The 113,191-nt window shown below is 65.2% G+C and carries 102 protein-coding genes, 2 tRNA genes and 6 pseudogenes (2 of these 110 cut by a window edge); 62 read left to right on the top strand and 48 right to left on the bottom strand.

The genetic code is table 11. From position 1 onward, the window contains the following. Positions 1–158 carry the 3' portion of a phage holin family protein gene (locus F462_RS03670; protein ID WP_038051681.1) on the top strand. 268 nt of this gene lie to the left of the window's left edge, so the window shows 158 of its 426 coding nt (coding positions 269–426); its start codon lies off the left edge, out of view; the stop codon is at positions 156–158. Positions 159–161: 3 nt separating this feature from the next. After that, on the top strand, positions 162–440 hold the full coding sequence (locus tag F462_RS03665; RefSeq protein WP_038051679.1) for a hypothetical protein: 279 nt from the start codon (positions 162–164) through the stop codon (positions 438–440). A gap of 87 nt (positions 441–527) precedes the next feature. Here F462_RS03665 and smpB read toward each other — a convergent pair whose 3' ends face one another. Further along, on the bottom strand, positions 528–1,007 hold the full coding sequence (gene smpB / locus F462_RS03660) for an SsrA-binding protein SmpB (protein ID WP_018141981.1): 480 nt from the start codon (positions 1,005–1,007) through the stop codon (positions 528–530). A gap of 238 nt (positions 1,008–1,245) precedes the next feature. On the opposite strand from smpB, the gene F462_RS03655 reads away from it, so the two are divergent. The 3 genes from F462_RS03655 to F462_RS03645 are packed head-to-tail and all read left to right on the top strand — an operon-like array spanning position 1,246 to position 3,429. Beyond that, complete coding sequence (locus F462_RS03655; protein WP_018874354.1) at positions 1,246–2,604, top strand: sodium-dependent transporter; 1,359 nt, start codon at positions 1,246–1,248, stop codon at positions 2,602–2,604. After that, the gene (locus tag F462_RS03650; RefSeq protein ID WP_018874353.1) at positions 2,604–3,044 is read left to right on the top strand and encodes a type II toxin-antitoxin system RatA family toxin; all 441 of its coding nucleotides are present in this window, start codon (positions 2,604–2,606) and stop codon (positions 3,042–3,044) included. Before F462_RS03655 ends, F462_RS03650 begins: the two co-directional genes overlap by 1 nt. After that, positions 3,031–3,429, top strand: a complete 399-nt coding sequence (locus tag F462_RS03645; RefSeq protein ID WP_038051676.1) for an RnfH family protein — start codon at positions 3,031–3,033, stop codon at positions 3,427–3,429. Before F462_RS03650 ends, F462_RS03645 begins: the two co-directional genes overlap by 14 nt. A 24-nt stretch (positions 3,430–3,453) precedes the next feature. Here F462_RS03645 and F462_RS03640 read toward each other — a convergent pair whose 3' ends face one another. Then, a complete protein-coding gene (locus tag F462_RS03640; protein WP_018874351.1) occupies positions 3,454–3,813 on the bottom strand; it encodes an outer membrane protein assembly factor BamE in 360 nt (119 codons plus the stop codon). A 98-nt stretch (positions 3,814–3,911) separates the two neighbouring features. On the opposite strand from F462_RS03640, the gene fur reads away from it, so the two are divergent. Together fur and F462_RS13945 are read left to right on the top strand one after the other, a co-directional pair. Then, positions 3,912–4,337: a ferric iron uptake transcriptional regulator gene (gene fur, locus F462_RS03635; RefSeq protein ID WP_018141976.1), complete on the top strand. Its 426-nt coding sequence runs from the start codon at positions 3,912–3,914 to the stop codon at positions 4,335–4,337. A gap of 425 nt (positions 4,338–4,762) precedes the next feature. Next, positions 4,763–4,981 (top strand): hypothetical protein, encoded by a 219-nt coding sequence (locus tag F462_RS13945; protein WP_156100412.1) that lies wholly within the window; start codon positions 4,763–4,765, stop codon positions 4,979–4,981. A 292-nt stretch (positions 4,982–5,273) separates the two neighbouring features. Here F462_RS13945 and F462_RS03630 read toward each other — a convergent pair whose 3' ends face one another. Continuing rightward, positions 5,274–5,963, bottom strand: coding sequence for a glutathione S-transferase family protein (locus tag F462_RS03630; protein WP_038051673.1), 690 nt, complete (start codon positions 5,961–5,963; stop codon positions 5,274–5,276). A gap of 133 nt (positions 5,964–6,096) precedes the next feature. Between F462_RS03630 and F462_RS03625 the strand changes: the two genes are divergently transcribed. The 12 genes from F462_RS03625 (at position 6,097) to F462_RS03570 (ending at position 16,649) form a co-directional block, all read left to right on the top strand. Continuing rightward, on the top strand, positions 6,097–6,537 hold the full coding sequence (locus F462_RS03625; RefSeq protein WP_018141974.1) for an RNA-binding S4 domain-containing protein: 441 nt from the start codon (positions 6,097–6,099) through the stop codon (positions 6,535–6,537). Continuing rightward, positions 6,534–7,004, top strand: a complete 471-nt coding sequence (locus F462_RS03620; protein WP_038051670.1) for an NUDIX domain-containing protein — start codon at positions 6,534–6,536, stop codon at positions 7,002–7,004. Before F462_RS03625 ends, F462_RS03620 begins: the two co-directional genes overlap by 4 nt. Positions 7,005–7,056: 52 nt before the next feature. Next, positions 7,057–8,478, top strand: a complete 1,422-nt coding sequence (gene pcnB / locus F462_RS03615) for a polynucleotide adenylyltransferase PcnB (protein ID WP_038051667.1) — start codon at positions 7,057–7,059, stop codon at positions 8,476–8,478. Next, complete coding sequence (folK, locus tag F462_RS03610; protein ID WP_038051664.1) at positions 8,475–9,014, top strand: 2-amino-4-hydroxy-6-hydroxymethyldihydropteridine diphosphokinase; 540 nt, start codon at positions 8,475–8,477, stop codon at positions 9,012–9,014. Before pcnB ends, folK begins: the two co-directional genes overlap by 4 nt. Further along, the gene (locus F462_RS03605) at positions 9,011–9,661 is read left to right on the top strand and encodes a deoxynucleoside kinase (protein WP_038051661.1); all 651 of its coding nucleotides are present in this window, start codon (positions 9,011–9,013) and stop codon (positions 9,659–9,661) included. The genes folK and F462_RS03605 overlap by 4 nt, the downstream gene beginning before the upstream one ends. A gap of 34 nt (positions 9,662–9,695) precedes the next feature. Beyond that, positions 9,696–10,490, top strand: a complete 795-nt coding sequence (gene panB / locus F462_RS03600) for a 3-methyl-2-oxobutanoate hydroxymethyltransferase (RefSeq protein ID WP_038051657.1) — start codon at positions 9,696–9,698, stop codon at positions 10,488–10,490. A gap of 31 nt (positions 10,491–10,521) precedes the next feature. Then, on the top strand, positions 10,522–11,400 hold the full coding sequence (panC, locus tag F462_RS03595) for a pantoate--beta-alanine ligase (protein ID WP_038051651.1): 879 nt from the start codon (positions 10,522–10,524) through the stop codon (positions 11,398–11,400). A gap of 304 nt (positions 11,401–11,704) precedes the next feature. Next, on the top strand, positions 11,705–12,085 hold the full coding sequence (gene panD, locus F462_RS03590; protein WP_038051648.1) for an aspartate 1-decarboxylase: 381 nt from the start codon (positions 11,705–11,707) through the stop codon (positions 12,083–12,085). Positions 12,086–12,233: 148 nt separating this feature from the next. Then, complete coding sequence (gene sucC, locus F462_RS03585; protein ID WP_038051646.1) at positions 12,234–13,394, top strand: ADP-forming succinate--CoA ligase subunit beta; 1,161 nt, start codon at positions 12,234–12,236, stop codon at positions 13,392–13,394. Beyond that, positions 13,391–14,266, top strand: a complete 876-nt coding sequence (gene sucD, locus F462_RS03580) for a succinate--CoA ligase subunit alpha (protein WP_038051643.1) — start codon at positions 13,391–13,393, stop codon at positions 14,264–14,266. Before sucC ends, sucD begins: the two co-directional genes overlap by 4 nt. Positions 14,267–14,273: 7 nt before the next feature. Next, positions 14,274–15,968 (top strand): NAD+ synthase, encoded by a 1,695-nt coding sequence (locus tag F462_RS03575; protein ID WP_038051640.1) that lies wholly within the window; start codon positions 14,274–14,276, stop codon positions 15,966–15,968. A gap of 342 nt (positions 15,969–16,310) precedes the next feature. Continuing rightward, positions 16,311–16,649, top strand: coding sequence for a P-II family nitrogen regulator (locus tag F462_RS03570; protein WP_018141962.1), 339 nt, complete (start codon positions 16,311–16,313; stop codon positions 16,647–16,649). Positions 16,650–16,945: 296 nt separating this feature from the next. Here F462_RS03570 and F462_RS03565 read toward each other — a convergent pair whose 3' ends face one another. Then, positions 16,946–17,788, bottom strand: coding sequence for an outer membrane protein assembly factor BamD (locus F462_RS03565; protein ID WP_038051638.1), 843 nt, complete (start codon positions 17,786–17,788; stop codon positions 16,946–16,948). A 79-nt stretch (positions 17,789–17,867) separates the two neighbouring features. On the opposite strand from F462_RS03565, the gene rluD reads away from it, so the two are divergent. From rluD to clpB, 3 genes are all read left to right on the top strand, one after another. Beyond that, on the top strand, positions 17,868–18,827 hold the full coding sequence (gene rluD / locus F462_RS03560; RefSeq protein WP_038051637.1) for a 23S rRNA pseudouridine(1911/1915/1917) synthase RluD: 960 nt from the start codon (positions 17,868–17,870) through the stop codon (positions 18,825–18,827). After that, the gene (pgeF, locus tag F462_RS03555; RefSeq protein ID WP_038051633.1) at positions 18,817–19,602 is read left to right on the top strand and encodes a peptidoglycan editing factor PgeF; all 786 of its coding nucleotides are present in this window, start codon (positions 18,817–18,819) and stop codon (positions 19,600–19,602) included. Before rluD ends, pgeF begins: the two co-directional genes overlap by 11 nt. 490 nt (positions 19,603–20,092) lie before the next feature. Next, on the top strand, positions 20,093–22,675 hold the full coding sequence (gene clpB, locus F462_RS03550) for an ATP-dependent chaperone ClpB (protein ID WP_038054794.1): 2,583 nt from the start codon (positions 20,093–20,095) through the stop codon (positions 22,673–22,675). Between the two features lie 65 nt (positions 22,676–22,740). Here clpB and gdhA read toward each other — a convergent pair whose 3' ends face one another. Continuing rightward, a complete protein-coding gene (gene gdhA / locus F462_RS03545; RefSeq protein WP_038051631.1) occupies positions 22,741–24,090 on the bottom strand; it encodes an NADP-specific glutamate dehydrogenase in 1,350 nt (449 codons plus the stop codon). 250 nt (positions 24,091–24,340) lie between these two features. Between gdhA and F462_RS03540 the strand changes: the two genes are divergently transcribed. From F462_RS03540 to F462_RS03515, 7 genes are all read left to right on the top strand, one after another. Next, on the top strand, positions 24,341–25,105 hold the full coding sequence (locus tag F462_RS03540; RefSeq protein WP_038051630.1) for an SDR family NAD(P)-dependent oxidoreductase: 765 nt from the start codon (positions 24,341–24,343) through the stop codon (positions 25,103–25,105). 60 nt (positions 25,106–25,165) lie between these two features. Further along, positions 25,166–25,801, top strand: a complete 636-nt coding sequence (locus tag F462_RS03535; RefSeq protein ID WP_038051626.1) for a class I SAM-dependent methyltransferase — start codon at positions 25,166–25,168, stop codon at positions 25,799–25,801. Next, positions 25,782–26,027, top strand: a complete 246-nt coding sequence (locus F462_RS13190) for a 5-carboxymethyl-2-hydroxymuconate Delta-isomerase (protein ID WP_081911354.1) — start codon at positions 25,782–25,784, stop codon at positions 26,025–26,027. Before F462_RS03535 ends, F462_RS13190 begins: the two co-directional genes overlap by 20 nt. 56 nt (positions 26,028–26,083) lie before the next feature. Beyond that, entirely contained in the window at positions 26,084–27,391 is a 1,308-nt protein-coding gene (locus tag F462_RS03530) for an esterase/lipase family protein (protein ID WP_038051623.1), read from the top strand. Positions 27,392–27,486: 95 nt separating this feature from the next. Continuing rightward, on the top strand, positions 27,487–28,653 hold the full coding sequence (locus tag F462_RS03525; protein ID WP_038051621.1) for a zinc-binding metallopeptidase family protein: 1,167 nt from the start codon (positions 27,487–27,489) through the stop codon (positions 28,651–28,653). Between the two features lie 75 nt (positions 28,654–28,728). Then, on the top strand, positions 28,729–30,387 hold the full coding sequence (locus F462_RS03520; RefSeq protein ID WP_038051618.1) for a BCCT family transporter: 1,659 nt from the start codon (positions 28,729–28,731) through the stop codon (positions 30,385–30,387). A 261-nt stretch (positions 30,388–30,648) separates the two neighbouring features. After that, entirely contained in the window at positions 30,649–30,933 is a 285-nt protein-coding gene (locus F462_RS03515; protein ID WP_038051611.1) for a hypothetical protein, read from the top strand. A 38-nt stretch (positions 30,934–30,971) separates the two neighbouring features. Here the strand turns inward: F462_RS03515 and F462_RS03510 are convergent, their stop codons facing one another. From F462_RS03510 to F462_RS03485, 6 genes are all read right to left on the bottom strand, one after another. Then, the gene (locus F462_RS03510) at positions 30,972–31,550 is read right to left on the bottom strand and encodes a hypothetical protein (protein ID WP_038051609.1); all 579 of its coding nucleotides are present in this window, start codon (positions 31,548–31,550) and stop codon (positions 30,972–30,974) included. A 150-nt stretch (positions 31,551–31,700) separates the two neighbouring features. Next, positions 31,701–32,693 carry an NAD(P)H-dependent glycerol-3-phosphate dehydrogenase gene (locus F462_RS03505; protein WP_038051607.1) on the bottom strand — a complete coding sequence of 331 codons (993 nt, stop codon included), beginning with the start codon at positions 32,691–32,693 and terminating at the stop codon, positions 31,701–31,703. Between the two features lie 15 nt (positions 32,694–32,708). After that, positions 32,709–33,236, bottom strand: a complete 528-nt coding sequence (secB, locus tag F462_RS03500; RefSeq protein ID WP_018141947.1) for a protein-export chaperone SecB — start codon at positions 33,234–33,236, stop codon at positions 32,709–32,711. Positions 33,237–33,360: 124 nt separating this feature from the next. Continuing rightward, positions 33,361–33,651, bottom strand: coding sequence for a glutaredoxin 3 (gene grxC / locus F462_RS03495; RefSeq protein ID WP_038051604.1), 291 nt, complete (start codon positions 33,649–33,651; stop codon positions 33,361–33,363). Continuing rightward, positions 33,651–34,079 (bottom strand): rhodanese-like domain-containing protein, encoded by a 429-nt coding sequence (locus F462_RS03490; RefSeq protein ID WP_038051597.1) that lies wholly within the window; start codon positions 34,077–34,079, stop codon positions 33,651–33,653. Before F462_RS03490 ends, grxC begins: the two co-directional genes overlap by 1 nt. 28 nt (positions 34,080–34,107) lie before the next feature. After that, positions 34,108–34,443, bottom strand: coding sequence for an ArsR/SmtB family transcription factor (locus F462_RS03485; protein ID WP_038051594.1), 336 nt, complete (start codon positions 34,441–34,443; stop codon positions 34,108–34,110). A gap of 75 nt (positions 34,444–34,518) precedes the next feature. Between F462_RS03485 and F462_RS03480 the strand changes: the two genes are divergently transcribed. From F462_RS03480 to F462_RS03470, 3 genes are all read left to right on the top strand, one after another. Then, entirely contained in the window at positions 34,519–35,703 is a 1,185-nt protein-coding gene (locus tag F462_RS03480; RefSeq protein ID WP_038051593.1) for a murein hydrolase activator EnvC family protein, read from the top strand. Between the two features lie 119 nt (positions 35,704–35,822). Beyond that, complete coding sequence (locus tag F462_RS03475) at positions 35,823–37,097, top strand: S41 family peptidase (protein ID WP_038051588.1); 1,275 nt, start codon at positions 35,823–35,825, stop codon at positions 37,095–37,097. 24 nt (positions 37,098–37,121) lie between these two features. Further along, entirely contained in the window at positions 37,122–37,664 is a 543-nt protein-coding gene (locus F462_RS03470) for a DJ-1 family glyoxalase III (RefSeq protein WP_038051587.1), read from the top strand. A gap of 188 nt (positions 37,665–37,852) precedes the next feature. On the opposite strand, the gene recG is transcribed toward F462_RS03470, so the two are convergent. Together recG and F462_RS03460 are read right to left on the bottom strand one after the other, a co-directional pair. Further along, positions 37,853–39,916: an ATP-dependent DNA helicase RecG gene (gene recG, locus F462_RS03465; RefSeq protein ID WP_038051586.1), complete on the bottom strand. Its 2,064-nt coding sequence runs from the start codon at positions 39,914–39,916 to the stop codon at positions 37,853–37,855. Between the two features lie 22 nt (positions 39,917–39,938). Continuing rightward, a complete protein-coding gene (locus F462_RS03460; RefSeq protein ID WP_018874331.1) occupies positions 39,939–40,328 on the bottom strand; it encodes a RidA family protein in 390 nt (129 codons plus the stop codon). A gap of 173 nt (positions 40,329–40,501) precedes the next feature. Between F462_RS03460 and F462_RS03455 the strand changes: the two genes are divergently transcribed. Next, positions 40,502–40,969 carry a CopD family protein gene (locus F462_RS03455; RefSeq protein WP_038051584.1) on the top strand — a complete coding sequence of 156 codons (468 nt, stop codon included), beginning with the start codon at positions 40,502–40,504 and terminating at the stop codon, positions 40,967–40,969. Here the strand turns inward: F462_RS03455 and F462_RS03450 are convergent. Next, positions 40,966–41,454, bottom strand: coding sequence for a DUF3293 domain-containing protein (locus F462_RS03450; protein WP_038051582.1), 489 nt, complete (start codon positions 41,452–41,454; stop codon positions 40,966–40,968). The genes F462_RS03455 and F462_RS03450 overlap by 4 nt on opposite strands. 161 nt (positions 41,455–41,615) lie before the next feature. Here F462_RS03450 and F462_RS03445 point away from each other — a divergent pair, with 161 nt between their 5' ends. Continuing rightward, a complete protein-coding gene (locus F462_RS03445; protein WP_038051579.1) occupies positions 41,616–43,337 on the top strand; it encodes a diguanylate cyclase domain-containing protein in 1,722 nt (573 codons plus the stop codon). Positions 43,338–43,355: 18 nt separating this feature from the next. Here F462_RS03445 and F462_RS03440 read toward each other — a convergent pair whose 3' ends face one another. Both F462_RS03440 and F462_RS03435 read right to left on the bottom strand, forming a co-directional pair. After that, positions 43,356–46,250 (bottom strand): EAL domain-containing protein, encoded by a 2,895-nt coding sequence (locus tag F462_RS03440; RefSeq protein ID WP_038051578.1) that lies wholly within the window; start codon positions 46,248–46,250, stop codon positions 43,356–43,358. Positions 46,251–46,444: 194 nt separating this feature from the next. Further along, positions 46,445–47,866, bottom strand: coding sequence for a phospholipase D-like domain-containing protein (locus tag F462_RS03435; RefSeq protein ID WP_038051576.1), 1,422 nt, complete (start codon positions 47,864–47,866; stop codon positions 46,445–46,447). A 122-nt stretch (positions 47,867–47,988) separates the two neighbouring features. Here F462_RS03435 and parC point away from each other — a divergent pair, with 122 nt between their 5' ends. Further along, positions 47,989–50,250 carry a DNA topoisomerase IV subunit A gene (gene parC, locus F462_RS03430; RefSeq protein ID WP_038051572.1) on the top strand — a complete coding sequence of 754 codons (2,262 nt, stop codon included), beginning with the start codon at positions 47,989–47,991 and terminating at the stop codon, positions 50,248–50,250. Positions 50,251–50,376: 126 nt separating this feature from the next. Then, complete coding sequence (gene htpX, locus F462_RS03425) at positions 50,377–51,264, top strand: protease HtpX (protein ID WP_018141932.1); 888 nt, start codon at positions 50,377–50,379, stop codon at positions 51,262–51,264. A gap of 227 nt (positions 51,265–51,491) precedes the next feature. Here htpX and F462_RS03420 read toward each other — a convergent pair whose 3' ends face one another. After that, the gene (locus tag F462_RS03420) at positions 51,492–52,175 is read right to left on the bottom strand and encodes an MBL fold metallo-hydrolase (RefSeq protein ID WP_038051570.1); all 684 of its coding nucleotides are present in this window, start codon (positions 52,173–52,175) and stop codon (positions 51,492–51,494) included. 371 nt (positions 52,176–52,546) lie between these two features. On the opposite strand from F462_RS03420, the gene F462_RS03415 reads away from it, so the two are divergent. The 10 genes from F462_RS03415 (at position 52,547) to F462_RS03375 (ending at position 64,326) form a co-directional block, all read left to right on the top strand. Further along, positions 52,547–54,034 carry an ATP-binding protein gene (locus tag F462_RS03415; protein WP_038051568.1) on the top strand — a complete coding sequence of 496 codons (1,488 nt, stop codon included), beginning with the start codon at positions 52,547–52,549 and terminating at the stop codon, positions 54,032–54,034. Beyond that, positions 54,031–55,464, top strand: a complete 1,434-nt coding sequence (locus F462_RS03410; protein WP_038051566.1) for a sigma-54-dependent transcriptional regulator — start codon at positions 54,031–54,033, stop codon at positions 55,462–55,464. Before F462_RS03415 ends, F462_RS03410 begins: the two co-directional genes overlap by 4 nt. Before the next feature lie 292 nt (positions 55,465–55,756). After that, positions 55,757–56,257 (top strand): DUF4168 domain-containing protein, encoded by a 501-nt coding sequence (locus F462_RS03405; protein ID WP_018141928.1) that lies wholly within the window; start codon positions 55,757–55,759, stop codon positions 56,255–56,257. Positions 56,258–56,622: 365 nt separating this feature from the next. Further along, entirely contained in the window at positions 56,623–57,051 is a 429-nt protein-coding gene (gene rplM / locus F462_RS03400; RefSeq protein ID WP_018141927.1) for a 50S ribosomal protein L13, read from the top strand. Positions 57,052–57,082: 31 nt separating this feature from the next. Beyond that, the gene (rpsI, locus tag F462_RS03395) at positions 57,083–57,475 is read left to right on the top strand and encodes a 30S ribosomal protein S9 (protein WP_018141926.1); all 393 of its coding nucleotides are present in this window, start codon (positions 57,083–57,085) and stop codon (positions 57,473–57,475) included. 43 nt (positions 57,476–57,518) lie between these two features. Further along, a tRNA-Gln gene (locus tag F462_RS03390) sits at positions 57,519–57,592 on the top strand. 506 nt (positions 57,593–58,098) lie between these two features. Further along, a complete protein-coding gene (locus F462_RS03385; protein ID WP_018141925.1) occupies positions 58,099–59,016 on the top strand; it encodes an MBL fold metallo-hydrolase in 918 nt (305 codons plus the stop codon). A 90-nt stretch (positions 59,017–59,106) separates the two neighbouring features. Then, positions 59,107–59,256, top strand: a complete 150-nt coding sequence (locus F462_RS13185) for a DUF3096 domain-containing protein (RefSeq protein WP_081911353.1) — start codon at positions 59,107–59,109, stop codon at positions 59,254–59,256. 206 nt (positions 59,257–59,462) lie between these two features. Continuing rightward, positions 59,463–63,305 (top strand): DUF3683 domain-containing protein, encoded by a 3,843-nt coding sequence (locus F462_RS03380; protein ID WP_038051564.1) that lies wholly within the window; start codon positions 59,463–59,465, stop codon positions 63,303–63,305. A gap of 187 nt (positions 63,306–63,492) precedes the next feature. Beyond that, positions 63,493–64,326, top strand: a complete 834-nt coding sequence (locus F462_RS03375; protein WP_038051563.1) for a rhodanese-like domain-containing protein — start codon at positions 63,493–63,495, stop codon at positions 64,324–64,326. 83 nt (positions 64,327–64,409) lie between these two features. Here F462_RS03375 and F462_RS03370 read toward each other — a convergent pair whose 3' ends face one another. Both F462_RS03370 and rpiA read right to left on the bottom strand, forming a co-directional pair. Then, positions 64,410–64,619, bottom strand: coding sequence for a DUF2905 domain-containing protein (locus F462_RS03370; RefSeq protein WP_038051561.1), 210 nt, complete (start codon positions 64,617–64,619; stop codon positions 64,410–64,412). Between the two features lie 18 nt (positions 64,620–64,637). Beyond that, positions 64,638–65,300, bottom strand: coding sequence for a ribose-5-phosphate isomerase RpiA (gene rpiA / locus F462_RS03365; RefSeq protein ID WP_026280065.1), 663 nt, complete (start codon positions 65,298–65,300; stop codon positions 64,638–64,640). A gap of 248 nt (positions 65,301–65,548) precedes the next feature. Between rpiA and ilvA the strand changes: the two genes are divergently transcribed. The 4 genes from ilvA to F462_RS03345 all read left to right on the top strand — a co-directional run bounded on the left by ilvA (position 65,549) and on the right by F462_RS03345 (position 71,338). Then, positions 65,549–67,063 carry a threonine ammonia-lyase, biosynthetic gene (gene ilvA / locus F462_RS03360; RefSeq protein ID WP_038051558.1) on the top strand — a complete coding sequence of 505 codons (1,515 nt, stop codon included), beginning with the start codon at positions 65,549–65,551 and terminating at the stop codon, positions 67,061–67,063. Positions 67,064–67,266: 203 nt separating this feature from the next. After that, positions 67,267–68,460 (top strand): efflux RND transporter periplasmic adaptor subunit, encoded by a 1,194-nt coding sequence (locus F462_RS03355; protein ID WP_038054792.1) that lies wholly within the window; start codon positions 67,267–67,269, stop codon positions 68,458–68,460. Between the two features lie 6 nt (positions 68,461–68,466). Continuing rightward, positions 68,467–70,980: an ATP-dependent helicase HrpB gene (gene hrpB / locus F462_RS03350; RefSeq protein WP_038051555.1), complete on the top strand. Its 2,514-nt coding sequence runs from the start codon at positions 68,467–68,469 to the stop codon at positions 70,978–70,980. Positions 70,981–71,116: 136 nt separating this feature from the next. Continuing rightward, positions 71,117–71,338, top strand: a complete 222-nt coding sequence (locus F462_RS03345) for a hypothetical protein (RefSeq protein ID WP_018141916.1) — start codon at positions 71,117–71,119, stop codon at positions 71,336–71,338. A gap of 22 nt (positions 71,339–71,360) precedes the next feature. Here F462_RS03345 and F462_RS14065 read toward each other — a convergent pair. From F462_RS14065 to glgA, 6 genes and pseudogenes are all read right to left on the bottom strand, one after another. After that, a pseudogene (locus tag F462_RS14065) lies at positions 71,361–71,516 on the bottom strand (helix-turn-helix domain-containing protein); the annotation flags it as partial. Between the two features lie 74 nt (positions 71,517–71,590). Continuing rightward, positions 71,591–72,767 (bottom strand): annotated as a pseudogene (locus tag F462_RS03340) (sigma-54-dependent transcriptional regulator); the annotation flags it as partial. Next, positions 72,764–74,410: a sensor histidine kinase gene (locus tag F462_RS03335; protein WP_018141914.1), complete on the bottom strand. Its 1,647-nt coding sequence runs from the start codon at positions 74,408–74,410 to the stop codon at positions 72,764–72,766. The pseudogene F462_RS03340 and the gene F462_RS03335, both read right to left, overlap by 4 nt. 9 nt (positions 74,411–74,419) lie before the next feature. Continuing rightward, positions 74,420–74,692, bottom strand: a complete 273-nt coding sequence (locus F462_RS03330; RefSeq protein ID WP_018141913.1) for a PP0621 family protein — start codon at positions 74,690–74,692, stop codon at positions 74,420–74,422. 114 nt (positions 74,693–74,806) lie between these two features. After that, positions 74,807–77,647 (bottom strand): phosphoenolpyruvate carboxylase, encoded by a 2,841-nt coding sequence (gene ppc, locus F462_RS03325; RefSeq protein WP_038051552.1) that lies wholly within the window; start codon positions 77,645–77,647, stop codon positions 74,807–74,809. A gap of 93 nt (positions 77,648–77,740) precedes the next feature. Beyond that, positions 77,741–79,228, bottom strand: coding sequence for a glycogen synthase GlgA (gene glgA, locus F462_RS03320; RefSeq protein ID WP_038051550.1), 1,488 nt, complete (start codon positions 79,226–79,228; stop codon positions 77,741–77,743). Between the two features lie 126 nt (positions 79,229–79,354). Here glgA and pgi point away from each other — a divergent pair, with 126 nt between their 5' ends. Then, positions 79,355–80,998: a glucose-6-phosphate isomerase gene (gene pgi, locus F462_RS03315; protein WP_038051548.1), complete on the top strand. Its 1,644-nt coding sequence runs from the start codon at positions 79,355–79,357 to the stop codon at positions 80,996–80,998. 34 nt (positions 80,999–81,032) lie between these two features. On the opposite strand, the gene F462_RS03310 is transcribed toward pgi, so the two are convergent. Next, positions 81,033–81,881, bottom strand: coding sequence for a bifunctional nuclease domain-containing protein (locus F462_RS03310; RefSeq protein ID WP_018141909.1), 849 nt, complete (start codon positions 81,879–81,881; stop codon positions 81,033–81,035). A gap of 94 nt (positions 81,882–81,975) precedes the next feature. Between F462_RS03310 and F462_RS03305 the strand changes: the two genes are divergently transcribed. Further along, positions 81,976–82,575: a DUF938 domain-containing protein gene (locus F462_RS03305; protein WP_038051546.1), complete on the top strand. Its 600-nt coding sequence runs from the start codon at positions 81,976–81,978 to the stop codon at positions 82,573–82,575. Between the two features lie 192 nt (positions 82,576–82,767). On the opposite strand, the gene F462_RS03300 is transcribed toward F462_RS03305, so the two are convergent. Then, positions 82,768–83,193 carry a DUF3617 domain-containing protein gene (locus F462_RS03300; RefSeq protein WP_038051543.1) on the bottom strand — a complete coding sequence of 142 codons (426 nt, stop codon included), beginning with the start codon at positions 83,191–83,193 and terminating at the stop codon, positions 82,768–82,770. Between the two features lie 126 nt (positions 83,194–83,319). On the opposite strand from F462_RS03300, the gene F462_RS03295 reads away from it, so the two are divergent. Beyond that, the gene (locus tag F462_RS03295) at positions 83,320–84,273 is read left to right on the top strand and encodes a matrixin family metalloprotease (protein ID WP_038051540.1); all 954 of its coding nucleotides are present in this window, start codon (positions 83,320–83,322) and stop codon (positions 84,271–84,273) included. Between the two features lie 32 nt (positions 84,274–84,305). On the opposite strand, the gene F462_RS03290 is transcribed toward F462_RS03295, so the two are convergent. From F462_RS03290 to F462_RS03280, 3 genes are all read right to left on the bottom strand, one after another. Then, positions 84,306–85,586 (bottom strand): OmpP1/FadL family transporter, encoded by a 1,281-nt coding sequence (locus tag F462_RS03290; RefSeq protein ID WP_038051537.1) that lies wholly within the window; start codon positions 85,584–85,586, stop codon positions 84,306–84,308. 118 nt (positions 85,587–85,704) lie between these two features. Next, entirely contained in the window at positions 85,705–85,893 is a 189-nt protein-coding gene (locus F462_RS03285) for a DUF3185 family protein (protein ID WP_038051535.1), read from the bottom strand. Positions 85,894–85,919: 26 nt separating this feature from the next. Then, the gene (locus tag F462_RS03280; RefSeq protein WP_026181664.1) at positions 85,920–86,171 is read right to left on the bottom strand and encodes a GlsB/YeaQ/YmgE family stress response membrane protein; all 252 of its coding nucleotides are present in this window, start codon (positions 86,169–86,171) and stop codon (positions 85,920–85,922) included. A gap of 270 nt (positions 86,172–86,441) precedes the next feature. Between F462_RS03280 and mltF the strand changes: the two genes are divergently transcribed. Continuing rightward, positions 86,442–87,908, top strand: coding sequence for a membrane-bound lytic murein transglycosylase MltF (gene mltF, locus F462_RS03275; RefSeq protein ID WP_038051532.1), 1,467 nt, complete (start codon positions 86,442–86,444; stop codon positions 87,906–87,908). On the opposite strand, the gene F462_RS03270 is transcribed toward mltF, so the two are convergent. The 4 genes and pseudogenes from F462_RS03270 to F462_RS03255 all read right to left on the bottom strand — a co-directional run bounded on the left by F462_RS03270 (position 87,895) and on the right by F462_RS03255 (position 90,577). Next, positions 87,895–88,986 (bottom strand): tRNA-queuosine alpha-mannosyltransferase domain-containing protein, encoded by a 1,092-nt coding sequence (locus tag F462_RS03270; RefSeq protein WP_038051529.1) that lies wholly within the window; start codon positions 88,984–88,986, stop codon positions 87,895–87,897. The two genes, mltF and F462_RS03270, sit on opposite strands and share 14 nt — an antisense overlap. Before the next feature lie 88 nt (positions 88,987–89,074). Further along, a pseudogene (locus F462_RS03265) lies at positions 89,075–89,323 on the bottom strand (carboxymuconolactone decarboxylase family protein); the annotation flags it as partial. Positions 89,324–89,625: 302 nt separating this feature from the next. Beyond that, positions 89,626–89,934 (bottom strand): annotated as a pseudogene (locus F462_RS13600) (carboxymuconolactone decarboxylase family protein); the annotation flags it as partial. Further along, positions 89,924–90,577: a TetR/AcrR family transcriptional regulator gene (locus F462_RS03255; protein WP_038051527.1), complete on the bottom strand. Its 654-nt coding sequence runs from the start codon at positions 90,575–90,577 to the stop codon at positions 89,924–89,926. The gene F462_RS03255 and the pseudogene F462_RS13600, both read right to left, overlap by 11 nt. 84 nt (positions 90,578–90,661) lie before the next feature. Here F462_RS03255 and F462_RS03250 point away from each other — a divergent pair. Beyond that, a pseudogene (locus F462_RS03250) lies at positions 90,662–91,202 on the top strand (hypothetical protein). A 64-nt stretch (positions 91,203–91,266) separates the two neighbouring features. Here F462_RS03250 and F462_RS03245 read toward each other — a convergent pair. After that, a complete protein-coding gene (locus F462_RS03245; RefSeq protein WP_038051524.1) occupies positions 91,267–94,491 on the bottom strand; it encodes an EAL domain-containing protein in 3,225 nt (1,074 codons plus the stop codon). Between the two features lie 226 nt (positions 94,492–94,717). Beyond that, positions 94,718–95,032 carry a high-potential iron-sulfur protein gene (locus F462_RS03240; protein WP_038051522.1) on the bottom strand — a complete coding sequence of 105 codons (315 nt, stop codon included), beginning with the start codon at positions 95,030–95,032 and terminating at the stop codon, positions 94,718–94,720. Between the two features lie 290 nt (positions 95,033–95,322). Between F462_RS03240 and F462_RS03235 the strand changes: the two genes are divergently transcribed. After that, on the top strand, positions 95,323–95,865 hold the full coding sequence (locus F462_RS03235) for an outer membrane beta-barrel protein (RefSeq protein ID WP_038051519.1): 543 nt from the start codon (positions 95,323–95,325) through the stop codon (positions 95,863–95,865). Between the two features lie 90 nt (positions 95,866–95,955). Next, positions 95,956–98,715: a cation-transporting P-type ATPase gene (locus F462_RS03230; RefSeq protein WP_038051517.1), complete on the top strand. Its 2,760-nt coding sequence runs from the start codon at positions 95,956–95,958 to the stop codon at positions 98,713–98,715. A gap of 13 nt (positions 98,716–98,728) precedes the next feature. Here F462_RS03230 and F462_RS03225 read toward each other — a convergent pair. The 3 genes and pseudogenes from F462_RS03225 to F462_RS03215 form a co-directional block, all read right to left on the bottom strand. Then, a pseudogene (locus F462_RS03225) lies at positions 98,729–99,688 on the bottom strand (diguanylate cyclase domain-containing protein); the annotation flags it as partial. Positions 99,689–99,851: 163 nt separating this feature from the next. After that, positions 99,852–100,376 carry a c-type cytochrome gene (locus F462_RS03220; protein ID WP_038051515.1) on the bottom strand — a complete coding sequence of 175 codons (525 nt, stop codon included), beginning with the start codon at positions 100,374–100,376 and terminating at the stop codon, positions 99,852–99,854. Then, positions 100,376–100,957 (bottom strand): hypothetical protein, encoded by a 582-nt coding sequence (locus F462_RS03215; protein WP_038051512.1) that lies wholly within the window; start codon positions 100,955–100,957, stop codon positions 100,376–100,378. Before F462_RS03215 ends, F462_RS03220 begins: the two co-directional genes overlap by 1 nt. Before the next feature lie 148 nt (positions 100,958–101,105). On the opposite strand from F462_RS03215, the gene F462_RS14060 reads away from it, so the two are divergent. Then, on the top strand, positions 101,106–101,510 hold the full coding sequence (locus F462_RS14060) for a hypothetical protein (protein ID WP_371180511.1): 405 nt from the start codon (positions 101,106–101,108) through the stop codon (positions 101,508–101,510). Positions 101,511–101,742: 232 nt separating this feature from the next. Here the strand turns inward: F462_RS14060 and F462_RS03205 are convergent, their stop codons facing one another. The 7 genes from F462_RS03205 to ispB all read right to left on the bottom strand — a co-directional run bounded on the left by F462_RS03205 (position 101,743) and on the right by ispB (position 108,003). After that, positions 101,743–102,405: an O-methyltransferase gene (locus F462_RS03205; RefSeq protein ID WP_038051510.1), complete on the bottom strand. Its 663-nt coding sequence runs from the start codon at positions 102,403–102,405 to the stop codon at positions 101,743–101,745. Next, positions 102,406–103,482 (bottom strand): SO_0444 family Cu/Zn efflux transporter, encoded by a 1,077-nt coding sequence (locus F462_RS03200; RefSeq protein WP_038051507.1) that lies wholly within the window; start codon positions 103,480–103,482, stop codon positions 102,406–102,408. A gap of 78 nt (positions 103,483–103,560) precedes the next feature. Continuing rightward, positions 103,561–105,735, bottom strand: a complete 2,175-nt coding sequence (spoT, locus tag F462_RS03195) for a bifunctional GTP diphosphokinase/guanosine-3',5'-bis pyrophosphate 3'-pyrophosphohydrolase (protein WP_038051505.1) — start codon at positions 105,733–105,735, stop codon at positions 103,561–103,563. Between the two features lie 12 nt (positions 105,736–105,747). Then, complete coding sequence (gene rpoZ / locus F462_RS03190; RefSeq protein ID WP_017941888.1) at positions 105,748–106,023, bottom strand: DNA-directed RNA polymerase subunit omega; 276 nt, start codon at positions 106,021–106,023, stop codon at positions 105,748–105,750. Between the two features lie 61 nt (positions 106,024–106,084). Further along, positions 106,085–106,735, bottom strand: coding sequence for a guanylate kinase (gmk, locus tag F462_RS03185; protein WP_018141887.1), 651 nt, complete (start codon positions 106,733–106,735; stop codon positions 106,085–106,087). Between the two features lie 102 nt (positions 106,736–106,837). Further along, positions 106,838–106,914, bottom strand: a tRNA-Pro gene (locus tag F462_RS03180). Positions 106,915–107,034: 120 nt separating this feature from the next. After that, entirely contained in the window at positions 107,035–108,003 is a 969-nt protein-coding gene (gene ispB, locus F462_RS03175) for an octaprenyl diphosphate synthase (protein WP_038051503.1), read from the bottom strand. Between the two features lie 292 nt (positions 108,004–108,295). On the opposite strand from ispB, the gene rplU reads away from it, so the two are divergent. The 4 genes from rplU to proB all read left to right on the top strand — a co-directional run bounded on the left by rplU (position 108,296) and on the right by proB (position 111,183). Further along, on the top strand, positions 108,296–108,607 hold the full coding sequence (rplU, locus tag F462_RS03170) for a 50S ribosomal protein L21 (RefSeq protein ID WP_018141885.1): 312 nt from the start codon (positions 108,296–108,298) through the stop codon (positions 108,605–108,607). A gap of 30 nt (positions 108,608–108,637) precedes the next feature. Continuing rightward, positions 108,638–108,898 carry a 50S ribosomal protein L27 gene (gene rpmA / locus F462_RS03165; protein WP_018141884.1) on the top strand — a complete coding sequence of 87 codons (261 nt, stop codon included), beginning with the start codon at positions 108,638–108,640 and terminating at the stop codon, positions 108,896–108,898. A gap of 78 nt (positions 108,899–108,976) precedes the next feature. Further along, positions 108,977–110,050, top strand: a complete 1,074-nt coding sequence (gene cgtA / locus F462_RS03160) for an Obg family GTPase CgtA (RefSeq protein ID WP_018141883.1) — start codon at positions 108,977–108,979, stop codon at positions 110,048–110,050. After that, a complete protein-coding gene (proB, locus tag F462_RS03155) occupies positions 110,044–111,183 on the top strand; it encodes a glutamate 5-kinase (RefSeq protein WP_018141882.1) in 1,140 nt (379 codons plus the stop codon). The genes cgtA and proB overlap by 7 nt, the downstream gene beginning before the upstream one ends. 288 nt (positions 111,184–111,471) lie before the next feature. Here the strand turns inward: proB and xseA are convergent, their stop codons facing one another. Both xseA and F462_RS03145 read right to left on the bottom strand, forming a co-directional pair. After that, on the bottom strand, positions 111,472–112,890 hold the full coding sequence (gene xseA / locus F462_RS03150; protein WP_038051501.1) for an exodeoxyribonuclease VII large subunit: 1,419 nt from the start codon (positions 112,888–112,890) through the stop codon (positions 111,472–111,474). Between the two features lie 13 nt (positions 112,891–112,903). After that, a protein-coding gene (locus F462_RS03145) for a DUF4197 domain-containing protein (RefSeq protein WP_038051500.1) crosses the window boundary here: on the bottom strand, positions 112,904–113,191 show its 3' portion. It continues 486 nt past the right edge of the window; the window shows 288 of its 774 coding nt (coding positions 487–774); its start codon lies off the right edge, out of view; its stop codon occupies positions 112,904–112,906.

The raw sequence follows: 113,191 nt of genomic DNA, 5'->3' as shown, positions 1-113,191 counted from the left end.
TCATGCAGGCGTTGCTGCTAACGGCGCTGGGCACACTGGTCTCCGCGGCGATCGCGATCTGGGGGCTGTGGCGATTGCTGCGTGGGATGACCTATCCTGAGACTCGGGCGCTCATGCGCGATTTTTTGGCGGCGTTTAGCGCCCGCGGGGAGGCGTAGGTCATGTGGCGTGACTGGATGGGACTGGACCGGCGCGCACGCGGCCTGCGCCGTAAGGTCAAGCAGGACGCTAGCCAAGCGGCTGGTGGGCTGCAGGCGTCCGGTTGGTGGCGGGCTGGACAACGCGTGGCCTCTCCGGAGATGATCCCGAAGGCCTTTCTGGCCGGCTATGCCATGGATCAACTCCGGGCATTGCTGGGCCCGCGGCCCGTTCGGGCTGTGGGCGCTGGATTGCTACTGACCGGGAAGCTGATCTGGGTCGCGCGGCACTGGTTACGCTAGGGAGATGCGCGATTAAATCAGCGTCTCGCTGGTGGTGTTGCCCCTAGATGGAACCTTGAACGCAATCGGCCGGAAGGCGCGTTGGCGTTAGCCGTGTTTTAGAATCCGGGCGCGTTCGCGCTCCCAGTCTTTGTCCTTCTTGTCGGCACGCTTGTCGTATTCCTTCTTCCCCTTGGCCAGCCCGATCTCGAGCTTGGCGCGGCCGCGCTTCCAGTACAGGGCCATCGGAACCAGGGTGTAGCCCTTGCGCTCCACGGCGCCGACCAGACGGTTGATCTCGGAGCGGTGCAGCAGCAGCTTGCGCGTGCGGCTGGGATCCGGATTGATATGGGTGGAGGCGGTGGGGAGCGGCGTGATGTGGGATCCGAACAGGAACGCCTCGCCGTTGCGCAGCAAGACGTAAGCCTCGCTGAGCTGCGCGCGCCCGGCCCGCATGGACTTGACTTCCCACCCCTCGAGCTCAAGCCCCGCCTCCAGCCGATCCTCGATAAAAAACTCGTGGCGCGCCTTGCGATTGAGGGCAATGGTGCTGGAGTTGTCTCCGCCTTGTTTCTTCTTCTTTCCCATAGCCCGCGCAGTGTACTGCACGCAGCCGGTAGAAGCAGTTTGCGTCGGTGCCTGCCAGAAACACGTTCGTTGATGTGCACGTTGATTAGCTGCTCTCCAGGGGGAAAGTTGAGCCTGGCGACCCGCTGCCCCACAATTCCCGCGGACTCGGCGATGCGTGTGTGCGGCCAGCCCTGGATGATTGCGGGCGTGGCGGCGGCATGCGCGCCTTCCGTCTCCGCTCAAAGAGGAGCCACAGATGCCTGCCACGACCTCGATCCACGGGCAATGGACGACCCGCCTGGCCTTCATCCTAGCGGCTACTGGTTCGGCCGTTGGCCTGGGCAATATCTGGCGTTTTCCCTACATCGCGGGCGATAACGGCGGCGGGGCCTTCGTGCTGGTGTACCTCGGCTGCATCCTGCTGATTGGCCTGCCGGTGATGATGGCGGAGATCCTGCTGGGCAGGCGTGGCCGCCAGAGCCCGATCAACACCATGTCGGCCTTGGCGCGCGAGGAAGGATTGACGCGCTCCTGGGGCATGATCGGCTGGATCGGGGTGTTGGCGGGGTTCCTGATCCTGTCGTTCTACAGCGTCGTCGCCGGCTGGTCGCTGTCCTACGTCTTCAAGTCGGGGACCGGCGGGTTCATGGGGCTGGACGCGGATGGTTCAGAGTCCATGTTCGGCAACATGCTGGCGGACCCGGAAGCCCTGCTGGCCTGGCACACCATCTTCATGGTGATGACCGCGATGGTGGTGGCACGTGGGGTCCAGTCCGGCCTGGAAAAGGCGGTGACCATCCTGATGCCGCTGCTGTTCGTGATGCTGGTCGTGATGGTCGGCTATGCGATGGTGCAGGGGCAGTTCCTCGCCGGATTGCAGTTCCTGTTGTATCCCGACTTCAGTTCGCTCTCTGCGAATGCGGTGCTCCTGGCCATGGGGCAGGCCTTCTTTACGTTGAGCCTCGGCATGGGCGCGATCATGATCTACGGCAGTTACTTGCAGAGCGAGGCGTCCATCGCGCGTACCTCCGCAGCTGTGGTCGGGGCGGACACTCTCGTTGCAATCATGGCCGGGCTGGCGATCTTCCCGATCGTGCTGGGGGCGGGGCTTTCCGCCGAACAGGGGCCGGGGCTGATTTTCGTGAGCTTGCCACTGGCGTTTTCGGACATGCCGGGGGGGCTGTACTTCGGCACGATGTTCTTTGTGCTGCTGGTATTTGCGGCCTGGACTTCGGCGATCTCCATCATTGAGCCAGCGGTCGCCTTCCTGGTCGAGAACATGGGTTTGAGCCGTGTGATGGCCACCTCGTGGATTGCCATCGGCGCCTGGCTTCTCGGTATCGCGGCGCTGCTGTCGCTGAACGTGTGGTCCGGCTACACCCTGTTCGACATGGGGGTCTTGGACCTGATGGACTACGTCACGGCCAACATCCTGCTTCCGCTCGGCGGGTTCCTGATCGCGATCTTTGTCGGCTGGCGCATGACCGAGCGATCGGTGCAATCCGAACTGCGCATGAAAAACCCCGTCCTCTACCAGGTCTGGTATTTCCTGGTGCGCTTCGTGGCCCCAGTCGCGATCCTGTTTGTGTTCCTGCGTGCGGTGGAGCTGATCTGATGGCCTCGAAGATTCGCCGCTACGCGGATGTGCCTTATACCCGTGAGCAGATGTTCAACCTCGTCAACGACGTTGACGCCTACCCGGAGTTCCTTCCCGGCTGCCGCAGTGCGTCGGCGCGACCGCGCGGTGAGCACGAGGTCGAGGGGACGATCGAGCTGGCCAAGGGCGCGCTGCACAAATCTTTCACCACCCGTAATATCCTCAAGCGCCCGGAGAGCATCGACATGCGTCTGGTCTCGGGGCCGTTCCGGCGCCTGCACGGCACCTGGACATTCAGCCAGGTCGAGGGGGGCAAGACCCGTATCGCCCTGGAGCTGGAATTCGAGTTTGCCAACCGCATCATGGCCTTTGCGATTGGACCGGTGTTCAACCAGATCGCCAACTCGCTGGTCGATGCGTTTGTTCAGCGTGCGCGTGAGGTTCATGGTGGCGGATAGTCAGGAGGCCCCAGCCGCCGAGGGTGGCATGATCCGGGTGGAGGTCGCTTATGCGTGTCCTGATCGTCAGGTGATCCTGCCATTGGTGGTGCCCGAGGGGACGACGGTGGACACCGCGCTGCGCCAGTCCGAGATCGAAACGCAGTTTCCCGAGATCGATCTGGAGAACGTGAAGGTCGGGATCTTCGGCAAGATCACCCGGCGCGATACCGTGCTCCGCCCGCGTGACCGAATCGAGATCTACCGCCCGCTGATTGCAGATCCAAAAGAGGTGCGCCGCCAGCGCGCCAGCAAGGTGCGCAAGAAGAAGCCGGGCAAGGGCGGTACAGAGACGGATGGCGAGAAGACGAAGGACGCGACGGGGGAGGGTTCCGCCGAGGAATAGGCAAAGGCGGCTTAGCCGCCAAAGCTAGTCGTCCATGTCCACCGGGTGTTCGTCCAGCGCGACCGGCTGCGGGATGTCGGCATCCACGTGGCTGACCACGCCGTTGTCGAAATGCACCGTAACCCGCTGGCGCTCGGTCGAGCCGAAGCCTGGGCGGCGGTAGTAGACGTAGTCCCAGCGGTCGTCGGCCCGGAAGGCGGGCTCCAGCTGGGGCGATCCCATCAGGAAGCGGACCTGCTGCGGCGTCATGCCGGGCTGGATCTGCGCGACCTGTACGGGATCGATCACGTTGCCCTGCTGGACATCCAGACGGAACTGGTTCAGGCCGCCACAGGCGCTCAGCAGGCTTGCGGCCACGGCGATAGAAATGAGAATCTTGATCATCTGAGCGGGCGGTCCTCGGCGTCTGGTGGGCCGTGAACGCGCATGGTACACCAAAGCGTCCTATAGCTCTCAAGCCAAACGGACCGGGGAATCGAGTGATGGAAACCAGCAATCTCAAGAAGGCGGGGCTCAAGGTCACGCTGCCGCGGATGAAGATTCTCGAGATCCTCGAGAATTCGGAAACGCGGCACCTGACGGCCGAGGCGATCTACCGCGAGCTGCTCGATTCCGGCGAGGAGATCGGCCTTGCGACGGTGTACCGAGTGCTGACCCAGTTTGAGGCGGCGGGGCTGGTTTGCCGTTTGCATCTGGAGGGGAATCAGGCGGTATTCGAGCTAGAGCGCGGTGGGCATCACGACCACATCGTCTGCAACCAGTGTGGTCGGGTCGAGGAGTTTTTCGACGAGACCATCGAACGGCGCCAGCGTGAAGTCGCACAGCATCACGGCTTTGCCATCAAGGACCACGCCCTGGTCCTGTACGGCGATTGCACCGACAACGCCTGTCCCCACCGCCCGGCCTGACCGCTATCGGGGTTTTGCTCACCGAGGACCGGCTGGTCCCGGTTCCGCCTCGGGTGTTCCGTAGCTTCCGATTCGGCTGCGTGCCTTGCTGTGGCTGGCCTTGGTTCGGCATCGGGTGTTTACGGTGCCTCCGGTCCGCATACTGCCGAGCGCTGACTCGCCAGCGCGCCCCGAGTGACTTCTTTGCTCGTGCAAAGAAGTCACCAAGAAACACGCCCGACTGCCGCGACCCCGGCCCGCTGCGCGGGCCGGGGTTTCCCTCGCTCCGAGGGTTTTCGCGGGCGGCGCTGAACTCGCTACGCCTTCGGCTCCGCTCAGACATCCAGCGCCTCTTCTCCCGCGAAAACCCTCTCCACTCGGCGCGACGACAACGGGGGGGCTCAAGGTCAAGACAACGGCCGTCCCGACGGTCTTGCCAGTGGAAGATAGCTAGGTCTTCGGACATCCTGGGCACGCTCGGCCCTCGGCCGTTGCGTGCCGCGCCCGCGGTGCGGGCGCCGGGGGCTTTCGGATGGCAATACCTATTGTTGTGTCGGGGGGCTGGAATACCTTCTGTCTTGACTTTCCTCTCCCGTATGGAGCCCCTCGCGGAGGGCGTGATGGGCCGTCCCGTTTTCCATAAATTCGGGGCGCTGGATGTCTGAGCGAAGCCGAAGGCGTAGCGAGTTCAGCGCCGCCGGCCCAGCACGTCCGGAGCGAGGTTCCCGGGCGAAATCCGGGTGCCCTTCTTTGGGCGCTTTCTTGGGCAAGCAAGAAAGTGCCTCGGGGCGCGCTGGCGAGTCAGCGCTCGGCAGTATGCGGACCGGAGGCACCGTAAACACCCGATGCAGAACCAGGACCAGCCTCAACCCGGCAGGCGACCGGCCGGAGGCAGTGCAAACACCCGATGCCGAACGGGGTACGACCCAAGGGGTGAGTGGCCGGTGAAAACCCAGGTCAGGCGGAGGCGTCGAGCTTCGCCGCGAAATGCGCCGGCGCGAAGCCCTCCTGGTTGCGCAGGTAGTTGGCCAGCTGCGCCGTGAAGTCGGCGGGTACCGAGTCCCGCACGACCGGCATCTGGCGCAGCTCGTCCCAGCGCGCGGCCAGGCGCGGGAAGGCATCGGCCTCCCAGGGACTGTCCGGATCGGTCAGCAGCGCATAGCGCATCAGGATCGGCGCCAGGGTCGCGTCGATCAGCGAGAATGCGGACCCTCCCAGACGATCGTCCTGGATAATTTGCTGCTCCAGGCGCTCCAGACCGCGCGCGGCATTGTGGCGCGCCAGCTCGAAGGCATCCTCGGTGGCTGCCGTCATCCAGTGGTACTGGGCGAAGGTCTGCTCGGATAGATACTCGATCCACGCCTGGGTGCGCGCCTGTTCCAGCGGGTCTGCGGGCATCAGTGCGGGCGGGGTGATCGCGTCAATGTACTCATTGATGACCGCCGACTCGAACAGCGCGGTGTCCTGGTCAACGATGAGCACAGGCACTTTTCCCAGCGGCGAGCGCCCGCGGAACCAGTCCGGCGGGTCGGCCAGGTCGATCAGGGTTAAATCGAATGGCGTCTGCTTGTATTTCAGCGTGATCACGCTACGCTGGACGAACGGACAGATGGCGAAACTGATCAGGTGCAGATGCGGCAGATTCATCTTGATTCAAAGCGCCCGCTGGCGGAGACAAACCCACTGGGGATCTCTCCGGGGCGTCAGCTCCTTGTCTCGAAAAGTTGCGCATTGTCCTCCCTCGTGACGACCTGGGAAAGCCTTGGGGCCCGGGACCGCCTTGGGTAAGGGCGGCGGCCACCAGGAACCGCCCAGCCCGGGGCTGCGGGTCGACAAATGGCTGTGGGCCGCGCGCTTCTACAAAACGCGAGCCCTGGCCAGCGAGGCGGTCGGCGGTGGCAAGGTCCATGTGAACGGCGAGCGCTGCAAGCCCGCGCGACGGGTGCACCCCGGTGATCGTCTTACCGTGCACCGCGGCACGCAGGTCTGGGAACTGGACGTCGTCGACCTCAACGAACAGCGCCGCCCGGCCCGGGAGGCGCAGGCCCTGTACGAGGAGACCCCGGAGAGCCAGGCTCGGCGCGAGGCCGAAAGCGAACGCCGGCGCGCCGAACGTGCGGTGGCCGACAGCGCGCCCAGCCATCGACCGGACAAGCGCGAGCGGCGCAAGATTCGTCGCTTTATTCGCCAGGAAGACCACGACAGGAGTGGATCCGAGTGACATCTCCCGAAGGCAGTGGCGGCCCACCGGTAACGCCCCTTCTGGCGGTGGATCTGGTGATCCATCATCCGGCCCATCCGGGGCAGGTGCTGGTCATCGAACGCCGTAATCCCCCGCACGGCTGGGCGCTGCCCGGCGGCTTCGTGGACGTCGGCGAGACCACCGAGCACGCAGCGGTGCGCGAGGCGTACGAGGAGACCGGGCTGGAGGTTGAGCTGGGGGCCCTGTTGGGAGTGTACTCTGATCCGGAACGTGATCCGCGCGGACACACGGTCAGTGCGGTATACGTCGCCAAAGGTCGTGGCCAAGCCCAGGCGGCGGACGATGCCGTGGACTGCGCCTGGCTGGCTCCGGACGATCCGGGACAGTCCCTGGCGTTTGATCACCGTCGCATCCTCGACGACTACCTGCGCTGGCGTCTGACCGGGGAGACCGCGGCCCTGCACGGCGGGTCAAAGGCAGGATGAAGCCGTTGAAGCTGTTACCATACGGCGCTTTCGACCACCGATACGGTTTCGTGTGACTCAGGCTGACCCCGCAACCCGATCCCGGCCCGACAGCGATCTGCCGGAACCGCGCGTCTATGACCGCGCGGAGCACGGCATCTCGCGCGCTGCGATTGACGACAACGCCCTGAAGGTGCTCTACCGCCTGAGGGATGCAGGGTATCGCGCCTGTCTGGTGGGTGGGGGTGTGCGCGATCTGCTACTGGGGCGCGAGCCCAAGGACTTCGACGTGGCGACGAATGCCACGCCGGAGCAGGTGCGCGGGTTATTTCGCAACTGCCGCCTGATCGGACGACGCTTCCGCCTCGCGCATGTGCTGTTCGGGCGCGAGATGATCGAGGTCGCCACCTTCCGCGCCCCGCACGACGACGAGTCCGAGGACGAAGGCCAGGTCGCGTTGAGCGAGGAGGGCCGCATCCTGCGCGACAACCGCTACGGGACGATCGAGCAGGATGCGATCCGCCGCGATTTCAGCGTCAACGCGCTGTACTACGACATCGAGGACTTCTCGGTGCTGGACTACACCGGCGGGGTCGAAGACCTGCGCAAGGGCGTGCTGCGCCTGATCGGCGACGACGTCGAGACCCGGCTGCGCGAGGATCCGGTACGTATGCTGCGTGCGGTGCGTTTTTCCGCCAAGCTGGGGCTGAGCATCGCACCGGAGGTTGAGGCCGGCATCCACGAACTCGCCACACTGATGCAGACGGTGGCGCCCGCGCGGCTGTTCGACGAGGTGATCAAGCTGTTTCACAGCGGTGCGGCGGTCACCTGTCTGGACGAGCTGGAACGCTTCGGCCTGTTCGAGCCGATGTTCCCTGAGGCTGCGACCTGCTTCGCCGACCCGGATGCCGGCGCCGAGCGCCGCCAGTTCCTGGTCGAGTCGTTGCTCAATACCGACAAGCGCATCAACGAGGGGTTGGGTGTGAACCCGGCGTTCCTCTATGCCGCGATACTCTGGGCCCCGGTGCAGATCGCCGCGGCTCGACGTATCGACGACGGCGAGCAGGAGATCCCGGCCTGGCAGCAGGCGATGGCCGAGGTGCTGGAGCGCCAGGTGAAGACCGTCTCCATTCCCAAGCGTTTCAGCCTGATCGTGCGCGAGATCTGGGAGCTGCAGGCACGCCTCGAACGTCACCGGGGGGCACGCGCGCTGCGCCTGTTGTCACACCCACGCTTTCGAGCTGGCTACGACTTCCTCTGCCTGCGGACCCGTGCCAGCGATGCCGACCCGGAGCTGTGCCGCTGGTGGACCGAGATCCAGGAACAGGACGAGGCTGGGCAGAAGGCCCTCGCGGGGGCTGCGCCTGGCAAGGGCGCCAAGGGCAAATCCCGCCGCGGCGGGCGTCGCCGCCGACGCGGTCGCAAGGGTGGCGCGGACGGCGCGGGCGATACCCAGGGCAAAGGTTCCGGGAGTGAGAAGGGAGAAGGCGCATGACGGTGGCCAGTGGTGTGCAGGCCTATGTCGGCATTGGCGCGAATCTCGGCGATCCCGAGGCGCAGGTTCGTGAATCCTTCTCCCGTCTGGCCTGCGAACTGCCGCAGACGCGCCTGACCGGGCGCTCGCGGCTGTTTCGCAACCCGCCGATGGGTCCGCAGGACCAGCCGGATTACGTCAATGCGGTCGCCCGCCTGTATACCCGCCTGGAGCCCCTGGCGTTGCTGGAGGGCCTGCAGGCGATCGAGTGCGCCTGCGGGCGCGAGCGCGACGGTACCCGCTGGGGACCGCGCCTACTGGATCTCGACCTGTTGCTGTTTGCGGATCAGGTGCTGGATCTGCCCGGGTTGCAGGTTCCGCACCCTGGAATCGCCGAGCGCGACTTCGTGATCCTGCCGCTACTGGAGCTGGCGTCGGGGTTGCAGGTGCCGGGTATGGGCGCGCTGGAGCAACTGGCTGAACGTTTTGATGGCGCGAGCCTGATCCCGATCGCGGAACCGGGGGAGGCCGCGGCGACCGCGGAGGGGCGCGGATGAGCCTGACCGATTTCGACTTCATCGCGGTGGAGGGACCCATCGGGGTCGGCAAGTCGAGCCTGGCTCGGCGATTGGCCGAGCACCTGCAAGCCGAGGGGATCTTCGAGCAGCCGGACGAGAACCCCTTCCTTGATCGTTTTTATCAAGAACCACAGAAACACGCGCTGGCGACCCAGCTGCATTTCCTGGTGCAGCGTGTGCGGCAGCTGACCCCGGTGGCGCAGAAGGGGTTGTTCGAGCAGCGTCATGTGTCTGACTACCTGATGGACAAGGATCCGCTGTTCGCCGAGTTGAACCTGCACCCGGACGAGCTGGAGATCTATCGCGAGATGTTCCGCCACCTGCGAGGCGGGCTGCCGCAGCCGGACCTGGTGATCTACCTTCAGGCGCCGGTGGATATACTGCAAGAGCGCATCCGCAAGCGGGCGCGACCGTACGAACGTCACATCGAGGCCGATTACCTGGAGCGATTGAACGCCGCCTACGCGGAATTCTTCTATCATTTTGAAGGACCGGCGCTCGTGATTGTGAACGCCACCGAGATCGACTGGGTGAACAACCCCGCCGACTTCGACCAGCTGGTGCAGTTCCTGGAGCCGATTCAGGGTGGGCGGCACTACTTCAACCCGTTGCCGATCACGCTCTGATGGCGGCAAGCCGGACTGCCCGGGAGGCATGACCATGCGGCCGATTACCGTGAACACCCTGGCCAAGCGCAAGCAGGCGGGCGATCCGATTGCCTGCCTCACGGCCTATGATGCCGCTTTCGCCGGGCTGCTTGACCGCTGCGGGATCGACGTGATCCTGGTGGGCGATTCCCTGGGTATGGTGGTCCAGGGCCATTCGACGACGTTGCCGGTCACGCTGGAGGACATGGTCTACCACGTGACCAGCGTGGCGCGTGGCAGCGAGAACGCCCTGATCATGGCCGACATCCCGTTTCTGGGCGACGTCGATCCACCCACTGCGCTGGCTCAGTCCGGGGCATTGCTGCGGGCTGGTGCGCATATGGTCAAGGTCGAATGTGGGGCGGTCGAGGTACCCATCGTGGAACGCCTGGTCTCTGCCGGGATCCCGGTCTGTGCGCACTTGGGACTAACGCCGCAGGCCGTGCATCGCCTGGGCGGCCACCGGGTGCAGGGGCGTGACCCGCAGGCCGCGGCCGAGATGGAATCCCTGGCTGCGCGGCTCGAGAATGCCGGCGCGCAGGCCTTGTTGCTGGAGGGCATCCCCGAGAATCTGGCCGATGCCATCGTTCGCAGTGCCGGCATCCCGGTGATTGGCATCGGTGCCAGCCCGCGCTGCGATGGACAGGTGCTGGTGCTGTCGGATGTGCTGGGGTTGACCCCGAACCCGCCGCGCTTTGCCCGTGATTTTCTTGCCGATGGCGGTTCTCTGGAAGGGGCTGTCCGCGGCTATTGCGAGGCCGTCCGCGCCCGCAGTTTTCCTGAATCCGGCGTGCATACGTTCAGTTGATGTTCGCCTTGCAGAGGATGGACCCTGGCCCATGAGAATCCTGCGCGATCGGCCGCAACTGGTGGCCATGCACCGAGAATGGTCCCGCAAGGGGCGTGGCACCGTGGCCCTTGTCCCGACCATGGGCAATCTCCACGAAGGGCACATGACGCTCATCCGTCATGCCCGTGCACGCGCCCAGCGCGTCGTCGTGTCGATCTTTGTGAATCCCCTTCAGTTCGATCGTGCCGAGGACCTGGAGCGTTATCCGCGCACCCTGGAAGAGGACGCTCGTCTGGCCACCGATGCTGGAGTGGACGCCCTGTTTTGTCCGACAGATGACGACATGTATCCCGCCGACGGCATGCCGCCGGTCAAGGTCGTCGTCCCGGGGCTGTCCGAGATTCTGGAAGGGGATTATCGTCCCGGGCATTTCGATGGCGTGGCCACCGTGGTCACCAAGCTGTTCAATCTGGTGCGCCCGGATCTCGCGCTATTTGGCGAGAAGGACTTACAGCAGTTCAAGCTGATCGAGCGCATGGTCCAGGGGCTGGATATCCCGACTCGGGTGGAGGCGATCCCCACCGTGCGCGAGCCGGACGGGTTGGCATTCAGTTCCCGCAACCGCCAGCTATCGGAGACCTCCCGCGTCACCGCGCCGGAGCTCAAGCGGGTACTGGACGAGGTCGCTACGGTCTGCCGCACGGCCACCGTGTTCGATGCTGACCGCATCCCCGAGGTCCAGGCCCGCGCCTGTGATCGCCTGCGCGAGGCCGGGTTCGACCCGGAATACCTGTCCATCCGCCGAGCGGACGATCTTATGGACCCAGAGACCGGCGTGCCGCTGGCCGAACAGGATCTGGTGGTTCTCGCCGCCGCCTGGCTGGAGGGCGTGCGGCTGATCGACAACGTCCGCACTCGCACCGACTGATTCCGCTATTGGTTTCTCCACGGAGAAGGTCAAGGGTGATTCACAGGAAGATTGGAAGATGCGAAGAGGGACATTGAACCGGAATGTCGGCGGCCACTGTGGTGGCGTCAGCACCCCCCGTCGGTTTGTGCGCCCTTGCAATGATCAACCTTTCGAACTTCCTATCTTCCTGTGCAAACGCCTTCGACCTCCTCTGGGTACTTCGTAGTGGAAAATCCATCGGTTCACAGTGGCCGGTTTGCCGTGGCGGTCGGGATCGCGGATAATTTTTCGCCCCTCCGCGGTTAAGTCGGGATTGCGCCGTATGTACGTCACCATGCTCAAGGGCAAGCTCCACCAAGGCCGGGTCACGCATTGTGAGCTGGAATACGAGGGCTCGTGCGCCATCGACACCCGCTTGCTGGAGGCGGCCGGGATCCTGCCATTCGAGCAGATCCAGATCTACAACGTCGACAACGGCGAGCGATTTACCACCTACGCGATCGAGGGCGAGGCCGGTTCCGGGATTATTTCGGTGAACGGTGCGGCCGCGCACAAGGCCGGGGTGGGGCACCGCGTGATCATCTGCGCCTACGGCCAGATGGATGCGGCGGAAGCGCGCGAATTTTCCCCCGAGCTGGTCTATCTCGACGCCAACAATCGCATCTTGCGCACCGGCCACGGCATCCCGGTCCAGGCCGCCTGAAGCAAGCTGCAAACCGCGTTTGTAGCGCCGCGCGCGCTGAGATAGCCAAGAGGGCTTTATTCAGTGCTTCCCCAGGAATCCAGAATCCCCATCTTCGCGTGCGCCCAGCAGTTGTAGGCCCGGGGTCGCACCGCTATCCTCGACGCCCATGAATCTCCATGAATTTCAGGCCAAGGCGCGCTTTCGCGACGCCGGCATCCCCGTTCCCGATGGCCGGGTCATCGAATCTACTGACCAGGTGACTTCCGCCTGGCAGGGCCTGGGCGCCGAGCGTGTCCTGGTCAAGGCGCAGGTGCACTCCGGCGGGCGCGGCAAGGCCGGCGGTGTGGTGATGGTGGACTCCGCTGCGGCCGCACGCGAGGCGGCGGACAAGCTGCTGGGCTCGCGTCTGGTGACCGGTCAGAGCGGCCCCAACGGCCTGCCGGTGGACCGGCTGCTGCTGGAACCGGCGGCCGAAATTGCCCGCGAGTTCTACTTCGCCATGCTGGTGGATCGCTCGCGCGAGCGCCTGGCACTGGTGGTCTCGGCCGAGGGCGGTATGGACATCGAAACCCTGGCGGCCGAGCGCCCGGAGGCGGTGGTGACGCTTCCGATCCACCCAGCCACCGGCGTGATGCCGTTCCACGGGCGGCGCGTGGCATCGACTCTCGGGCTGTCCGGCGAGGCGGCCAAGGCGATGGCGCAACTGGTGACCAATGCCCATGCCCTGTTCCAGCAGATCGATGCGCAGCTCCTGGAGATCAACCCGCTGGTGCTGACCCATGAGGATCAGTTGCTGGCGATCGACGCCAAGCTGACCATCGACGACTCGGCTGCCTATCGCCAGAAGACCCTCTTCGCCGAGCGCGACGCGCGCCAGCGCGACCCGGCCGAGGAGCAGGCGCATGAGCACGACCTCAACTACATCCGCCTGGACGGTTCCATCGGCTGTATGGTCAATGGTGCCGGACTGGCCATGGCGACCATGGACCTGATCCAGCATCATGGTGGTGAGCCGGCCAACTTTCTGGATGTTGGCGGTGGCACGACTGTGGAGCGGGTTACCGCCGCGTTCAAGCTGATTCTGTCCGATGCCTCGGTGAAGGCGGTGTTGGTGAATATCTTTGGGGGCATCGTGCGCTGCGACCTGATCGCCGAGGGCATCATCGCCGCCATCCGCGAGGTGCAGGTACAGGTGCCGGTGGTGGTGCGGCTCGAGGGAACCAACGCCGAACAGGGCCGCAATGCGCTGGCCAACTCCGGTCTCGACGTGATCCCGGCCGCCGATCTGGATGCGGCGGCCCGCGCCGTGGTGGAGGCGGTGGCATGAGTATTCTCGTCGACCGCGACACCAAGGTGATCTGCCAGGGCTTTACCGGCAAACAGGGCAGCTTCCACTCCGAACAGGCGATCGCCTATGGCACCCGTCTGGTGGGTGGCGTGACCCCAGGCAAGGGCGGCCAGTCGCATCTGGACCGGCCGGTGTTCGATACCGTCGCCGATGCGGTGGTCCAGACCGGCGCCACGGTCAGCATGATCTACGTCCCGGCACCGTTTGCGGCGGACGCGATCTGCGAGGCGGCCGATGCCGGGATCGAGCTCGCGGTGTGCATCACCGAGGGCATTCCGGTACAGGACATGGTGCGGGTCAAGCAGGTGCTGGCGGGCAGTCCCACGCGCCTGATCGGGCCGAACTGCCCCGGCATCATCACCCCGGATGCCTGCAAGGTCGGGATCATGCCCGGCTATATCCATACGCGCGGGCGCATCGGGATCATTTCGCGCTCGGGCACGCTGACCTACGAGGCCGTCAAGCAGACCTCGGATCTCGGGCTGGGTCAGAGCACCTGCGTGGGTATTGGTGGCGATCCGATCCAGGGGCTGGATTTCGTCGAGTGCCTGCGCCTGTTCCGCAACGACCCGGAGACCGAGGGCGTGCTGATGGTCGGCGAGATCGGCGGTGACGCCGAGGAACGCGCAGCGCGCTTTATCGCGGATGAATTCGACAAGCCGGTGGCCGCCTACATTGCCGGGGCCACCGCACCGCCGGGGCGGCGCATGGGCCATGCCGGCGCGATTATCGCTGGCGGCCAGGGTACGGCGGAGCAAAAGATGACGGCCCTCCGCGAGGCCGGCGCGACCGTGGCGGAGAGCCCGGCGGAGTTGGGCTCCGCGATGCAGTCTGCCCTTGCCAGCGCTTGAACTCTCGATGACCTCTGATCAGCCGCTGCGTCTGGCCCTGGCCCAGATCAATCCCGTTGTGGGCGGACTGGACGACAACCGCCACTTGATCCTCGAGGCCATCGAACAGGCACGCGCGGGTGGGGCCCGGGCGGTCGTCTTCCCCGAACTCGCCGTGACCGGCTACCCCCCCGAAGATCTGTTGCTGCGTCCGGCCTTCCGGCTGGGCGTGGAGCGGGCGGTGGCCGCGATTACCGAGGCGGCACGGGGGATCGACGTAATCCTGGGCGCGCCCGTACGCGCGGGTGGCGACCTGGCCAATGCGGCCTTGTGGCTGCGCGACGGCGCCTGCATTGCGCAGTACGCCAAGCAGGTCCTGCCCAACTACTCGGTGTTCGACGAGGAACGCTATTTCGTGGCGGGCGATACCCCCTGCGTGGTCGAGCTGGATGGCTGGCGGATCGGACTCACCGTCTGTGAAGACATCTGGCAACCCGGCCCGGCCGCGAGTGCGCAGGCGGCAGGGGCCGAACTGCTGCTGAACCTGAATGCCTCGCCCTACCACCGCGGCAAGGCCGAGGAGCGCCTGGCGGTGGTGGGCGCGCGGGTCGCCGAGACCGGGTGTCCAGTGGTCTACGTGAATCAGGTGGGTGGGCAGGACGAACTGGTTTTCGATGGCCGCTCCTTCGTGCACGACACGGTGCACGGTGCCCGGGCCGTGCTGCCGGCCTGGGCTACCGGTCAGGGGCAGGTAGAGATGCGCCGCACAGCCGCGGGCATCGACCTGAAGCCGTATGAGGAACACATGCACCTGTCCGCCTGTGGGTTGCGGCCGACCCTGACCGATCCTGGCCCGGAACCGGACGAGGCCGATGCCCGCGATCTTTACCAGGCGCTGATGATCGGCATCCGCGACTACGTATCCAAGAACGGCTTCCCGGGTGTGCTGTTAGGCCTGTCCGGCGGGATCGACTCCGGGTTGACCGCGGCGCTCGCGGTGGATGCCCTGGGCCCGGCGGCGGTGACCGCAGTGATGATGCCGTATCGCTATACCGCGTCCATGAGCATCGAGGATGCCGAGGCCCAGGCCCGGTTGCTGGGCGTGGAGTATCACGAGATCGCTATCGAACCGATGGTCGAGAGTTTCATGGCCGGGCTGGAGGATGCGCTGGCGGCCTATCCCGCCGGGGCCGGTGACGTGACCGAACAGAACCTGCAGGCGCGCGCCCGGGGCGTGCTGCTAATGGCGCTGTCCAACCGCAGCGGCAAGCTGCTGCTGGCGACCGGCAACAAGTCGGAGATGGCGGTGGGGTACTCCACGCTGTATGGCGACATGAACGGTGGCTTTGCCCCGTTGAAGGACGTCTCCAAGCAGTGGGTCTATCGCCTGGCCCGCTGGCGCAACACCCGTGGCGCGGCAATCCCCGAGCGGGTGATCGAGCGCCCGCCGAGTGCCGAACTGGCACCGGACCAGCAGGATGCCGACTCGCTGCCGCCCTACGAGGTGCTGGATGCGATCCTCGAGGCCTTCGTCGAGCAGGAGCAGTCGGTGGAGGAGATCGTGGCCCAGGGCTTCGATCAGGCCACCGTGGAGCGCATCGCGCGCATGGTATTCATCGCCGAGTACAAACGCCGCCAGGCGGCCCCGGGCGTGCGCGTCAGCCCACGCGCCTTCGGCCGTGACCGCCGCTACCCCATCACCTCCGGCTACCGCCCGGACTGATCCGCGCTGCCGCGCGTAGGGTTCACCACGAAGCGCACGAAGGCACGAAGAAGGGCAAGGTCAAGGGCGTTTGCGGAGGACACGGAGAAAATCAGGGCTGCAGGGCAAGGCGCATCGAGTTTTCCCTCGCCTCCGGAGATCACAAATATCCGTTCTTTTCTCTGCGCCCTCCGTGCCCTCTGTGGTGACAAGGTTTCTGCCCTTCTTCGTGCCTTCGTGGTCAATCCAGAGCAGCGGCGAACGTCGCGAGAAGGCGAGGATCGCAGCGCGGGGCCGGGGGTTTGATACACTTCAGGTGTTGAGACAAGCGCCCGCGGAGCGGGTACAACCAAAGGGATTCGCATGAAGAAGATCGAGGCGATCATTAAGCCGTTCAAGCTGGAAGATGTCCGCGAGGCCCTGACCGAGATGGGCATCGCCGGGATGACCGCGACCGAGGTCCAGGGCTTTGGACGCCAGAAGGGCCACACCGAGCTTTATCGGGGCGCAGAATACGTGGTGGACTTTCTGCCCAAGGTGAAGCTGGAACTGGTAGTGGACGACGACCGCGTAGACGCCTGCATTGATGCCATCGTGAAGGCCTCCCGCACCGGCAAGATCGGGGACGGCAAGATCTTCGTGTCCGACATGTCGCGCGTCGTTCGCATCCGCACCGGCGAAGAGGGCAGCGAAGCCCTCTAAACCTGCTTCGCCGTTGCGCTCAACCAAATCATGGTGCGCAGTCCAGCGCTGTTTTTGGTTGACCACGAAGGACACGAAGGAAAGAACTTCTACAGGAAGACGGGAAGAGCGGAAGGGTAATAGGGTTTGGTCGCCGTGGGTGATGCAGGGGTGCGGGGTTACGATGGGCACTAGCCAACCCCGACCCTACACACCCGAATCATCCTTCCCAATTTCCAACTTTCCTGTGAATCGCCCTTGACCTTCTTCGTGTCTTCGTGCGCTTCGTGGTGGGTCCAGACAGCGTCGGGAGACGCTTAGTTGGTCAGGAAGGGGATGCGGTCCATGACGCGCCACAGGCCGCGGCGTTCTTCGCCTTCCAGTTCCACCGGTTCGCCGGCGCGCACGGCCACGGCGGCATCCGGATAGTTCAGTTCCAGCACCGTCATGGTGTTGGTGGCGTGATCTTCCAGGCCCAGCTCGGTGTAGGCGCGGTGCAGTACGGCCAGGGCCATCGGCGTTACCTCGGCCCCGGGATAGGTGGAGACCACGTTGCGGGCGCGCTGGGCCGCCGCGACCCAGGCAGTGCGTTCTATGTAGAACTCGGCCACGCGCAGTTCGTAGGCGGCCAGCGCGTTGCGGATGTAGATCATGCGCTGGTAGGAATCCGGGGCATAGCGACTGTCCGGGAACTCGCGGATCAGGCGGTCAAAGTCCTGGAAGGCCTGGTCGAAGGGCTCCGGGTCCATCTCAGCGGGGTCGCGCGGGAACAGGTTGGCGAGGAAGCCTTGCTGGCGGTTGAAGTTGATCAGCCCGCGCAGGTAGTACGCATAATCCAGGTTCGGGTGGCGCGGGTTGAGCTGCACGAAGCGGTCTACCGCGGCCAAGGCGGGTTCCGGCTCGCCGGCCTTGTAGTAGGCGTAGGGGATCTCGATCTGCGCCTGTTGGGCGTAGCGCCCGAACGGGTAGCGGGCCTCGAGTTTCTCGTAGTATTCGACGGCCTGGCTGTAGTTGCCCTCGTTCAGGGCGTTCTTGGCCTCGCCGTAGAGCTGACTGGCCGACCACCCCAGCGTTGGGTCTTCGCGCCCGGCGCAGCCGGCGACCACGAGCGCCACGATCAGAACGACAAGCAGGCGCGACAGGTGCAGGACAGAAATCACGGCGAGGCCTCACAGATGAAACGAAGTGCAGGGATTCTACAACATCAAGCCCCGGTGGCGACGAGCTGGGGTGTGCGCAATGTCCGAACCGCGTGAGGCCATCCTGCCGGACGAGGCCGCTGGACAACGCTTGGACGCGGCTCTGGCGCGGTTGTTCCCGGAATACTCGCGCAGCCAGCTCACCCTGTGGTTGAAGGAGGGGGCGCTGCGGGTGGACGGTGCCCAGCCGCGCCCGCGTACGCCCGTTCAGGGGGGCGAGCGGGTGGAGCTGATCCCGCCGGATGCCCCGGTACTGGAAGCACAGGCGGAGCCGATTGCGCTGGACGTGGTGTACGAAGACGCCGCAGTGCTGGTTATTAACAAGCCCGCTGGGCTGGTTGTGCATCCGGCCGCCGGTCACCGCGACGGGACGCTGGTCAATGCCTTGCTGCATCGGGCGCCGGAACTGGCCCAGTTGCCACGGGCGGGGGTCGTCCATCGCCTGGACAAGGACACCACGGGGCTGATGGTGGTGGCCCGGACACCGGAGGCCCAGACCGCCCTGGTGCGCCAGTTGCAGGCGCGCAGCGTGCACCGCGAGTACCGCGCGCTGGTCCAGGGGCAGATCATTAGCGGGTCGACCATCGACGAACCCATCGGGCGCCATCCGGTCGATCGCAAGCGCCAGGCGGTAATCGGCGGTGGCAAGCCCGCGGTTACGCATTATCGTGTGGGCGAGCGGTTCCCCGCCCATACCCTGTTGAACGTGCGTCTGGAGACGGGGCGCACCCACCAGATCCGCGTGCACATGGCACATATTCGCCATCCGATTGTCGGCGACCTGACCTACGGGGGGCGTCCGCGCCCGGTCAAGGGTATGGGCGAGGCGGCCAAGGCCGCGATTGCGGCATTCAAACGCCAGGCCCTGCATGCCGCTCACCTGGAATTCGAACATCCACAGACCGGCGCGCTCCATGCCTTCGATGCCCCGCTGCCGGCGGATTTCGAGGCGCTTCTGGATGCACTGCGCAAGGACCGGGAGATGCATGATGAGGCATGAACCCCTGCCCATGCTGGGACCGGATCGCGGCGAGCTTCCGCCAGGCGTCTGGGCCCTGCAGACGACCCGCGACGGGGGCGTGAGTACCGGTCCCTGGCGTTCGCTCAACCTCGCACTGCACACCGGGGACGACCTGGAGGCGGTGGCTGAGAACCGGTATCGCCTGCAGATCGAGCTGGGCTTGATCGAGCCGGTGGCCTGGCCGATCCAGGTGCATGGCACACGAGTGATCGCGGCTCAAGATCTGCAGGCTGCGCTGGAGCAGGATCGCACCCCGGAGGCGGACGCTGTCGTCACCGATCAGCCCGGCTACGTCTGCGCGGTGCAGACGGCGGACTGCCTGCCTGTCGTGCTGGCGACCGAGGATGGCGAGGCCGTGGGTGTCGCGCACGCCGGCTGGCGTGGTCTGGCCGACGGTGTGCTGGAGGCCGGGGTCGAGGCACTGCGGCTGATGCGCCCCGGCGTCGGCATTCGCGCCTGGATGGGCGCGGCGATCGGTCCGGAGGCCTTCGAGGTCGGGCGAGAGGTGCGCGATGCCTTCCTCGATCATGATGTGGGGGCAGCTGGGGCCTTCCGCCCTGGGTGCGACGGGCGCCTGCTGGCGGACCTCTATGCGCTCGCCCGGCACCGTCTCGAACGTGTGGGGGTCCTTGATGTATCCGGCGGCGGCCGCTGCACCTTCACCGAGGAACACCGCTTCTTTTCCTACCGCCGTGACGGCGAGACCGGCCGCATGGGCACCCTCGTGTGGATTGCACCGCGCGACGAGGATTAAGGAGACGCTGATTGAATCGCACGTCCGCGTTGGTGCCCCCTGTTTTCCGAGACAAGGCGCGTCGTGCAGCGGGTAGTGGTTCTACCCGCCCGTTTCTGATGGATTGGGGGCGCAACGCAGGATCGGGCCATATTCATTCAGAATCGGGGGGGCACCAACCCCACAAGCCATTGAAAGCAGGGGCTCGGCCGCCCGTTGTTATCAAAAACGGGCGCGCGCACGGCGTTGCGGTTCCCTTGTGCAGAGTGACTGCACGGCAGTCACCGCGCCTTGTTCGCACGCAAAAGCGACTCGAGCGCGGACGTGCGATTCAATCAGCGTCTCCTTAACCCTGTCATGGCTGCCCGGCAGGGGCCGTGGCCCGCGCGGGGAATGACATCCAGGCCTCGCCCCAGAGGTGTTTTCGGACGTCTATCCTTGAACCAGCGGGGATTGTCCCCATCATTCGTGTCAGTTCACACCGATTTGACCGAGGGGTTTCCCAATGCGAATGGATCGCCTGACAACCAAGTTCCAGTCCGCGATTGCCGACGCGCAATCACTCGCGGTTGGCCGCGACCACCAATTCATCGAACCGTCCCACCTGCTGCTGGCGCTGCTGGACCAGGATGGCGGGACCGTACGCCATGTGCTCGACCGGGCCGGTGTCAATGTCCGCCAGTTGCGCTCCGCATTGGGCGAGGCGTTGGACCGCATGCCCAAGATCGAGGGGGCGGCCGGCGATGTGCATGTCTCCAATGATCTGGGTCGCCTGCTGAACGTCTGCGACAAGCTGGCTCAGCAGAACAAGGACCAGTACATCTCCAGTGAGCTATTCCTGCTCGCCGCCATCGATGAAAAGGGCGGCGTGGGCGAGATGCTGCGCAATGCTGGCGCCAACAAGGATGCGCTGGACAAGGCGACCCACGACATCCGGGGTGGTAACCAGGTAGACAACCCGGACGCCGAGGAGAGCCGGCAGGCGCTGGAGAAGTACACGATCGACCTGACCGAGCGCGCCGAGCAGGGCAAGCTTGATCCAGTAATTGGGCGCGATGAAGAGATCCGGCGCTCCATCCAGGTGCTGCAGCGCCGCACCAAGAACAACCCCGTGCTGATCGGCGAGCCCGGTGTCGGAAAGACCGCGATCGTTGAAGGCCTGGCCCAGCGCATCATCAATGGCGAAGTGCCCGAGGGCTTGAAGGACAAGCGCGTGCTCTCGCTGGATCTGGGCGCGCTGCTGGCCGGGGCTAAGTACCGCGGCGATTTCGAAGAGCGGCTGAAGTCCGTGCTCAAGGAACTCTCGCAGGAAGAGGGCCGGGTGATCCTGTTCATCGACGAGATCCATACGCTGGTCGGTGCCGGCAAGGCCGAGGGCGCGATGGATGCTGGCAACATGCTCAAGCCCGCGTTGGCGCGTGGCGAGCTGCACTGCATCGGAGCCACCACGCTGGATGAGTACCGCCAGAACATCGAAAAGGATGCCGCGCTGGAGCGCCGCTTCCAAAAGGTGGTCGTGGACGAGCCGACCATGGAAGATACCATCGCCATCCTGCGCGGCCTGAAGGAGCGCTACGAGGTGCACCATGGCATCGAGATCACCGATCCGGCGATCGTTGCGGCCGCGCAGCTCTCGCAGCGCTACATCACGGACCGCCAGTTGCCGGACAAGGCGATCGACCTGATCGATGAGGCTTCCTCGCGTATCCGCATGGAGATCGACTCCAAGCCGGAGGTGATGGATCGCCTGGAGCGCCGCCTGATCCAGCTGAAGATCGAGCGCGAGGCGCTGAAGAAGGAATCCGACGAAGCCTCGAAGAAACGCTTGGGCACGCTGGAGGAGGAGATCGACCGTCTGGGTCGGGAGTACTCCGACCTGGAAGAGGTCTGGAAGTCCGAGAAGGCCTCGGTTTCCGGCGCCGCGCAGTTGAAGGAAGAACTTGAACGTGCCCGCCTTGAATTGGAGACGGCTCGCCGCGCCGGTGATCTGTCACGCATGTCCGAACTGCAGTACGGCCGTATCCCGGACCTGGAGAAGTCCCTGGCCATGGCCCACGAGATGGAGAGCCAGGAAACCCAGCTGCTGCGCACCAAGGTGACCGACGAGGAGGTCGCCGAGGTCGTCTCGCGCTGGACCGGTATCCCGGTGTCCAAGATGCTGGAGGGCGAGAAGGACAAGCTGTTGCGTATGGAAGAGGCCGTCGGAGAACGTGTGATCGGTCAGACTGAGGCGGTGACCGCGGTGGCTAATGCCATCCGTCGTTCGCGCGCCGGGCTTTCGGACCCGAACCGGCCCAATGGCTCGTTCCTGTTCCTCGGCCCGACTGGGGTCGGCAAGACCGAGCTTACCAAGGCGCTCGCCAGTTTCCTGTTCGACACCGAGGAGGCCATGGTCCGCATCGACATGTCCGAGTTCATGGAGAAGCACTCCGTGGCGCGCCTGATCGGCGCACCTCCGGGCTATGTCGGCTATGAAGAAGGCGGCTACCTGACCGAGGCCGTGCGCCGTAAGCCGTACAGCGTGATCCTGTTGGACGAGGTCGAGAAGGCGCACCCGGATGTGTTTAACGTGTTGCTGCAGGTGCTGGATGACGGTCGCCTGACCGACGGGCATGGCCGTACCGTGGACTTCCGCAACACGGTGATCGTGATGACCTCCAACCTGGGCTCGCAGCAGATCCAGGAGATGGCCGGCGAGGCCAACTACGACGTCATGAAGGCCTCGGTGATGGAGATCGTTGGGCAGCACTTCCGGCCCGAGTTCATCAACCGCGTCGACGACGTGGTGGTGTTCCATCCGTTGGAGCGCGAGCAAATCCGCGCGATCACCGACATCCAGCTTCAGTACCTGCGGACCCGCCTGGCGGAACGCGACCTGGGGCTCACCATCTCGGCCGCCGCGCTGGATCACCTGGGCGAGGCGGGCTTCGACCCGGTCTATGGTGCCCGTCCGCTCAAGCGGGCGATCCAGACGCAGCTGGAGAATCCGTTGGCGCAGTCACTGCTGTCTGGCGAGTTCCTGCCGGGCGATACCATCGAGATCGACATGGACGGCGAGCACCTGCACTTCGGCAAGACTCGCGCCGCCGCTTGATGCGCGTCTGTCTCAACCCACCGTGAATGTAAGGCCCGCCTCGTGCGGGCCTTTTTGTGTATGGATCAGATGTGCCCCATGGCCTCCATGGCGCGGGCGACCTTGACGAAGCCGGCGATGTTGGCACCGGTGGTGTAGTTGCCGGGCGCCCCGTATTCCTCCGCAGTTTCGAAGCAGGCGCGGTGGATGTTGCACATGATCGCCTGCAGTCGACCCTCGGTGTATTCGAAGGTCCAGGAGTCGCGGCTGGCGTTTTGCTGCATCTCCAGTGCGCTGGTCGCCACGCCACCGGCGTTGGCGGCCTTGCCCGGTCCGAAGGCGATCCCGGCTTCGCGGAAGGCCTGAATGCCTTCCGGGGTCACCGGCATGTTGGCCCCTTCGGCCACGGCAATGCAGCCATTTTCGATCAGCGTCTTGGCGTCTTTTTCGGTCAGCTCGTTCTGGGTGGCGCAGGGCAGGGCGATGTCGCAGGGGATCTCCCAGATACAGCCATCTTCGTTGTATTGCGCGCCCTTGCGGCGTTCGGCATAGGCACTGATCGGGCCGCGTTCGCGCACTTTGATCTGACGTATCAGGTCCAGGTCCAGGCCGCCCTCGTCGAGGATGACGCCGCGGGAATCGGAGCAGGCGATGACCCGGGCGCCCAATAGCTGGGCCTTCTGGATGGCGTGGATCGCCACGTTTCCGGCCCCGGAGACCACCACACGCTTGCCGTCCAGCGACTCCTTGCGTGCGTCCAGCATCGCCTCGGTGAAGAACACGACGCCGTAGCCGGTGGCTTCCGTGCGCACGCAGCTGCCGCCCCAGTCAAGGCCCTTGCCGGTGAACACGCCGGACTCGAAGCGGTTGGTCAGACGTTTGTACTGGCCGAACAGGTAGCCGATTTCCCGTTGGCCAACGCCAATGTCACCGGCGGGCACGTCGGTGTACTCACCAATGTGGCGGTACATCTCGGTCATCATGCTCTGGCAAAAGCGCATGATTTCAGCGTCCGAGCGACCTCTCGGGTCAAAGTCGCTACCACCCTTGCCGCCGCCGATCGGCAGGCCCGTTAGGGCGTTTTTGAATACTTGCGAGAAGCCAAGGAACTTGATGATGCCGAGATATACCGACGGGTGGAACCGCATACCACCCTTGTAAGGACCCAGCGCGCTGTTGAACTGCACCCGGAAGCCCCGATTGATCTGCAGCTCGCCCTTGTCGTCCTGCCAGGGCACCCGGCAGATGATCTGGCGTTCGGGTTCGCAGATGCGCTGGATGATCTTGAGCTCGGCAAACTCCGGGTACTTCACCAATACGGGGCCCAGTGATTCCAGCACGCCGTGGACGGACTGATGAAACTCGGTTTCTCCGGGATTGCGATGCAGCACTTCCCGGTAGATCGGTTCGAGTTTCTCGTCGAGGCCTTCGCTCATGGAGCCGCTCCTTGTCGCCAGAGTGACCTCGCATTAGGACATACCGATGGGGCCGGAACAATCGTGCCGAGCGCTCGTTGAGGGACATCACAAGTCAGCGCGGCGCATCGCTTTACGGTAGGGGTATGGGCTGCTCGAGTCGGCCATCATGGATTGCTGGTTGAGCGCCTGCGCGATTTACTCGCTATAAGGCGATGAACAGCCAGCGGACGATTTGCGTGATCTGCGCAATGGATCAAGGAGACGAACAATGAGTAACTTGAAAGGCAAAGTGATCGCTATTACCGGTGGTGCCGGGGGCATCGGCGAGACCACGGCGCGTATGGCGTATGCGCAGGGTGCCAGCGTGGTGATCACCGATCGCGAGGCGGGCGCGGTGGAGGCGATCGCCGACTCGCTGGGCGAGCGGGCCATCGGTGTGGCGGTGGACGTGACCCAGCGCGAGGACAACGAGCGCATGGTGGCGGCCGCACTGGAGCAGTTTGACCGTCTGGATGGGGTGTTTCTGAACGCTGGGATTGAGGGCGAGGTTGGCCCGTTCGACAGTCGTTCCGATATGGCCTGGGAGAAGGTGTTTGCGGTCAATGTCCACGGTGTACGCTTGGGCGCCGAGGCGGCGCTGCCGGCCCTGCGCAAGAGCGGTGGCGGCAGTATCGTGATCACTTCCAGCGTGGCCGGGCTACGGGGTGCAGCCGGACTTTCCCCCTACGTGTCGAGCAAGCATGCGGTGGTGGGCATGATGAAGTGCCTGGCCGCGGAGCTCGGCCCAGAAGGCATCCGGGTCAACACCCTTAACCCCGGCCCGGTCGCCAACCGCATGATGCAGTCCATCGAGGAGCAGGCGAACCCTGCTCACCCTGAAGACGTGCACCAATCCTTCGAGGCCCGTATCCCGCTCGGGCGCTATGTCAGCAACGAAGAATGTGCCGGGCTGGCGCTGTTCCTGCTCTCCGACGCGGCATCCGGGTGTACCGGCAATACCTACGTCGTCGACGGTGGCCTCTGCTCGCAGTGAGATCGGGCGTCTTGGTATGCGGCTGGACAGGCTCGTGGCTCATTCGGGTCAAAGGTGGTTATGTTTCGAGGTGTGATTTACGACAAGCTGATCCTGGGGATGACCTCACAGTGGTACGGCGAGGTACTGGAGCGGGTGCCCGAGGGGGCCGTGTTGCTGGACGTGGGGGTCGGGACTGCCGGTGCGCTGCTGGCCAACGCGGGCGCGCTCGAGCGCAAGGGCCTGCGTGTCGTCGGTATCGATATTGACTCGGACTATATCGAGCGGGCGAATCAACGCTTGCGGCACGCGGGGATAGACACTCGTGTGGAGGCCCGGCTCGAGTCGGTATATGAGCATCGGGATGAGCCGTATGACGTCGTGTATTTCTCGGCCAGCTTCATGCTGTTGCCCGACCCGGAAGGGGCGTTGCGCCACTGCGCAGGCTTGCTGAAACCGGGCGGGCGCATCTTTTTCACCCAGACGATCCAGGAGCATCCCTCTCGCTGGATGGAGCGGCTCAAGCCCGTCCTCAAGCGGGTCACGAGCATCGACTTCGGGCGGGTGACCTACCGGGAAGATTTCGAGGCCCAGATCCGCAGTGCCGGGCTGGAGCTGGAGGAATTCACGGTTCTGGGGCGGCACGGCCATCGGACTTCGTGCCTGGCCGTGGCCACAATCAAGAGAAGCGTTGCCGATGCCTCATCTGATCCTTGAATATGCCGCCGATCGCGAGGCGGCAGTTCCAGCCGCGGCGTTGGTGGATGCGGTGCATCGGGTGGTGCGGGAAAGCGGGCTGTTCCCGGAGTCGCGCATCGAGGTTCGGGCGCACCCAGTATTGGAGTATCAGGTTGGCGGTCAGGCCGCTCCCTTTGTGCATGCCGAGTTGTGGATCCAGTCGGGGCATACATTAGAGACACGGAAGTCCCCTGGCCGAGGGTGAGCCGTAGCGGCTTTTCGAGGTCGCTACACTCAGGGGTTGGAAGGACGCGGAACGGGATGTTCGGAATGGGCGGGTTGCGGGTGGTCGTGGTGCTGGGGCTGGTGATCGGGCTGGCAGGCTGTGCGTTGCTGGATGCGCGCTCGCAGCTGGCACGCATGGGCGGTGCTTGCGTGATCAGTGGCACGGTCGGGCCCGACTCAGAGGCGGTGGAACCAGAGACGCCCGGCGTATACGTGGTGGCGGTGTTTCGTGAGCCGGCCCGCGGTGGCGCGGTACCTGAATTGGTCGATCATGTGGTGCGGGCCCGCGGCGGGAACTGGTTTTTCGCGTTGGAGCCCGGTCGCTACAGCGTCCTGGCATTTCGGGACGAGGACGGCGATCGTGCCCACCCGACCGGGGCGCCAGTCCAGTACGTGGCCGGTGGCGAGGGCATGGACTGCGGGCCGGGTGGGCGCCTTACCGGGATTGATATCCGTGTGAGGGGCGACGACCGCTTGACCCATGCGATCCACCTGCCGAATTCACGTACCCGGCAGGACGCAGCGGACGATGATGGGCCCATGAGTCTCGGGCGGGTCACGGCCTATGGCGAGGTTGTCCATTTGGACGATCCGCGCTTCGATGCCGAGGTGGCGCGGGGCAGTCAATGGCGGCCTCTGGATTTTGTCATGGACGGCTACGCCGGGGTGTATTTCCTGGAGCCCTATGACCCTGCGCGCACACCGGTGTTATTCGTACATGGGATGAATGGTTCCCCGCGCGATTTCGCGGGGTTGCTGGAGGTGCTGGATCGCGAGCGTTACCAGCCGTGGTTCTACTACTATGCCTCGGGGCTTCCGTTGCAATCCTCGGCGGCGCATCTGGCGCAGATTATCGAGGAGCTGGAAGTGCGCCATGAAATGACTCAGCTGCCAGTGGTGGCCCACAGTATGGGCGGGCTGATCGCCCGCGGGTTCCTGCGGGAGCGGGAGCGTACCGGGGTGGGAGCGGAGATCCCTTTGATGATTGCGCTGTCGACCCCCTGGGCCGGACACGAACGGGCGCAGCAGGGGGTCGATCGCTCGCCGGTGGTGATACCCGTGTGGCGTGACATGGCCGTTGGCAGCGAATACCTCGGCGGCCTGTTCGCGGACTCCAAGCTGGAGGCCACGGAGTTGCACTTGTTGTTCAGCTACCAGCGAGGGGAGACCGGTGCGCGTTCCACGGCGGATGGGGTGGTCTCGCTCGCGAGCATGCTACACCCGCCCGCTCAGCGAGAGGCGGCCTCGATCTACGGTGTACCGACTACGCATAGAGGAATCCTCTCTCACCCGCTGGCTTTGGATCGGGTGGAGGGGTTGCTTGCGGAACCGGTTGCACCGTGATGACGCGACGCCGTCGAGGGATCGGCGTAGTCTGAACGGGTGTCTGCCTCCCGATCCCCGGGAACGGGTCGGCACGATCAGAAGTGGGGAAGGTCATGCAGTTATTCGAGTGCGAGGTTTGCCACGCCGCGGTGTACTTCGACAACACCGTTTGCACCAGTTGCGGGCACCGGCTGGGTTTCCGTCCCGATCGGCTGGAGGTGTCGGCGCTGGAGATGGCGGGGGATGGAAACGACAGTCGAGGCCGCCCGATCCCAGGCGGGCTGTGGCGGGTCGCGGACGAGCCCGAGGGACGGCTGTATCGCCAGTGCCGGCACTACGCGGTCGATGCGGTTTGCAACTGGATGGTGCCGCATGATGACCCTGACCGCTTCTGCCGGGCCTGCCGCCTGAACCGAACCATCCCGGATCTGAGCGTCCCGGGAAATGCGCGGTTGTGGGAGCGCCTGGAGACGGAGAAGCGGCGGCTGGTCTACGGCCTGCTGCGGCTGGGGCTTCCGGTGGTGCCGAAGAAGAGCGATTCCGCGGGGCTGGCGTTCGACTTTCTAGCCGACCCGGCCCCGAAGTTTCGCGAGGGTGGGGGCGTTGTGACCGGCCATGCCGAGGGGCTCATTACCCTGAACATCGCAGAGGCTGACCCGGCCGTGCGCGAACGTATGCGCGAGGCCATGGCCGAGCCCTATCGAACGATTCTGGGCCACTTCCGGCATGAATCCGCGCACTATTATTGGGACCGCCTGATCCGCGGGACCGACTGGCACGTTACCTTCCGCGATCGTTTCGGCGATGAACGCGAGAACTACGACGAGGCCTTGCGACGGCACTACACCGACGGTCCGCCGAGCGACTGGCAGGCCTCGTATGTCTCCGCCTATGCCAGCTCCCACCCTTGGGAGGACTGGGCGGAGACCTGGGCGCACTACATGCACATCGTGGACACCCTGGATACGGCTGCGGCCTATGGCATGGATATCGTGCCGCAGGCAGGACCGTCGGCGCGGCTGCGAGCGGAGGGTGGGCATCCGGCATTCAATGCCTATGCCATCGATGATTTCGATGTGCTGATCGATCACTGGCTGCCTCTGGCCGGGGCCCTGAACAGTCTTAATCGCAGCATGGGGCACCCTCATGTGTATCCGTTTGTGCTAACGGCCACAGCGATCGACAAGCTGGCCTTCGTGCACCATGTGATTCAGGATTTCCGCACCGGGACGCGCACCGATCATCAGGAAGCCGCGACGGCAAGAGTCTCGAACCTCTGATCGAACCGCGCCAAACGCCATGCCCGGGGCCGGTGCGGATCTTCGTCATTCAATCGAAAAGGAAAGGGATACGGGATGTATAACGTCGCCACCCGAGGCCCGTTCAAGGGACTGAACCCGAGGGTCGCGCCGCTGGCGTTCATCTTCGTGGTCATCATTGCGCTGCTGGGGGTGTATCGCACCGAGCAACTGGGTACGGTCGTGGGCGACGCGCGTGCCTTCGTCACACCATTACTGGAGTGGTATTACGTGGTGGTCATGGCCTTCTTTCTGGTCATGGTGATCTGGCTCGGGGTCGGACGGTACAAGAACGTACGCCTGGGCCGGGACGACGAAGTGCCGGAGTTCACTACGCTCTCCTGGCTGTCGATGTTGTTTGCAGCCGGCATGGGGGTGGGCCTGTTGTTCTGGGCGGTGGCCGAGCCCCTTTCGCATTATGGTGGCAACCCATTCTTGCTCGAGAATGGCGATGAGGCCGCTGCAGCCGACATGTCGATGGTCCTGACCTATTTCCACTGGGGCCTGAATGCCTGGGGCGTGTTCGCATTGCTGGCACTGATCCTGGCTTATTTCGGTTTTCGCAAGGGCCAGCCCTTGGCCTTGCGTTCAGCCCTGCATCCGCTGATCGGCAAGTACAGCCACACTTGGCCGGGTGACCTGGTGGACCTGCTGGCGATTCTTGCCACGGTATTCGGTATTGCGACGACCCTGGGTCTGGGCATCCAGCAATTGGAGGCCGGGTTGGGGCATACCGTCGGGTTGTCCTTCAGCGGTGATGTCGGTGTGCTGGTGTTGACGGCCCTGCTGACCGCCATCGCCATCCTCTCGGTGGTGGCCGGGATGCAGGCCGGCGTACAGCGCGTCAGCCAGCTCAACCTGTGGCTGAGTGTCGCCTTGCTGGGGCTGTTGCTGATCTGGGGGCCGACCCAGTACCTGCTGGCGTTGGTGGTGCAGTCCTCGGGCAGTTACATGCAGAACCTGCTTGGCCTCTCGCTGTACACCCATGCCCACCACATGGACGAGTGGCACTCCGACTGGACGATTTTTTACTGGGGCTGGTGGTTGGCCTGGGCGCCGTTCGTGGGGCTGTTCATTGCGCGCATCTCGCGTGGACGCACACTGCGCGAGTTCGTTACGGGTGTGCTGCTGGTGCCGACCCTGATCACCTTCTTCTGGTTGGCGTTGCTGGGCGGGACGGCGCTGCACGCCGAGGTCGAGGGCATCGCGCCCATCGCGGATCGCGTCGCCGAAGACCTCACCGTGGCGACTTTCGCGACCATGGAGACTCTGGAGCCCTGGCTGATCGCAAAGACCGGAGCGGTGCTGATCACGGTGTTGATCGCCACCTACCTGTTGACCTCGGCGAATGCCGGGATCGTGGTAATCAACACCTTGCTGGCGCACGGCTCCACTCAACACCGGGCGATGCATCTGGTGCTGTGGGGTGCGATGATCGGACTGGTGACCGGAGTGCTCTTGCTGGCGGGCGGCCTAGAGGTGCTGCAGAACGCGGTCATTCTCGCGGCCCTGCCATTCTCGCTGGTGATGCTGATGATGGTGGTGGGCCTGATGCGCGCACTGGAAAGCGAGCGCTTCGCCCCGCGGCCCGGCGAACACACCATCGCACCCAGCGAGCCCTGGACCATCCCACCTGATCGGGTCCAGGAAGACTTTGACCAGGACGACGACGCCCCCGAAGCCCGCGACGACGACACCGACCCCCGTCGCCCCTGACGGCCCCGGCCTTCGACAATGTCCAAAGCGATTCACAGGAAGACGCGAAGACAAGAAGGGTGACTAGCATGGATACGCCAGGGCGTATCCATCGGGTGTGTCTCTCCACCCCAAAAACCTTCCAGTCTTCCCACCTTCGTGTAGACGCTTTGTCTCTTGCTGGATAGGGAGAAAGTCCTGCGCATCTTGCGTCCACTTTCGGGCAAGCGGGGCTTGCCGTAGCCTGTAGGCAACCTTTGTTCGAACCGCGAGAGGAACCCCATGAGCGAAACCCTGCAGTTGTCCGGCGAGTTGATCCAGAAGGTTCAGGATGTGTTGACCGAAGTCGACCCGAAGGCACAGCAGCCGATCGTCGCGGTGCAGTACCTGAGTGCTATTACCGGGTTCATGGTCGCGCAGATGCCGGAGTCGGTGAATGAGCGCAAGGAATACTTGCAGCAGCTCTCTCAATTCACCGAATCGGTGTTCGTGGATGTGGAGAGCCGCAAGCAGTCCGCCCCGCCGCCGCAGGAGGCCAGTGGCGTCTGGCGCCCCGGCGACAGCTGATCTCACCCGGCCGAACGGCCCCTGGGGCGAGGGGCCGTTCAGTCGTTTTCGGTGTCGTCGTTCTTCCCGCTGCGCATCTGGCGTAGCATGGCCTCCTGCTCGTTGAAGCTGGGCATGCGTCGCTTGCCACCCACATCGCGGTTGCGATCATTGCTTCCTGCAATACCGGACTGACCGGGTTTCTCGCTTTCCTTGATCTGCTGGTACTCGGTCAGCTCCCGCTGCGCGTCGTCGTCGCTGGTGTAGCGACCGCGGTAATCCTGTGGTGGCTTGTTGCCCTTGCGCAGGAAGACCTGTTTGCGCAGTTCCTTGTTGTAATCCGTCACACGGCGGTCGATCCACCACAGATCCACACCGGCCCACAATAAGCCGGCGACCATGGGGGCTAGCCACCACCCGGTGGGTGCGAGGAAGGCCAGGACCAGTGTGGCGACGCTGAGTAAGAGGAAGCCCGCAGCCCCCAGGGGGTCGCGCAGATAGAAGCGGTGCAGCCCGAGCGGGAACAGGGCCCAGGCCGCGTAGGCCGTCGGGCGGGTGCGCATCTCGCGGGCCAGGCGGGCATTGACGCTCTGCAGTCCCCCGCCTTCCAGATCCAGTTCCTTCCAGGCCTTGCTCATGCCCGCCTCCATTATTTTGGCGTGGAGGCACACGGTAGCCGTATCCGGCGCTACTGGGCGATTGAGCGGGTGCGGCGCGGGGTTTTCGCCGAGGGAAACGCTGATTCAATCGAGCGCGAGCGTGTACATGAATCAGTGTTTCCCTAGGGGTCAGCCCGCTTCGCGGGCGGGGTCGCGTTCCAGCAGGCGGCGCACGGTGTCGTGTACCGGGCGGCCCTGATATAGCACGGCATGCACCTCGGCGCAGATCGGCATCTCCACGTCCAGGGCCTGGGCACGTGCCACTGCGACGCGGGCGGTCTCTACGCCCTCGACCGACTGCCCGACCTCGGCGCGCGCGCGGGCGAGATCCAGGCCCTGGCCAAGCAGTCGGCCCAGGCGCCGGTTGCGCGACTGGTTATCGGTGCAAGTCAGGATCATGTCGCCTAACCCCGAGAGGCCCGTGAGGGTCTCCGGGCGGGCGCCGACAGCCTCGCCGAAACGCTGGATTTCCGCCAGGCCGCGGGTCATCAGGGCGGCGCGGGCGTTGGCGCCGAAGCCGGCACCATCGGCGATGCCGGTGGCGACGGCCAGGACATTTTTCAGCGCCCCGCCCAGTTCCACGCCGATCACGTCCGGGTTGCGGTACAGGCGCAGGGAGCGCCCGTGCAGTGCCTCCACCAGGCAGTCCATGTGCCCCTCGTCGCTGGAGGCGACTGACAGGGCGGTGGGCTGCTCCTGTGCGACCTCGGCCGCGAAGGAAGGCCCGGAGACCAGCGCTGGCGGGTGCTCGGGACCGAGTTCCTGTTCCGCGATCTCGTGCAGCCAGGCTCCGGTGGCCGTCTCCAGGCCCTTGGTGGCCCAGGCGACCACCTGATCGGATGCGATCTGCGGAGAGACCCAGCGCAGTGTCTCGCGGAAGGCGCCCGAAGGGACTGCGACCAGGATCAGGTCACGTCCCTCGATGATTTCCGGAGCGGCACTGACGCGCAGGCTTTCGGGGAAGGCTAGACTTGGCAGGTAGCGGGCGTTCTCGCGCTCCGCTTCCAGTTGCTGGGCCTTGTCCTCTCCACGTACCCACAGGGCGACATCGTCGTGCAGGCGTGCGGCGTGGATGGCAAGTGCCGTGCCCCAGGAGCCCCCACCAAGGACTGCGATGCGCATGCGCGCCGTCTCGCGTCAGGCCTGCTGGGTCGGGGCTTCCTGCCCGCCGGCGGCCTGGCCCTGCTGCTGTTCCTTCAGATGCTGGGCGTAGAGCGATTCAAAGTTGACCGGCTGCAGCAGGAGCTGTGGAAATCCGCCCTTGAGCACCAGGTCCGCCACCGTTTCGCGTGCAAACGGGAACAGCACGTTGGGGCAGTAGGCGCCCAGCAGGTGGTTGCGTTGGTCCTCGGGGAAGTTGCGCACGATGAACACGCCGGCCTGCTTGATCTCGACCAGGTAGGCGGTTTTGCCTTCGGATTCCGTGGTCACGGTGAGACCCAACTCGACTTCGAAGGCACCGGCCGCTTCATCAATGGGGCGCGCGCCCGTGTTCAGCTGGATGTTGGTCTCGCCCTTCCATTCGTGCATGAACACCTCGGGGGAGTTCGGTGCCTCGAAGGACAGGTCCTTGATGAATACCTTCTGGATGGAGAAGTCCGGGCGCTCGGTCTGTTCGCCCTGGGCCGCGCCATTGCCGCTGTTCGGGGTGTTCTCTTCAGCCATCGTGTTGTCTCGCAGTTGTCTTGGTCGTTGTCTGGAATGGGGGGCATTGTAAGGGAGTGGGGTGGGGTCATGTGGGCGCGTGGCCCCTGAGCGTTATCCACCGTGCGCTATCGAGGGCGCAGACTTATCCGGCGGCGCTGTCGGCGGGCGCTTGCAGGCCCGCCTCTGTAGCCAGGCGGGCCAGTTCGCCGCGGCTGTCCATTGCCTGCAGTTCGTCGAAGCCGCCGATATGGGTCTCGCCAAGAAAGATCTGAGGGACCGAGGTGCGCCCCCCGGCGCGTTGTTCCATCTCGGCACGCAGACCAGGCTCGCGGTCGACGGGGTATTCCGTGAACGGATAGCCACGCTGATTGAGCAGGCGGCGTGCCAGCAGGCAGAACGGGCAGCGTCCGCCGGAGTAGACCTCGAACTGCATTACTTCTTCTTGATGGGCATGTTGGCCGATTGCCAGGCCTGGATGCCGCCTTGCAGGTTGACCACGTCCTGAAATCCGGCCGCGGTGAGCTGTTGGGCGGCGCTAGCCGAGCGATTGCCACTGCGGCAATACACCACCACCGGCTTTTCCTTGTACTTCTCGATATCGCCGATGCGCTTTTGCAGGCTGCCGAGCGGGATGTGCTTGGCACCCCCAATGCGGCCGGAGGCGACTTCGTTGTCCTCGCGCACGTCGATTACCAGGGCATCATCCTGGTTGATGACGCGGACCGCCTCGACCGGTGACAGCGAGCGGTACTTCCGGTTGAGTCGTCGCAGTTCGACGAACAGGATCATCCCGATCACTGCCAGCAGGGCGCCGGTCAGGATGGGATGATTGGCGAGGAATTCGGGCAGGCGTTCAAGCATTCGGGAGACCGGATCGGAGGGGTGATTGTCAGGAGCTGCAGAAAACGTCCTGCATCATACTGATCAGGCGGAGCGTCCGGGAGTCCCCTACGCGGTAGTAGACCCGGTTGGCGTCCTTGCGCGTGGCGAGAATGCCCTTGTCGCGCAGGATGCCAAGATGTTGCGAGATGTTGCTCTGGGAGGTCCCGACCTGATCCACAATTTCCTGTACGCTGATTTCGCGATCACCGAGAATGCAGAGGATCTTCAGGCGCAGCGGATGGGACATGGCCTTGAGCGAGCGTGAAGCCCGCTCGATATCTTCGTCCTGGGACATCAGACCGTCTTCGACGGACACTTCGTCTTCAACCATTTCGTTGCTCACGACATGCCTCTTGTTCTCGCGAGGAGAGGGCCTACTCGCGTGGGTCAGAATATAAGTACCTAAACGTACCCCGATATGCGAATTTGCGCAATCTTGAATCTTCGAGGCGGTTTCCCTGCCCTGTTCCGGTGCGGGTGGCTGGTCGTTTTTCTGTGGCCTGGCCTGGCGTTGGCGTTGGAGCCGGAGGCCGAGCTGCGCGAGACGCGCGAGGCCATTCAGGACCTGGAGCGTAGCCAGGAGGAGCGTTCTGCTGCGTTGCAGAGGCTGGAAGAGCTGTTGGCGGATGCCGCCCGCGGAACCGAGGATTCGCGTCGAGAGCTGCGTGAATTGGCCCGTGAACGATCGCACCAGGAAGAGGCGGTGGCGGAACAGGAACAGCGGGTGGACGAGGCCCGGGAGCAGCTTGAAGCCGAGCGCCAGGCTGCCGCACGACTGGTGCGCGATCAGTGGCAGCGCGAGCGTCATCCCGGCCGGACTCTGGATCAGTCCGGGGAGGGGCGGCATCAAGCGGCGTTCGCTAATCGCATCCGTGATGCTCGGGAGGAGGCGCTGGCGCGATTGAACGAGCGCCTGGAGGCCCTGGAAGAGGCGCGTGAGGCTCTAGCGCACGAGCGTGCCGTGCTGGCGGAGCAGGAAGAACAGGCGCGGGAAGCCGTAGCCGGTCTGGAGCAGGAAGAGGCCCGCCAGCGTCAGGCGATGGCCGAGCTGGAGGCCGCCATAGAAGACGAGGCCCTGGAGCTGGAGCGTCTGCAACGTAATGCGGAGACCCTGGAGACGGTGATTGAAGAGGTGGAGGCACGGAGTGCGGCTCGGACTCAGGCTCCACGCGATGATTCGGCTCCCACGCGCCCGGACGTCGCCTTCTCTGAACTGGAAGGGGAACTGCCGCGTCCGTCCGAAGGGCGGGTGATCCGCAGCTTCAACGACTCGCGTGGCAATCGTCTGCAATCGCGCTGGCGGGGCGCCGTGCTGGAGGTGGAGAACGGCGCGGCGGTTCGCGCGGTCCATTACGGGCGAGTGGTCTATGCGGACTGGATGCAGGGGTATGGCTTTCTGGTGATCGTGGATCACGGGCAACGCTATTTGACGCTCTACAGTAACGTCGAGGAGATCCTGGTTGCCGAGGGTGACACCGTGGGTGCCGGCGAGCAGCTGGCCGTGGCCGGCGCAGGCAGCGAGGCGATTGCGCCCGGCCTGTACTTCGAAATTCGCCGTAGTGGCGGACCATTGAACCCTGAAGGCTGGTGGCCCTCTCAGTAGTGGATGGTCGTGCCGTCGAGAACGGGCAAAAAAGCCGGTGGGTGGCGTGCATTCAGGCGCCGGTCACATAGCCGGTGCTACCATCGTCACACTAATCACCTCAAGTACGAGGACAGGTAATGAGCAAGTCTTGTCGCACCGGATACGCCCTGATCGTTGGATTGGTGGTCGGGGTCATGCTGAGTGTGTCGGTGGCCGTCTACGCCGACCGCGAGAATGGCGCGCAATCCGCCCTGCCGGTGGAGGACCTGCAGCGCTTTACTGACGTGTATATGCGTATCAAGCGCAATTACGTCACCGAAGTTGAGGACAAGGACCTCTTGGACAACGCGATCCAGGGCATGCTGTCCGGGCTCGACGAGCACTCGTCCTACCTGGACGAGCAGGACTTCGAGGACATGCAGGTTGGGACCTCCGGCGAGTTCGGCGGTCTGGGGATCGAGGTCGGGATGGAAGATGGCTTCGTGAAGGTCATCGCGCCGATCGACGATACCCCGGCCAGCCGGGCGGGGATTGAGGCCGGTGACCTGATCATCCGCCTGGATGGCGAGTCGGTACGAGGGATGTCCCTGTCCGACGCGGTGGCCAAGATGCGCGGCGAGAAGGGCTCGGATATCACGCTGACCGTGATGCGGGATGGCGAAGACCAGCCGAAGGAAATCACCATTACCCGCGACGTGATCCAGGTGCAGAGCGTGCGTTCGGAGATCCTGGAAGAAGGCTATGGCTATGTGCGCATCAGCAACTTCCAGCAGCGCACCGCCCGCGATCTGGTGCGAGCAGTAGAGGACCTGCAGGAAAAGGGTGAGCTCAATGGCCTGATCCTGGACTTGCGCAACAACCCTGGCGGTATTCTGAATGGCGCGGTGGGCGTCTCGGATGCCTTCCTCGAAGAGGGCCTGATCGTCTATACCGAGGGCCGCCTGGAGGATTCGCAGTTCCGCTACCAGGCGTCCCCGGGTGACGTGCTGAAAGGTGCGCCGATGGTGGTCCTGGTCAACCGGGGCTCCGCCTCCGCTTCCGAGATCGTCGCCGGTGCACTGCAGGATCACAAGCGTGCCGTGGTCATGGGCCAGAACACCTTCGGCAAGGGCTCGGTGCAGACCATCCTGCCGCTAACTCAGAATACCGGCATCAAGCTGACGACCGCGCGTTACTTCACGCCCGATGGCCGTTCGATCCAGGAGGACGGGATCGAGCCGGACATCCGCCTGCAGGACCTGGTGGTCCAGCGTTCCGGCGATGACAACGGCGGTGCCCGCATGGGCCGTGATGGCCTGCCGGAGGCTGAAAGTGAAGAGGATGACAACGGCGAGACTCTGGCCGAGCGCGATTACGGTATGAACGAGGCGCTGAATCTGCTCAAGGGTCTGACCTTCTACGGCCGTCGTTGAGATCGCGACGTATCGGGAGGATCGATGCCGAACGTACTGGTGCCCCTGGCCGCCGGTTCCGAGGAACTGGAGGCGGTCACGATCATCGACCTGCTGCGCCGCGCGCAATTCGAGGTCACCGTGGCCGGGCTGGAGCCTGGCCCGGTGATCTGCTCGCGGGGCACGGTGATTCAGCCGGATACCACCATCGACGCGGTTCTGGATAGCGCCTTTAACCTGATCGTGCTGCCCGGAGGTCTGCCCGGGGCCAATCACCTGCGTGACGACGCTCGGGTGCAGCGATTGTTGCGCGCGCAGGCCGAGCGCGACGGCTATCTGGCCGCTGTGTGTGCCGGGCCCAAGGCGCTGGCCGAAGCGGGTCTTCTGGAAGGCCGCACCGTGACTTCATTCACCGGCGCGCTGGACGAGGCTGGGATCCCGTCTACCGGGGCCCTTGTGGAGGTCGATGGTCGCCTGATCACTGGCCGCGGCCCCGGCGCCGCGATGGATTTCGCCCTGACCCTGATCGAACAGCTCGCCGGCCGCGAGGCCCGCGACGCCGTCGAAGGCCCGTTGCTGCGCCCCTGAATCCTCTACTCCGGGGCGCGCCAAGGCACAAGAAAGGTCAAGAGCGATTTACAGAAAGGTGGGAAGACTGAAAAAATTCTTGTTGAGCAATGCGGTGGTAATCGCAATGCTCTGAACCCCTTCTAACCTTCCCGTCTTACTGTTGACGCTTTTTCCCTTGGTGCCTGAGTAGTGCGATCGCCTTTCGGTTACCCCACGGTGGCGTAGCGGGTGGCGGTGCCGAGCCAGCGTTCGATGAGGGCGCCGGTGCGTGATGGGTCGTTTTCGAGACGTGCGGCGAGGGTCGTGGCCTCGTCCAACAGGTCCTGGTCGCGGGCCCAGTCGGCGACGCGGAAGCTGCGGTCTCCGGTCTGGCGTGTACCCAGTAGCTCGCCCGGGCCGCGTAGTTTGAGGTCCACTTCGGCAATTTCGAAGCCGTCGTCCGTGCGCCGCATCGCCTCCAGGCGCTCGCGTGCGGTCTCCCCCAGCGGTGGACGATAAAGCAGTACACAGGCCGATGCAGTGTTTCCGCGTCCGACCCGGCCGCGCAGCTGATGCAGCTGCGACAGCCCCATGCGCTCGGCGTTCTCGATGATCATCAGGCTGGCGTTGGGGACGTCTACCCCGACCTCGATCACGGTGGTCGCGACGAGCAGGTCGATCGCTCCGGCGCGGAAGCGCTCCATGACCGTGTCGCGCTCCAGCCCCTTCATGCGTCCGTGTGCCAGTCCGATGGTCAGCTCCGGCAGCGCCTCGCGCAGGCGCTCGGCGGTGGACTCGGCGGATTCCGCTTCCAGTTGTTCCGACTCTTCCACCAGCGGGCAGACCCAATAGGCCTGGGTGCCGGAGCCGCAGGCGGCGCGGATACGGTCAATTACCTCGTCGCGGCGTTCGTGGCTGATCAGCGCGGTGCGCACCGGCGTGCGCCCGGGCGGGCGTTCGTCAATCACCGAGCTGGACAGCTCGGCGTACAGCGCCATCGCCAGGGTGCGCGGGATCGGGGTGGCGGTCATGATCAACTGGTGCGGCATCTGGCCGTTGCCCTTGTCGCGCAGGGCCATGCGTTGATGCACCCCAAAACGGTGCTGCTCGTCGATGATCGCAAGCCCCAGTCGCTGGAAGCGCACCTCTTCCTGGAACAGGGCATGGGTGCCGATTGCGACCTGGCGCTGACCCGTGGCCAGTTCCGCGAGTAGCTGCCCACGTTCACCGGCGGTCTGGCGGCCACCCAGCCAGGCGATGGACACGCCCAGCGGCTCCAGCCATTGGGCCAGGTTGCGCCCGTGCTGGCGCGCCAGCAGCTCGGTTGGGGCCATGAAGGCGACCTGATAGCCGGCCTCCACCGCCGCCAGCGTGGCGGCCACCGCGACCAGTGTCTTGCCCGAGCCGACATCGCCCTGGACCAGCCGGTTCATCGGTTGCGTGCGTGCGAGATCGGCCAGGATCTCCTCGGTCACGCGTTCCTGTGCGCCGGTGGGTTCGAAGGGGAGCTGGTCGCGTAGTTGTTGCCACAGGGTGCCGGGGGGCTGAATGACTGGCGCCTTGCGTGTGTCCTGCGGCGTGCGGCTTTGCTGGATGCGAGCGAGTTGATGGGCACACAACTCCTCCAGGGCCAGGCGCGTGCGCGCTGGACTGCGGTTCTCCGGTGTATCCAGGGCAACCAGTGCATCGGCCTGAGCCGGCGGGTGGTGCAGTTGTCCCAAAGCGGCGTGTAGACCGGGCAGGCCCTGGTGGGTCAGTTCCGGCAACAGGTCGGGCAGGGCCCGGACCCCCGGCAGGGCGTGCGCGACCAGTTGGCGTAGCAGTTTTTGCGAGACGCCCTCGGTGGTCGGGTAGATCGGAGTCAGGTGCGACTCCAGTGCCGGCGGGGTATCGCCCACGGTCTGAAGCTCCGGGTGTACGCATTCCAGTGCGCCGGGGATGCCCCGCGGCTCACCGAAGGCGCGGATGCGCGTGCCGACGCTCAGACGCCGTTGCTGGTTGGCGCCAAAGTGAAAAAATCGCAGCAGAATCTGCGCCTGGTCGTCACTGAGCGTGACTACCAGCATCCGCCGGCGGCGGTGGACGACCTCGGCATGCGCGACGCGACCCTCGAATAGTGCCGCCAACGCCGGTCGCAGCGCCGCGATCGGCGTCAGCCGCGTGCGGTCCTCGAAGCGCAGGGGTAGATGGAACAGCAGGTCCCCGGCCTGTTCCAGCCCGAGGCGTTCCAGTCGTTCCGCCACCGCTGGACCGACACCCTTCAGCGTTGTGAGCGGGGCCTGCAGTTCCACCAGGACGGCCTACGCGGCGCGATCAGCTGCGCGGGCAGAAGGCGATGGCGTCCATCTCGACCTGGGCGCCTTTGGGCAGGGCGGCAACGCCAAGCGCAGCGCGTGCCGGATAGGGCTCGTTGAACACCTCGCTCATGATCTCGTTGACCAGCGGGAAGTGCGTCAGATCGATCAGGAAGATATTCAGCTTGGCGATGTCCGCAGTGCTGGCGCCCGCCGCCTCCAGGACCGCCTGGAGGTTGGCGAACACCTGACGGATCTGGTTCTCGATGCCGCCGCCCACCAGTTCCATGGTCGCGGGGTCCAGTGGAATCTGCCCGGAGAGATAAAGGGTCTCGCCCGCGCGCACGGCCTGTGAATAGGGGCCAATGGCGGCCGGGGCATTCTCGGTCTGGATGATTTCGCGCGACATGCGGGCTCCTCGTGCTGGCTGGGTAGACGGTTGCAGGGGCGGCGAAAGGCCGCGTACAGGGCACCATTCTAAATCATGTGCGCGCTCCTGCTGGCAGGGGTGGGGTCGGCAGCGCTGCCCAAGTGCGGCTACACTGCGAGCCACATTTGGGAACGCGACTAAGGAATCCGACAATGACGGGATACGCACTGGCGAACGTGCTGCATGTGCTGGCGGTGGTGATTTGGGTGGGCGGCATGTTTTTCGCCTACATGTTCCTGCGGCCGGTGGCCGGGCAGCAGCTGGAGGGGATGGCGCGGCTGAAGCTGTGGGAGGGGGTCTTCGGCCGTTTCTTCCCCTGGGTCTGGGCCTCGGTTGTGGTGATCCTGGCGACCGGTTTCTACATGATCTTCGGGGTGTTCGGCGGCATGGGTGACGTGCACCCCAGCGTCCATACGATGCTGTTACTTGGCCTGATTATGATGGCGATCTTCGCCCACGTGTTCTTTGCCCCGTTCCGCCGCATGCGTCAGGCGATTGCCGCGGACGACGCCCCGGAAGGTCTGCGCCGGCTGGGCCAGATCCGCATCCTGGTGGGAATCAATACCGTGATTGGACTGGTCACGATCCTGGTGGCGTCCGGCGGCCGGCTGCCGCTTTAAGCACTTTCCCGGCGCGACAAGGCCGGATGCCACACGAGTCGGGGTACGGCCGGCGGGTCCAGTAGCACGGCCGCGTTCTGGTCAAAGTGTTCCAGCCATTCCACCAGTACGGAATCGGATAGATCTGCGATCGCCAGGCCGGGTTCGTCCGGCCAGTGGCCCAGAGGGTCGCGATTGCAGGCTGGCCAGGCGCGTAGGCCGTGGTTGTCTACGGCCTGTTCCAGTCGGCGTTGACGCTGTTCATTGTCCCTGGCCGTCGCGGGCCGGCTTCCGGGGTTGCAGGCGGTGAACAACACGATCCGGCGCAGGCCGTGCGCCTTCATCCAGGACGTGATCTCGGGTGCAGGGGCGCCGATGCGCAGGATGCGGGTTTCGCTTTCGGTCTCCACGTCGTATTCCGCGCTGCGATAAACCGGCTCCAGTTCTGCCCGTGTCGCGACCGGTCGTACAGCCCGATGCCCGTCATCGCTTGAGTTTGTGGCCATCTCGCGGCACGCTCCCGCCTGGATCGTCTAGATACGATCGATCAAACAGGGGGAAGGGGATGCGCGTCAAGGATGTGGCGGCGGTTCGAAATGCCCGGAGTGGCAGGTGTTCCCGCGCGTTCCTGAAGCCGCCCTGCGCCCTTGTGGGGTGGTGAGCTGCGATGGCTCCGCGTCCCTTTGTCTCCGGTCTGACCAGCGCCTTTTTGGTGGTGATGCTGTTGGTTGTAGCGGTCGCCGTGGCCAGCTGGCTGCGTGTGCAACAGCTGCAGAACGACGTCCAGGCCCTGACCGAGGAATATGTGAACAAGGTGGACCGCGTCCACCGCATGCGTTCATTGGTGCGCGAACGCATGTTGCGCGCATCGCTGGTCATTAGTGCCGAGGACCCGGCGTTGCAGGACCGCTATCAGCGCGAGTTCCGGGATCTGGCGGAGCGTTTCCTGGAGGCCCGCGAGGGTGCGGAGCTGTTGGCCCAGACGCCACGTGATGCAGCCCTGCTGGCCGAGCTGCGTGAGCTGGCTGCGACCGGCGCCCCCATCCTCTCGGAACTCGTGGACGTTGCCCTGGCCGGTGGGCGCAACGAGGCGCTGGCAATTCTGTATGCCGATGCGATGCCGGTACAGGAAGACGTACTGGATCAGATGGAGGCGATCCTCGCGGCCTTCGAGCAGGACAACGAAGAGGCGGTCACGGCGATGGCCCAGCGTCACGAGCAGGCGCAGAAGGTGACGCTGGTCGCCACGGGTCTGATCATGATTATGATCACGCTGATGTGGCTGCGGGTGCGGCGGCGGATCTGGCGCGACCATGCCGCCTTGCGCAAGGAGCTGGAGGAGCGCCAGCGCATTGAGGTGCGCTTGCGCGAGACGCAATCCGGGCTGGAGGCAGCCGTGGCCCGGCGCACCGCGGCCCTGCAAGAGACGACCGAGCGCTTGGAGGAGGCACAGCGCATTGCCGGCGCCGGTTACTGGGACTGGGATATCCGCGGGCAGCGGATGAACTGGTCCTCGCATGTCTTCGAACTGTTTGGCCTGGACGCGCAGACCGATGGGGCCGGGTTCGAGGCCTATATGCGCGCCGTACACCCGGATGACCGCACCCGTGTGCGGCGTGCGACGAACGAGGCCCTGGACCGCGAAAACTTTTATCGCGTGGATCATCGGGTGGTGCGCGGAGACGGGGGTGTCCGCCATGTCCGCGTGGAGGGCGAGATCGACCGCGCTCCCGACGGGCGTCCGGTACAGGTGCTGGGCATGGTGCGCGACATCACCCGTGACAAGGACTCCGAGGAGCGCTTGTGGCATCAGGCGCATCACGACTCCCTGACGGGGCTGCCCAACCGGAGTCTGTTGCAGGAGCATATTCAGCAGGCGTTGCGTCGGGCTCAGCGCGCAGGTACCGGCGTGGCCTTGATGGTCTGTGACCTCGACGGTTTTAAGCCGATCAATGACCGTCTGGGCCACGATGTGGGGGACGTTGTCCTGGTGACCGTGGCTCACCGGCTGCTCGAAGGGATGCGTGGCAGCGACATCGTGGCGCGCGTGGGTGGCGACGAGTTCGTCTTGTTGCTGGAGAACGTGCGCGACCCGGACGCCGTGGCCGGCATCGGACTCAAGCTAATCGAACGCTTCGAGGAACCCGTGGAGGTGAATCGCGAGTCGCTGCGGGTCGGGCTTAGCCTGGGTGGCGCGTTGTTTCCGCAGGATGGGGGCGACGTCGCTACGCTCCTGCAGCGGGCAGACCGCGCTATGTACGCCGCCAAGGCCGATGGTGGCAGTCAGGTGGTGCTGTACCAGGATCTGGCGGGCATGGATCGACCGGTATCGGATCAGGCGCGGCGCCGACGCGGGGCATTGGGATGCGGGTTGGACGAGTCTCCCTGAGGACGCGGTACGGGACGCCTAGTTCGACTCGGAGCGCGGTGGTTGCAGGAATTGCAGGTTGAAGTCCCCGGCCGGGAGCGCTGGGCTAAACAGGAAGCCCTGGAAATGGCTGCAGCCCAGCGCCAGGAGTTGTTCGCGTTGTTCGGCCTGGGCCACGCCCTCGGCGATCACGTCCAGCTCCATGTTGCGCGCGATATCCACGATGTTTTCGATCAGTGTCTGGTCGCCGCCGGCCATCAGTTCGTCGACGAAGGACTTGTCGATCTTCAGTTCGTCCACCGGCAAGTCGCGCAGATAGGCGAGCGAGGAATAGCCCGTGCCGAAGTCATCCAGGGCGATGCGCACCCCGAGCCGGCGCAGGGCGCCGAGCTTGGCAATCGCATCCGGGAGATCGCGCAGCAGTCCGGATTCGGTGACCTCCAGGGTCAGGGCGTCGGCGTCCACCCGGTGCTGGCGCAGCAGGGCCTCGAAGCGGTCCACAAAGTCCGGCCGGGCGAGCTGCCAGGGGGACAGGTTCAGCGCCAGGCGCGGAGGCTGCAGGCCATCGGTCTGCCATCGCGCCAGCTGTACCAACGTCTGCTCCAGCACCCAATTTCCGATGCCGTGGATCAGGCCGGTTTCCTCTGCGATGGGGATGAACAGGGCGGGTGGGACCGCGCCCATCTCCGGGTGCTGCCAGCGCAGTAACACCTCGGCGCCGATCAGGCGGCCGGCCGCGTCGACCTGCGGTTGAAAGTGCAGGGCTAGCTCGCCGCGTTCGACGGCCTGGCGCAGACCTTCCTCGATCTGCAGGCGAGCATGGGCCTCGTCCTGCAGGGCATGGCGGTAGAACTGCACGCCCCCGCGCCCCGCGCGTTTGGCTTGATATAACGCGATGTCGGCGTGACGCAGGGCATCGGCCGAGGTCTGGCCGGCATCCGGATACAGTACGCAGCCTAGGCTGGCCCCGACCCCGAAGGTGCGTTCTCCCAGGATGATGGGGCGCTGTAGCGCCTCCAGGATGCGCTCGGCGATGGCGCGGACTTCGGGCTCCAGCGCCTCGCGTCCGGTTGGGCTCGGCGGCAGCACCACCGCAAACTCGTCGCCGCCCAGGCGCACGATGAGTGCGTCCTTCGGGGCGTGACTGCGCAGGCGGTCCGCGACTGCGCCCAGTACGGTATCGCCCACCGCATGGCCGAGGGCGTCGTTGATGGTCTTGAAGTGATCCAGGTCGATCAGGATCAGCCCGCCATGCTGGTTTTCGACGTGGGCTCCCTCGAGGTACCGAGTCAGATCGTCGTGCAGCCGGGTGCGGTTGGCCAGCCCGGTCAAGGAGTCGTGGTAGGCCAGGGCGTGGATGTGTGCCTCGGTATGCAGGCGCTCTAGTTCAGCTGCGGCGCGGTCCGCCATGATCTCGAGGATCTCCATCGCCTTGTCGACATCTTCCACAGGGTGTCGATTGACCATCGCAATGTGCCCGAGCAGGGTCCCCTGGCTGTCCAGCATGGGCGCCCCCAAGTAGCTCTCCGCGTCCATCTCGACCAGCATCTCGTCCTTCGGGAAGCGTTGCTGCACGTCGCAGGGGTAGATGCAGGAGCCGATCTCGATTACCCGTTCGCAGGGGCTCTCGGCCAAGTCATAGCGCAAATTCTCTACGATGCGGCCCCGGGCGCACAGGGCGGCGGTCTCCACCACGCCGGACTGGTCAGAGGCCTCAAGGCCGACCAGGGCGTAGTCGGCGTTAAACAGGTTGCTTAATTTGAGTACAAGCTGCTGGAAGAACTCCTCGCGTGAGCGCGCCTGCAGGCCTTCGGCAATCAATCTCAGGGCGTTCTCGCTGCGATGCTCGGCGGTGATGTCCTCCTGCATCACGATCACATCCTGCACCTCGCCCCGAGCATCCTGCAGGGGATAGATGCAGCCCCGCAGCCAGCGCTCGGTACCTCCCATTGCGGTGCCAGAGACGTGGTCCCCGGGGATGTCGGGTGGGGTGTAGGCTAGAGGAGAGATCTCCTGGTACTGACCGCGCATCGCGGCCCGCAGGGGAGCTAGAACTTTCCGGTCGATGGCGTCCGGCCGCGTCAGTACGTTGCCGCCCGGAGCCGACGCCTGTGGACCGTGCAGGCGTTCCCAGGCCGGGTTGGTCTGGCGGATCTCGCCAGTGGGCGTCAGCACCTGGATCCCGATGGGCGATTGCTCGACCAGCGCACGAAAACGAGCCTCCGAATCGCGCAGACGTTCCCCGGTCTCGCGGTTCAGGGCCACACTCATCATGACCACCATGACCACATAGCCAAACGGCGCGAGCTGGGGCATCTCGATGACACCCGAACGGGCGAGTACGCCCTGCAGGGTGAACAGCACAAAGATCGCGATCCCGCCCAGCAGGAGCAGGGTGGTGCCCTGGTGATGCCGGCGGTAGTGCCGGATTAGGTTGGTCAGGGCAAAGCCGAAGACGAGAAGGACGGCGGCCACGCCAAAGACGAACCACGGACTGAGAGCGCCCTCGACCAGGGCCACGGTCTCGCCCCAGGGGAGCTCCAGTATGTGGATCGCATCGATGCTGTGGTACTGCATGCTGTAAGGTTGCAGGGCGTTGACCACCCAGGTAATGACCAGAAGTACCAGGAGGCCACTGATGATCGGGGTCGCGCGCGTGCGGGTATGGGCCGCGACAAACGCGGCGAAAAGGACGTAGAACGGAGCGAGCAGAAAAATATTGAGGGTCAATGCCTGGGTGTAGGCGTCGACACTGGTGGCTTGATAGGTCTGGGCCGAACTCACGGCAACCACCGCCATTAACGCGCCCATCGCGGCGAACAGGCGGTGTTCCATGCGTCGGGCGCTCTGCCGGCTGTACAGCAGGTGGCTGATGGTTGCGTATACGGCGAGGCCCGCCGCGACGTAGAGAGATGGCACCAGAATCCCGTTCATGACCTTCCTGGCCGAATCTTCGACTTTCGTAACATCCCTTTACGCCCCCTGGGAAGAAACGGGTTGATGCATGCACCCGTGCATGGGTATCCCTGGTAGCTACAGTACAAAAGACATCGTTGGGGTGTCCCGGTTCATCAGTGTGTGCGGATTGGGACGACTAACGCCGTGTCTACGCGCGATGCAATCAGTGGTTACAGGTAGGGCGTGAGCAGGCGAGCCGCACCGTCGCGCAGCTGGGTGGCGAGTGGGCGAGCGCGGACTTCCGCGAGCGTCAGGGGGTGCGACTGTTCGCGCAGGTGGTCGGCCCACTCGGCCAGTTCCGACCCCAGTCCGCGGTCCAGACATTCCAGATTGAACTCGAAGTTAAGGCGCAGGCTGCGCGGGTCCCAGTTGGCGGAACCGACCAGGGCCCATTCGCGATCCACCAGCATCAGCTTGGCGTGGTTGAAAGGGGGGGGCGTGAGCCACAGGCGGCAGCCGCGTTCCAGTAGCTCGGCCTGCTGGGGTCGGCTGGCCCATTCCACCAGGCGCAGATTGTTGAGGGCGGGAATCAGGATGTTGACCTTCACGCCTCGCAGGGCCGCGGCCTTGAGTGCCCCGGCCAGTGCGACCCCCGGCAGAAAATAAGGGGTGATGATCGTCACCTCTTCGCGGGCCTCGGCCAGGGCCGCCTGCAAGGTGAAATTCAGTACCTCGAAGTCTTCGTCCGGCCCATCGGGAAGCCCGCGACAGGCGCGTGCACCGGCGGTCTCGATGGGATCGGGGAACCAGACCGGTCCGTCCAGGCGTTCCCCCGTGGCGAACTGCCAGTCCTCCCCGAAAACCCGCTGGACCTGGGCGGAGGCGGGCCCGCGCAACTCGAAGTGAAGGTCCTGAATCGGGTGCGATCCGGGATCGATATGGCTGTGCCCCCGGCGGATATTCATGCCGCCGGTGAAGGCGCGGCGGCCATCGATTACCAACATCTTTCGGTGGTTTCGCAGGTTGAAAGCGGCCAGGCTTCGGGGCAGATGTACCGGCATGAAGGCTGCGGCCGGGATGCCCGCACGCCGAAGCCGGCGCAGGGTATTGCGGCGGCTGTAGCGGGCACCGACGGCGTCGATCAGTACGCGCACCTGCACGCCGCGATCATGGGCCTGCTGGAGGTGGGCGACGAAGCGCTCGCCGACGCGGTCGTAATCGAAGATGTAGGTCGCGAGGGTGATGCTGGCGCGGGCCTGGTCGATGGCGTCCAGCATGCGCGCATAGGTGCGATCGCCATCGAACAGCGGTTCGATGGCATTGCCCTGGACCAACCGAAACGGACTCAGTCGATCTCCGGAATGCAATAGGCGCTCCCAGCGGGCCGGGTGTTCGACCAGGGTATCGTCGTGTGCGCTGGGGTCGGTAATCAGGTAGCCCTCGCGCAGGGCGTGAGCGCGCCGACGGATGCGGTTGACCCCAAACAGCCAGTACAACGCCGAGCCGGCCAGGGGCAGGAGCACAATTAGCCCAACCCAGGCGATGATGGTGCCTGTGTCGCGGCGTTGCAGCAGCGCATGCACTACGCTGACTGCCGCGAAGCCGAAGACGGCCACCGCGACGATACTGGCAACCCAGCCTGTATCCGGCACGAAGTCCTCCTCTGACGCAATGGTTTTCGGCGGGCCCGTGGAACGGCGGGCGCGTGCCCGCTACAGTACGCGGGCCCGGCCCGGTGTAAAACCCCGGCCCATCCACGTCCGCGAGACCGCCGATGACCGATATCGAGACCCCCAGCCTGTTCGCCAACAGCGGCGAGCAGCTGCCGTTGAAGGACTTCACCGAGAAGGCGTACCTGGACTACTCCATGTACGTGATCCTGGATCGCGCGCTGCCGCACATCGGCGATGGCCTGAAGCCGGTACAGCGGCGGATTATCTACGCGATGAGCGAGCTGGGTCTGTCCGCCACCGCCAAGTACAAGAAGTCCGCGCGCACCGTGGGCGACGTGCTTGGCAAGTTCCATCCGCACGGCGACTCGGCCTGCTACGAGGCGATGGTGCTGATGGCGCAGCCGTTCTCCTATCGCTATCCGTTTGTGGACGGGCAGGGCAATTGGGGCTCACCGGATGATCCCAAGTCCTTCGCCGCGATGCGGTACACCGAGTCGAGACTGTCGCGCTATGCCCAGTTGCTGTTGTCCGAGCTCGGGCAGGGCACGGTGGACTGGGTGCCGAACTTTGACGGTGCGCTGGAGGAGCCGAAGATGCTCCCGGCGCGGTTGCCGAACGTGTTGCTCAATGGCGGCTCCGGAATCGCGGTGGGCATGGCGACCGACATCCCTCCGCATAACCTGCGCGAGGTGGCCGCCGCCTGCGTGCATCTGCTGGAACACCCGAAGGCCACGGTGGCGGAGCTGTGCGATCACCTTCCGGCACCTGATTACCCCACCGAGGCCGAGATTATCTCCCCACCGGCGGAGCTCATGAAGGTCTACGAGACCGGGCAGGGCTCGATCCGTGCGCGTGCGCGTTATGAACGGGAAGGCGACGACATCGTGGTCACAGCACTCCCGCACCAGGTCTCTGGCGCCAAGCTGTTGGAGCAGATTGCCAGCCAGATCCGTGCGAAGAAGCTGCCGATGGTCGAAGACCTGCGCGACGAGTCTGACCACGAGCACCCGACCCGCCTGGTGATCACGCCACGCTCGAATCGTGTGGATGTCGAGGCGCTGATGGCGCACTTGTTCGCGACCACCGACCTCGAGAAGACCTACCGCGTGAACATGAACGTGATCGGCCTGGATGGGCGCCCGCAGGTGCGCGACCTCGCCGGACTGCTGTCGGAGTGGCTGACCTTCCGCATCGAGACCGTGCGTCGTCGTCTGCAGTGGCGCCTGGAGAAGGTGCAGGCGCGCCTGCACGTGCTGGAAGGCCTGCTGATCGCCTTCCTGAACATCGACGAGGTGATCGCGATTATCCGCGAGTACGACGAGCCGAAGCCGGAGTTGATGAGCCGCTTTGGCCTCAGTGATATCCAGGCCGAGGCGATCCTGGAGCTTAAGCTGCGTCATCTGGCCAAGCTTGAGGAGATCAAGATCCGCGGCGAGCAGGACGAGCTCAGCAAGGAACGCGACCAGCTGGAAAAGACCCTGGGTTCCGAGCGCCGTCTGCGCACTCTGGTGCGCCAGGAGATCGAGAATGACGCCGCGGCGTACGGTGACGAGCGCCGCTCGCCGCTGGTCCAGCGGGCGGCGGCACAGGCTCTGGACGAGTCCGCGCTGGTGCCCACCGAGCCGTTGACGATCGTGCTCTCGGAGAAGGGCTGGGTGCGGGCGGCCAAGGGCCACGACGTCGAGGCGAGCGGGCTGAGCTACAAGGCTGGCGACGCCTTTCAGGCCGCCGTCACCGGGCGCAGCAATCAGCCAGTGGCATTTATTGATTCCACCGGCCGCACCTACACCATCCCCGCCCATACGCTCCCCTCGGCGCGCGGCCAGGGTGAGCCGTTGTCCGGGCGGGTCAACGCACCGGAGGGTGCGTATTTCGTCGGGATCGCCACTGGGGGCGAAGAGGACCGCTGGTTTCTGGGCAGCGACCATGGCTATGGGTTCATTGCCAGACTGGGTGATCTGCTCGGCCGGCAAAAGGCCGGCAAGAACGTGTTAACCGTGCCGCCTGGGGCGACGGTGCTGCAGCCCGCACTGGTACGCAATCCGCACGAGGATCACATTGCGGTGGTGACCACGCGCGGCTACCTGCTCCTGTTCGCGGCAACGGATCTGCCCGAGTTGTCGCGAGGCAAGGGCAACAAGCTAATGGGGATTCCAGCCGCGGCGCTCAAGGACGGGTCCGAACGAGTGCTCGGTGTCACCGTGCTGGGACCACAGGACACGCTGGTGGTACACGCCGGAAAACGTTTCAAGGCGCTGGCTCCGGCGGAGTGGGCCGAGTACGTGGGCGAACGCGCCCGACGGGGTCGCCAATTGCCGCGTGGCTACCAGAATGCGGATCGCCTGGAGGTGCGTCCGAGTTGAACCCCGGCCGGCGTGGGCGGTCTTCAGATCGCCGGTTTGCGGTTGGGGTTGGCCTTGAATCTTTCGGGTTCGCCCCGATGTTTCCGATATCCTTAACCGATCCTTGCTGGAGTACAGGAAAGCTTCATGAAACGTATTGCGCTGTTTCTGGCGACCAATTTCGCCATCATCATTGTGCTCAGCATTACGCTGCGCATCCTTGGGGTGGAACGCATTCTCGACGAAGAAGGTGTCGGGCTTAACTTTAATGCACTGCTGATCTTCGCCGCGGTGTTCGGCTTCGGCGGTTCCTTTATCTCGCTGGCCATCTCCAAGTGGATGGCAAAAAAGACGATGAAGGTCCACGTGATCGACAAGCCGCGTAACGCGACCGAGCAGTGGCTGCTGGAGACGGTGACCCGCCAGGCCCGCGAAGCCGGGATCGGGATGCCGGAGGTCGGAATCTACGACTCGCCGGACCCCAACGCCTTTGCCACCGGCATGAGCAAGAACAACGCCCTGGTCGCAGTCAGCACTGGCCTGATGCAGAACATGGGGCAGGGCGAGGTCGAGGCCGTGCTGGGCCACGAGGTTGGCCACGTCGCCAACGGCGACATGGTGACCCTGGCCCTGATCCAGGGGGTGGTGAACACCTTTGTGATCTTCCTCGCCCGCGTGATCGGCCACTTTGTGGATCGCGTGGTGTTCAAGAACGAGGCGGGGCATGGCCCGGCCTTCTGGATCACCACCATCGTGGCCGAGATCATCCTCGCGATCCTCGCTTCGATCATCGTGATGTGGTTCTCGCGCCAGCGCGAGTTTCGCGCCGACGAGGCGGGTGCCCGATTTGCCGGGCGCGAGAAGATGATCGGCGCCCTGGAGTCCCTGGCGCGCGCCTCTGGGCGCAAGGTGGATATGCCGGATCAGATGGCGGCGTTTGGTATCCGGGGTGGCGTGGCTCAGGGGCTGAAAAAGCTGTTCATGAGCCATCCGCCGATCGAAGAGCGGATTGCGGCGCTGCGCGCCAAAGGCTGAACGCGCGGTTTTGTCTCTGACCCGCCTGGACCGGCGCTTGCCGGGGCCGGGCGGTAGGGGGATATCGAATCAACCGATATCCCGACCCGGCCCTGCGAGTTAGCCGATCAACCCGCGCGGGGAACCCAACCCTTTGTAGGCGCTTGCTCGCGGGTGAAGCAGCGCCGGCTATATCGTCGGCGCTGTTCTCTCCCATAGCGGCCTCAGAACAGCGGCCCTTCGTAGCGTCAATAGTAGCGACCCCGTCCCGTTTCGCCGCTTCCGGTCGCCAGCACGTGGTCGGCAACAAACGGGTTGCTGCGCCGCTCCTCGCCGAACGTCGACTCGGGCCCGTGGCCGGGTACGAAGCGGGTGTCGTCGCCCAAGGGCCAGAGCTTGCCCGTGATGGCGCCGATCAGCTCGCGGCCATTGCCGCGCGGAAAGTCACTGCGGCCGATCGCGCCGTGGAACAGGACATCACCCACCAGGGCCAGGCGGGTCTGCGGATCGTGAAAGACCACATGGCCGGGTGTGTGGCCAGGGCAGTGCAGGACCTGCAGCGTGGTCTGCCCGAGCGTAATGGTGTCTCCGTCGTCCAGCCACTGGTCTGGGGCCAGCGGCGGGATCTCTGGGAAGCCGAAGACCTGGGCCTGCGCCGGGAGCTGATCCAGCCAGAAGGCATCGTCTCGGTGCGGACCGATGACCGGAACGCCCGTGCGCGCGGCGAGTTCGGCGGTTGCGCCGACGTGGTCCAGGTGGCCGTGGGTAAGGAGGATCTTTTCCAGGTGGACGCCCTGTTTTTGCGCGATCCGTTCCAGATCCGCGGCGTCCGCGCCTGGATCCACCCAGGCCGCGGCCCCGGTAGCATCACACCAGATCAAGGTCGCGTTCTGTGCCAGGGGCGTGACGGGGTGGCTCAAGTGACGAAGCATGGTGGTCAATCCGTGATGGAAATCGGGTTTTCGTGGATTTTTCGTTTGATTGGCAAGTACCCGGGAATAGATCGGAAAGGTGTGCGTCTTAAGAGGTATGCAGGTCTTCAAGGGTACGTGATATGACGGAACGGTGAAGTGCGACCCCCTGCGCATCAGCCGGTTGACAATAACATCGCCATATTAGAAGATTTGCATACGCTAATCGCTGTCCCCCCTGTCAGTGGTTAGTGGACTCCTCCATCCTCCTTTGGTGGTTTTCTTGGCGCGGGCTCGACCCGCGCTTTTTTTTGCCCGTAATTCGCGTCCCGCCGCCTCCCATGGCTACCATGGCTACTCCCTGACCACGCTGCGGATCACTCCCCCTGTCTATGACTCGACGCCTGAACAGCCTGCGTACCGCGGTGTTGTCGTTCGTGCTGCTGCCGCTGTTGTTGCTGATGGCGGCGGTCGTGGCATTGGGGCTGCATGAGTTTCAGACACAGATGGAAAACCGCATGCAGGAGGACATCGAGCTGGTGGCACGTTCGATCCGTTTGCCCGTTGCCAGCGCGATGCTGCAGGAGGACGCGGCAGCGGTGCAGCAGTCGCTGGATTCGCTGTTTCAGATCGAAGAGGTCTTCGGGGTGTATGTCTATGATGCCGAGGGTCGCATGGTGGCGGCCAGTGGGCCGCCGAGTCCGACTCTGCAGCGCCGCGGGGAGGCGCGGGTGATCAGCGAGACCGGTAGTCTCGGGGCCTTCGGGGAGCACCGAGGGCGTGAGATCTTCTCTTTCTTTCTGCCGCTGTCCGACTCGGCAGGACGGATCGTCGGCCTGTTGCAGGTGACGCGAGATGTCACGCCCTTTCGCGCCTACGTGACCCAGCTTCAGTGGCAGGGTCTGCTACTGCTCATGGGCATTGCCGCGTTGTTCCTGTTGGTGGTTCTGTTGGGTTATCACCGGGCGGTAGGGCGGCACGTGTCGCGCCTGATGGGGGCGATGCGCGCCATTGGCGACGGGCAGCGCGGACTGCGCGCTCCGGAAGATGGGCCGGCCGAGTTGCGCGGCCTGGCGGTGTCGATGAATCGCATGATGGAACGGCGGGAGGCCTCGGAAGCCGAGCTGGAGGCGCAGCGTCGGGAGCAGGTGCGGCTGGAAGAGAAGCTGCGGCACTCGGAAAAGCTGGCGGCCATCGGACAGCTGGCGGCGGGCGTGGCCCACGAGCTGGGTACGCCACTGGGGATTATCGCGGGGCGCGTGCAGCGCGCGATTCGTCATTTGCCCGAGGAGGATCCGGCACGCAAAGAGATGCAGGCCCTGAAGTCCGAGTTGGAGCGGGTGGAGGCCATCGTGCGGCAATTGCTGGATTTTGCCCGGCGCAATCCGTTGCAGGAGCGTTCAATAGCGCTGGGGCCGCTCATGAACGATCTAATCGACCGTGTCCGCGCGCAACATCCATCGGGCGCGATCGAGTTCCAGGTGGAAGGTGATGCGTTATCGGTCGCGGCGGATCCGCTGCGACTGGGGCAGGCGTTGGAGAATCTGCTGGAGAATGCCGCCCAGGCGGCTGCAAGCCAGGTCCGGGTGGCCTGGCGCGCGGTGCCGGAAGGGGTTGAGCTGGTGGTCGCCGATGATGGTCCTGTCGCCGGAGGCGGGATCGAGGATGAGCAGGCCGAGCGGCTGTTCGAGCCCTTCTTTACGACCAAGCCGACCGGACAGGGAACGGGGCTCGGTCTGGCCGTGGTGCAGGTGGCGCTGGAAGATCATGGGGGGCGGGTCGACCTTGACCGAAGCAAGGCCGGCGAGACCCGGTTTGTCGTGCATTTGCCAAGGGGTTCCGGATCGCCCCCAGCGAACGGCGGAGGATTCGCCGGATGAATACGCAAGCGCAAGCACAAAACTCGTCGCCAGTGCAGGAGGCGGTCCTGGTCGTCGAGGATGATCGCGGTCATCGCCAACTACTACAGGAAGAACTGACCGAAGCCGGATATGCCGTCACTACGGTGGAGAGTGCCGAGGATGCCGAGCAGGTCCTGGCACAACACGCCTTCAGTCTGGTGGTCAGCGACCTGCGGCTGCCGGGTGCCGATGGTTTCCATGTGCTGGAAGTGACGCGAGCCCGGGCCCCGGCGCCTGGATTTATCATGTTGACCGGGTTCGGAACCATCGATCAGGCCGTCGCCGCACTCAAAGCCGGCGCCGATGACTTCCTGACCAAGCCGGTGGACCTGGACCACCTGCGTCTGGCGGCCGATCGGGTTACCGAGGCGCGCCGGCTGAAGGACGAGGTGCGCCAGTACCGCGAGATCCTTGCGCAGGCCGATGGCTTCCATGGCATGCAGGGACGCAGCCCTGCGATGCTGCATCTGTTTGACCTGATCCGGCGCATCGCGGTGGCGGACGGTAGCGTCCTGATCACCGGCGAGTCCGGTACCGGCAAGGAACTGGTCGCTCGGGCCCTGCATGCCGAGAGCGAGCGGGCTGCTGGCCCGTTCGTCGCGATCAACTGCGCGGGTATCCCCGAGGCGCTGCTCGAATCCGAGTTGCTCGGTCACGTGGCGGGTGCCTTCAGTGGCGCCAAGGGGGCTCGCCGAGGACTTTTTACCGAGGCGGATGGCGGCACGCTGTTTCTGGACGAGATCGCCGAGATGCCGGTGGCGATGCAGAGCAAGCTGCTGCGCCTGCTGCAGGATGGTCGCGTGCGCCCGGTGGGGGCCAACGAGGAGATCGCGACGGATGTGCGCATCGTCGCGGCCACCCACCAGGACCTGCAGGCTCACATCGCCGATGGCCGTTTTCGCGAGGATCTCTACTATCGCCTCGAGACCTTCCGGATCGAGATTCCGCCCCTGCGTGCGCGCGGCGACGATATCGAGCGCCTGGCCTTGCAGTTCCTGCGCGAGCAGGCGCTGGCACGAGGGCTCCCCGAGCGTCGACTGAGTCCGGAAGCCCTGCGTGCCCTGGTGCGATATTCCTTCCCGGGTAACGTCCGTGAACTGGCGAGCCTGATGGAGCGCGCGGCCACGCTGGCCGCGGGCGAAGTGATCGAAACCCGCGATCTGCCCGAGCGCGTCCTGCAGGGCGCTGCCCACGGCGCCCCCGATGATGCTCCCGACGGGCGCCCCGACTCCATGCCCGTGCCAGGTGTTGAAGACGATCCCCAGTGGCCGACCCTGGAGGAACGTGAGCGTGACTACATCCACCGCGTCCTGGAGCACGTGGATGGCAACAAGCAACGGGCAGCCCGGATCCTCGGGATCGGGCGTAAGACGCTGTACCGAAAGCTCGGGGAGTCCGACCCGACGTGACATCCTGACACGGGTCGGCCTGACTCATGTGTCATTGTGACCCGCTTTTTGTGCTTTGCATCGCCCGATCCTGGGTAGAAGAAAAACATTAAGAAACTGATATTATTAGATATTCGTATTTTATTCGGTTTTGGCACGGCATCTGCTAACTCCTTCCAGTAGCAATCGAGGGATCAAGTCCTCAAGGCCTGACCACCCTCCTCACACGGTTGCAACGAAATCGGGTCACAGGCGTAAACGCCCGTATGGCCCCGAGATCCGAACGATCATGAAAGGAAGAAGGAGCAAAATGATGAATATGCGCAAGACGATGCTCGCGATGGCCCTGACCTCCCTGTTTGCCGTTGGTGGTGCCGCTTCGGCCCAGACCGGTGGCGCCGAAGGTGGTGCTGGTGGTGATATGGGCGGTGCCCAGGGCGGCCAGCCGCCGGCCCAAGAAGGTGGTGCCCAGGGCGGCCAGCCGCCGCAGGGTGGTGCTGAAGGTGGCGCGGCCCAGGGTGGCGCTCCGATGCAGGAGGCCCCCGAGGTTGACCTGAGCGAAGAAGATATCGACACCTTCGTCTCCGCGTTCGTCGCGGTTCAGGAAGTGCGCGAGGACTTCGCCGACCGTCTGCAGGGTGCCGAGGATGAAACCGAGGCCCAGTCCATGCAGCAGGAAGCGCAGGATGAAATGGTTAGCGCCGTCGAAGATGCGGGCATGAGCGTCGAGGAATACAATGAAGTCGCCATGGCTTTGCAGAACGACCCTGAGCTGATGCAGGAAGTGCAGGAACGCGCCGAAGCCCAGCTGTAACCGTTGGTGCCAAGCGCACCCGGGCTCCGTGCCCGGGGCTTGCTGGGGCCGGCCTTTCGGGGTCGGCCCCTTTCTTTTGCGCCGTAGCGCCATATCCAGCCCCCCCCCAGTTCCAAACCCGATGGGTCCGCCCAGGCGGGGCCCAGTTGTCTATCTAGGGGGCACTGATTGAGTTGCGCCCACGGCGTTGTGGCTCTCTTGTGCGGAGTGACCGCATACCAGCCGCTTCGCCTCGTTGGTTACGCAAAAGCGACTTGAGCGCGTACGCACGATTAAATCAATGTCCCCTTAGCTTGAATCGGGCGCAGGGAAGCGTTATTCTTGCGCGCTTTCTGAATCGCCCCGACCTCGGAGCATCGAACATCATGAGTACCATCAGCGCCAAGCCGGCCGAAGTCGAACGCGACTGGTTTCTCGTCGACGCCGACGGCAAGACCCTCGGTCGACTCGCCACGGAGATCGCGAGCCGCCTGCGCGGGAAGCACAAGCCCGTGTACACGCCGCATGTCGATACCGGCGACTACATCGTCGTGATCAACGCGGAGAAGATCCGCGTCTCCGGCAACAAGGCCATGGACAAGAAGTACTTCCACCACTCCGGTTACCCGGGTGGCATCAAGGAAGCCAACTTCACCCAGATGATCGAGCGTCATCCGGAGAAGGTGTTGGAGCTTGCCGTGAAGGGCATGCTGCCGCGCAACCCGCTTGGCCGGGCCATGTTCAAGAAGCTCAAGGTCTATGCCGGAACCGAACACCGGCACACGGCCCAGCAGCCGCAGCCGCTCGAAATCTGAGCCGCCAGAACCAGCAAGGGAATCGATCCGAATGGCTAGCAATCAATATTACGGCACCGGTCGCCGCAAGACCGCCTCGGCGCGCGTCTTCCTGCGCCCCGGCACGGGCAATATCACGGTCAACGAGAAGCCGCTGGACGACTTCTTTGGTCGCCAGACTTCGCGCATGGTCGTGCGTCAGCCGCTGGAGGCGACCGAGTCGACCGGCAACTTTGACGTGATCGCGACCGTCGAGGGCGGTGGTGGTAACGGCCAGGCCGGCGCGATCCGCCTTGGCATTGCCCGCGCCCTGGTGCAGTACAACGAAGAACTGCGCTCGCCGCTGCGTCGCGGTGGTCATCTCACCCGCGATGCCCGTGAGGTAGAGCGGAAGAAGATCGGCCTGCGCAAGGCCCGTCGTGCGACCCAGTACTCGAAGCGCTGATATCCGAGCCGAGTGGTAACGGGAAGCACGCGACCCGGTTTACTGGGGGATCGTCTAGCGGTAGGACTGCGGACTCTGACTCCGCCAACCCAGGTTCGAATCCTGGTCCCCCAGCCATCCATAGAGAAGGGCCCCCTCGTGGGGCCCTTTTCTATGGATATTTGAGCGAGCCCAGGGTTCGAACCTGGAAGGTTCGGCGGAGCGCAGCGGAGCACTGCACGCGCGAAGCGTGTGCAGCCCGAAGGGTGAGGCGGCGCAGCCGCCGAATCATCCTGGTCCCCCAGCCATGACGACACGCTCCTCGAAGGGGCGTGTCGTCATCTGCTAGGCCTTGTAACGATCGAGGACGCGGTGTCCAGGCCGTTTGTGGATTTTCTCGTGCAGGGGCCGGCATCCTCAATCGCTCCTCGCATCCGGCCCGTTTCCTAGCTCATCTCTCTGCCCTGATCGTCGGGACACGCACCAAACGCGCAACCCCCTCAACTTCTCCCACGCTCCACTACAATACCTTGGCAGTAATCGGGAAATGCAGGGAATTCTCCAGGCTTTTTCCCGTCAAAGTCCGCAGAGCCTGGATTGACCGGGCCGAATGCACACCAAAATGGAATGAGGAGAGGAGCAACATGTCGGTACCCGATAACCCCTACGAGCCTGTCTCCGTAGATACGACGGCCCACGAAGTGGAGGGCGCGGACACCTGGTACATGATCGGGAAGTCGGGCGTCCCCGACCCGGACAACGAGGGCCATACCTCGAATGCCGGTTTCGTGGTGACCGATGAGGGCGTGGTGGTGTACGACGCTCTGGGGACACCGCCGCTTGGCTTCGAGATGATCCGTCGCATTCGCGAAGTGACCGACCAGCCGATCAAGTACGTGATCGCGGGGCACTATCACGCGGATCACATCTATGGCCTGCAGGCCTTTGCCGACCATACCGACGCCAAGATCATTGGCCAGTCGCGCGCGCGGGATTACCTCGATAGCCGTGGTGCGGTTTCGCGACTGGAACAGCGCCGAGGTGTGCTTGCCCCGTGGGTCGACGAGGATACTCAGATCATCCCCCCGGACGAGTTCTTTGACGATGAATATACCATCCGCTTGGGTGGCAAGACCTTTCGTTGTGTCCATGCCGGCCCCGCACATTCCCCGGACGACATCATGATGGTGGTGGAAGAGACCGGCGTGGTCTTTGCCGGCGATATCGTGTTCGATGGCCGCATCCCCTTCATGGGGGACGATGCGCTGGACTCGGAGAACTGGGTCAATCGCCTTGAGGAACTAATGGAGATGGACCTGAAGTTTCTGGTTCCCGGACATGGTGATGGAACCGACCAGGCCGCGCGGGCGGTGAAGTTTACCCACGACTACATCGTGTACCTGCGTGAGCACATGGCTACGGCAGTGGAAAACATGGACTCCTTTGACGAGGTATACGCGGCCATGGACTGGTCCGACTACGAAGACCTTCCGGCGTTCGAGGAGACCAATCGCAGCAACGCCAATGCCGTCTATCTGGAGATGGAAGAGAAGCTGTTCTGAGATCGCTGAGCCTGGCGCCTGTAAAGGCGCCTGTGCGATGTTGTGCCCGACATGCCACCCCTGAAGTACGTGCGAAAGGAGTTATCGCCCATGACGTTACACGTCGATCCGAGCCTGCTGATGGCCATTCTGTCTCTGGTGGCTGGCATCCTGATCCTGATTCGTCCCCGATTGTTGAACTACATCGTCGCTATCTATCTGATCGTGATTGGCTTTCTGGGTCTGATCGCCCACTTGTAGGCAGGACCTGCTCTCAGAAGGGGCGCTCCAGATGCGCTGATCATTGAACGGCGCTGACCGGATCCTCGGGGCCGTTCGCCATCGGCCGAGGCCGTGGCGGCCGATAGTTTGGTGCCCAAAAGCATGGACCAACAGTGCGAGTTCATGCGGGGGGCGTTCGGACCCGTTACTCTTTGGCCTCATTCTGATCGGGGGGCCACGCCTCAATGACCGCCGAACGCGTTCGAGAAATACCCTATAACTACACGTCCTTCTCCGACCGCGAAATTGTTATCCGTTTCCTGGGATCCGATACCTGGGACCTCCTCAACGAACTGCGCGAGGAGCGTCGTACCGGTGTGTCTGCGCGCATGCTGTTCGAGGTCCTGGGGGATATGTGGGTGGTTACCCGCAACCCGTATATCCAGGATGACCTGCTGGAGCACAAGAAGCGTCGCAAGGCGCTGATAGATGCCATGCAGCATCGCCTAGACCAGATCACGGCCCGGGCCGACGGCAACGAAAAGGCATTGAAGCTCGCCCAACGCGCGCAGGCGGCGGTGTCCGCGTTTGCCAAGGAATTCACGGATACCACGGCGTTGCGCGATCAGGTGCGCAAGCGCATGAAGGGCCTGACGCACAAGGACAACATCCAGTTCGGCGGTCTGGCGCGGGTCTCCCATGTAACGGATGCCACGGACTGGCGCGTTGAGCTGCCGTTCGTGGTGCTCACACCCGATTCCGAAGAAGAGATGGGCCCGCTGGTTGCGGCCTGCATTGAACTAGGTTTGACGGTGATTCCGCGCGGCGGAGGTACCGGGTACACCGGCAGTGCGGTCCCGCTGTCCAAGCGCTCGGCGGTCATCAACACCGAAAAACTGGAAGGGATTGGCGAGGTCAAGCGCCGGCCCTTACCGGGTGTGGATCAGGATGTGCCGGTGGTGCGCGTGGAGGCCGGCGTGGTCACCAAGCGGGTCTCCGAGCTGGCCGGTCGCAATGGCCTGGTGTTCGCGGTGGATCCGACCTCCCAGGACGCCTCGACGATCGGTGGCAATGTGGCCATGAACGCCGGGGGCAAGAAGGCCGTGCTGTGGGGCACCGCGCTGGACAACCTCGCCGCGTGGACTATGGTGACCCCCGAGGCCGAGTGGCTGTATGTCGAGCGGCTGGACCACAATCTGGGCAAGATCCACGACGCCGAGACGGTGCGCTTTCGCGTGAACCGCTACCAGCCGGATGGCAAGACCCCGAAGGGCGACCCCGAGATCCTCGAGATGCCGGGCCAGAACTTCCGCAAGCTGGGGCTGGGCAAGGACGTCACCGACAAGACCCTGATGGGTGTGCCGGGCATCCAGAAAGAGGGCTGCGACGGCCTGATCACCTCCGCCGAGTTCATCCTGCACCGGATGCCGGACAACATCCGTACTGTGTGCCTTGAGTTCTACGGGACCGACCTGCATCAGGCGGTCCCGGCGATCGTCGAGATCAAGGACGCGGTGGATGCCGAGGAAGACGTTCTACTGGCGGGCCTCGAGCACCTGGACGAGCGTTACGTGCGCGCGGTGAAGTACACCCCGAAGGGGGCCCGTGGTGACCTGCCGAAGATGGTCCTGATCGCCGATATCGTGTCGGATAGCGAGGATGCGCTAGGTACGCTGGCGGCCAAAATGGTGCGCGCGGCCAACGCCCGCAACGGCGAAGGCTTCATTGCGGTGAGCCCCGAGGCCCGCAAGCGTTTCTGGGCGGATCGTGCCCGTACGGCCGCCATCGCGCACCATACCAACGCGTTCAAGATCAACGAAGACGTGGTCATCCCGCTGGAACGCCTGGCCGAGTACACCGAGGGCATCGAATCCCTGAACGTGCGCGAGTCGCTGAAGAACAAGCTGACCATGGTCGACCAGGTGCTGGAGTGCATGCGCGGCGACCACCCGGAACTGCGCGAACTGCTGGAGGACACCGGCGGCGAGGGCCAGCAGTGGTTCGAGTCCAAACGCGAGCGGGCGGTGGAAGTGCTGGAGGCGGTGAAGAAACGCTGGGAGGCGATCTCGGAGAACTTCTTCACCCTCGCATCGGAATGTGACGAGCTGCTGGACGAGCCCGCCCGCGCCGATCGCCGCGACCACGACAAGCTGATGAACCTGCTGCTGCGGCGCAGCCTGCGGATCTCCTATCGCGCCGAGGTCGAACGCCCGCTGTTCGAGATCTTTGGCGGGCACCAGCTGGAGCCGGTGCGCAAGCGCCTGGCCGGAATCCACGATCGCGTGCTGACCAGCCGGCTGTTCATCGCCCTGCACATGCATGCAGGCGACGGCAACGTGCACACCAACATCCCGGTCAACTCCAACGACTATCAGATGATGCATCGGGCCGAAGGCCTGGTGGACGACGTGATGCGTCTGGCGCGGGAGCTGAATGGGGTGATCTCCGGCGAGCACGGGATCGGTCTGACCAAGATGCAGTATCTGGAACCCGAGCGCATCGAGTCGTTCGCGAAGTACAAGAAGCAGGTCGACCCGAACGGCGTGTTCAACGCCGGCAAGCTGCTGGAGGGTTCCGGGCTGTCCAATGCCTACACGCCGTCACTGCGACTGGTGAAGCAGGAGGCGCTGATCCTGGAGCAGAGCGAGCTGGGCGATCTCAACGACGAGATCAAGGACTGCCTGCGCTGTGGCAAGTGCAAGCCGGAGTGCAACACGCATGTCCCGCGCGCGAACCTGCTGTACTCGCCGCGTAACAAGATCCTGGCCACCGGGCTGATCGTCGAGGCCTTCCTCTACGAGGAACAGACCCGGCGCGGGCTGTCGATGAATCACTTCGAGGAGATGAATGACGTTGCGGATCACTGCACGATCTGCCACAAGTGCCTGAATCCGTGCCCGGTCGACATCGATTTCGGCGATGTGACCATGCACATGCGCTCGATCCTCAACAAGAAAGGTAAGCGCAAGGCGTCACCGGCGACGATGGTCTCCATGGCCTTCCTGAATACGAAGGATCCGGCCACCATCAAGGGCCTCCGCAAGGGCGCGATCCAGATGGGCTACGCCGCTCAGCGCCTGGGGCACTGGTCGTTCAAGACACTCGGGCTGACCGGCGAGGGCAAGACTCCGCGTTCGACGACCGGCAAGGCGCCGGTGCACGAGCAGGTGGTGCACTTCGTGAAGAAGCCGATGCCGGCAGGTCTCCCAAGCCAGACTACGCGCCAGATGTTGGGGCTGGAGGACTCGCGCTATGTGCCCATCCTGCGTGATCCGGTGAAGACGGATCTGGATTCGGATGCGGTGTTCTACTTCCCGGGCTGTGGCTCTGAGCGGCTGTTCAGTCAGGTCGGGCTGGCGACGCTGGCGATGCTCTACGACGTCGGCGCGCAAACCGTGTTGCCGCCAGGCTACCTGTGCTGCGGGTATCCGCAGAATGCGGGTGGCGACTTCGAGAAAGGCCAGCAGATCAGTACCGAGAACCGGGTGTTGTTCCACCGCCTGGCGACCACGCTGAACTACCTCGATATCAAGACCGTGGTGGTGTCCTGCGGGACCTGCATGGATCAGTTGCTGAAGTACGAGTTCGAGCGGATCTTCCCGGGTTGCCGGCTGCTCGACATCCACGAGTACCTGATGGAGAAGGGCGTCCATCTCGAGGGGCTGAAGGGTGTGCAGTACATGTACCACGATCCTTGCCACTCGCCGATGAAGTCGCACAAGCCGACGGACGTCGCCTCCAAGTTGATGGGGCAGGAAGTCCTGAAGTCGGATCGCTGTTGCGGCGAGGCGGGAACCTTCGCCATTAGCCGTCCGGACATTGCCACCCAGGTGCGCTTCCGCAAGCAGGAAGAGCTCCACAAGGGCATCAAGGAACTGACCGGTGAGGAAAAGGCCGAGAACGGCAACGTGAAGATGCTGACTTCCTGCCCGGCCTGCCAGCAGGGGCTTTCGCGCTATCGCGAGGACACCGGGCTGGACACCGACTACATCGTGGTCGAGATGGCCAATCGTCTGATGGGCGATGGGTGGCAGAAGGCCTTTATCGATCGGGCCCGCGAGGGCGGCATCGAGAAGGTCCTGCTGTAGTCCCACGGATGGGGCCCGCCCGGGCGTTCAACACGAGGCGCCCGGGTTGGCTACAATCGGGTGAGCCGGGCGGCCGGGGCGGAATAAAGCACCACTACCCCGCGTCGCTCCAACGGGCGACCAGTACGTCCGACACGGCCGCGGCAGCGTGAGCGGCATGACCACCCGTCCATGCAAGGGAGATCGCATGACATTTCGCTCTTTGAGTCCCCGCCTTGCCGCCATGGCCCTTTGTGTCGGGCTGGCGGGCGCCCCGATCGCGGCCAGTGCCCAGGCCTTTGTCGAATTCCCGGGTCGTAGCCTGTACGAACGATTCGGCGTGGATGCCGTGGATCTGTTCGACCTGCGCGGCCAGTTGTCCCGTTCCACGGTGATCGATGTCCGGCCGCGCCTGGAGTACGACATCCTGCACATTGAGGGGGCCCACCACGTACCCCTGGGCGCGCCGGACTTTGAAGACCAGGTGCGCGCACTGGAAGAGGAACATGGCGGACCGCTGGTGTTCTACTGCAACGGCCGCGAGAGCTACATGTCGTATCGCGCGGCGGCGCGGGCCAACTCGGCCGGGCTTGGCCCGACTCAGGCCTACGATGCTGGGGTGAGGGATTGGGCGGAACGCTATCCCGGCCTGGCGATGCTGCGTGGCGAGCCGATTGAGGACCCCGAAACCCAGTTGATTGGCGATGACGCCTTCGAGGCCCGTCTGCTGGATGCGGATACGTTCGCCCAGAGGGTGCGCGGCGATTCCGAGGCGGTGGTAGTTGATGTGCGAGGCAATGATGAACGCGACGAGATCTCGCTGTTCGCGGGCCGCGAAATCTCGTCCCCGATGGAGAACATCGACACGCTTAACCGGGTCCTGGATCGGGCCGATCGCGAGGGTCACGACCTGTTGATTTTCGACCAGAATGGCCAGCAGGTTCGGTGGTTGCAGTACCACCTGGAGGAGCGTGGCATCGAGAATTACCACTTCCTGGAAGGCGGTCTGCAGCGTTTCTACGATGAGGTGATGTCTCGCTGAGCGAGGGAACGCACTCGATTCAGGATGCGAAACGCAGAAGGGGCCGGGATGGCAAATCCCGGCCCCTTTTTGCGTGTACGGCTTCAGCGCCGGAAGAGTGCGAGGACGATCGAGACCACGACGCTGATAATGATCATGGTGGTGATCGGAAAGTAGAAGCGCGCGTTCTCGCGTTCGATCACGATGTCACCCGGCAGGCGCCCCCAGGGGATCTTGCCGAGCCACGGCCAGAGCAGGCCGATCAGTACGATCAGCCCGCCGATGATGATCAGCCATTTGCCAGCGTCGGTCATGGCGATCGTCCAGGCCGATTATTTTGCGGTCATCTCCTCGACACCAGAGGACGAACCCACCAGCATTACGTCCGCCGGGCGGCGGGCGAACAGCCCGTTGGTCACCACGCCGGCGATGTGGTCCAGCTCGGACTCAAGCTCCACCGGATTCATGATGCGCAGGTTATGCACGTCCAGGATCACGTTGCCATTGTCGGTCTTGAAGCCTTCGCGCAGCTCCGGGTTGCCGCCCAATTTCGATAGGGCGCGCGCCACATGGCTGCGCGCCATGGGGATGACCTCAACGGGCAGGGGGAAGGCACCCAGATAGTCGACGACCTTGGTCTCGTCTACGACGCACACAAAAGTCTTCGAGGCGGCCGCCACGATCTTCTCGCGGGTCAGCGCGCCGCCGCCACCTTTAGTCAGGTGCAGGTGGCGAGTAGCCTCGTCGGCGCCATCGACATAGATCGGCAGCGGGCCAGCCGAGTTGAGATCCAGCACCTCGATCCCATGCCCCCGCAGACGTTCGGCACTGGCCTCGCTGGAGGCCACGGCGCCGTCGATCTTGCCCTTGATCCCGGCCAGGGCGTCGATGAAGTAATTCGCGGTGGAGCCGGTGCCTACGCCCACGATCCAGCCGCTTTCGATTCGTTCCAGGGCCGCCTCGGCAACGGCCTTCTTCATTTCGTCCTGATTCATCAACGTCTCTCGCATATACGGTCCATAACCCACTGAGGATACAGACTGCTCCGTCCCTGGGACAAGCGGGCCCGTTACGGCGAGACGCATTGACCTATCCGGTGCCGTTCCCGTCCATTCGAGCCACTGGCACGGGCTGGTTGCCAAGCGGTGACTACGCCGTTGCACTGCCTTCAATGGCCAGAAAGGGTGCAACCGGCCTCATAAACGTGCCTCTCCGAGCAGACTCGCATGCTATCGTTCGGGCCATGAAAGTCCCCTACCTTGAGAAAATCCTGACGGCGCGTGTGTACGACGTAGCGCGCGAGACCCCACTGGATTTGATGCCGAGCCTGTCGCAGCGTCTGGGTTCTACTGTGTGGCTCAAGCGTGAGGATCTGCAGCCAGTCTTCTCATTCAAGCTGCGAGGGGCGTACAACAAGATCGCCCAGCTGACCCCGGAGCAGCGCGCCAAGGGCGTGGTGGCGGCATCGGCCGGCAACCATGCCCAGGGGGTCGCGCTGGGTGCAAACCATCTTGGCATCAAGGCCGTCATCGTGATGCCGGTGACCACGCCGTCGATCAAGATCGATGCGGTACGGCGCTTCGGCGGCAAGGCCGTGCTGCATGGGGATTCTTTCGATGAAGCGGCGGCCCATGCGCGCGAGCTGGAAGCGACCCATGGCTACACCTTTATCCACCCGTTCGACGATCCCGACGTGATCGCGGGTCAGGGGACCGTGGCAATGGAATTGCTGCGCCAACATCCGGGCCCCTTGGATGCGGTATTCGTTTGCATTGGTGGTGGCGGGCTGGCGGCTGGTATGGCGGCCTACATCAAGCGCCTGCGCCCGGAGATCAAGGTCATCGGGGTGGAGCCGGACGATGCGCCCTCGATGTACAAGGCGTTACGCCAGAATCGCCGGGTCATCCTCAAGCAAGTCGGCATCTTTGCCGATGGCGCGGCCGTTCGACAGGTCGGCAAGGAGACCTTCCGCATGGTGCGCGAGCTGGTCGACGAGGTCCTCCTGGTGGATACCGACTCGATCTGCGCAGCCATCAAGGACGTCTTCGACGATACCCGCGTGGTGGCTGAACCGGCGGGTGCGCTAGCGGTCGCGGGTATGAAGCAATACATCCAGCGTGAGGGTCTGCAAGGCGCGAATCTGGCAGCGGTGCTTAGTGGAGCCAACATCAACTTTGATCGACTGCGTCATGTGGCGGAGCGCGCCGAGATTGGCGAGCACCGGGAGGCCCTGTTTGCGGTCACGATTCCGGAACGTCCGGGAAGTTTTCGTCAGTTCTGCCAGGCGATCGGCAAGCGGGGCATTACCGAATTCAACTATCGCTACGCTGATGACGAACGTGCCCAGGTATTTGCTGGCATCAAGCTGGAGCGTGGTGATGCCGAGCGTCAGGAGATTCTGGCAGCGCTGGGAGGGGCCGGGTACGAGGTCCTGGACATGACCGAGAATGAGGTGGCCAAGCTTCACCTGCGACATATGGTCGGGGGCCACGGCGGCGAGGTCCGCAACGAGCGGATCTATCGCTTCGAATTTCCGGAGCGTCCGGGGGCGCTGCTGAATTTCCTGACCCACATGGGGCAGACCTGGAATATCAGCCTGTTTCACTATCGCAACCATGGCGCGGCCTACGGACGGGTGCTGGTGGGAATGCAAATCCCCACCGAGGATCGTGCTCGGTTCCGCTCCTTCCTGAAGGAAGTCGGCTATCCCTGGCACGAGGAGACGGCCAACCCGGCCTACTCGCTGTTCCTGCGCTGAGCGTGTTTCGCTTGCGCTAGGTGTGGAGTCTCACAAGGTTGTCCTCAGGTAGGCCGAGGACGCTGATGGGTGGCTGCGGTCAGCCGCCAGCCAACTAGGGCAGGCGGCGGATTGACGCACTTCAACATTGGAGACCGCACTTCACGTGGCGGGGCGGCCGATGAGGGAGCGCGATGGACCGCGGGATTTGCGAGACTGATGGTATGGCGATGAAGAAGCGAATTACGGTTGGGTTGGTGGTGCTGGCGGGAGTGGTCGCGCTGGTCTGGGCACTGCGCCCACAGCCGGTGCCGGTCTCGATCACCGAGGTACACGTCGGCGCCTTCGAAGAGACGGTGCGCGAGGAAGGCCGGACACGTCTGCGCGAGACGTACACCGTGTCCGCACCCATTGCCGGCTATCTGCATCGGGTGCAACTGGAAGAAGGCGATGCTGTGGGCCTGGGCGATACGCTATTCCGCCTGGAGCCCTTGCCGACGCCAGCGCTGGATGCGCGTTCGCGCGAGCAGGCACGCGAGAATCTGGTCGCCGCGCGCTCGCGGCTGCAAAGTGCCGAAGCGAACCTCGAGAATCTGCGAGCCGAGGCGCGGTTTTCCGAGTCCGAGCATCGCCGCCACCAGGAGCTGTTCGAGCGCGGCGCGGTCTCGGTGACCGAGGTGGAGCGCATGGAGACCATGCGCGATCGGGCCCGCTCGGCCGTGCGCTCGGGCGAGGCCGCAGTGGAGGTCGCTCGCAGCGAAGTCGAGAGTGCCCGTCTGGTGCTGGACATCGCCAGCGGCCAGATGCCGGAGTCCGAGGTGGATACCTTGGCCGTGCGCTCGCCCGCCGACGGGGTCGTGCTCGAACGCTATCACTGTTGCGAGGGAACGATTGGCCCGGGCGAGCCCGTTCTGGTGGTGGGCGATCTGGACGACCTCGAGGTGCAGGTGGACCTGCTGTCGATGGACGCTGTGCGGGTCGTGCCCGGCATGCGTGTGCGCCTGACCGACTGGGGCCGTGACGCGCCACTGGAGGCCTCGGTGCGTCGGGTGCAGCCGTTCGGGTTCACCAAGATCTCCGCGCTGGGGGTAGACGAGCAGCGTGTGCCGGTGATTTTGGACCTGGATTCGGTAGAGGCACGCCTGGCTGGATTGGCCGTTGGTTACCGCGTGGAGGCCGAGTTCGTCCTGTGGGGGGGCGACGACGTGCTGCAGGTGCCGACCAGCGCGCTGTTTCGTGATCGCGGCGAATGGTCCGTGTTTGTAGTCGAGGAGGGTCGGGCGCAGCCGCGTCCGGTTGATGTCGGTCGCCGGGCCGGCTTTGCGACCCAGATCCTGGAAGGCCTGGAGGCGGGCGAGCGCGTGGTGACGCGCCCCGGCGATCGCGTGCAGGCCGGAACCCGCGTGACCGAGAACTAAGCCTCGATGCCCCAGGCCCCCGATGCTGCGCCGGCCGCGCAGGCGCTGGAGGATTTGCTAAGCCCCCTGGATGCCGCGCTGGCTGCCCACGGGGCGGCCGTGCTGGTGGCCGAACCGGGGGCCGGAAAGACCACACGCGTGCCGCTGCATCTGGCCGCGGGCCCGTCCGAGGGGCGGGTGATCTGTCTCCAGCCGCGGCGTATGGCGGCACGCATGGCGGCTACCTTCATGGCCGATCAGTGTGGCGAGATGGTCGGAGAGACGGTTGGCTACCGTGTGCGTGACGAGCAAAAGGTCTCGGGGCGCACGCGCGTGGAGCTGGTCACAGATGGCCTGTTCCTGCGTCGCATCCAGGCCGATCCGTTGCTGGAGGGTATCGGTGCAGTCGTGTTTGACGAATTCCACCTGCGCCGGCCCGAGGCCGAACTGGCGTTGGCCTTTGCCCTGCAGGTGCGCCGGTTGTTGCGTCCGGAACTGCGCATCGTGGTGATGTCTGCGACGCTTGATGATGAGGCGGTCGCGCGCCTGCTGGCGCTGCCGGAGGCTGATCCGGTTCCAGTGTTGCGGGCCCGGGGACGCCAGTTTCCGGTGGATGTGCGTTTCCTGCCGCCGGAGAGTGAGGCGCCGCTGTCGCACACCGTGGCTTCTGCGGTGCAGGATGCGCTGGTCGCGGAGCCAGGTTCGTTGCTGGTGTTTCTGCCCGGTGAGCGCGAGATCCGCGAGGCGACCGCGCGCCTGGGCGAGGTTGTCGATACCCCGTCTGGTCCTGCTCGGGTCACGCCATTGTTCGGGCGGCTATCTGCGGAGGAACAGAACCGGGCGGTGCGCCCGGCACCCGCGGGCGAACGCAAGGTCGTCCTGGCCACCGATATCGCCGAGACCAGTCTGACCATCGAGGGCGTGCGCGTGGTGATCGACGCGGGACTGTCGCGCGAGCCGCGTTTCGATGCGGCGACCGGGCTCTCGCGGCTGGTGACGGTGTCGGCCTCAAAGGCGTCCGCCGAACAACGTGCAGGTCGTGCTGGACGCACCGAGTCCGGTGTGGCCATCCGGCTGTGGGCGCGGGGTGAGGAGGTACAGCGCCCGGACTACGCCACACCCGGCCTGCAGCAGGTCGATCTGCTGCCATTGGCCCTCGAACTGGCTGGCTGGGGCGAGGCGGTAGCCGAACTCGACTGGCTGGAGCCACCCCCTGCGCATGGCCTGGCCGCCGCGCGGGGAATCCTCACGGAGTTGGGGGCGGTGGATACTGACGGGCGGATTACCGAACACGGGCACGCCCTGTTGCGCCTACCGACCCACCCGCGCCTCGCACATATGCTGCTGCGCGCCCGCGAGCGGGGGCTCGCGTATCTGGCTTGCGAACTGGCTGTGGTGGTCGAAGAGCCGGGTCTGGTCGGGCCAGGAGCGCCACTGGAATTGGGTGCCCGCCTCGAGGGGGCACGACGCAGCGGCGGGCGACCCTGGAAGATCGGGCTGCGGCGATTGGGGCAGGCGCTGGAGCGTCTGAACGGGGCTTTCGCGGAAACGGCCGCTCAGCTGGATGAGCCCGTCGCGCTGGGGGTGCTGGCGGCGCTGGCCTGGCCCGAGCGCATCGCGCGACATCGGGGCCACCAGGCCGGGCGCTTCGTGATGGGCAATGGCCGAGGCGCCTTGATGCCGGAGCGCGAGCGCCTGGCCCATGCTGATTACCTGGTTGCGGTGGACTGCGTAGATGCCGAGCGCGAGGCGCGCATCCGCTGCGCGGTGGCACTGGACCTGGTTGCGCTGGAGCGTGAGGCCCCGGAGCTGTTCCACCAGGAGACACGCTGCGACTGGGTGGAGGACGGCGCGCGGCTGGAGAATGCACGCATCCGGCGTATCGGTACGCTGGTGGTGGAGCGGCAGATGGTGGCGCTGGACGACCCGTCTGCCACCATCCCGCTCTGGTGCGAGCGGCTGCGCCGCGAGGGGCTGGGGCGGCTGGCCTGGGACGATGCGGCGACCCAGTTGCGCGCCCGGGTCCAGCTACTGCATACCGCGATGCCAGAGGCCGGGTTCCCGGATCTTTGTGATGCCACGCTGCTAAGTGGCCTGGAGGACTGGTTGGGGCCGTACCTGGCGGGGGTCACGCGGATGCGCGATCTGGAGCGACTGGACCTGACGGCGATCCTGCGCGGGCGGCTTGACTGGGCGCGCCAGCAGCAATTGGACCGCGAGGCGCCATCCCGGATCGAGGTGCCCTCCGGTTCCGCGCACCGGATTGACTACACCCAGGAACCTCCGGTGCTGGCAGTCAAGCTGCAGGAGCTGTTCGGGCTGGCCGAGACGCCCGCTGTGGCCGGTGGACGTGTACCCCTCGTGCTGCACCTGCTGTCGCCAGCGCGGCGTCCGGTGCAGGTGACGCAGGATCTGGAAAGTTTCTGGGAGAAGGGTTACCCGGAGGTGCGGCGTGAACTGAAGGGGCGTTATCCGAAACATCCGTGGCCGGAAGACCCCTGGAATGCGCCCGCGACGGGGCGTTCGAAGCGACGGGGATGACCCGACTCAAACAAGGCGCGGGGGCTTCACCTGCGAATAGCCCCCTACGGGGGCGACAGACGATGCGGCGCGTGGCGTTCTCGGGTAGTGTCGCGTTCAGTGCCGCCCGAGACCCCATGCGAGGACACAACCCCCGATGCTGAAGTTTCTGACCGTGATCCTGATCCTGCTGTTCGTCTGGTGGCGGGTGTCGCGCTGGATGGATGTGCGGCGACGCCGGGCACGCGGGGAGGATGTGTCCTACCAGGTGGACGTGAAGGGGTTTCGTCCGATTACGGTGCTCAGCATCATCTTCCTGATCCTTTATGGCGGCTACGTGATCTGGTTTGCCCTGACCGAATGGGCGGACCTGCTCTAACCGAGTGCCGGCGGATTGCCGACTATTCGATCCCGAGTTTCTTCAGGCGGTAGCGCAGCTGGCGAAAGCTGAGGCCCAGCAGGCGCGCGGCCGCGGTCCGATTGCCGCCGGTCTGTTGCAGGGCGGTGGCAATCGCCTGGCGTTCCTGGGCCGCGAGCTGTTCATCCAGCGCGGGGTCGGTGCCACTGGTCGCGGTCTCCGCGTCGGAGGTATCGTCCAGTGGAGCCTGGCTCGATGGGTGCGTTGCCGCAAAGCCATTGGCGGGTAGGTCGATGTTGTCAGCGTCGATCCGCGGGCCTTCGCATAGCGTGGCGGCCCGCTCCAGGATGTTCTCCAGTTCGCGCACGTTGCCGGGGAAGGAATGCCGTTGCAGAGCCTCCCGCGCCCCAGGTGCGAGTTCGAGTGCCTCCATTCCCCATTGCTCGCTGATGCGCTGGAGGATGTGGGTGGCCAAATGGCCAATATCGCTGTGGCGTTCGCGTAGCGGCGGTACCTTCAATTCGATGACGTTCAGGCGGTAGTACAGGTCCTGGCGGAAACGGCCTTCGCGCACCGCCTTTTCCAGGTCGTGGTGGGTCGCGCTCAGGATGCGCACGTCGACCGGGAGCTCGCGCGTGCCGCCGACTGGCTTGATGGCGCGTTCCTGGATGGCCCTCAGCAGCTTGACCTGCATCGGCAGTGGCAGATCGGCCACTTCGTCCAGAAACAGCGTCCCGCCATCCGCCGACTGGAAGAGACCGGTGTGATCCTGGTTGGCGCCGGTAAAGGCGCCCTTGCGGTGGCCGAAGAACTCGCTCTCCATTAACTCGCCCGGGATAGCACCGCAATTGACCGGTACAAATGGGCGCTCCGCGCGGGCGCCCAGACGGTGAATCTCGCGCGCGACCAGTTCCTTGCCGGACCCCGATTCGCCAGAGATGAATACTGGCGCCTGGCTGCGGGCCAATTTGTGAATCGTGGCGCGCAGCCCCTGCATGGGCTTGGACGCCCCCAGCAGGGGGCTGGTGTCGGTACCAGCGGGTACGCTCAGCGATTGGGCATCCTCGGTGGTCGGGGCCACGGGCTCCAGACGGAGGGCGGCGTCGATCAGCTCGCGGAGTTGCTTCAGGTCTACCGGCTTGCTGACAAAATCGAAGGCTCCCAGCTTCAGGGCTTGAACAGCCGTGTCTACACTGCCGTGGGCGGTGATGACCGCAACCGGCAGCTCGGGACATTGGTGCTGGATATGGCGGACCAGGTCCAGGCCATCCCCATCCGGCAAACGCATATCGGTCAGGCACAGGTCGAAGTCGCGTTCGGCCAGGAGTGCGCGCGCGGGTTGCAAACGATTGGCCGTCGTGGCCTCTAGCCCCATGCGGGCCAGGGTGATCTCGAGTAGTTCGCAGATGTCGGGCTCGTCGTCGACGACCAGCACGTGACGGATACTCATGCGCTTCCTTCCTTGTGCAGCGCTGGCATATCAGCTTCCAGGGGAGCAAACAGGACCCGGAAGCAGCCGCCGGTGGGTGTCCGGACGTACTCCAGCGATGCCCCGTTGTTTTCGCACAGCATGCGCGAGATGTACAGGCCGAGCCCGGTGCCCCCGGCACGCCCGGAGACAAACGGCTCGAACAGATCCTTTTCCTGCTCGGAGGAAATGCCTGGGCCGGCGTCGATCACATCCAGGCTGACCACCCGTGCAACCTGGCCGGCGCCGCCGCGCAGCACGATGGGCGGGGTGCCGGGTTGGTCATGGCCGCCGTGGATGCGGGCGTTGGTGCAAAGGTTCCACAGGGTCTGGTTGAGCTGGGAGGGGTCGAACTGGATCTCGGAGTCCACCGGTTCGACCCGCGCATGCAGTGTCTCCCGGGGTAGTTGCAGTGCACCGCAGAACTCTTCGGCGAAGCGGTCCAGGGCCTCCTGCAGGTTCAGGCGTTCGCGCTCTCCGGTATCCCGGCGCGACAGGCTGAGGACGTTGGAGATCAGCTCGTTCACCCGCTTGCTCTGGTTGTTGATGATGTCGAGCAGCCGCTGGTCATGGGGCTTCAGGTCCGGCGATTCGCCCAACAACTGGGCGCTGTGGCTGATGGCGCCCAGTGGGTTGCGGATCTCGTGGGCGATGCTGGCGGTGAGCCGGCCCAGCGCCTGTAGTTTGCTGGCCTGGGCCTGGCGCTGGAGCTCCGCGGCGTCTTCCAGGATCAGGAGGGTTCCCTGATCCCCTTGATCGCCGAGGGGAGCGAGGCGGATACGCAGGGCGGGCTGGTCGCGGTCCCCGGGCAAATGCTGACTGGTGTTCGGCATGCCATTGCGCTGCCAGTCACGCACCGTGCGGGCGACCGAGGGGGACAGGGACGACAGGTGTCGCCCCGGACGCGGCGGCAGCAGCCGGCGGGCGGCCTCGTTGATGGAGCGGATGTAGCCGTTCGGGTCGACGGCGACGACGCCAGCGCTCATGCGCGCGATGATCTGGGCGTTGAGCTCAGCCAGGTTGGCCAGGTCTGCCTCCTGGCGTTCTACCTGGGCGCGGGTCTCGCCTGCGCGGCGGGCGAAATGGCGGGCCAGCAGGCCGGCCGCGAACAGGGTGGCCCCGAGCAGGCCCGCCTGGGTGATCGCGGTGTCCGTCGGGTGAAGGAACAGGGCGGTAACTCCCTCGGCCAACAACAGCGCAAGGGTCGCGATCGCCGCCAGGGTCAGAGCGAAGCGCGCGCTGGAAAGCAGCACGGTGGCCACCAGGGCGGGGACGAGCAGCAGACCGATGCCGGAGCCGACTCCGCCGGAGACCATCAGTAGCACAATCAGGCCGATGCCATCACCGGCGCCGCCGATCAGGGCGATCCGGCTGAGGCTAGCTGTGTCCGGGTTCTGCGTGCAGCGCCAGGCGAACCCGGCCGCTACCACGGCGAAGGCGAGATAGGCCGTCGCAAAGACGACGTAGAGCGGGGGGGTGAGGACCTGCAGTCCCAGCGGCGTGTCGGGGAACAGGCCGAGCAGCAGCAGGACCGCTGCGACGAACACACGGTACAGCGCGAACAACCAGGCGGAGCGCCGGGTATCGGCATCCAGCGGCGCGTTTCCCTCGGCCTCGGCGCCCATGGGTTCCGGTCAGTCGTCTTCGGTTCGGGAGTCGGCGTCCGACCGGTTGCGGTCGACCTCGGCATGCTGGGGCGAACAGTAAAGACGGTCGCCGTCCCGGTAGGCTTCGGCCTCGGGCACGTGTACGCCGCAAAAGGCGCAGCGGATGACCGCGCCGCCTTCTTTCAGGCGTTCGGGCCGTTCACCCTGATGGACTTGCTTGCGTTGGCTGGTGGAACGCACGAGCGTTCGCACCGCGAGAAATACGGCAACAATGACGACGATCAGCAGGAGCAGGCGCATGTCGGGATTCTATGGAAACACGGCTTGATGTGCACGCGCGAGCGGGTGCCGTCCCTTGCGCGAGGGCATTGCAATAAGGACTGCCGCTGGTTGCAGTCCCTATTTCGGGGGGCGTTAGCCGGTGTTACGCATACCCGCGGCGATCGCGTTGATAGAACGCAGCATGGGTGAGATCCAGGGGTTTTCGGCGTCGTCTTCGGCCTCGGCGTCAAACTGACGCGATTCGCGCAACAGGTGGATCTGGATGCTGTTGAGCGGGTCCAGGTACGGGTTGCGGCGTTGCAGCGAGCGTGCCAGCAGCGGGGTCTCGTCCATCAGGGCGTCCAGCTGTGCGACCCGCAGGACCTCGGTCACGGTGCGGCTGTGTTCTTCGCGTACGCTGGTGTAGATGCGGTCGGCCAGGTTCGGGTCGCTGCACAGGCGGGCGTACTCCGCCGCGGTGCGCATGTCGGCCTTGGTCAGAGCCATCTGGCAGTTGGATAGCAGCGAACGGAAGAACGGCCACTCCTGGTACATACGCTGCAGCTGGGCCAGGCGTTCCGGGTCTTCGCCGCGCCAGCGCTCGAGCGCCGTGCCGATCCCGTACCAGGCGGGCAGCGTATGGCGTGCCTGAGCCCAGCCAAAGACCCAGGGGATCGCGCGGATCGAGCTCTTGGAGCGGTCGGTCTTGCGCCGGTGCGAAGGGCGCGAGCCGATGTTCAGGAAGCCGATCTCCTGTACCGGGGTGACCTCGTAGAAGTAGTCGAGCACGCCGTCGGTGCGGTCGATTAGTCCGCGGTAGGCATCCTCGCCGCTTTCCGCGAGCTGGTGCATGGTGGCGCGGTAGTCATCGCGGTCCTGGCGCGGTGGCCGGACCAGGCTGCGCGAGGCGAGCATCACGCCAGTCGCGCCCATACCCAACTCGTACACCGCGGTTTCCACGTTGGAGTACTTGTACGACAGCACCTCGCCCTGTTCGGTGAACTTGATGCGCCCCTGCACGGTGGCCGGGGGCTGGGCGAGGATGGATTCATGGGTCGGGCCGCCGCCGCGGCCGACGGTGCCGCCGCGGCCATGGAACAGCTGGCAGCGCACGCCGAAGCGGTCGGTGATGCCGACGATCTTCTTCTGCGCCTCATAGAGGTTCCAGCTGGAGGCGAGGATGCCGCCGTCCTTGCAGGAATCCGAGTAGCCGAGCATGACGTCCTGGATGTTGCCAGAGGCGGCCAGCAGGCGGGCGTACACCGGGTTGGACAGCAGACCCTCGAGCACGTCTTCCACGTGCAGCAGGTCCTCGATGGTCTCGAACAGGGGCGAGATGCGCAGGCAACAGAAGGGGTTGCCTTGCTCGTCGTTGCCCGCGAGTCCGGCCAGGCGCCCCAGCAGCAGGACCTCAAGCACATGCGAGGCCGCGTGTGTCATGGAGATTACGTAGGTCCCGATGCCGTCCGGCCCGACCTCGCGGCGCATGGCCTGGATCACCTCGAATACGCGCAGGGTCTCGCGGGTGCTCTCGCCGAGGGCTTCGCGGTCCAGCTCGGGGAGCGTATCGGCGGCGATCAGCTCGCTCAGGGCCTTCTGGCGACCGTTCTCGTCCAGTGCGGCGTAGTCGGTATCCGGTGCCAGCTGGCCCAGCAGTTCTGCGATCGCGTCGGAGTGGACAGTGGATTCCTGGCGCACGTCCAGGTGATGGAGGTGAAAGCCAAAGGTCTCAACCAGACGGATCAGGTCGGTTAGCGCGCCGCTGGCGATGTTGCGGTCGCCGTGGCTGATCAGCGAGTCGCGGATCAGCTTCAGGTCCTGCAGGAAGGCCTGGGCATCGGCGTAGGCGCTGTTGGTGGGGAGTACGGCGGCCTCGCCGTGGACTCGGCGCACCACGGTGTCCAGGGTCTCGCGCAGGCGGTAGCGCATGATGTAGAGCTTGCGCCGGTAGGGCTCGCTCTCGAAGCGATCCGAAGTGCCCTGAAACACCGCGTTGGCGATGTTGCCGTCGGATTCCAGGCTGTCGAGGAAGGCCTGCGACGGCTGGCACATGAAGGCCGAGTGCGTGAGCACGTTGCGCAGGTGATTCACCCGCTTGATGTACTCGCGCAACACCTGTTCCATGGCCAGACGACAGGCCAGTTCGGTGACCTCCGGGGTTACATTGGGATTGCCATCGCGGTCGCCGCCGATCCAGGAGCCGAAGTGCAGGAAGGCCGGGATACGCACCGGAAGGCTGCCGTCGGCGTTCACGCCGTAGATGCGGCGGATGGCCTTTTCCAGAAAGCGGTAGGACTGCGGGATGGCCTCGAACAGGCTTTCCTCGAAGTAGAACAGACCGTACTTGATCTCGTCCTGGACCTGGGGCTTCTTCACCCGCACCTCGTTGGTACGCCACAGGAGCTGGATCTGGGTCTCCAGTTCCTCGGTGATCAGGCGGCGTTCTTCTTCGCCCAGGCCCGGCTGGTTCAGCCGGTCGGCGGTCTCGAAGACCCGTCGCTGATTCTCCATCGTGGTCCGGCGTCGGGCCTCGGTGGGATGCGCGGTGAACACCGGCTGGTAGTGCATCTCGTTGAGCAGCCGTTCCAGCTCCTCGGCGGTGATGCCCTCGTCATGCAGTTCACGCAGGGTCTGGTCGAAGGAACCGGTCCACAGCGGTTCGCCGCTGGAGACCTGGGCGCGGCGCCAGCGGTAGAACAAATCTTCCTCGGCGATGTTCACCAGACTGAAGTAGATGCTGAAGGCGCGGATCACGCGCTCGGTCAGCGAGGCGTCGAAGTGCGTGATGTCGGCCATCAGCTGGCGGCGCAGCTCGGCATCTTCCTCCTTGCGCAGGCTGACGAAGCCGCGTCGCAGCTTCTCCACCGCGTCAAACACGGCCTGGCCTTCCAGCTTGTAGATCACGTTGCCCAGCAGTTCCCCGAACAGGCGCACGCGTGCGCGCAGTTCCTTGTCCTTGGGCAGGAATCGGTCGTGTTGATCGCTTCGAGTCATATCGGACCTGTACACACAGGACGACTTCCGCCGTGGCCTGTGCTTGCCGGTTGATTGCCGTGAGAGGGTCGGGACGTCGGGAAAAGGACGAGATTATAGCGCAGATGGCGCTTTCGCACGCCGGGTGCGGCGCGGGACCTGCTGGCGGTATAACGCCAGGTAGGCGTCGGCGCTGGCGGTCCAGCCAAAGTCCTGGTTCATTCCGTTGCGTATGAGTTGTTCCCAGCGACCATCAGCGCGCGCTGTGTAAAGCCCCAGCGCTCGTTCCAGTGCCTGCCCGAGGGCGCTGACGCTGTCTGGGGTGAAGCTGAAGCCGGTGGCGCTGCCATCGTCCAGGTACTCTGGGGTTGCATCCACTACGGTGTCGGCCAGGCCGCCAGTCGCGTGCACCACGGGCGGGGTGCCGTAGCGCAGGCTGTAGAGCTGGTTCAGGCCGCAGGGCTCGAAGCGTGACGGCATCAGGAACAGATCGGCGCCCGCCTCGATCTGGTGCGCCAGCGGCTCGTCGTAGCCAATGTGCACGCCCACGCGGCCGGGGTAGGCGCGCGCCAGGGCGCCGGTGGCATGTTCCAGGTCTTTCTGCCCCGAGCCGACCAGCGCCAACTGGATGTGCCCGGCCTCCAGCAGTGGCGTGCAGGCGGCGTGCAGCAGGTCGACGCCTTTCTGCTCCACCATGCGGCCGACATGCCCCAACAGTGGGATATCTGGATTCACATCCAGCCCCAGACGGGTCTGCAGCGCGGCCTTGTTCGCGGCCTTGCCGGCGAGGTCATCGGCGCTGTAGCGCACGGCGATGTGGCGGTCGCGGCTAGGGTCCCAGTCGCGGTAGTCGACCCCGTTCAGGATGCCGTGCAGGTCCGCGCTCCGGGCGCGCAGCACGCCATCCAGTCCCATGCCGGAGGCCGGTTTCTGGATCTCTTGGGCATAGGTGGGGGAGACGGTGGTGACCACATCGGCGAACACCAGACCCGCCTTCATGAAGGAGAGCTGGTCGTGAAATTCCAGTGCCTCCGGGTGCCAGAGATCGGCGGGCAGGTTGAGCTCGTTCAGGGTGCTCGCGGGGAACAGCCCCTGGTAGGCCAGGTTGTGGATGGTGAAGATGGTGTGTGGTCGCTCGACCCCGGTACGTTCAGGGTCCAGTAGCAGCGGGACCAGACCGGTCTGCCAGTCGTTCAGGTGCACCCGTTCCGGCGTCCAGTCCAGGCCGGCCTCGTCACGCGCCAGCGCCACGATGGCGCGGGCGAAGCCGGCAAAGCGCTGGGCGTTGTCCGGCCAGTCCATACCGTTGCTTGCGCTGTAGGGGTTGCCGGCGCGCTGGAAGTATTCCGGCCAGTCGATCAGGTAGACCGTCAGGCGGGTCCCGGGCAGCTGTCCCTCGATAATCTGCCACGGGGCGTCCTCCGGGCCTGGGCGCACCGAGGCGTTTGCCAGGTTGCGGCAGGCCTCGGGGTACGCGGGCACCACCAGACGCACATCCTGGCGCCGTCGGCGCAGGGCGGCGGGCAGGCTGGCACTGACATCGGCCAGGCCCCCGGTCTTGACCAGACCGTAGGCCTCGCTGCTGGCGAACAGGATGCGCATGCAACAATCCCCGAATATGGAACCGGCGGGACCGGTTGGGTTTCTATCGATTGTAACGCAGGGGCCGGGGCGGCACTCTGGGCACGGGACAAGGGAGACAGGATGACAGCGGGAGTGGATGTGTCGATGGATAGTGCCTTGCAGGTAGAGGCCCGCCGACTGGAACAGGAGACGCTGCGCGAGCTGTTTGCGCGCGATCCTGACCGTGTGCAGCGGGATGTTCAGGAGATTGCCGGGCTGCGTCTGGACTGGACGCGTCAGCGTCTGGATGCCGCGGCCTGGGAGGCGCTGTTCGAGCGCGCCGCGGCCAGCGAGGTACCGGAGGCCCTGCGGGCCCTGTTCGCGGGGGAACGGGTCAACACCACCGAAGGTCGGGCGGCCCTGCATACGGCCCTGCGTCTGCCGCGCGAGGCCCGCTGCGAGGTGGAAGGCGAGGATGTGGTGCCGCAGGTGCATGCGGAGCTCGATCGGGTGGCGGGCTTTGTACAGCGTATCCATGACGGCACGCACCGCGGGTACAGCGGTCAGCCGATCCGGCGGGTGGTGAATATTGGCATCGGGGGGTCCGATCTGGGCCCGCGCATGGTTTGTCGGGCGCTCGCGCCACACGCGCAGGCCACGGCCGAGGGTGCGCCATTGGCCGTGCAGTTTGTCTCCAACGTGGACGGCGCCGCCCTCTCTGCCGTGCTGCGCGAGGCCGACCCCGAGACGACCCTCTTTATCGTCGCCTCCAAGACCTTCGGCACCCTCGAAACCCTGACCAATGCCCGCGCCGCCCGCGCCTGGCTACTGCGGCATGCGCCGGACGAACAGGCCATCGCGCAGCATTTTGTAGCGGTGTCCACCGCACGCGATCGGGTGGTCGAGTTCGGCATCGACCCCGACAACATGTTCGGTTTCTGGGACTGGGTCGGTGGCCGCTATTCGGTGTGGTCCACCATCGGACTGTCGGTGGCCTTGCTGCTGGGGATGGACGGCTTTCGTGTCTTCCTCGGCGGCGCGCACGCCATGGACGAGCACGTGCGTCACGCCCCCGTGGCCACCAATGCCGCGGTACGCATGGCCCTCGTGGACCTGTGGAACCAGAATCTGCTGGGTGCCCAGTCGCGGGCCGTGCTGCCTTATGACGAACGCCTGTCGTTGCTGCCGCCGTACCTGCAGCAGGCGGAGATGGAGAGCTTGGGTAAACGCGTGGGGCTCGGTGGTGACGTGGTGCCCGATGACACCGGGGCGGTGGTCTGGGGCGCAGTGGGCACCGACGGCCAGCATGCCTTCTTCCAGCTGCTGCACCAGGGCACGCGTTTTATCCCTGCCGAGTTCATCGGGGTCGCCCGCCCGGCGCATGACCTGCCGGACCAGCACCCGTTGCTGATCGCGAACCTGATTGCGCAGACCGAGGCACTGGCCCTGGGCCGGACGGAGGCGGAGGTGCGTGCGGAGATGGCCGCCGCCGGTCAGCCGCCCGAGGTGATCGAGGCGCTGGCGCCGCATCGAACCTTCCCCGGCAACCGGCCCAGCACTTTGATCCTGCTGGAGCAGCTCGACCCGGCGACGCTGGGCGCACTGATTGCGCTGTTCGAGCACAAGATCTACGTGCTGGCGACGCTGTGGGGCATCAATGCCTTTGACCAGTGGGGCGTCGAGCTGGGCAAGCAGCTCGCCGGACAGGTCCTCGAAGACCTGCAACCGGGTACGCCACCCGCCGCCCACGATCCGGCAACCACTGCTGCCCTCGACTGGCTGCGCCCGCGGCTTCCGGCCCGCAGCTGATGTTCGCCGCAGCTGATGATTGATTGAGATAACCTCAGACGCTCAGGGCGTCGTCCGATTCCTCAATCGTGGGGACATCGGTGGGCAGGGTGATGGTCCGCGTTTCTCCGTCCAGCCAGTAGCGGATCGTGGCTTCTTCGCCTTCCGGCGTTGCCGACACCGCTTCCAGGAAGTCCATCGGGGTCTCCGGCGTCCGGTCGTTGACCTCCAGTATCAGCGCCCCTTGGGTGATCCCCGCCGTGGCGGCGCGGCCCACCGCGCGGCTGACCAGCACACCGGGCTCATCCGGAAGTTGCAGGGCCTCGCGCAAATCGTCGCGGGCCTCCACGACGGTGATGCCCAGAGCGGTTACGACCTCGTCATCGCCCGGTGGGGTGTAGTCGAACGGCACATCGGCCTCGAGGATCTCCGGGGCAACGTGGATCGACGCCCCACTGCGCACGGCCAGCGCCAATGCGTCACTGGGCCGGGTATCAATTCGCCGCGGTTCCTCTTCCCCGGCGACCCGAATCTCCAGCCATCCGAGGTAGGTCCCGTTTTCCAGGCCGTCCACGATTACTCGTTCTAGACGGGCATCCAGTTGCTCTATCAGGTCGATCATCAAGTCGTGCGTCTGTGGCCGGGACAACGGGACCTCATGCATGGCCAGCAGGATCGCACGGGCCTGATCCGTACCGATCACGATGGGCACAACCTCGCCGGAGGCGGGTTGGCGCAGCAGGGCAATCGCGGCGCCACTCCCGGCGTCGATCCCGACGGTGGCCAGCTCCACCGGCAGCAAGCGCTCCGGATCGGTTGCCATGTCGCGGGCCAGAACCTCGCTGCCGACGGCCAGCAAGAGGGTGAACAGTGCGGACAGAAACAGTCGGGGGCGAGGGGTCATGGAGTTGGCCTGAACCAAGGATGTCTCTCGATCATGGCAGCCGTATTCCGGAGCGTCCAGAATTGGGCCCTTCTTGCCCTGACGGATTCTTGCGATGGCCTCCGAAAAGCCCTATGCCCCAGCCGCGGAACAGAACCGCGCACCCATCCTCGCCGTGTTGCGGGAACAGTTTCTCGCCCATGGCCGGGTGCTCGAGATCGGTGCTGGCACCGGGCAGCATGCGGTGCACTTTGCCGCGGCGCTGCCGCACCTTGATTGGTGCCCCAGCGATGTCGCGGACAACCTGCCGGGCGTGGAGGCCTGGCGCCGCGATGCCGCGCTGCCCAACTTGCGCGCTCCGATACCGCTGGACGTGCGGCTGGATACCTGGCCGGAGGGGCCGTTCGAGTATGTGTACAGCGCGAATACCGTGCACATCATGCACTGGCCTGCAGTGGAGGTGATGTTTGCCGGTGTGGCGCGGATATTGGCGCCGGGCGGCCTATTTGCCCTGTACGGGCCCTTTGCCCACGATGGGGTGCATACCGCGGAATCCAACGCCCGCTTCGATCACGCCTTGCGAACGCAGGACCCCGGCATGGGCGTACGCGATCGTGCCGACCTGGACAGCCTCGCATCGGCCCACGGCCTTCAGCGCGAGGCCATCATCGATCTCCCGGTCAATAACCAGATCCTCCTCTGGCGCCACACCTGAAAACGCCCGGCCAGGGCCGTTACGGCCTCACGGCCGCCACTGACGCAACCTAAGAGAGGTTTACAGGAAGACGGGAAGTCTGGAAGAAATGCCTTGGTGGGTCGTGGTCCGCCCCAGCCCGCCAATGGGTCTACCTTCCAGCCTTCCCATCTTCCTGTTAGCGACTTTGCGGGCGCGTGGTGAACGCGGGGGTCAGCAGTCGCCGATGCGTTCGCCGCGCATTTCCATGCGGACGTTCACCGTGCCCATGGGCGTATCCATCTCGCTGGTCATTTCGCCCTCGGCGCGATCGCCCATGAAACGCATGCTGCCCTCCATCTGCATTTGCCCGCCCTGAGGGTCGGTGCAGACCATGGTGTAGTCCATGCGGTCGGCGCTCATGTCCATCTGGTCCATGGAGCAGCCCTCGGGGGGCTCGATGATGCTCTCGCCCTGGTCGATGTCTTCCTGAGTGACGCACTCGGTGGTGGTCTCGGTCTGGTCGGGCATGTTGCCCATGCCTTCCATAATCATGGTGTTCTGGTTCTCCCACAGGCCGGGCTGGATGTTCGGGGTCTCGGCCTGGGTGGCGAAGGGCAATGCAATGAGCGGCAGGGCCGCGAAAAGGGCGCGCATCATGATGGTCTCCTGATTGAAGCGTGTCGTGAGCCGTGCCTCAATGGTGCCTCGCGCGCCACGAAGGGGCAAACACTGGTCCTCGCGGCGGCTGGGTGGCACCTTGTGGATAACAATTGAGGACGTGTGATGGCACTACCGTTGTGGCTGGTGGGAGGCGTGGGCGCCTTGGCGCTGGGCGGCCTGGTCTGGCAGGAGGGCGATTGGCCGGGCGGTGTTGCCGGGTACATGGTGGCCTCCGAGTGCCAGGTGCCACTGACCCTGCATCTTGAGGCGGTCGACCCCCGCTTTCGGCTGGAACCGGAGGCGGTTCAGGCCGCCCTGGACGCAGCGGTCACGATGTGGGATTCGCAGACGGATGCCGAGCTTTTCCGGCAGCGCGATGGCGAGGGGATGCCGGTGCGCCTGGTTTTTGACCAGCGCCAGGCGACGGCCGAAACGCGGGATCGAACCCGCCAGGAACTGGACAGCCTGCAGGCCCGCATCGCGGCGCGAGAGGAGCGCCTGGACCAGTGGCGCTCGGCGTTGGAAAGCGATTCTGCGAGCTATCAGCGGCGATTGGAGGCCTATCAGGCGCGTCAGCGCGAACACGAACAGGCGGTAGCGGCCTGGAACGCGGGGCGCATGGAGCACAGCGCGGCTAATCGTGATCGACTGGAGCGCGAACGCGCCGCGCTGGACGCGGATCGGCACGGCTTGGAGCAACGCCGCGAGGCCCTGGAACGTCGCCGCGGCGAATTGAACCGCGAGATCCGCGAACTGGGGCGCGCGATCGAGGGGTTTAACGAGCAGGTCGCGATGTTGAACCGAGAGGTCAGTGCGACCGGAAGCTTCGATATGGCGGTTTATGAGCAACAGGGGGCACGGCGGTCGATCACGGTGTTCAAGGCCAGTGACGCGGACGAGTTGCGTCTTACGCTGGCGCACGAACTGGGGCACGCACTGGGGATTGGCCACGTCGATGATCCGGCGGCCGTGATGCATTCGATGCTGGGTCCGGCCAATGCGGGGCGCCGGGACTTAAGCGCGGCGGATCGCCGGGCGTTGGTGACGGTCTGCGGAGTGCCGTTGCGGGACGAATAGGCCGGGGCGAGATTTCCCCGGCCTATGGGGTTCTAGAAGTGATAGCGCATAGCGGCCGAGAGGACGTGCACATGACCCTTGGTCGTGCCCTGCATGTTGATGTCGGTCCCATTGAAGCTGCGCGTGATGTCCACGTCCTCGCTTTCGATGTGGATGTAGCTGTAGCCGAGGTCGAAGGTCAGGCGGTCGCTGCTGGCATAGCTGGCGCCGAAGGAGAACCACGTGCGGTCGCCATCCGGGGTACGCGTGCTGCGCCCGTCGGTCTGGGTGGGGGTTTGGTCGTACTGGATGCCGCCGCGCAGGGTCCAGCGCGGGTTCATCTCGTATTCGGCCCCCACCGCAAGGGCATAGCTGTTGTTGTAGTTCTGTTCCAGTACCTGGTCGCCGGTTGCGAGCTCAATGCGGATTTCGTCGAAGTTCGACCAGTTGAACCAGGTGTATTGCGCGAGCCCGGTCCAGCGGTCGTTGAAGCGATGGCGGATGCCGATCGAGGCAATGTCTGGAAGCTTCAGACCTGCTTGTCCACCTTGCACGATCGTGTCGCCAACGACTGCTCGGTTGGGGTCGTTCGTAGAGAGTGTTGCGGTAGCAGTGCCCTGAAGCGTGTGCGAGATTCCATCGCGGTAATGAATACCGAGGCGGGTGTTGTCCGTCAGGTCAAATAGCATCCCGATATTGAAGCCGACATCCCAGTTGTCGCCTTCGAGCTCGAATTCGCCATCGGTGTCCGGATTGGGCCCGGTCGGGTCCGGCGTGGCACTGCGCAGGGTGGCGTCGGCGTACTGGAGGTCGAGGCCGCCACCGATGGAGATCCGGTCGGTCAGATCGAAGGCGATGCTGGGCTGCAGGTTCAGCACGCGCAGATCGGATTCCAGCGAGTCGTAGCGGGCGAAGAAGTCATCGTTGTATTCGTTCTTCAGGCCGAACGGGGCGCTCAGGCCAAAGCCCAGCCAGACGCGGTCGGAGTACTGTTCCGCCCAGTACAGGTTGGGCACCGGGGTCGGGTCGTAGGGGTTTCCGCTGTCGCGGCCGGGGATCTGGGTGTTGCGCTGGTTGACCTCGGCGTTGGGGATCAGCAGATGCACCCCCGCCTGCACCTCGTTGCGTTCCAGGCGGGTCATGCCGGCCGGATTGAAGTAGATGGTGCTGGCGTCGGAGGCGATGGCGGCCTCCCCGGCATAGGCACGGCCGAGGCCGGAGACGCCCTGTTCCTGGATGTAGAAACCGGCGGCCAGCAGGGTCGTAGGTGTGGCGAACAGGACGGTGCTGACGGCGGCGGTGAGCGCCAGGCGGCGCGACGGTTTCATGGTCATGCGGTCTCCCCCTATTTATTGTTTTTAGGGGCAGCCGCGGAACCATTGGCTGGCCTGTGCCGCCCCGAGCCGGACACTACCGGTTCGAGTGGCTTACGCCAACCACGTCACAGACTTTTCAGGTCAGCAGGATAAGCCCGACCACGGCGGCGAGGCCTCCGCCGATTAGTAATGCAAGCGTGCGTTGCGTAAACCGCCCGAGGAACAGGCGGGCGGCGCGTTCGCGCATGCCAAAGGCATCCTGGGCGCCGACGACGACGGCGATCAGGCCGCCAACCAGCAGGATGATGCCGAGGATCTGAATCATGGTGTCTCCCTGAGAAGGTGGATGGATCAGGCTCTTTTGATCAGTCGCAACAGGCCGAGCAGCAGCACGGCCCCGAGTGTCGCGGCGGCAAGGCTGCCGATCAGCCCGCCGGCCTGGACCCCGAGCTGGGTGAACAGCCAGCCGCCGAGGAAGGCCCCGATCACGCCGACCACGATATTGAGCAGGATGCCCTGCCCGGAGCCGTGCACCAGCAGCCCGGCGAGCCAGCCGGCGATGCCGCCGATGAGCAGGAGGAGGAGAAGGGATTCGACGGCCATGATGTCGCGCTCCTTGCGGGTAACGGAGTATTGGAGTGTGCCGAGGTCGCTGCGTTCCCCGAATCGCACGGTGGCGTAGGCTTCGACTGTACAGGGCACGCGGCTGGGCCGCCCATCAGCGGTGGCCTCCGCAAGGGATGGCAACCCCTTCGTCGTGGGTATTTTTGAGAACCATTCCGCAAAACCCTAGTCTCTGTATCGGACATTCATGGATCCGTCATGGACGGGGTCAGCCAATCCGCGCGGCCTGTCGACGGGAAGGAAACCGGAATGCATGAACCGAATCATCGCCGCGCCGCGGGCTGGCGCCCGTCACCCCGCGGACAATTCCGCGCGCTGCTGCCTGCCGCGCTGCTGGCGCTGCTCGCGGGTTGTGGCGCCGAGGAGGGGCAATCCGACTCGATGGTCTCGAACGCCAGCGCCGGCGAGCGGCTGGCGCCGGTGGAGAAGACCGGCACGCTGCGCGTGGTGACCCGCAATGCGCCCACCACCTGGTACTTTGACCAGCATCTGGAAGCGGCGGGCACGGAGCATGACCTGGTCGAGGGCTTTGCCCAGGCGCATGGCTGGCAGGTGGAGTGGGTCATGGCCGAATCGGTCTCCGGTGTGCTCGAGGCGCTGGCCTCCGGCGGGGCGCATATGGCCGCGGCCGGGCTGACCCATCTCGCCTCGCGCGACGAGCGCTTCCGGCGCGGCCCCGAGTACATGGAGATCACCGAGCAGGTGGTCTGCCATCGCGACTTCGATGCCATGCCCGAATCGGCGGACGACCTGGGGTCGGTCGACCTGGTGGTCTCGGCCGGCAGCAGCTACGTGGAGACCCTGGAGGAGGCGCTTCCGGATTCGGCCGGGTTCGAGGTCCGCGAGATCGGTACTGAGCGGCTGATGGCGCAGGTCGCCCGGCAGGAGATCGACTGCACCGTGGCCGATTCGCATATCGTGCGCTACAACCGTCGCTCCTTCCCGCATCTCGACATCGCCTTTGACCTGTCCGAGCCGCGCACCCTGGGCTGGTACGTGCAGCCGGACCAGGTGGCCCTGGCCGAACTTGCGGGCGACTGGATGCAGAGTGATGGCGGCCGGGAACTGCGCGAACTCGTGGACGAGCGCTACTACGCCTACATCGATCAGTTCGATTTTGTCGACCTGCGGGCGCTCAACCGCCGCATCGAGGACCGCCTGCCGCAGTTCCAGTCGTATTTCGAGGAAGCGGCCGAAAGCACCGATCTACCAGCCGATCTGCTGGCGGCCCTGGCCTACCAGGAGTCGCACTGGGATCCGGAGGCGCGCAGCCCCACCGGTGTACGCGGCATGATGATGCTGACGCAGCGCACGGCCGAGTCCCTGGGAGTGGATCGCCTGGACCCGGTGCAGAGCATCGACGGCGGGGCGCGCTACCTACAGCGCCAACACGAACTGTTGCCCGACGACATTGACGAGCCCGACCGCACCTACCTGGCGCTGGCGGCCTACAACATCGGTCGCGGGCACCTGCTGGATGCGCGCCGGCTGGCGCGCGAGCTGGGCCGCGATCCGGATCGCTGGGCCGACATGCGCGAGACCCTGCCGCTGCTGACCGAAGAGCGCTACTACCAGAACCTGCGCTTCGGCTACGCCCGCGGCTACCAGCCGGTGTACTACGTGCAGCGTATCCGCAACTACCGCGATGTGATCCGCCCGGTCTTCGTGGCCGAGGACGAGCTCCCTTCCGACCGGATCGTGGTCAGGCGCGACTGATCCCGGGCCGGCGGGCGTTGCCCGCCACCAGTGCATCCAGCGCCTGCTGCCAGCGCGGTTCCAGCCGAGCCGGCAGCCAGGCGCGCACGTCCGGTGCCGGCGGCGTGCCCTGTTGCAGCCAATGCCGCAGACGGTCGGTCAGGGCCGCGCCATCGCCGGCGGGATAGCGGCAGGTGTCGGGATACTGCTCGCGGTAGGCCAGGGCGTCCGGGACCAGTGGCGTGGCCCCGGCGGCCGTGGCCTCCAGTACGGCCAGTCCCTGGAACTCGTGCAAGGCAGTGCTGACGGCGATGCCCGCGCGGCCCAGCAGGTCTTCGTATTCCCGCCGAGGCAGCTTGCCATCCGCCACGATGCGGTCCCCGAGGGTGGCGCGCAGTCGTTGCAGGGCCTCGGGGGCCTGCGCGGGCCGCGCCCCCAGCAGGGCGAGCCGGAAGTCCACGCCGGCCTCCCGCAGCCGTAGCAGCGCCTCGGTGAACACCTCCGGTGCCTTGTCGTACTCCCAGCGGTGATTCCACAGGATCAGGCCCGGGTCGCGCGCGGTGCCCGCCGGGGCGGGTCGCGCGACCGGGACGGGCAGGACGTCGCTGCGTGCCTGGAGTCGGGTCCGCAGGCCGCCGGGGACATGATCCGGCATCCGCGCGAGCAGGGCGTCTATGCCGTCCAGGAACGAGTCGCGGTTGAACGCAGAGTTGAAGGCCACGCGGTCCGCCGCCAGTGCCGCGTAGATCTGCACCATCTGGGGGTCCACCGAATCCACCTGGTCGCGTCCGACCGGGTAGGCGAACTGGTTCTCGTGCACGTAGTACAGCGTGGGTGGCCTGGCAAGCGGTGGATGCAGGCCGCGCAAGGTGGCCAGGTCCACCATCGAGGTGGTGATGACCGCATCGGCCTCCACACCCGCGAGCCGGTCCAGCCAGGAGATCGGGTTGCCGCGGATGCGCCAGCGGAAATGCCGCCCGGGCAGTTCCAGCACCTCCCAGTCGAATTGACCGAAGGTCGTGGTCAGCCAGTCGACCCAGGCGGCGTGACTGTCGGCCCGGTAGGCGGAGAGCAGGAGGATGCGCGAGCGTGGCGGCATGCAGGCGGGCTGGCGGTCGGGAGCGAGGCCCTACCTTGCCGCTGCGCGGTGCATGCCGCAATCGCATTATCGGCTACGGCATGCGCGGTCAACGCGCGGTTGCGCTCCAGCGTTCGTTGGCCATGGGCGCGTCGACCGGGGTGCCGGCGATGTGGTTGGTGTAGTTGGACAGCGTCTTCAGGCCGATCGCCAGGATGACCTCCAGCATCTGCGCGGCGGTATGTCCGGCGTCCAGGAAGGACTGCTGGGTGGGTTCGTCGACCCAGCCGCGCTGTTCGAGCATGGCGCGGGCGAACTGGCGCAGGGCCTCCAATCTGGGTTCCTCGATCGCGCGGTCCTAGGGAGGCGCTGATTGAATCGCACGTCCGCGCTCGAGTTGCTTTTGCGTGCGAACAAGGCGCGGTGACTGCGGTGCAGCCATTCTGCACAAGGGAGCCGCAACGCTGTGCGCGCGCCCGTTTTTAATCAACAACGGGCGGCCGAGCCCCTGCGTTCAATGGCTTGTGGGGTTGGTGCCCCTGTTCCCCGATCTTGCGTTACGCCACTTGCGGGTAGAACCACTACCTGCTGCGCGACGCGCCTTGTCTCGGAAAACAGGGGGCACCAACGCGGACGCGCGATTGAATCAGCGTCCCCCTAGCGCAGCGCGGCGATGACGTCGTCGGGTACGCCGGTCATGCGGCCGGTCATGCTGTGGGCGGCCATGCAGTAGTCGCATCCGTGGTAGCGACTGACGGTCAGCACCAGGACGTCCTGTTCGGTGGGGCTCAGCGACGTCTTCTGCAGCAGGTTGTTGAGCGCCAGGTAGACCTCGGCCAGGCCCGGGGCACTGGCCATCTTGCGGATCAGGTTGGGGACCATGCCGAAGGTCTGTTCGGCTCGGTCGAAGACGGCTTGCGCCTCCGGGGCGCTGGCGGCGTCGTGCAGGGGGAAGCGTTCATCGTTCATGGGGTCCCTCCGGGGGCGAGTGGGTCAGGAGTGTGACCAGCGCCGGGCCCAGGCGCAGGACCGTCGCCGGGTCCTGGTCGGCCTTGGCCATCACCAGGATCCCTTCCATCAGGGCCAGCCACTGCTCGGCCAGCGTCTCGGTGTTGGTATCGCCGGGCAGTTCGCCGTCCTGCACGGCCTCGTCCAGCACCGAGCGGAAATGGGCGGCGACGGCATCGAGGTGCCCCCGGATCGCTTGGCGCAGGGTCGGATTGTGGGTCCCCATCTCCACGGCCAGGTTGCCGAAGGGACAGCCGGGCAGTTGACCGGATTCCGCCTGCATGCGGGCCTCGAAGGCGTGGATCGCATGGACGAACGCCTCGATCCGGGCGTGCAGGCCGTTGGCGCCGGCAAGCCCCGGGATCAACACTTCGCGCTCGAAGTCCGCGTAGAGGGCGTCCAGCATCGCCAGGGTGAGCGCCTCCTTGCCGGGGAAGAAGTGGTACAGGCTGCCCTTGCGCACGCCGGCATGGGCACAAATCTCCGCGATGCCGACGGCGCTGTAGCTGCGACCAACGATCAGTTCGCGCGCGGCCGTCAGGAGTGCGTCGCGGCTGTCGCCGCGGGTCCGGTGGGTCGGGGTTGGGGTCGGGTACGTTGTCATGTCTTTGCACTATAGTTGACCGGTCAGTAAAGTGCAAGAGGCGATCGTCCAGGAGGGTACACGTCGATGTCCCGAATTCCCGACATGCATGAAGCGACTGACGCCGCCGGCGTATCCATTCCCGCGGAGTACGCGGACACCTGGGAGGATGGCTTTGGCGTGCCTGGCTGGAAGCTGGATTTGCCGGGGCGTGGCGCGGACGTTATCGCGGCGACCCCGTATACCGGCGAGCGCATCCCGACCTCGGTGTTCGTGCACGACATCGTCGACCACCACCTGTGCGGCTTCGCTCTGTCCGGTTATACCGATGAGGCGGGGGCGCTGATTCAATTGGCGGAACGTACCGGCTCCGATCCGGTGCCGGACTTCGTGTAGATCATCGACGAGGACCTGCTGCCGGGGGCCTTCGAAAGCGGCGACTGGCGCGAGCTGCTGCCCGCGTCCCTGGTGATGGCGGTGGAGGCGGCCCCGGACACGCGGGTCGGTATGGCCCGACTGCGCGCGCTGTGGCTTGCCGGGTTCGTAGCGACGGGGTGGGGGCGGGCCGCGGGTGCGCGAACAGGGATGGAGCCGGGCCCGCGGCGTGTTCCGCGCCGCCCCAGCGGCGGTGGGTTTCCGTTTCTAGGCGCCGGAATACGGCCTGGACGAGTCCTTGTCGATTACGGACTGACGGCATCGTGTGCCTCGGTTCAGGTGGTGACCGCGGGGAGCTCCAGTGACGGGCGGTGCAGGTGGTAGCCCTGGGCCATGTCCACGCCCAGTTCGGCCAGCATCTCCAGGGTCGGGCCGTCTTCCACGCACTCGGCGACGGTCTGCTTGTCGAGGCCACGGGCGACGTCGACCATCGCGCGGATGAAGGCCTGGTTGTCGCGGTTGTTGGGCAGGTCACGCACGAACAGGCCGTCGATCTTCAGGATCTGTACGCCCAGGTACTTGAGGTAGGCGAAGGTAGAGAACCCGGAGCCGAAGTCGTCCAGGCAGACGGTGCAGCCGGTGTGCTGCAACGCCTCGATGAAGCGCTGGGCATCCTGCATCTCGGAGACCGCGGCGGTCTCGGTCAGTTCGATGATCAGTCGTCGCGGTTCGACCCCCTGCTGTTCTAGCTGGTGGCTGATGTAGTGCGGCAGTCCCGGTTCGTCGAAGCTGCGCCCGGAGATGTTGATCGCGATCCCGGGGATGGTCGGACCCCCGGCCAGCCGATGGATGCTCTCGCGGATCACCCAGCGGTCGATGTCGAGGATCTGCCCGGTCTTCTCGGCAATCGGTATGAACTGGCCAGGCATGGTGATCTCATCCGGGGAAGCCGGGTCGCGCATGCGTACCAGGGCCTCCATGTGGTGCAGGTGGCCATCGCCGACTGCGTAGATCCCCTGGTAATGCAATTCGAAGTGATCCTGCTCCAGCGCGGTGCCGATGCGCTGGCTCCAGGACATCCGTTCCAGCATGTGCTCGGCGGTGTTGCGGCTACGGTCGAACACCGCCCAAGTATTCTTGCCCAGATCCTTCGCCTGGTACATCGCGGTGTCGGCGTGGGCCACCAGGTCCTCGACGTTGTCGCCATGCTCCGGAAAGTGGGCGATGCCGATGCTGGCGGTGAGCCGGTAGTTCTGGCCGCGGAAGCGGAACGGGATCGCCGAGATCGCGCGGCCCACGCGTTCGGCCAGTTCGATCGGCTCCCGCTCCGACTCGCGATCGACCAAGATCGCGAACTCGTCGCCACCCAGGCGGGCAAAGATGTCCTGACTGCGTACCAGCGCGGCGATCTCGCCGGCGGCGCGTACCAGCACGGTATCCCCAGCCCGGTGGCCGAAGGTGTCGTTGATGGTCTTGAACTCGTCGAGATCGAAGTACAGCAGGGCGAAGCGCCCGTTGCGCCGCCACTCGCTGTGGATCACGTGTTCCAGGCGTTTCTGGAAGTGATGGCGGTTGTACAGGCCGGTCAGCGCGTCGTGCTCGGCGAGGTAGACTAGTTGCTGAGCGGTCTGGCGCTCGTGGGTCACGTCCTCGTACAGCCACAGTCGGCCGATGGAACGCTCGTCGGTGTCGTGGACGGGGTAGGAGACCTGGGTCAGGATGCGCCCGTCGTACAGGTCGACCTCGAAGCGTTCGCTGATCTCGTGGGTATCCAGCACGTGCAGCACGTGGCGCGAGGCGTGATCCGGCCGTGCGAAGCGGTGGGTGGAATGTTCCAGCACCTCGCGCGAGGGACGACCCACCAGTTCCACCTCGCTGCCAATCGCCCACATGCGCCGGAAGGCCGGGTTGACGTATTCCACCCGGCCCTCGCGATCCTCGAACAGGATGCCGACGCTCATGGCCGAGAGCAGTGCGGCCATGCGCCCCTGTTCGTTCCGGGTCAGATCCAGTAGGCGCGTCTGCTCGTCGCGCGACGCTTCCAGCTCGGACAGGGCCCGGAGCAGGGCCTCCTCGTTGCGCTTGCGCTGGGTGATGTCGTGCGAGATCGCCACGTAGCGTGCTGTCTCGCCGCGCGGGGCCACGAGTTGCAGGGATATCTCGACTGGCACCTCGAAGCCGTCCCGATGGAGATGGGTGGTCTCGAAGCGGAACTGGTCGCGCTCGCCGCGGCGCAGGGGCTCGATCAGCCGACGAAAGCGCGTCTCGGGGTAGTCCGGCTTGATGTCATGGGGGTGGAGTTCGAGCAGTTCCTCGCGCGGGATGCCGGTCTGGTCTACCGCGCCCTGGTTCACGTAGATAAAGCGCAAGGTCTCGACGTCGAACAGGAACACCGCATCCAGGGTCAGGTCGAGGGTCGAGCGAAAGGACTCCAGTTCGTTGGTCCGGGCCCGCAGGGTCTCGCCAGTGGTGACCAGTTCGTCGGCATCGATGACATGCCCCTGCAGGTACCGCAGGCGCCCGCGATCGTCGAAGACCCCGGCGCCGCGCTCGAACACCCAGCGGTGCCTGCCATTGTGTCCGATCAGACGCCACTGGATCTGGTACTGGCCGTTCCGTTGCAATCCCTCGGAGACCTCGTGCCAGACTCGGTCGCGATCATCGGGGTGCACCAGATCGTTGAAGGTGAGGCGCTCCGCAAAGAACCTTTCACGCGAGTAGCCGGTGAGTTCCTCCAGGGAACCCTCGACGTTGATCACATCCCAGTCCGGGTTGTTGCGGGAGCGATAGACAAAGCCGTTAAGGGTATCGAGGACGCGCAGCAGGTCGTCGCTCTGCTGGGCTCCTAGTGAGCGGGTCAGGGACACGAGCGCGATAACGGCGATAACGGCCGCAAACATGCGCAGCATTTGCACCGGTAGCCCGATCGTCTGCAGCACATCGCCATGGGTCGGCAGCCAGCCCGGGAGGGCGGAGTCGACCGTGCCCGGAAATGGTGTGACCAGGGCGTAGCCGAGGAAAGCCACGGCCAGTGTGGCCAGGGCGGGGTAATGGTGGGCGTGATCACCGGGTCCCTTGGTGCTCCGCCGAGCGGGCAGGCGCAGCAGGGACCAGAAGGCCAGGCCGGTCAGCAGCGCGCCGGGGACGCCCACCAGGTAGCGCCCTCCGTTGGCGAGGCCACGCGAGGGGGCTTCCGCCACCCCGAGCATCAGGATGAGCCCGACGACGATGACCGGGTACACCAACAAGGCATCCAGCTGAATACGCCGCTGGCCCATGTTCAGGGCGCGCCGCCCGAACTCGAGAAGGGGCAGGAACGAGACGAGTTGCCAGGTGGCATTAAGCCAGGGCGCGCGCGCCCACGAATAGTGGAAGCCCGCTGCCTGCAGGAACTCGTAGCTGCCATGGATGAGCCCGAACAGGGCCAGCAGCCAGAAATGATGGGCAAACGGTAGGGTACCATCGCCTCGCGGCAGCACCAGGGCAACGACGCCCAGCGAAAAGAACGCCAGACCGTAGACCAGATACAGGACGGTGAAGCCAGTCGTCGACAGGTCCATCAGTGACCGGCTCTCGCGTTAGCGGAAGCGCTGCAGGGCGGTCGAGGTGGGCGGTCAGACACGCAGCTTCCTTTCGGCCATTCTCGGCACTAGCCGAAGCCGTATTACGAGATCAAAGGCGTAGCTTGCGGGGTGGGGTGGCGGGGATGCAAGTTGCAGTGGGGTTCAGGGGCGGGAGGTAAGGCGTCCGGCCCGGAGGAAGCCGGGCCGGACGGGAACGTCGGACTTAGGACGATACGTACTCGTCACACCAACCTTCGGCGTTGACCTGCACGCCCTGGAAGTCGGCGTGGAAACACTGGCCCCATTCGGAGTCACCGCCACCCCAGAATGCGCAGTTCTTGCATTTTTCGCCATCCGAGTAATCGGCATGGTCGGCGTCGGCGGCGTTGTTCACGTAGCTGTGGGCATGACCATCTTCGGCCTGTTCCTCCGCCTTGGCGTTGGACATGCCAACGAGGCTGACGACCGGGATGGCGGCTACGGCAGCGGACGCCTGACGCAGGAATTTTCGACGGTTCGCATTCGGTTTGTCGGACATGAGTCCTCCGTTTGCAGGTTGGTTTTTTGATTTGTGGTCTTCTGAGTACTACGTAGAATCACCCGTCGGATTCGGCGGGATCATCATTTTCGAGGCCTTGGAGCACCGAGGGTTCCCTCGAATTTCCAATTTTTTTCAAGGGAATGTCGGGGTAGCCCTACGCGGAGGATGCAGACGACCGGAAAAAAATTCCATGCCAGGTTCACCAAACGCTGGTGGTTGTGATGAACATCACGCCGCTCTGATCTATCATCAGGGTTCGCTAATAGATGACCAATCGGAGGTGCGCAATGGTGTACAAGAAGACGCTGTCGACGCTGGTACTGGGCGCTTTGGCGCTGGCGCCGTTCGTGCAGGCGAGTGCGGTGGAGCGCGGCATGGAACCCAGTGTCGCGCTACTGGGCGGTGTGGTTTCGCCGGATCTGTCCGGTGTCAGTTCCGACGCGGCCTACGGGGTCGAGATCGGGGCGAATTGCCAGCTGTTCCAGCCGGCCACCGGCGTGCTGCGGCATCACCTCAGCGTGAGCCGCTACAGTGATAACCCGCTGAAGATGACCAGCGCCGAGGTGAACAGCCACTGGATGTTCGAACCGAACGAACGCCTGTCGCTGGGCTTTGGTCCGGGTATCGGTTACGTGCGTGCGAAGCTGGACGACGATACCAATGGCCTTTGGGCGGCCCAGGTGGGGGGTAGCCTGAAGTACCAGCTGGATCGTCAGTGGTTTCTGGGGCTGGAGGCGCGTTACCAGTTCACCGAGAGCGATCGCTTCGATGGTCGCCGCGCCGATGCCGACAATATGCGCGTAATGGGCAAGGTCGGAATGCAATTCTGATCCTTCGGCACGCCCGGCACCAGAGAGGGCTTGCCGCCCCTCGGGTGCCGGGTGACGATAGGGCGACGTTGACACAGCAGGGCGTTGCCCATGGCCGAGACCTCTGAACCCACCGACTCGGGCGAAACCCGTGAAGCCCCCGCATGGCACAGCCGGACTGCGGAGGAGGCGCTCGAGCACTGGGATTCCGCGCGTTCAGGCCTGACGGCCGCCACGGCCGAAGATCGTCTGGCGCACTATGGGCCCAACCAGTTGCGCCCGCCCGAACGGGCCGGTGTCCTGCGGCGCTTCCTGCGCCATTTCCACAATATCCTGATCTACATTCTGCTGGTGGCCGCGCTGGGGACGGCGTTGCTGGGCCACTGGGTGGATACCGGCGTGATCCTCGCCGTGGTGCTCATCAATACGCTGATCGGTTTTGTCCAGGAGGGCAAGGCCGAGAAAGCCCTGGATGCCATTCGACGCATGCTGTCGCCGCGGGCCCTGGTGACTCGGGGTGACGAACGCCGCGAGATTCCCGCCGAGCAGCTGGTGCCTGGGGATGTCGTGCATCTGCAGGCAGGCGACCGGGTGCCGGCCGACCTGCGGTTGTTCGAGACCAAGAACCTGCGTCTGGAAGAGGCGGTGCTGACGGGTGAGTCGGTGGCCGTGGAGAAGGATACGGCTGAGGTCGCGCTGGAGGCCGATCTTGGAGATCGCCGTGGGATGGCGTTCTCCGGGACACTGGTGGCCTTCGGCCGCGGCACGGGCGTGGTGGTGGCGACTGGCGAGTACACCGAGATCGGCCGCATCTCCACCATGCTTGGCGAGGTCGAGGGGCTGGAGACGCCGCTGGTCCGGCAAATGGAGCAGTTCGGGCGCTGGCTGGCCGCGGTGATTGTGGTGATCGCGATGGCCACCTTCGCCTTCGGCTACTGGGTGCGTAGCTACCCGCTGGACGAGATGTTCCTTGCGGCCGCGAGTCTCGCGGTGTCCTCCATCCCCGAGGGGTTACCCGCGATCATGACGATCGCGCTGGCGATCGGGGTACAGAAAATGGCGCGGCGCAATGCCATCATCCGCCGCCTCCCGGCGGTCGAGACCCTGGGTTCGGTCTCCACGATCTGTTCCGACAAGACCGGTACGCTGACCCGTAACGAGATGACCGCCCAAACCCTGCGCACGGCAAGCCGCGAGATCTTTGTCAGTGGGGTGGGGTATGCCCCGCAGGGTGGGTTCGTCGAGGACGAGCGGGACATCGATCCGGACGAGGACCCCTTCCTGATCGAGGTGCTGCGTGCGGGGTTGTTGTGCAACGACGCGCAGCTCTATCACCAGGGCGATGACTGGGTCATGGAGGGCGACCCTACCGAGGGCGCGCTGATCACCCTGGCCCGCAAGGCGGGTCTGGACCCCCATCTGGAAGAGGAGCGCCTACCCCGCACGGACGTGATTCCGTTTGAGTCGGATCACCGCTATATGGCGACCTTGCATCATGACCACGAGGGTCATGCACGTGTGTTCCTGAAGGGTGCGCCAGAGCGGGTGCTCGAACTGTGTGACCAGCAGCAGGTTAGTGCCGAACGCGGTGAGGCCCTCGATGCGAATCACTGGCACGCCGCGATGGAGGCGGTCGCGGCGCGCGGCCAACGGCTACTGGCCGTCGCGGTGCGCGACACCGACACCGAACGACGCGAGCTGAACTTCGACGATGTCGAGGCCGGCGGGTTCACTCTGTTGGCCCTGCTGGGGATTATCGACCCGCCGCGCGAAGAGGCTATCCGCGCCGTGGCCGACTGTCAGGCGGCGGGCATCGATGTGAAGATGATCACCGGCGATCATCTGGCGACCGCCCGCGCGATCGGCGTGCAATTGGGCTTGGGGCGTGATGCCAAGGCGCGTTCGGGCCACGAGCTGGAGGGCCTGGAGGAGAGCGAACTGGCGGCGCTGGCAGAGCGCACGGACGTCTTCGCGCGGACCTCGCCGGAGCACAAGCTGCGGCTCGTTCAGGCGTTGCAGAAGAACGGCCGGGTGGTCGCGATGACGGGCGACGGGGTGAACGATGCCCCGGCGCTGAAGCGCGCGGACGTGGGCGTAGCGATGGGCGGCAAGGGGACCGAGGCGGCCAAGGAAGCCTCGGAGATGGTGCTGGCGGACGACAACTTCGCCTCCATCGCCCATGCGGTTGAGGAGGGCCGCACGGTTTACGACAACATTCGCAAGGCCATCCTGCACATGCTGCCGACCAATGCTGGGCAGTCATTGACCATCATGATGGCGATATTGATGGGGCTGGCCCTGCCGCTGACCCCGGTGCAGGTCCTGTGGGTCAATATGGTGACCTCGGTGACGTTGGCCATGGCACTCGCCTTCGAGCGCGCCGAGCCGGGCGTGATGCAGCGTCCGCCCCGGGCACCGAATACGCCGCTTCTCTCCGGCTTCCTGCTCTGGCGCATCCCCTTCGTGGCCTTGCTGTTGTGGGCCGGCACCTTCGGTCATTTCGTGTACATGGGGATGCTCCCAGATGTGTCCGAAGAGGTGGCGCGCACGGTCGCAATCAACACGCTGGTGGCGGGGCAGGCCTTCTACTTGCTGAACCTGCGGCTGATTCATCAGCCCGTGTTGCCGGGTGGGGAGCTGTTTCGCTCGCGTGCGATGTGGCTGGCTATTGGATTGTTGATCCTGCTGCAGCTGGCCTTCACCTACGTGCCGGTGATGCACACGTTGTTCGGCACCACGGCCGTTCGTCTCGACGACTGGATTCGCATCCTGGCGTTCGGGATGCTGGTGTTCGTGATCGTGGAGCTGGAGAAACTGGTGGTGCGCCAGGTACTGGCCCGCCGTCGCGGCATATCGCCCCAGACCGTTTGATTCATCAGCGTCTCCCTAGGCGGGCGAGGGTGTCGTCCGGGCGATTGGCCGCGGGCCCTTGTGGCCGCGAGACGGTGTCGTCCTGGCGCAAAGCACTCAGCAGGCGCTGGCCGACGCGCACCAGCAATTCGACCCCCGCCGGGTGCCCCAGGCTGTCGTTGATGGTCTTGAAGCGGTCGATATCGACGAACAGGACCGCAAACAGGTTGAAGGACTCGCGGGTGGCCCGAGTGATGGCATGGGCCAGGCGGTCGTGAAACAGCCGGCGATTCGGCAGCCTGCTCAACTGGTCGTGCGAGGCGTCGTGGAGAAGGCGTTCCTCGTGGCGGTTGCGCTCGATCACGCGGCCAAGCTGCACCCCGATTTGCCACATCAGCCAGAGCAGGTCGGGGTCGGTGGGCTGATGCTCGGTGGCAAAGAACTCAAGGACACAGGCGACCTCGTCCTTGACCATCACCGGGAAGGCAAACCCGGAACACAGATCGCTGGCCGCTGCCTGTGGTTAACGCGGGAAATTGCCGTCGGTGTTCAGATCCTCGATCCAGGCGGGCTCGCCGTTGGCCAGCACACGACCGGGCAGTCCCTCCTCAACTTGGAACGCGCGGTCCTCGGTGCGTTGGTGAAATGCGGTGAACGGTTTTGCGGTGGCGAGGTGCTAGATGCCGGTGGGATTGAGCTCGCTAGTGCCGCCGTATTCATCATGCCGGGCGAGGTAGGCGTGGCCTACCGGCCAGTCGAGGAAACGCCCGATCGCGGAGAGCGCGGTGCGCAGGACATGAGCGATCGAGTCGGACTGGTTGGCTGTCGAGGCAATGGTGTTGAGCAGCTCGATCTGCTGCTGCTTGGCGTAGACGTCCTGCAGCCTGCTCTCGGCCAGGGTCTCCGCATGGCGCCTTGCCTCGCGCTCTTGTTCGGTGAGAGCTTGCAGGCGGAGTAGTTCACCATCCGCGCGGTCTTCGGCGCGTCGATTCACGCGTACCCCCGCGAACCGGGAACATCGTCGTGCTGGCAGGCATCAAGCATGGGCCACTCCCGGCCGTTCCCCCGAGGGGTGCGTTCCCTGTCAGTATCGACAGGACGCAGATGAGCCGCCTGTCATTCCGGGCGCATGGTACGGTCGGTGCGGGCCCGATGCATCAACGGGCGTGTTCGCCGTGTGTAACCCAGGGTTCGCCCATCGCCTCTTCCCAGTCTTCCTGGGTGGGGTGATTGCGGTCGTAGCGCTGCCAGGCCTCGAAGATCTCATCCGGCCAGTGCCATTGCAGCCAGGCGATGATGGCTTCGACGTCGTCTTCCGACAGAGTGTCCTCGAAGCTGGGCATTGCGCCGCCGCGCGCCTCGGCCCCATAGCGGATCATGTCCTTTAGCTGCCAGTACGGGTGATGCCAGGTGTGGGCAGTGCCGTCTAGCGGAGGCGGCGGGAGTGTGCCGTCGGGATTTCGCTGACGCCAGTTCTCGGCCCCTTCACGCTGTTCCCCGTGACAGGCGATGCAGTGCTGCTGGTAGAGCCGTTCCCCGCGCTGCAGGATCTCCGGATCGGTCGTGCGCTGGAGATGTTCCGGCTCCCCCGTTGCCGCACCGAAGCCGTCACAGCCCATCAGCCCGGAGGATGCCAGGGCTACGACGATGGCGGCCCCCAGCCAGTGAGTGGGTCGCTGCATCAGTCCTGGAGGTCCGGTTCCTCGGCCTGTCCGGCCGGTTCGTCACTGCCACGGAACGAGTCGCGTACCGAGCCCCACGCCTTGCGCGAGCCGTCGCGGATGCCGCCCCAGGCGTCGCGGGCCCCTTCGCGTACGCCGCCCCAGGCACTGGAGGAGCGGTCGCGCATGTCGCTTGACCATTCGGCCAGGTTGTTGCGTTCCTCGACCAGGCCATCGTAGGCGCGTTCGCGGCGCTCGCGAGTGGCATCACTCAGATCATCCCAGCCCTCACGGATGTTGGTGCCCAGGCGATCCAGTTCGCGATCCATCGCGTCCAGAGTCTCGCGGGTACGCGACCGCGTGGCCTCGCCGGCCTCGGCACCATCTTCCTGGAGTTCCTCGCGGGTCTCGGCCCAGGATTCGCGCAACTCCTCCATCTCGCTGGCGGTGGCATCGTCGTCCATCGCTGCATCTGCGTCGTCGCTGGTCGTGGGTTCGTCCCCCGCGTGCGTATCGTGGTCGGCGGCATACAGGGGGCTTGCGGCCAGCATCAGACCACACAGCCCGGCGAGCAGGATGGGGCGCAGTTCGAGCAGGTTCATGTCGGTTCCTCCGAGGTGCCGCGGGGCGGCAAACCCATGATGTTGATCTCTCATGGTAGGACGTTTCGCGGTCCGGTATGTTTCCCGGGAGAGGATCATTTGCGAGGCAGTCCACGTGATGTACTGGAGAAGGCAGGTTGCAGGGGGTGTGCTGGCGCTGCTTCTGGCGGGTTGCGCTACGTCGACCCCGGATCCGGATGATGACGGCGCGTCCGCGGGGCTGCCCGAGGGATGGGAACCCGCGCCGACAGCCTTCGAGGCCCAGGCGGTGCCATCGCTCGAGCCGATGGTGATGCCGGGTGCAGCAGTGATGGAGTGGTTCGCGGCCAGTGGCTGGAAATCCGGCCTGGCCGTCGATTACGCGGGGCTGGAGATCGACCAGCCGCGGCCGGAACGCGCGGAGGTCCGCCTGACCGGGCTGCGTGATGATGCCGTCGAGGCCTACGAATTCCGCCTGGAACTGGAGGAGAAGGAGGCGGGCTGGGTGGTGCGCGCGGTGGAGCGTCGCGCCATCTGTCGCCGCGGCCTCGCCGAAAGCGGCCTCTGCCTGTAATGTTTCCCGAGGCCCTTGGCAATCTTCGAGCCCAAGAAAGCGATTCACAGGAAGATGGGAAGACGGGAAGAAATTCTGAATGAGCAATGCGTTGGTGGTCCCTGGGCTGGCCATTTCATCTTCCAATCTTCGCGTCTTCCTGTAGATCGTCCTTGACCTTGACCTTGACCTTGGACGGTCCCTTCTCCGTGTTCTCTGTGTCCTCCGTGGTGAATCCAGAGCCGCGTCGGGTTCAGCGGCGGCGGGCAAGGGTCAGGCCGTCGCCGATGGGGGTGAGCGAGAGGTCGATGCGATCGTCATGGTGCAGGGCCTCGTTGAAGGCGCGGATCGCGAGCGTGTCGGTGCGGGTGTCGTCGGGGTTGGCGACCGTGCCGTACCACAGGGTGTTGTCGACCAAGATCAGGCCGCCTGGGCGCACCAGGCGCAGGCAGTGTTCGAAATACCCCGGATAGCCGGTCTTGTCCGCGTCGATGAAGGCCAGGTCGAAGGTGCCGGCCTCGCCGGCGGCCTCCAGCGCTTGTAGTGAGTCCCGGGCTTCGCCCTGTTCGAGTCGGATGCGCCCCGCGACACCCGCGCGTTCCCAATAGCGGCGTGCGGTGGCGGTCCATTCCGCACTCTTGTCCAGGGTCACGATCTCGCCGTCCTCCGGCAGGGCCAGGGCGATGGCCAGGGCGCTGTAGCCGGTGAAGGTGCCGATCTCCAGGTAGCGCCGCGCACCCATCAGCTTTGCCAGTAGGGCCATATATTGCCCCTGTTCCGGGGCGATCTGCATGTTTGCCTCGGGCAGGGCCGCGGTCTCATTGCGCAGTTCAGTCAGCAGGGCCGGTTCGCGCAGCGAGTGGTCCAGCAGATAGCGATAAAGCGGCTCGTCGAGTCCGATGGAACGGTTGGACATTCATGTACTCCCGGGGTTTGGACGAGGCATCAGGCGGTTCAGCGGGCCCCGCAGGATCGGTGTGGCCAGCACGACCAGAACGCTCAGGGCGGTCCACTCGAGCCAGGCGGGCAGCAGCTCGCCGGCGGTCCCCATCTGGGTAGCGACGTCCACCCCGGTGCGGGCCAGCCCGGCATCCAGGGCCAGGCCCAGTGCGATGGTGGTGACCGCGATACCGGTCAGATAGAGGATCAGGGCCGGGGTGCCGAGTTCGCGGCGGAACACGCCCAGGGTCGCCAGGCTGGTGATCGGCGCGGCCAGAAGGAATACCAGCACCGTGCCGGGCGAGACCCCGGCCGCGATCAGACCCACGGCGATGGGCGTTGCCGCGGTCGCGCAGAGGTACATCGGGATGCCGATGATTGCCATCATCAGCATCGCCGGCAGGCCCGAACCCCAGGCCGCCAGTGTGGCGGGTGGGACCAGGGTGAGCAGGGCGCCGGCGACCAGCAGGCCGATCACCAGCCACAGGCGGATGTCGTCGAGGACATCGCGAAAGGCGTAGTGGAGCCCGGCGGCCAGGCGCGCGGGGAGGCGGTCCGGCGTTGTGGGTGGGGTGCACCGGTCGTCGGTCCCGCAACAACCGCCGCCGTTGTCCGGCGCGACCTCGGTTGTGTCCGGGGCGTGTGATTCGGCGCGGGTGCGCCCGACCAGAAGACCCGTAGTGATAGCGGTGACGATGGCGCCCAGGGCGCGGGTCACGGCCATCAGTGGGCCCAGTAAGGCGTAGCTGATCGCGAGCGAGTCCACGCCTACGCCGGGGGTGCCAATCAGGAAGGCGGTGGTGGGCCCGCGTCCGGCGCCGCCGCGGTGCAGGGCCAGCGCGGTAGGGATGGCACCGCAGGAGCAAAGCGGCAACGGCGCACCGATCATCGCGGCGCGCGCGGTGGCGGCCAGGCCGGAACCGCCGAGCCAGCGCTGCAGGACTGTCTCCGGCATCAGCGCCTTGACCGCACCTGCGGCCAACAGGCCCAGCAATAGCCAGGGCGCCGCGGTGAGTGCGACGCCCAGCGTTTCCTTGAGGATGTCGAGGATCATTTCCCGATCTTCCCCCGCGTCCGGGGCTCCTGCAAGAAGGCCGTGCACCGACTGGCGGATCGGACCGCCAGCCGCGGGTCAGCCGCGCTGGCGGGAGATGCGGAGAACGTCGGGCAGGCGTCGCAGGCCGCGCATAATCTGCGCCAGGTGCTGACGGTCGCTTACGGTCAGCAGGAAGGTCATCGCGGTGGAGTGGCCGTCCTGCTCGTTGAACGAGATGTGTTCGATGTTGGAGCCGTGGTCGGCGATGACCGCGGCCATGTCGGCCAGCGCGCCGCGGCGGTTAGCGGTGCGGGTGCGGACCGCGGCGGTGAACTGGAGCTGCGGCTCGTGCGACCACTCCAGCGCGATGGTTCGATCGCTGCGCTCGCGGCTCTCGTGCAGCACATTGCGGCAATTCTCGCGATGTACCACCAGCCCGCGTCCGGCGCTTAGCTGGCCGATGATGGGATCACCGGGGATGGGGTGGCAGCAGCGCGCGTAACTCAGCACCAGACCTTCCGTGCCCTTGACTGCAAGGGTGGTCGTGGCCGCCGTGGTATCCGGTTCCGGACTGTCCTTGCCGACCATCTGGCGGGCAACCAGCGTCGCCATGCGATTCCCCAGGCCGATATCGATCAGCAGTGCATCCAGATCCTCCAGCTGCATCGCGTCCAGCATCTGGTCCAGCCGCGCTGGCGAGATATGCGACAGGTGGCTGTCCAGGGTCTCCAGGGCCTTCTCCAGCAGACGCTCGCCGAGCGTGCGCGCCTCCTCCGATTGCATGGATTTCAGGCAATGGCGGATGCCGGTGCGGGCCTTTCCGGTGACCACGAACGACAGCCAGGCCGGATTGGGGCGGGCTCCGGGGGAAGTGACGATCTCGACGGTCTGGCCGCTTTGCAGGCGTACGGACAGTGGGGCGAGCTGGCGGTCGATCTTGGCGGCCACGCAGCGGTTGCCGACGTCCGAGTGCACGGCATAGGCGAAGTCGATCGGGGTCGCGTCGCGCGGAAGGACCAGAATGTCGCCGCCGGGGGTAAAGGTGTAGACCTCGTCGGGGAACAGGTCGACCTTCACGTTCTCCAGGAATTCGATGGAGTTGCCGACGCTGTTCTGGATCTCCAGTACGTCCTTCAACCAGTCGCGTGCACGGCTCTGCGCGGTACGCGAGGACTCACTGCCGGCCTTGTACTGCCAGTGTGCGGCGATGCCGCTTTCGGCTACGCGGTCCATCTCGGTGGAGCGGATCTGGATCTCGATGGGAATGCCCTGTGGCCCGAACAGGATGGTATGCAGGGACTGGTAGCCGTTGGACTTGGGGATCGCAATGTAGTCCTTGAAGCGTCCCGGGACCGGTTTGTAGAGGTTGTGCACCAGCCCCAGAGAGCGGTAGCAGGTGTCGATGTCGTCCACGATGATGCGAATGGCGAAGACGTCGAACACCTCTTCGAAGGAGTGGCGCTTGTCGCGCATCTTGCGGTAGATGCTGTACAGGCTCTTCTCGCGGCCCGAGATGCGCCCGACGATCCCTGCGGTCTCCATCCGCGAGCAGATCGCCTGCTCGATATTGCGCATGGGTTCGCGGCGGTTGCCCCCGGCGCGGTGGACCGCGCGTTCCAGCACCGCGGCGCGCCACGGATGTTTGGCCGAAAAGCCGAGCTCTTCCAGCTCGCGGCGCATGGCATTCATGCCCAGACGCTGGGCAATCGGGGCGTAGATCTCCAGCGTTTCCTTCGCGATGCGGCGGCGCTTGTCCGGCCGCATCACGCCCAGGGTGCGCATGTTGTGGAGGCGATCGGCGAGCTTGATCAGGATCACCCGGATATCGCGGGTGATCGCCAGCATCATCTTGCGGAAGTTTTCGGCCTGGGCCTCGGCCTTGGACTGGAACTGCAGGTGGGTCAGTTTGGAGACGCCATCGACCAGCTCCGCGACCTCTTCGCCAAACTCGGCGTGGATGCGGTCCTTGCTGGTGGCCGTGTCCTCCATTACGTCGTGCAGGATGGCGGCGCTGATCGCCTGATGGTCCATCCGCATCTCGGCCATGGTGCGGGCCACGGCGAGCGGGTGATAGATGTAGGGTTCCCCGGTCTTGCGGGTCTGGCCTTCGTGGGATTCCGCACCCAGGAGGTAGGCGCGATAAACCTCCTCGACCTCGCCCGGCTCGAGGTAGGCCTCGAGCTCGGAGCACAAATCGCTAATCAGGAATCGGGTCGAGTCCCCCCGGGGCGTACTGGTGGCCCCGGGAGCAACTGGCTCGCCAGCGGCCATAAAGGGGAGCTCCTACCGTTCGTCGGCTTCCAGCTGTTCCAGATGGCGGATCGTGCTGAAGTCCAGCATCTGGTTCTGGGGCCGTTCGTCGTGTTCGTCGAACACTTCGGTACCGACCACGCCGGCGGCGATTTCGCGCAGGGCGATCACCGTGGGCTTGTCATTGTCCTCGGGGACGCGAGCTTCCTTCCCGTGGGCGATGTGACGGGCCCGACGGGCAGCCATCAGCACCAGTTGGAAACGGTTTTCGACATTTTCGAGGCAGTCCTCGACGGTGACGCGTGCCATCGGATACTCCGGTCAGTAAATCGTTGAAACTCGTGTAGGGAAAGCACCCCACGTCTGCATGTTACGCCGACCCCGGCGCCCCCGCCAACAGATTCCCTATCGTGGATGCGGATCGGATCTCCTGTTCCACGGTGCGCAGGCGGTTGGCGCGAAAGATACTGGCGAGATCGCGCACGGCCTGGTCGAAATCCTCGTTGACCACGGTGTAGTCGTACTCGCGAAAGTGCGTGCAGTCGGATTCGGCGTCGCGCAGGCGGCGCTGGATCACGTCTTCCGCATCCTGTCCGCGGCCGCGCAGGCGGCGCTCCAGCTCGTCGCGCGAGGGTGGCAGGATGAAGATGGAGTGGGCATCCGGCACGGCGGCGCGCACCTGGCGCGCGCCCTGCCAGTCGATCTCCAGGATTACGTCGACACCGGCCTCCAGGCGTTCTTCGACGCTGCCGCGAGAGGTGCCGTAGAAATTGTCGAAGACCTTGGCGTGCTCCAGGAGCTGGCCGTCCTCGATCATTCCAAGGAAGGTCTCTGCGCTGACGAAGTGGTAGTGCTCTCCGTCGACCTCGCTGTCTCGCGGCTTGCGCGTGGTGTGCGAGACCGAGACCTCGACCGCCCGCTCGGATTCCAGCAGGGCCGCTACCAGGCTCGTCTTGCCGGCACCCGACGGCGCGGAAATGATGTAGAGAGTGCCGCGAACGGCCTGGGAATTGGCGGTCATGGACGTGTCCGCAGGACCTGAGCGTGATCGGGACCTGGCCGTCTCCGGGGCGGGCTTTTCAAGCCGGGCCACAGGCCGGAACACCAGGGTCAAGAAGAAGATTGGTCGGAGTGAAAGGATTCGAACCTTCGACCCCTGCCTCCCGAAGGCAGTGCTCTACCAAGCTGAGCTACACTCCGAACCGAGCCCGTTATTATGCCGAGCCTCCGAGGATGTGTCCATGCCTCGGGCGGCCAAAAATTTGGAATGCGAGCCCTCGTCGTCAAGGGAGGCGCTGGCTGAGTCGCGGGTCTCCTCACCTAATGGTTACGTCCGACTGCGAAGCGGGCCAGATCGATCAGTGCCTGTCGGTGGGGCGAGTCGGGCAGGGTGCGGATGGCCTCGATCGCCGCCTCGGTCTCGGCCTCGGCGCGGGAGCGAGTGTAGTTCAGGCTGTTGGTGTCGTGCACCACCTGCAGGACCGGCTCGACCTGTTCGCGGCCGCCATTCTCGATCGCCTGACGCACGATTCTCTGCTGATCGGGTGTGCCCATGCGCAGTGCATGGATCAGAGGCAGGGTCGGTTTGCCCTCGGCAAGGTCGTCGCCCATGCGCTTGCCGGTCACCTCGTCGTCGGAGGAGTAGTCGAGGACATCATCGATCAGCTGGAAAGCGGTGCCCAGGTGCATGCCGTAGCGGGCCAGCGCCTGTTCGTCGGCCTCCGGGCGCTCGCCCATGATGGCCCCCAGCTGGCAGGCGGCCTCGAACAGCTTGGCGGTCTTCGACTGGATGACGTGCATGTAGCGCTGTTCGTCCACGTCGGCGTCGTGGCAGTTCATCAGCTGCATCACTTCGCCTTCGGCGATCACGTTGGTCGCGTGGGAGAGGATCTCCATCACGCGCATGGAGCCGACCTCGACCATCATCTCGAAGGCGCGCGAGTAGAGGAAGTCACCCACCAGCACCGCGGCCTCGTTCCCGAAGATGTGGTTGGCGGTCTCGTTCCCGCGACGCAGCTCGGAGGCATCCACGACGTCGTCGTGCAGCAAGGTTGCGGTGTGGATGAATTCCACCACCGCCGCAAGCGTCACCGGGTCCTGGCCCTGCACATGGCAGGCCCGCGCCGACAATGTGGCCAGCAGGGGGCGCAGGCGCTTGCCGCCGGAATGGATGATGTAATGCCCGAGCTGGTTGATCAGCACTACCGGCGAGCTCAGCCGTTCGCGTATGCACTGGTCGACGGCCTGCATGTCGTCGGCCGCCAGTTCTCGGATCGAATCGATGGGCATGGGGTCAGGCAAGCAGGCTCGTGAGGTCGTCGGGAGTGGCTCTGTAGGCACCCGGTGGGGCGGCGCACTACACTAGGGAAAGGTCGGTCAGTGTACAAGTTCGCGCGTCGGGGCGGAGCGCCCGTATCCCGTGCAGGTCCGCTTTGCCGCCCCGCGGGCGCCGGGGCATCCCGTTTGGGTTGCGCGTAAAGATTGACCCGAGAGGGAAGCGCTGCTAGCATTTCCGCCCTTTCGCGAGACCAGCTCCCAGTCGGCTGGTCCACACAAGGTATCGCAACGGAGTCCCAGGGAAATGTACGCGATCATCGCAACAGGTGGTAAACAATATCGCGTCGCCGAAGGCGACGTGCTTCGCATCGAAAAGCTCGACGCCGAGGCCGGCTCCGAGGTCGAATTCGACCAGGTGCTGATGGTCGGTGCGGGTGATGATGTCCGCGTCGGGGCCCCGCTGGTGGACGGTGGCAAGGTCACCGCCAAGGTCGAAGACCATGGCCGCGCGAAGAAGATTCACATCATGAAATTCCGGCGGCGCAAGCACTCCCAGAAGCAGATGGGACACCGCCAGCATTACACCACCGTGCGCATCACCGGCATCGCCGGCTGATCGCCCGCAGGCATTCAGGAGAGCTGAACCATGGCACATAAAAAGGCAGGCGGCAGTACCCGCAACGGGCGCGATTCCGAGAGCAAACGCCTTGGCGTGAAGCGCTTCGGCGGTCAGGTCGTGCGCGCCGGCAATATCCTCGTTCGTCAGCGCGGGACGCAGTATCATCCCGGCGAGGGCGTGGGTTGTGGCAAGGACCATACGCTGTTCGCCAAGGTCGACGGCCAGGTCGTCTTCAAGGTGGGCGGTCGTCACAACCGCCGTTTCGTGAGTATCCAGCCGCAGCAGTAAGCCGGCCGGTCAGCGAAGCGTTCGCGAAAAGCCCCGTTCGACGGGGCTTTTTTTGTTCTGTACTGCGGGAAGCAAGCAATGAAGTTCATCGACGAAGCCACCATTACGGTAAAGGCCGGCGACGGCGGCAATGGCTGTGTCAGCTTCCGCCGCGAGAAGTACATCCCGTTTGGCGGGCCCGATGGGGGTGACGGCGGCGATGGCGGCTCCGTGTGGCTGGTCGGTGACGAGGGTCTGAACACCCTGGCCGACTTCCGCTATCAGCGCCGGTTTGACGCCGAGCGCGGCGAGAACGGCATGGGCCGTCAGCGCACCGGGGCCTCGGGCGAGGATCTGGAGATTGCGGTGCCGGTCGGTACCCAGGTACGCGATGCCGAGACCGACGAAATCCTGGGCGATGTCACCCATGAGGGTCAGCGCCTGCTGGTGGCTCAGGGTGGTTTCCACGGGCTTGGCAACACCCGGTATAAGTCCTCCACCAACCAGGCGCCGCGTCAGAGCAAGCCGGGTACGCCGGGCGAGCTGCGCAAGTTGTCCCTGGAACTGATGGTGCTGGCCGATGTGGGTCTGCTGGGTTTGCCGAATGCCGGTAAGTCCACGTTGCTGGCGCGTGCCTCCGCGGCGCGCCCGAAGATCGCCGATTACCCGTTTACGACCTTGATCCCACAGCTCGGCGTGGTGCGCATCGGGATTAATCAGAGCTTTGTGATTGCTGATATCCCCGGGTTGATCGAGGGCGCGGCCGAAGGGGCGGGCCTGGGCACGCGCTTCCTCAAGCATCTGGCGCGCACCCGCTTGTTGTTGCACGTGGTGGATGTGGCCCCGCCGGACCCCGAGGCGGATCCGCTGGTGGATCTGCGCACCGCGATCACCGAGCTGGAACGCCATAGTGACGACCTGGCCGCGCTCCCGCGATGGGTGGTGTTGAACAAGCAGGAATTGCTGGACGCCGAGGATCTCGCCGCCCTGGTCGAGCGTGTGCGCGCGGATCAGGGCGAGGAGCACCCAGTGTTCACCATCTCGGCCGCGACGGGCGAGGGTGTCGATGCCCTGCTGCAAGCCGTGATGCGCCACATCGAAGAGACGGCGCAAGCCGCGGCCGAGGCCTCTCGCCGCAATGCGGCTGCCAAGCCGGAGGATACGTCGTGGTAGACGCGGCCGCTACCGCGCGTGCGCTGCCGGCCATCCGGCGGGTCGTGATCAAGATCGGCAGTGCGTTGATCACGGCCGACGGGGCCGGGCTGGATCGTCCGGCCCTGGAGTCCTGGGCGCACCAGATTGCGGCCCTGCGCCGCCGTGGCCTGGAAGTGATCCTGGTCTCCAGCGGCGCGGTGGCCGAAGGGATGCGGCGGCTGGGTATGACCGAGCGGCCGCATCAGCTCCATCGCGTGCAGGCCGCGGCGGCCGTCGGTCAGATGGGCCTGATCCAGGCCTACGAGCGCGAGTTTGCCAGCCACGACCTGCACGCCGCCCAGGTCCTGCTGACCCACGATGATTTGGCCGATCGGTCCCGCTACCTGAATGCCCGGAGCACCATCCAGGCCTTGTTGGAGATGGGCACGATTCCGGTAGTCAACGAGAACGACACGGTTGCCTACGAGGAAATCCGTCTCGGCGACAACGACACCTTGGCGGCCCTGGTCGCCAACCTGGTAGTGGCCGATTTGCTCCTCATCCTGACCGACCAGGATGGCCTGTTCGATCGCGATCCCCGCAAACACGCCGATGCCCAGCTGATCCAGGAGGGGCGCGCCTCGGATGCGGAGCTGCACCGCTACGTCGCCGCCGATTTTGGCCGTCTGGGTCGGGGTGGGATGGCGACCAAGCTACTGGCGGCCGAGCGGGCGGCACGCTCCGGCACGCATACCGTGATTGCCTCCGGCCGCGAGGCGCAGGTGATGGGGCGGGTGCTCAAGGGTGCGCCGCTGGGCACCTGGCTGAAGCCGGACCGTGAACCCCTGGCGGCGCGCAAACGCTGGTTGGCGGATCAGTTGCACTCGCGTGGCCAGCTGCAGCTGGATGCCGGCGCCGTCCGTGTGCTGCGCGAATCGGGCAGCAGCCTGCTGCCGGTGGGGGTGGTCGGTGTCGAGGGTGATTTCCGCCGTGGCGAGATGGTCACCTGCGTGGACCCGGAGGGTGTGGCCGTTGCGCGCGGGCTGACGAATTACGCGGCTAGCGAGGTTCAGCGCATCCGTGGACAGCGCGCCGATCGCATCGAGGCCGAGCTCGGTTATTTGCTGGAGCCGGAGCTGATCCACCGAGACAACCTCGTCCTGCTCCCCTGATCGACGCCGGTTACCGCTGTCCTGCGCGGGTCTGTTGAACCACGGTTGTGGGAGCCTGCTTGCAGGCGAAGCCCCTGCCCGCGTCCGACTCTGGCAGGGGCTTCGCGTGCAAGCACGCTCCTACGGCGTTTGGAGATGCTGAACAGATATCCGGATTCCCGGCGGGGCTGGGCTTGTAGCGGCCGACCCTGCGCCGCTCCTCCTGATCCCTTCGCACGCTTCCCGTCTTCCTGTTACACGCGATTGTCTCGGCGCCCTTTGTGGTTAAGGATCAGGAGGTCGAGTGCTTCAGTCGTCGCAGTGGGTGGCGGTCACGTCGAGGTCCAGGCGGCCGCGGGCAAGGCGGGCGCGCAGGTGCTCGCCGCTGGCGGTTTGTTCCGCGCGGCGCAGGACGTCGCCCTGTGTGGTCTGCAGGATCGCGTAGCCCCGCTCCAGTACCGCTTCCGGGTCCAGTGAACGCAACTGGCGGGCGCTGGCGTCCAGTTGTCGCTGGCGGGTGGCCAGGGCCTGGCGGGTGGCCGTTTCGAGCTGGCGATGCAGGCGGGCCAGGGTGTCGCGGCGTTGTGCGATGTCGTGGTCGGGGCGCACGCGGGCAAGGCGTTGGCGCAGGTGGTCCAGGCGCATGTGGGCAGAGGCCAGGCGATTTCCGGGCGAGGCCCCGGCCAGGCGCAACTGGGCGCGTTGCAGCCGTGCCTGGGCGCGTTCGTACATGCGCGACCAGGCGCGGTTCATGCGTTCGCGCTGGTCGTCCAGACGTTGTGCGTCGCGTTCCAGGAGCTGACGCGGGTGGCGGCGCTCCAGGCGGGTGTGTAATGCGATCAGGGTCTGCTGGTGACGCGCGATGTGCTGGCCCAGCAGGCCGGTCAGGCGTTCCCGGGCCCGCGCCAGTTGGTGGCGCAGGGTTGCGGCATCCGGACTGACGGCCTCCGCCGCGGCGGTGGGCGTGGAGGCGCGCAGATCGGCGACGAAGTCGGCGATGGTGGTGTCGGTCTCGTGCCCGACGCCGGTCACGACCGGGATCGGGCAGGCGGCGATGGCGCGCGCGACACTTTCCTCGTTGAAGGCCTGCAGGTCCTCCAGCGAGCCACCGCCACGGGCGAGGATGACCACGTCGACCCGGCCCTCGGCCGCCGCCTGTTCTAGCGCCGCGACGATTTGACCGGCGGCCTGCTGGCCCTGGACGGCGGTGGGATAGAGCGTGACCGGCAGCAACAGCGGGAAACGCCTGGCCAGGGTGCGCTCGATGTCGTGGCGCACGTCGCCCTGGGTGGAGGTGATCACGCCCAGACGGTGGGTCCAGGCGGGCAGCGGCTGCTTGCGCTCGGCGTCGAACAGGCCCTCGGCGGCGAGTTTCTCCTTGAGCCGCTGGAAGGCCGCCAGCAGGCGCCCCTCGCCGGCCGGTTGCAGGGCTTCGACGATGATCTGGAACTGTCCGCGCGCGCCATAGATCCCGGCACGTCCCCGGATCTGTACTGCGTCGCCGTCGGCGAAGCGTGCGGCCTGGCGGGCCTTGCCACGGAACAGCACGCAGTTCACCGAGGCGTTCTCGTCCTTCAGCGAGAAGTACTGGTGCCCGGAGGCGTACTGGCGCAGGTTGGAGACCTCGCCTTCCACGCGCACCAGACCGAGACCATCACGCAGCAGCCCATCCGCACACTGGTTGAGTTCGGTAACCGAAAAGACTGGGGGGCTATCGCTATCGCTCATGCGGGCCTCGCGGTTACAAGCGGCTGAAGACGCGCTGGAAGACGTCGGTGCCACGTCCGAACGGGTCGACGCGCAGGCGCGCCTCTTCTTCCGAGAGGGCGTGGAACAGCCCGTCCATGGTGTGTTCCAGGACGTGGCCGACCAGATCCAGACGGACATTGGCCAGGAATGGAATGTCACGCATCTGGGACTCGATCTCGCCGTAGGTGCTCAGGGCGTCGACGGTGCCCAGACTGTTTTCCACCGCCGGGCGCATGGCCTCGGTCAGGCGGGGGCGCATCTCCTGTTCGAGGTACCGGGT

The sequence above is a fragment of the Thioalkalivibrio sp. ALJ1 genome (assembly GCF_000745395.1).
Taxonomy (GTDB): domain Bacteria; phylum Pseudomonadota; class Gammaproteobacteria; order Ectothiorhodospirales; family Ectothiorhodospiraceae; genus Thioalkalivibrio.
Note: the sequence above shows the minus strand (reverse complement) of the source record. Positions and strands in the feature narration are given on the sequence as shown.

Coding starts and splice junctions, on each gene's coding strand:
- F462_RS03345 (WP_018141916.1), top strand. CDS start 71,117: ATGCTGAAGTTTCTGACCGTGATCCTGATCCTGCTGTTCGTCTGGTGG.
- mltF (WP_038051532.1), top strand. CDS start 86,442: ATGCATGAACCGAATCATCGCCGCGCCGCGGGCTGGCGCCCGTCACCC.
- rluD (WP_038051637.1), top strand. CDS start 17,868: ATGTCCGAACCGCGTGAGGCCATCCTGCCGGACGAGGCCGCTGGACAA.
- F462_RS03335 (WP_018141914.1), bottom strand. CDS start 74,410: ATGGGCGCCGAGGCCGAGGGAAACGCGCCGCTGGATGCCGATACCCGG.
- ppc (WP_038051552.1), bottom strand. CDS start 77,647: ATGACTCGAAGCGATCAACACGACCGATTCCTGCCCAAGGACAAGGAA.
- cgtA (WP_018141883.1), top strand. CDS start 108,977: ATGAAGTTCATCGACGAAGCCACCATTACGGTAAAGGCCGGCGACGGC.
- rpmA (WP_018141884.1), top strand. CDS start 108,638: ATGGCACATAAAAAGGCAGGCGGCAGTACCCGCAACGGGCGCGATTCC.
- F462_RS03510 (WP_038051609.1), bottom strand. CDS start 31,550: ATGAGCAAGGCCTGGAAGGAACTGGATCTGGAAGGCGGGGGACTGCAG.
- folK (WP_038051664.1), top strand. CDS start 8,475: ATGACGGTGGCCAGTGGTGTGCAGGCCTATGTCGGCATTGGCGCGAAT.
- ispB (WP_038051503.1), bottom strand. CDS start 108,003: ATGCCCATCGATTCGATCCGAGAACTGGCGGCCGACGACATGCAGGCC.
- F462_RS03630 (WP_038051673.1), bottom strand. CDS start 5,963: ATGAATCTGCCGCATCTGCACCTGATCAGTTTCGCCATCTGTCCGTTC.
- F462_RS13185 (WP_081911353.1), top strand. CDS start 59,107: ATGACGTTACACGTCGATCCGAGCCTGCTGATGGCCATTCTGTCTCTG.
- F462_RS03280 (WP_026181664.1), bottom strand. CDS start 86,171: ATGGCCGTCGAATCCCTTCTCCTCCTCCTGCTCATCGGCGGCATCGCC.
- secB (WP_018141947.1), bottom strand. CDS start 33,236: ATGGCTGAAGAGAACACCCCGAACAGCGGCAATGGCGCGGCCCAGGGC.
- F462_RS03240 (WP_038051522.1), bottom strand. CDS start 95,032: ATGTCCGACAAACCGAATGCGAACCGTCGAAAATTCCTGCGTCAGGCG.
- F462_RS03525 (WP_038051621.1), top strand. CDS start 27,487: ATGCAGTTATTCGAGTGCGAGGTTTGCCACGCCGCGGTGTACTTCGAC.
- htpX (WP_018141932.1), top strand. CDS start 50,377: ATGAAACGTATTGCGCTGTTTCTGGCGACCAATTTCGCCATCATCATT.
- F462_RS03460 (WP_018874331.1), bottom strand. CDS start 40,328: ATGTCGCGCGAAATCATCCAGACCGAGAATGCCCCGGCCGCCATTGGC.
- F462_RS03310 (WP_018141909.1), bottom strand. CDS start 81,881: ATGACCCCTCGCCCCCGACTGTTTCTGTCCGCACTGTTCACCCTCTTG.
- F462_RS03245 (WP_038051524.1), bottom strand. CDS start 94,491: ATGGACCTGTCGACGACTGGCTTCACCGTCCTGTATCTGGTCTACGGT.
- grxC (WP_038051604.1), bottom strand. CDS start 33,651: ATGCAGTTCGAGGTCTACTCCGGCGGACGCTGCCCGTTCTGCCTGCTG.
- F462_RS03235 (WP_038051519.1), top strand. CDS start 95,323: ATGGTGTACAAGAAGACGCTGTCGACGCTGGTACTGGGCGCTTTGGCG.
- F462_RS03410 (WP_038051566.1), top strand. CDS start 54,031: ATGAATACGCAAGCGCAAGCACAAAACTCGTCGCCAGTGCAGGAGGCG.
- F462_RS03540 (WP_038051630.1), top strand. CDS start 24,341: ATGAGTAACTTGAAAGGCAAAGTGATCGCTATTACCGGTGGTGCCGGG.
- F462_RS03405 (WP_018141928.1), top strand. CDS start 55,757: ATGAATATGCGCAAGACGATGCTCGCGATGGCCCTGACCTCCCTGTTT.
- F462_RS03290 (WP_038051537.1), bottom strand. CDS start 85,586: ATGACCATGAAACCGTCGCGCCGCCTGGCGCTCACCGCCGCCGTCAGC.
- panC (WP_038051651.1), top strand. CDS start 10,522: ATGAGAATCCTGCGCGATCGGCCGCAACTGGTGGCCATGCACCGAGAA.
- F462_RS03380 (WP_038051564.1), top strand. CDS start 59,463: ATGACCGCCGAACGCGTTCGAGAAATACCCTATAACTACACGTCCTTC.
- parC (WP_038051572.1), top strand. CDS start 47,989: ATGACCGATATCGAGACCCCCAGCCTGTTCGCCAACAGCGGCGAGCAG.
- F462_RS13190 (WP_081911354.1), top strand. CDS start 25,782: ATGCCTCATCTGATCCTTGAATATGCCGCCGATCGCGAGGCGGCAGTT.
- gmk (WP_018141887.1), bottom strand. CDS start 106,735: ATGACCGCCAATTCCCAGGCCGTTCGCGGCACTCTCTACATCATTTCC.
- clpB (WP_038054794.1), top strand. CDS start 20,093: ATGGATCGCCTGACAACCAAGTTCCAGTCCGCGATTGCCGACGCGCAA.
- rpiA (WP_026280065.1), bottom strand. CDS start 65,300: ATGAATCAGGACGAAATGAAGAAGGCCGTTGCCGAGGCGGCCCTGGAA.
- F462_RS03420 (WP_038051570.1), bottom strand. CDS start 52,175: ATGCTTCGTCACTTGAGCCACCCCGTCACGCCCCTGGCACAGAACGCG.
- F462_RS03530 (WP_038051623.1), top strand. CDS start 26,084: ATGTTCGGAATGGGCGGGTTGCGGGTGGTCGTGGTGCTGGGGCTGGTG.
- F462_RS03475 (WP_038051588.1), top strand. CDS start 35,823: ATGAGCAAGTCTTGTCGCACCGGATACGCCCTGATCGTTGGATTGGTG.
- F462_RS03520 (WP_038051618.1), top strand. CDS start 28,729: ATGTATAACGTCGCCACCCGAGGCCCGTTCAAGGGACTGAACCCGAGG.
- F462_RS03490 (WP_038051597.1), bottom strand. CDS start 34,079: ATGCTTGAACGCCTGCCCGAATTCCTCGCCAATCATCCCATCCTGACC.
- fur (WP_018141976.1), top strand. CDS start 3,912: ATGGAAACCAGCAATCTCAAGAAGGCGGGGCTCAAGGTCACGCTGCCG.
- spoT (WP_038051505.1), bottom strand. CDS start 105,735: ATGGCCGCTGGCGAGCCAGTTGCTCCCGGGGCCACCAGTACGCCCCGG.
- F462_RS03455 (WP_038051584.1), top strand. CDS start 40,502: ATGACGGGATACGCACTGGCGAACGTGCTGCATGTGCTGGCGGTGGTG.
- F462_RS03415 (WP_038051568.1), top strand. CDS start 52,547: ATGACTCGACGCCTGAACAGCCTGCGTACCGCGGTGTTGTCGTTCGTG.
- xseA (WP_038051501.1), bottom strand. CDS start 112,890: ATGAGCGATAGCGATAGCCCCCCAGTCTTTTCGGTTACCGAACTCAAC.
- rpsI (WP_018141926.1), top strand. CDS start 57,083: ATGGCTAGCAATCAATATTACGGCACCGGTCGCCGCAAGACCGCCTCG.
- F462_RS03300 (WP_038051543.1), bottom strand. CDS start 83,193: ATGATGCGCGCCCTTTTCGCGGCCCTGCCGCTCATTGCATTGCCCTTC.
- sucC (WP_038051646.1), top strand. CDS start 12,234: ATGAATCTCCATGAATTTCAGGCCAAGGCGCGCTTTCGCGACGCCGGC.
- F462_RS03450 (WP_038051582.1), bottom strand. CDS start 41,454: ATGGCCACAAACTCAAGCGATGACGGGCATCGGGCTGTACGACCGGTC.
- F462_RS03570 (WP_018141962.1), top strand. CDS start 16,311: ATGAAGAAGATCGAGGCGATCATTAAGCCGTTCAAGCTGGAAGATGTC.
- glgA (WP_038051550.1), bottom strand. CDS start 79,228: ATGCGCATCCTGTTCGCCAGCAGCGAGGCCTACGGTCTGGTCAAGACC.
- F462_RS03645 (WP_038051676.1), top strand. CDS start 3,031: ATGGTGGCGGATAGTCAGGAGGCCCCAGCCGCCGAGGGTGGCATGATC.
- F462_RS03505 (WP_038051607.1), bottom strand. CDS start 32,693: ATGCGCATCGCAGTCCTTGGTGGGGGCTCCTGGGGCACGGCACTTGCC.
- F462_RS03470 (WP_038051587.1), top strand. CDS start 37,122: ATGCCGAACGTACTGGTGCCCCTGGCCGCCGGTTCCGAGGAACTGGAG.
- F462_RS03375 (WP_038051563.1), top strand. CDS start 63,493: ATGACATTTCGCTCTTTGAGTCCCCGCCTTGCCGCCATGGCCCTTTGT.
- pgi (WP_038051548.1), top strand. CDS start 79,355: ATGGATAGTGCCTTGCAGGTAGAGGCCCGCCGACTGGAACAGGAGACG.
- F462_RS03655 (WP_018874354.1), top strand. CDS start 1,246: ATGCCTGCCACGACCTCGATCCACGGGCAATGGACGACCCGCCTGGCC.
- F462_RS03295 (WP_038051540.1), top strand. CDS start 83,320: ATGGCACTACCGTTGTGGCTGGTGGGAGGCGTGGGCGCCTTGGCGCTG.
- F462_RS03330 (WP_018141913.1), bottom strand. CDS start 74,692: ATGCGCCTGCTCCTGCTGATCGTCGTCATTGTTGCCGTATTTCTCGCG.
- rplM (WP_018141927.1), top strand. CDS start 56,623: ATGAGTACCATCAGCGCCAAGCCGGCCGAAGTCGAACGCGACTGGTTT.
- F462_RS03215 (WP_038051512.1), bottom strand. CDS start 100,957: ATGAACCTGCTCGAACTGCGCCCCATCCTGCTCGCCGGGCTGTGTGGT.
- ilvA (WP_038051558.1), top strand. CDS start 65,549: ATGAAAGTCCCCTACCTTGAGAAAATCCTGACGGCGCGTGTGTACGAC.
- F462_RS03605 (WP_038051661.1), top strand. CDS start 9,011: ATGAGCCTGACCGATTTCGACTTCATCGCGGTGGAGGGACCCATCGGG.
- sucD (WP_038051643.1), top strand. CDS start 13,391: ATGAGTATTCTCGTCGACCGCGACACCAAGGTGATCTGCCAGGGCTTT.
- panD (WP_038051648.1), top strand. CDS start 11,705: ATGTACGTCACCATGCTCAAGGGCAAGCTCCACCAAGGCCGGGTCACG.
- rplU (WP_018141885.1), top strand. CDS start 108,296: ATGTACGCGATCATCGCAACAGGTGGTAAACAATATCGCGTCGCCGAA.
- F462_RS03665 (WP_038051679.1), top strand. CDS start 162: ATGTGGCGTGACTGGATGGGACTGGACCGGCGCGCACGCGGCCTGCGC.
- F462_RS03575 (WP_038051640.1), top strand. CDS start 14,274: ATGACCTCTGATCAGCCGCTGCGTCTGGCCCTGGCCCAGATCAATCCC.
- F462_RS03370 (WP_038051561.1), bottom strand. CDS start 64,619: ATGACCGACGCTGGCAAATGGCTGATCATCATCGGCGGGCTGATCGTA.
- pgeF (WP_038051633.1), top strand. CDS start 18,817: ATGAGGCATGAACCCCTGCCCATGCTGGGACCGGATCGCGGCGAGCTT.
- F462_RS03285 (WP_038051535.1), bottom strand. CDS start 85,893: ATGATTCAGATCCTCGGCATCATCCTGCTGGTTGGCGGCCTGATCGCC.
- F462_RS03305 (WP_038051546.1), top strand. CDS start 81,976: ATGGCCTCCGAAAAGCCCTATGCCCCAGCCGCGGAACAGAACCGCGCA.
- F462_RS03440 (WP_038051578.1), bottom strand. CDS start 46,250: ATGAACGGGATTCTGGTGCCATCTCTCTACGTCGCGGCGGGCCTCGCC.
- smpB (WP_018141981.1), bottom strand. CDS start 1,007: ATGGGAAAGAAGAAGAAACAAGGCGGAGACAACTCCAGCACCATTGCC.
- F462_RS03200 (WP_038051507.1), bottom strand. CDS start 103,482: ATGATCCTCGACATCCTCAAGGAAACGCTGGGCGTCGCACTCACCGCG.
- hrpB (WP_038051555.1), top strand. CDS start 68,467: ATGCCCCAGGCCCCCGATGCTGCGCCGGCCGCGCAGGCGCTGGAGGAT.
- gdhA (WP_038051631.1), bottom strand. CDS start 24,090: ATGAGCGAAGGCCTCGACGAGAAACTCGAACCGATCTACCGGGAAGTG.
- F462_RS03270 (WP_038051529.1), bottom strand. CDS start 88,986: ATGCCGCCACGCTCGCGCATCCTCCTGCTCTCCGCCTACCGGGCCGAC.
- F462_RS03255 (WP_038051527.1), bottom strand. CDS start 90,577: ATGACAACGTACCCGACCCCAACCCCGACCCACCGGACCCGCGGCGAC.
- F462_RS03650 (WP_018874353.1), top strand. CDS start 2,604: ATGGCCTCGAAGATTCGCCGCTACGCGGATGTGCCTTATACCCGTGAG.
- panB (WP_038051657.1), top strand. CDS start 9,696: ATGCGGCCGATTACCGTGAACACCCTGGCCAAGCGCAAGCAGGCGGGC.
- F462_RS03640 (WP_018874351.1), bottom strand. CDS start 3,813: ATGATCAAGATTCTCATTTCTATCGCCGTGGCCGCAAGCCTGCTGAGC.
- F462_RS03385 (WP_018141925.1), top strand. CDS start 58,099: ATGTCGGTACCCGATAACCCCTACGAGCCTGTCTCCGTAGATACGACG.
- F462_RS03220 (WP_038051515.1), bottom strand. CDS start 100,376: ATGCAGCGACCCACTCACTGGCTGGGGGCCGCCATCGTCGTAGCCCTG.
- F462_RS03535 (WP_038051626.1), top strand. CDS start 25,166: ATGTTTCGAGGTGTGATTTACGACAAGCTGATCCTGGGGATGACCTCA.
- F462_RS03355 (WP_038054792.1), top strand. CDS start 67,267: ATGGCGATGAAGAAGCGAATTACGGTTGGGTTGGTGGTGCTGGCGGGA.
- rpoZ (WP_017941888.1), bottom strand. CDS start 106,023: ATGGCACGCGTCACCGTCGAGGACTGCCTCGAAAATGTCGAAAACCGT.
- F462_RS03515 (WP_038051611.1), top strand. CDS start 30,649: ATGAGCGAAACCCTGCAGTTGTCCGGCGAGTTGATCCAGAAGGTTCAG.
- F462_RS03445 (WP_038051579.1), top strand. CDS start 41,616: ATGGCTCCGCGTCCCTTTGTCTCCGGTCTGACCAGCGCCTTTTTGGTG.
- F462_RS03230 (WP_038051517.1), top strand. CDS start 95,956: ATGGCCGAGACCTCTGAACCCACCGACTCGGGCGAAACCCGTGAAGCC.
- F462_RS03205 (WP_038051510.1), bottom strand. CDS start 102,405: ATGTCCAACCGTTCCATCGGACTCGACGAGCCGCTTTATCGCTATCTG.
- F462_RS03480 (WP_038051593.1), top strand. CDS start 34,519: ATGCGAATTTGCGCAATCTTGAATCTTCGAGGCGGTTTCCCTGCCCTG.